This window comes from Gloeobacter violaceus PCC 7421 (assembly GCF_000011385.1).
GTDB classification, from domain to species: domain Bacteria; phylum Cyanobacteriota; class Cyanobacteriia; order Gloeobacterales; family Gloeobacteraceae; genus Gloeobacter; species Gloeobacter violaceus.
The window spans coordinates 3171983-3284439 of the sequence record NC_005125.1 but is presented as its reverse complement, the minus strand read 5'-3'; the positions used below and the strand labels follow the sequence as shown (position 1 = coordinate 3284439).

General features: G+C 63.1%; 113 protein-coding genes (2 of these 113 running past the window's edge). 64 read left to right on the top strand and 49 right to left on the bottom strand.

Annotated elements, in window-relative coordinates:
- The 6 genes from gyrA to GLL_RS15875 form a co-directional block, all read left to right on the top strand.
- A protein-coding gene (gene gyrA, locus GLL_RS15900) for a DNA gyrase subunit A (RefSeq protein ID WP_011143075.1) crosses the window boundary here: on the top strand, positions 1-2133 show its 3' portion. Its footprint begins 390 nt before the window's first position; only the last 2133 of its 2523 coding nucleotides appear in the window; the start codon falls outside the window, past its left edge; it ends in the stop codon at positions 2131-2133.
- Positions 2134-2949 carry an MOSC domain-containing protein gene (locus tag GLL_RS15895; protein WP_011143074.1) on the top strand — a complete coding sequence of 272 codons (816 nt, stop codon included), beginning with the start codon at positions 2134-2136 and terminating at the stop codon, positions 2947-2949.
- Entirely contained in the window at positions 2949-4010 is a 1062-nt protein-coding gene (locus tag GLL_RS15890) for a quinone-dependent dihydroorotate dehydrogenase (RefSeq protein WP_011143073.1), read from the top strand. The genes GLL_RS15895 and GLL_RS15890 overlap by 1 nt, the downstream gene beginning before the upstream one ends.
- 111 nt (positions 4011-4121) lie before the next feature.
- Complete coding sequence (locus GLL_RS15885) at positions 4122-5258, top strand: AAA family ATPase (RefSeq protein WP_011143072.1); 1137 nt, start codon at positions 4122-4124, stop codon at positions 5256-5258.
- Positions 5259-5260: 2 nt separating this feature from the next.
- Positions 5261-5896 (top strand): DUF3226 domain-containing protein, encoded by a 636-nt coding sequence (locus tag GLL_RS15880; protein WP_164929189.1) that lies wholly within the window; start codon positions 5261-5263, stop codon positions 5894-5896.
- A 39-nt stretch (positions 5897-5935) separates the two neighbouring features.
- On the top strand, positions 5936-6502 hold the full coding sequence (locus GLL_RS15875; RefSeq protein WP_011143070.1) for a Uma2 family endonuclease: 567 nt from the start codon (positions 5936-5938) through the stop codon (positions 6500-6502).
- Here GLL_RS15875 and cobN read toward each other — a convergent pair.
- From cobN to GLL_RS15845, 6 genes are all read right to left on the bottom strand, one after another.
- Positions 6499-10203, bottom strand: a complete 3705-nt coding sequence (gene cobN / locus GLL_RS15870; protein ID WP_011143069.1) for a cobaltochelatase subunit CobN — start codon at positions 10201-10203, stop codon at positions 6499-6501. The genes GLL_RS15875 and cobN overlap by 4 nt on opposite strands.
- Positions 10204-10235: 32 nt before the next feature.
- The gene (locus GLL_RS15865) at positions 10236-10829 is read right to left on the bottom strand and encodes a helix-turn-helix transcriptional regulator (RefSeq protein ID WP_164929188.1); all 594 of its coding nucleotides are present in this window, start codon (positions 10827-10829) and stop codon (positions 10236-10238) included.
- A 799-nt stretch (positions 10830-11628) separates the two neighbouring features.
- Positions 11629-12213, bottom strand: a complete 585-nt coding sequence (locus GLL_RS15860; protein ID WP_011143067.1) for a metal-dependent hydrolase — start codon at positions 12211-12213, stop codon at positions 11629-11631.
- A gap of 172 nt (positions 12214-12385) precedes the next feature.
- Positions 12386-14602, bottom strand: a complete 2217-nt coding sequence (locus GLL_RS15855; protein WP_011143066.1) for a transketolase — start codon at positions 14600-14602, stop codon at positions 12386-12388.
- A 92-nt stretch (positions 14603-14694) separates the two neighbouring features.
- Positions 14695-16041 (bottom strand): heterodisulfide reductase-related iron-sulfur binding cluster, encoded by a 1347-nt coding sequence (locus GLL_RS15850; protein ID WP_011143065.1) that lies wholly within the window; start codon positions 16039-16041, stop codon positions 14695-14697.
- Between the two features lie 63 nt (positions 16042-16104).
- Positions 16105-17406 (bottom strand): FAD-binding oxidoreductase, encoded by a 1302-nt coding sequence (locus GLL_RS15845; protein ID WP_164929187.1) that lies wholly within the window; start codon positions 17404-17406, stop codon positions 16105-16107.
- Between the two features lie 86 nt (positions 17407-17492).
- Between GLL_RS15845 and GLL_RS15840 the strand changes: the two genes are divergently transcribed.
- Positions 17493-17837 carry a hypothetical protein gene (locus GLL_RS15840; RefSeq protein WP_164929186.1) on the top strand — a complete coding sequence of 115 codons (345 nt, stop codon included), beginning with the start codon at positions 17493-17495 and terminating at the stop codon, positions 17835-17837.
- Positions 17834-18007 (top strand): hypothetical protein, encoded by a 174-nt coding sequence (locus GLL_RS15835; protein ID WP_164929185.1) that lies wholly within the window; start codon positions 17834-17836, stop codon positions 18005-18007. The genes GLL_RS15840 and GLL_RS15835 overlap by 4 nt, the downstream gene beginning before the upstream one ends.
- Before the next feature lie 39 nt (positions 18008-18046).
- Here the strand turns inward: GLL_RS15835 and GLL_RS15830 are convergent, their stop codons facing one another.
- Together GLL_RS15830 and GLL_RS15825 are read right to left on the bottom strand one after the other, a co-directional pair.
- On the bottom strand, positions 18047-19516 hold the full coding sequence (locus tag GLL_RS15830; RefSeq protein WP_011143062.1) for an FAD-linked oxidase C-terminal domain-containing protein: 1470 nt from the start codon (positions 19514-19516) through the stop codon (positions 18047-18049).
- Positions 19517-19558: 42 nt separating this feature from the next.
- Positions 19559-20239: a hypothetical protein gene (locus GLL_RS15825; RefSeq protein ID WP_164929184.1), complete on the bottom strand. Its 681-nt coding sequence runs from the start codon at positions 20237-20239 to the stop codon at positions 19559-19561.
- A gap of 186 nt (positions 20240-20425) precedes the next feature.
- Here GLL_RS15825 and GLL_RS15820 point away from each other — a divergent pair, with 186 nt between their 5' ends.
- Positions 20426-21268, top strand: coding sequence for a hypothetical protein (locus GLL_RS15820; RefSeq protein WP_011143060.1), 843 nt, complete (start codon positions 20426-20428; stop codon positions 21266-21268).
- A 421-nt stretch (positions 21269-21689) separates the two neighbouring features.
- Here the strand turns inward: GLL_RS15820 and hutH are convergent, their stop codons facing one another.
- A complete protein-coding gene (gene hutH, locus GLL_RS15815) occupies positions 21690-23234 on the bottom strand; it encodes a histidine ammonia-lyase (RefSeq protein WP_011143059.1) in 1545 nt (514 codons plus the stop codon).
- A 172-nt stretch (positions 23235-23406) separates the two neighbouring features.
- On the opposite strand from hutH, the gene GLL_RS15810 reads away from it, so the two are divergent.
- The 4 genes from GLL_RS15810 (at position 23407) to GLL_RS15795 (ending at position 29423) form a co-directional block, all read left to right on the top strand.
- Positions 23407-24891: a TldD/PmbA family protein gene (locus GLL_RS15810; RefSeq protein WP_011143058.1), complete on the top strand. Its 1485-nt coding sequence runs from the start codon at positions 23407-23409 to the stop codon at positions 24889-24891.
- A 372-nt stretch (positions 24892-25263) separates the two neighbouring features.
- Positions 25264-26640, top strand: coding sequence for a cytochrome P450 (locus GLL_RS15805; RefSeq protein WP_011143057.1), 1377 nt, complete (start codon positions 25264-25266; stop codon positions 26638-26640).
- Positions 26641-26715: 75 nt separating this feature from the next.
- Positions 26716-28092: a cytochrome P450 gene (locus GLL_RS15800; RefSeq protein ID WP_011143056.1), complete on the top strand. Its 1377-nt coding sequence runs from the start codon at positions 26716-26718 to the stop codon at positions 28090-28092.
- Positions 28089-29423, top strand: coding sequence for a TldD/PmbA family protein (locus tag GLL_RS15795; RefSeq protein WP_011143055.1), 1335 nt, complete (start codon positions 28089-28091; stop codon positions 29421-29423). Before GLL_RS15800 ends, GLL_RS15795 begins: the two co-directional genes overlap by 4 nt.
- A gap of 297 nt (positions 29424-29720) precedes the next feature.
- On the opposite strand, the gene GLL_RS15790 is transcribed toward GLL_RS15795, so the two are convergent.
- Positions 29721-31157 (bottom strand): ammonium transporter, encoded by a 1437-nt coding sequence (locus GLL_RS15790; protein WP_011143054.1) that lies wholly within the window; start codon positions 31155-31157, stop codon positions 29721-29723.
- A gap of 251 nt (positions 31158-31408) precedes the next feature.
- On the opposite strand from GLL_RS15790, the gene rpmG reads away from it, so the two are divergent.
- Positions 31409-31600, top strand: coding sequence for a 50S ribosomal protein L33 (gene rpmG / locus GLL_RS15785; RefSeq protein ID WP_011143053.1), 192 nt, complete (start codon positions 31409-31411; stop codon positions 31598-31600).
- A 2-nt stretch (positions 31601-31602) separates the two neighbouring features.
- Complete coding sequence (rpsR, locus tag GLL_RS15780) at positions 31603-31827, top strand: 30S ribosomal protein S18 (RefSeq protein ID WP_011143052.1); 225 nt, start codon at positions 31603-31605, stop codon at positions 31825-31827.
- Here rpsR and GLL_RS15775 read toward each other — a convergent pair.
- Entirely contained in the window at positions 31824-32717 is an 894-nt protein-coding gene (locus GLL_RS15775) for an alpha/beta fold hydrolase (protein WP_011143051.1), read from the bottom strand. The genes rpsR and GLL_RS15775 overlap by 4 nt on opposite strands.
- 7 nt (positions 32718-32724) lie before the next feature.
- Positions 32725-33138, bottom strand: a complete 414-nt coding sequence (locus tag GLL_RS15770) for an MAPEG family protein (protein WP_011143050.1) — start codon at positions 33136-33138, stop codon at positions 32725-32727.
- Positions 33139-33234: 96 nt separating this feature from the next.
- Here GLL_RS15770 and GLL_RS15765 point away from each other — a divergent pair, with 96 nt between their 5' ends.
- Complete coding sequence (locus GLL_RS15765) at positions 33235-33441, top strand: hypothetical protein (protein ID WP_011143049.1); 207 nt, start codon at positions 33235-33237, stop codon at positions 33439-33441.
- Between the two features lie 98 nt (positions 33442-33539).
- Entirely contained in the window at positions 33540-34205 is a 666-nt protein-coding gene (locus tag GLL_RS15760; RefSeq protein ID WP_164929182.1) for a pentapeptide repeat-containing protein, read from the top strand.
- Here the strand turns inward: GLL_RS15760 and GLL_RS15755 are convergent.
- On the bottom strand, positions 34202-35806 hold the full coding sequence (locus GLL_RS15755; RefSeq protein WP_011143047.1) for a permease: 1605 nt from the start codon (positions 35804-35806) through the stop codon (positions 34202-34204). The genes GLL_RS15760 and GLL_RS15755 overlap by 4 nt on opposite strands.
- Before the next feature lie 143 nt (positions 35807-35949).
- Here GLL_RS15755 and GLL_RS15750 point away from each other — a divergent pair, with 143 nt between their 5' ends.
- Positions 35950-36975, top strand: coding sequence for a PDDEXK nuclease domain-containing protein (locus GLL_RS15750; protein ID WP_011143046.1), 1026 nt, complete (start codon positions 35950-35952; stop codon positions 36973-36975).
- 7 nt (positions 36976-36982) lie between these two features.
- On the opposite strand, the gene GLL_RS15745 is transcribed toward GLL_RS15750, so the two are convergent.
- Positions 36983-37381, bottom strand: a complete 399-nt coding sequence (locus GLL_RS15745) for a nuclear transport factor 2 family protein (RefSeq protein WP_164929179.1) — start codon at positions 37379-37381, stop codon at positions 36983-36985.
- 315 nt (positions 37382-37696) lie between these two features.
- Here GLL_RS15745 and GLL_RS15740 point away from each other — a divergent pair, with 315 nt between their 5' ends.
- Complete coding sequence (locus GLL_RS15740) at positions 37697-38950, top strand: glycosyltransferase (RefSeq protein WP_011143044.1); 1254 nt, start codon at positions 37697-37699, stop codon at positions 38948-38950.
- Here the strand turns inward: GLL_RS15740 and GLL_RS15735 are convergent.
- The 5 genes from GLL_RS15735 to GLL_RS15715 all read right to left on the bottom strand — a co-directional run bounded on the left by GLL_RS15735 (position 38889) and on the right by GLL_RS15715 (position 43231).
- On the bottom strand, positions 38889-39470 hold the full coding sequence (locus tag GLL_RS15735; RefSeq protein ID WP_011143043.1) for a class I SAM-dependent DNA methyltransferase: 582 nt from the start codon (positions 39468-39470) through the stop codon (positions 38889-38891). The two genes, GLL_RS15740 and GLL_RS15735, sit on opposite strands and share 62 nt — an antisense overlap.
- Positions 39446-40210: a PIG-L deacetylase family protein gene (locus GLL_RS15730; protein WP_011143042.1), complete on the bottom strand. Its 765-nt coding sequence runs from the start codon at positions 40208-40210 to the stop codon at positions 39446-39448. The genes GLL_RS15735 and GLL_RS15730 overlap by 25 nt, the downstream gene beginning before the upstream one ends.
- Positions 40197-41411, bottom strand: coding sequence for an acyl-CoA dehydrogenase family protein (locus tag GLL_RS15725; RefSeq protein ID WP_197530021.1), 1215 nt, complete (start codon positions 41409-41411; stop codon positions 40197-40199). The genes GLL_RS15730 and GLL_RS15725 overlap by 14 nt, the downstream gene beginning before the upstream one ends.
- A 150-nt stretch (positions 41412-41561) precedes the next feature.
- A complete protein-coding gene (locus GLL_RS15720) occupies positions 41562-42293 on the bottom strand; it encodes a hypothetical protein (RefSeq protein ID WP_164929178.1) in 732 nt (243 codons plus the stop codon).
- Positions 42294-42667: 374 nt separating this feature from the next.
- The gene (locus tag GLL_RS15715) at positions 42668-43231 is read right to left on the bottom strand and encodes an MOSC domain-containing protein (protein ID WP_164929177.1); all 564 of its coding nucleotides are present in this window, start codon (positions 43229-43231) and stop codon (positions 42668-42670) included.
- 383 nt (positions 43232-43614) lie between these two features.
- Between GLL_RS15715 and GLL_RS15710 the strand changes: the two genes are divergently transcribed.
- The 4 genes from GLL_RS15710 (at position 43615) to GLL_RS15695 (ending at position 48084) form a co-directional block, all read left to right on the top strand.
- The gene (locus GLL_RS15710) at positions 43615-43968 is read left to right on the top strand and encodes a hypothetical protein (RefSeq protein WP_011143038.1); all 354 of its coding nucleotides are present in this window, start codon (positions 43615-43617) and stop codon (positions 43966-43968) included.
- Positions 43965-44507, top strand: a complete 543-nt coding sequence (locus GLL_RS15705) for a PIN domain-containing protein (RefSeq protein ID WP_164929176.1) — start codon at positions 43965-43967, stop codon at positions 44505-44507. Before GLL_RS15710 ends, GLL_RS15705 begins: the two co-directional genes overlap by 4 nt.
- Before the next feature lie 94 nt (positions 44508-44601).
- Complete coding sequence (locus GLL_RS15700) at positions 44602-45234, top strand: hypothetical protein (RefSeq protein WP_164929175.1); 633 nt, start codon at positions 44602-44604, stop codon at positions 45232-45234.
- Between the two features lie 174 nt (positions 45235-45408).
- The gene (locus GLL_RS15695; protein ID WP_164929174.1) at positions 45409-48084 is read left to right on the top strand and encodes a tetratricopeptide repeat protein; all 2676 of its coding nucleotides are present in this window, start codon (positions 45409-45411) and stop codon (positions 48082-48084) included.
- Positions 48085-48123: 39 nt separating this feature from the next.
- Here the strand turns inward: GLL_RS15695 and GLL_RS15690 are convergent, their stop codons facing one another.
- Positions 48124-49026, bottom strand: coding sequence for a PP2C family serine/threonine-protein phosphatase (locus GLL_RS15690; protein WP_231848458.1), 903 nt, complete (start codon positions 49024-49026; stop codon positions 48124-48126).
- 119 nt (positions 49027-49145) lie between these two features.
- Here GLL_RS15690 and hemJ point away from each other — a divergent pair, with 119 nt between their 5' ends.
- Entirely contained in the window at positions 49146-49718 is a 573-nt protein-coding gene (hemJ, locus tag GLL_RS15685; protein WP_011143033.1) for a protoporphyrinogen oxidase HemJ, read from the top strand.
- A 51-nt stretch (positions 49719-49769) separates the two neighbouring features.
- Here hemJ and GLL_RS15680 read toward each other — a convergent pair whose 3' ends face one another.
- Entirely contained in the window at positions 49770-50798 is a 1029-nt protein-coding gene (locus tag GLL_RS15680; protein ID WP_011143032.1) for an apocytochrome f, read from the bottom strand.
- 22 nt (positions 50799-50820) lie between these two features.
- Positions 50821-51381: a cytochrome b6-f complex iron-sulfur subunit gene (locus tag GLL_RS15675; RefSeq protein ID WP_011143031.1), complete on the bottom strand. Its 561-nt coding sequence runs from the start codon at positions 51379-51381 to the stop codon at positions 50821-50823.
- Between the two features lie 201 nt (positions 51382-51582).
- Between GLL_RS15675 and queC the strand changes: the two genes are divergently transcribed.
- The 4 genes from queC to GLL_RS15655 are packed head-to-tail and all read left to right on the top strand — an operon-like array spanning position 51583 to position 53890.
- Complete coding sequence (gene queC, locus GLL_RS15670) at positions 51583-52296, top strand: 7-cyano-7-deazaguanine synthase QueC (protein ID WP_231848241.1); 714 nt, start codon at positions 51583-51585, stop codon at positions 52294-52296.
- Entirely contained in the window at positions 52293-52937 is a 645-nt protein-coding gene (locus GLL_RS15665; protein WP_011143029.1) for a 7-carboxy-7-deazaguanine synthase QueE, read from the top strand. Before queC ends, GLL_RS15665 begins: the two co-directional genes overlap by 4 nt.
- The gene (locus GLL_RS15660; protein ID WP_197530020.1) at positions 52937-53344 is read left to right on the top strand and encodes a hypothetical protein; all 408 of its coding nucleotides are present in this window, start codon (positions 52937-52939) and stop codon (positions 53342-53344) included. Before GLL_RS15665 ends, GLL_RS15660 begins: the two co-directional genes overlap by 1 nt.
- Positions 53345-53347: 3 nt before the next feature.
- Positions 53348-53890, top strand: coding sequence for a GNAT family N-acetyltransferase (locus tag GLL_RS15655; protein WP_011143027.1), 543 nt, complete (start codon positions 53348-53350; stop codon positions 53888-53890).
- Here GLL_RS15655 and GLL_RS15650 read toward each other — a convergent pair.
- On the bottom strand, positions 53868-54497 hold the full coding sequence (locus tag GLL_RS15650) for a Uma2 family endonuclease (RefSeq protein WP_231848240.1): 630 nt from the start codon (positions 54495-54497) through the stop codon (positions 53868-53870). The two genes, GLL_RS15655 and GLL_RS15650, sit on opposite strands and share 23 nt — an antisense overlap.
- A gap of 47 nt (positions 54498-54544) precedes the next feature.
- On the bottom strand, positions 54545-55480 hold the full coding sequence (locus GLL_RS15645) for an aldo/keto reductase (RefSeq protein WP_164929171.1): 936 nt from the start codon (positions 55478-55480) through the stop codon (positions 54545-54547).
- Positions 55481-55542: 62 nt separating this feature from the next.
- Here GLL_RS15645 and GLL_RS15640 point away from each other — a divergent pair, with 62 nt between their 5' ends.
- Positions 55543-56322 (top strand): DUF362 domain-containing protein, encoded by a 780-nt coding sequence (locus tag GLL_RS15640; protein WP_011143024.1) that lies wholly within the window; start codon positions 55543-55545, stop codon positions 56320-56322.
- Here the strand turns inward: GLL_RS15640 and GLL_RS15635 are convergent.
- The 4 genes from GLL_RS15635 to GLL_RS15620 all read right to left on the bottom strand — a co-directional run bounded on the left by GLL_RS15635 (position 56288) and on the right by GLL_RS15620 (position 59113).
- Positions 56288-56512, bottom strand: coding sequence for an Hfq-related RNA-binding protein (locus GLL_RS15635; protein ID WP_011143023.1), 225 nt, complete (start codon positions 56510-56512; stop codon positions 56288-56290). The genes GLL_RS15640 and GLL_RS15635 overlap by 35 nt on opposite strands.
- Positions 56513-56526: 14 nt before the next feature.
- Positions 56527-57906, bottom strand: coding sequence for a dihydrolipoyl dehydrogenase (lpdA, locus tag GLL_RS15630; RefSeq protein ID WP_011143022.1), 1380 nt, complete (start codon positions 57904-57906; stop codon positions 56527-56529).
- Positions 57907-58021: 115 nt separating this feature from the next.
- Positions 58022-58294, bottom strand: coding sequence for a hypothetical protein (locus GLL_RS15625; protein ID WP_164929170.1), 273 nt, complete (start codon positions 58292-58294; stop codon positions 58022-58024).
- Between the two features lie 78 nt (positions 58295-58372).
- Positions 58373-59113: a class I SAM-dependent methyltransferase gene (locus GLL_RS15620; RefSeq protein ID WP_011143020.1), complete on the bottom strand. Its 741-nt coding sequence runs from the start codon at positions 59111-59113 to the stop codon at positions 58373-58375.
- Between the two features lie 65 nt (positions 59114-59178).
- Here GLL_RS15620 and GLL_RS15615 point away from each other — a divergent pair, with 65 nt between their 5' ends.
- The 7 genes from GLL_RS15615 (at position 59179) to GLL_RS15585 (ending at position 67426) form a co-directional block, all read left to right on the top strand.
- Positions 59179-60990, top strand: coding sequence for a YncE family protein (locus tag GLL_RS15615; protein ID WP_164929169.1), 1812 nt, complete (start codon positions 59179-59181; stop codon positions 60988-60990).
- A 9-nt stretch (positions 60991-60999) separates the two neighbouring features.
- Positions 61000-61302 (top strand): hypothetical protein, encoded by a 303-nt coding sequence (locus GLL_RS15610; protein ID WP_011143018.1) that lies wholly within the window; start codon positions 61000-61002, stop codon positions 61300-61302.
- Between the two features lie 32 nt (positions 61303-61334).
- Entirely contained in the window at positions 61335-62312 is a 978-nt protein-coding gene (gene moaA, locus GLL_RS15605; protein ID WP_011143017.1) for a GTP 3',8-cyclase MoaA, read from the top strand.
- A 206-nt stretch (positions 62313-62518) separates the two neighbouring features.
- The gene (metG, locus tag GLL_RS15600) at positions 62519-64069 is read left to right on the top strand and encodes a methionine--tRNA ligase (protein WP_011143016.1); all 1551 of its coding nucleotides are present in this window, start codon (positions 62519-62521) and stop codon (positions 64067-64069) included.
- 33 nt (positions 64070-64102) lie between these two features.
- Positions 64103-64753, top strand: coding sequence for an NYN domain-containing protein (locus GLL_RS15595; RefSeq protein WP_011143015.1), 651 nt, complete (start codon positions 64103-64105; stop codon positions 64751-64753).
- Complete coding sequence (gene rsmI / locus GLL_RS15590) at positions 64692-65606, top strand: 16S rRNA (cytidine(1402)-2'-O)-methyltransferase (protein WP_011143014.1); 915 nt, start codon at positions 64692-64694, stop codon at positions 65604-65606. The genes GLL_RS15595 and rsmI overlap by 62 nt, the downstream gene beginning before the upstream one ends.
- A gap of 614 nt (positions 65607-66220) precedes the next feature.
- Positions 66221-67426 carry a glutathione S-transferase family protein gene (locus tag GLL_RS15585; RefSeq protein ID WP_011143013.1) on the top strand — a complete coding sequence of 402 codons (1206 nt, stop codon included), beginning with the start codon at positions 66221-66223 and terminating at the stop codon, positions 67424-67426.
- 78 nt (positions 67427-67504) lie between these two features.
- Here GLL_RS15585 and GLL_RS15580 read toward each other — a convergent pair whose 3' ends face one another.
- Positions 67505-67948 carry a PIN domain-containing protein gene (locus GLL_RS15580; protein ID WP_164929167.1) on the bottom strand — a complete coding sequence of 148 codons (444 nt, stop codon included), beginning with the start codon at positions 67946-67948 and terminating at the stop codon, positions 67505-67507.
- Complete coding sequence (locus tag GLL_RS15575) at positions 67932-68204, bottom strand: hypothetical protein (protein ID WP_164929166.1); 273 nt, start codon at positions 68202-68204, stop codon at positions 67932-67934. The genes GLL_RS15580 and GLL_RS15575 overlap by 17 nt, the downstream gene beginning before the upstream one ends.
- A gap of 219 nt (positions 68205-68423) precedes the next feature.
- Between GLL_RS15575 and rseP the strand changes: the two genes are divergently transcribed.
- From rseP to comJ, 3 genes are all read left to right on the top strand, one after another.
- Positions 68424-69476: an RIP metalloprotease RseP gene (gene rseP / locus GLL_RS15570; protein WP_011143011.1), complete on the top strand. Its 1053-nt coding sequence runs from the start codon at positions 68424-68426 to the stop codon at positions 69474-69476.
- A gap of 138 nt (positions 69477-69614) precedes the next feature.
- Complete coding sequence (locus tag GLL_RS15565; protein ID WP_197530018.1) at positions 69615-70625, top strand: NAD(P)-dependent alcohol dehydrogenase; 1011 nt, start codon at positions 69615-69617, stop codon at positions 70623-70625.
- 93 nt (positions 70626-70718) lie between these two features.
- Positions 70719-71240, top strand: coding sequence for a competence protein ComJ (comJ, locus tag GLL_RS15560; protein ID WP_011143009.1), 522 nt, complete (start codon positions 70719-70721; stop codon positions 71238-71240).
- A gap of 32 nt (positions 71241-71272) precedes the next feature.
- On the opposite strand, the gene GLL_RS15555 is transcribed toward comJ, so the two are convergent.
- The 5 genes from GLL_RS15555 to trpS are packed head-to-tail and all read right to left on the bottom strand — an operon-like array spanning position 71273 to position 75904.
- Entirely contained in the window at positions 71273-72502 is a 1230-nt protein-coding gene (locus GLL_RS15555; protein ID WP_011143008.1) for an aminotransferase class I/II-fold pyridoxal phosphate-dependent enzyme, read from the bottom strand.
- Between the two features lie 44 nt (positions 72503-72546).
- Complete coding sequence (locus GLL_RS15550) at positions 72547-73005, bottom strand: YybH family protein (protein ID WP_164929165.1); 459 nt, start codon at positions 73003-73005, stop codon at positions 72547-72549.
- 24 nt (positions 73006-73029) lie between these two features.
- Entirely contained in the window at positions 73030-73653 is a 624-nt protein-coding gene (locus GLL_RS15545; protein ID WP_011143006.1) for a hypothetical protein, read from the bottom strand.
- 42 nt (positions 73654-73695) lie between these two features.
- Positions 73696-74838 (bottom strand): citrate synthase, encoded by a 1143-nt coding sequence (locus GLL_RS15540; protein ID WP_011143005.1) that lies wholly within the window; start codon positions 74836-74838, stop codon positions 73696-73698.
- 55 nt (positions 74839-74893) lie between these two features.
- Entirely contained in the window at positions 74894-75904 is a 1011-nt protein-coding gene (gene trpS, locus GLL_RS15535; protein ID WP_011143004.1) for a tryptophan--tRNA ligase, read from the bottom strand.
- Positions 75905-76016: 112 nt separating this feature from the next.
- Here trpS and GLL_RS15530 point away from each other — a divergent pair, with 112 nt between their 5' ends.
- From GLL_RS15530 to GLL_RS15510, 5 genes are all read left to right on the top strand, one after another.
- The gene (locus tag GLL_RS15530) at positions 76017-77528 is read left to right on the top strand and encodes a UbiD family decarboxylase (RefSeq protein ID WP_011143003.1); all 1512 of its coding nucleotides are present in this window, start codon (positions 76017-76019) and stop codon (positions 77526-77528) included.
- A gap of 4 nt (positions 77529-77532) precedes the next feature.
- Positions 77533-78183: a lysophospholipid acyltransferase family protein gene (locus tag GLL_RS15525; protein WP_197530016.1), complete on the top strand. Its 651-nt coding sequence runs from the start codon at positions 77533-77535 to the stop codon at positions 78181-78183.
- A gap of 207 nt (positions 78184-78390) precedes the next feature.
- Positions 78391-79296 carry a sigma-70 family RNA polymerase sigma factor gene (locus GLL_RS15520; protein WP_193345471.1) on the top strand — a complete coding sequence of 302 codons (906 nt, stop codon included), beginning with the start codon at positions 78391-78393 and terminating at the stop codon, positions 79294-79296.
- Between the two features lie 62 nt (positions 79297-79358).
- The gene (locus tag GLL_RS15515; protein WP_197530015.1) at positions 79359-80015 is read left to right on the top strand and encodes a HEAT repeat domain-containing protein; all 657 of its coding nucleotides are present in this window, start codon (positions 79359-79361) and stop codon (positions 80013-80015) included.
- Positions 80002-80175 carry a hypothetical protein gene (locus GLL_RS15510; RefSeq protein ID WP_164929163.1) on the top strand — a complete coding sequence of 58 codons (174 nt, stop codon included), beginning with the start codon at positions 80002-80004 and terminating at the stop codon, positions 80173-80175. The genes GLL_RS15515 and GLL_RS15510 overlap by 14 nt, the downstream gene beginning before the upstream one ends.
- Positions 80176-80194: 19 nt before the next feature.
- Here the strand turns inward: GLL_RS15510 and GLL_RS15505 are convergent, their stop codons facing one another.
- A complete protein-coding gene (locus tag GLL_RS15505; protein ID WP_011142998.1) occupies positions 80195-80950 on the bottom strand; it encodes a hypothetical protein in 756 nt (251 codons plus the stop codon).
- An 86-nt stretch (positions 80951-81036) separates the two neighbouring features.
- On the opposite strand from GLL_RS15505, the gene ggt reads away from it, so the two are divergent.
- Positions 81037-82770 (top strand): gamma-glutamyltransferase, encoded by a 1734-nt coding sequence (gene ggt, locus GLL_RS15500; protein WP_164929162.1) that lies wholly within the window; start codon positions 81037-81039, stop codon positions 82768-82770.
- Here the strand turns inward: ggt and GLL_RS15495 are convergent.
- Together GLL_RS15495 and psbH are read right to left on the bottom strand one after the other, a co-directional pair.
- Positions 82733-83017 carry a TatA/E family twin arginine-targeting protein translocase gene (locus GLL_RS15495; protein WP_011142996.1) on the bottom strand — a complete coding sequence of 95 codons (285 nt, stop codon included), beginning with the start codon at positions 83015-83017 and terminating at the stop codon, positions 82733-82735. The two genes, ggt and GLL_RS15495, sit on opposite strands and share 38 nt — an antisense overlap.
- An 81-nt stretch (positions 83018-83098) precedes the next feature.
- Positions 83099-83335 (bottom strand): photosystem II reaction center phosphoprotein PsbH, encoded by a 237-nt coding sequence (gene psbH, locus GLL_RS15490; RefSeq protein WP_011142995.1) that lies wholly within the window; start codon positions 83333-83335, stop codon positions 83099-83101.
- Between the two features lie 160 nt (positions 83336-83495).
- Here psbH and psbN point away from each other — a divergent pair, with 160 nt between their 5' ends.
- Positions 83496-83627 carry a photosystem II reaction center protein PsbN gene (gene psbN / locus GLL_RS15485; RefSeq protein ID WP_011142994.1) on the top strand — a complete coding sequence of 44 codons (132 nt, stop codon included), beginning with the start codon at positions 83496-83498 and terminating at the stop codon, positions 83625-83627.
- A gap of 94 nt (positions 83628-83721) precedes the next feature.
- On the opposite strand, the gene GLL_RS15480 is transcribed toward psbN, so the two are convergent.
- Together GLL_RS15480 and psbB are read right to left on the bottom strand one after the other, a co-directional pair.
- The gene (locus GLL_RS15480; protein WP_011142993.1) at positions 83722-83826 is read right to left on the bottom strand and encodes a photosystem II reaction center protein T; all 105 of its coding nucleotides are present in this window, start codon (positions 83824-83826) and stop codon (positions 83722-83724) included.
- A gap of 82 nt (positions 83827-83908) precedes the next feature.
- On the bottom strand, positions 83909-85519 hold the full coding sequence (gene psbB, locus GLL_RS15475; RefSeq protein ID WP_011142992.1) for a photosystem II chlorophyll-binding protein CP47: 1611 nt from the start codon (positions 85517-85519) through the stop codon (positions 83909-83911).
- A 250-nt stretch (positions 85520-85769) separates the two neighbouring features.
- Between psbB and GLL_RS15470 the strand changes: the two genes are divergently transcribed.
- From GLL_RS15470 to GLL_RS15455, 4 genes are all read left to right on the top strand, one after another.
- A complete protein-coding gene (locus GLL_RS15470) occupies positions 85770-86066 on the top strand; it encodes a 2Fe-2S iron-sulfur cluster-binding protein (RefSeq protein ID WP_011142991.1) in 297 nt (98 codons plus the stop codon).
- Between the two features lie 68 nt (positions 86067-86134).
- Complete coding sequence (locus GLL_RS23775; RefSeq protein ID WP_011142990.1) at positions 86135-86224, top strand: photosystem II reaction center M protein; 90 nt, start codon at positions 86135-86137, stop codon at positions 86222-86224.
- Between the two features lie 406 nt (positions 86225-86630).
- Positions 86631-89261 (top strand): FG-GAP repeat domain-containing protein, encoded by a 2631-nt coding sequence (locus GLL_RS15460; protein WP_164929161.1) that lies wholly within the window; start codon positions 86631-86633, stop codon positions 89259-89261.
- A 199-nt stretch (positions 89262-89460) separates the two neighbouring features.
- Positions 89461-89730 carry a hypothetical protein gene (locus GLL_RS15455; protein WP_011142988.1) on the top strand — a complete coding sequence of 90 codons (270 nt, stop codon included), beginning with the start codon at positions 89461-89463 and terminating at the stop codon, positions 89728-89730.
- A gap of 15 nt (positions 89731-89745) precedes the next feature.
- Here GLL_RS15455 and GLL_RS15450 read toward each other — a convergent pair whose 3' ends face one another.
- Both GLL_RS15450 and GLL_RS15445 read right to left on the bottom strand, forming a co-directional pair.
- Positions 89746-90435 carry a pantothenate kinase gene (locus GLL_RS15450; protein ID WP_011142987.1) on the bottom strand — a complete coding sequence of 230 codons (690 nt, stop codon included), beginning with the start codon at positions 90433-90435 and terminating at the stop codon, positions 89746-89748.
- A 10-nt stretch (positions 90436-90445) separates the two neighbouring features.
- Positions 90446-90970, bottom strand: coding sequence for an NYN domain-containing protein (locus GLL_RS15445; RefSeq protein WP_011142986.1), 525 nt, complete (start codon positions 90968-90970; stop codon positions 90446-90448).
- 47 nt (positions 90971-91017) lie between these two features.
- Between GLL_RS15445 and tsaE the strand changes: the two genes are divergently transcribed.
- The 4 genes from tsaE to GLL_RS15425 all read left to right on the top strand — a co-directional run bounded on the left by tsaE (position 91018) and on the right by GLL_RS15425 (position 94953).
- Positions 91018-91476 (top strand): tRNA (adenosine(37)-N6)-threonylcarbamoyltransferase complex ATPase subunit type 1 TsaE, encoded by a 459-nt coding sequence (tsaE, locus tag GLL_RS15440; protein ID WP_011142985.1) that lies wholly within the window; start codon positions 91018-91020, stop codon positions 91474-91476.
- Between the two features lie 82 nt (positions 91477-91558).
- Positions 91559-93202: an alkaline phosphatase D family protein gene (locus GLL_RS15435; protein WP_011142984.1), complete on the top strand. Its 1644-nt coding sequence runs from the start codon at positions 91559-91561 to the stop codon at positions 93200-93202.
- A 66-nt stretch (positions 93203-93268) separates the two neighbouring features.
- On the top strand, positions 93269-94036 hold the full coding sequence (locus GLL_RS15430; protein WP_011142983.1) for a Uma2 family endonuclease: 768 nt from the start codon (positions 93269-93271) through the stop codon (positions 94034-94036).
- A 338-nt stretch (positions 94037-94374) separates the two neighbouring features.
- On the top strand, positions 94375-94953 hold the full coding sequence (locus tag GLL_RS15425) for a Uma2 family endonuclease (protein ID WP_164929160.1): 579 nt from the start codon (positions 94375-94377) through the stop codon (positions 94951-94953).
- 254 nt (positions 94954-95207) lie between these two features.
- Here the strand turns inward: GLL_RS15425 and GLL_RS15420 are convergent, their stop codons facing one another.
- Complete coding sequence (locus GLL_RS15420; RefSeq protein WP_011142981.1) at positions 95208-96941, bottom strand: succinate dehydrogenase/fumarate reductase flavoprotein subunit; 1734 nt, start codon at positions 96939-96941, stop codon at positions 95208-95210.
- A 183-nt stretch (positions 96942-97124) separates the two neighbouring features.
- Here GLL_RS15420 and sugE point away from each other — a divergent pair, with 183 nt between their 5' ends.
- Positions 97125-97445 carry a quaternary ammonium compound efflux SMR transporter SugE gene (gene sugE / locus GLL_RS15415; RefSeq protein ID WP_011142980.1) on the top strand — a complete coding sequence of 107 codons (321 nt, stop codon included), beginning with the start codon at positions 97125-97127 and terminating at the stop codon, positions 97443-97445.
- Positions 97446-97451: 6 nt separating this feature from the next.
- Here sugE and GLL_RS15410 read toward each other — a convergent pair whose 3' ends face one another.
- Positions 97452-98336: a LysR family transcriptional regulator gene (locus GLL_RS15410; protein WP_011142979.1), complete on the bottom strand. Its 885-nt coding sequence runs from the start codon at positions 98334-98336 to the stop codon at positions 97452-97454.
- Positions 98337-98440: 104 nt separating this feature from the next.
- Between GLL_RS15410 and GLL_RS15405 the strand changes: the two genes are divergently transcribed.
- From GLL_RS15405 to GLL_RS15390, 4 genes are all read left to right on the top strand, one after another.
- Positions 98441-99811 (top strand): lactonase family protein, encoded by a 1371-nt coding sequence (locus tag GLL_RS15405; RefSeq protein WP_164929159.1) that lies wholly within the window; start codon positions 98441-98443, stop codon positions 99809-99811.
- Positions 99765-101333: an IS1182-like element ISGvi6 family transposase gene (locus GLL_RS15400; RefSeq protein WP_011140155.1), complete on the top strand. Its 1569-nt coding sequence runs from the start codon at positions 99765-99767 to the stop codon at positions 101331-101333. Before GLL_RS15405 ends, GLL_RS15400 begins: the two co-directional genes overlap by 47 nt.
- 260 nt (positions 101334-101593) lie before the next feature.
- The gene (locus tag GLL_RS15395; protein ID WP_164929158.1) at positions 101594-101842 is read left to right on the top strand and encodes a hypothetical protein; all 249 of its coding nucleotides are present in this window, start codon (positions 101594-101596) and stop codon (positions 101840-101842) included.
- A gap of 1 nt (position 101843) precedes the next feature.
- The gene (locus GLL_RS15390; RefSeq protein WP_011142976.1) at positions 101844-102278 is read left to right on the top strand and encodes a PIN domain-containing protein; all 435 of its coding nucleotides are present in this window, start codon (positions 101844-101846) and stop codon (positions 102276-102278) included.
- On the opposite strand, the gene GLL_RS15385 is transcribed toward GLL_RS15390, so the two are convergent.
- The 5 genes from GLL_RS15385 to GLL_RS15365 all read right to left on the bottom strand — a co-directional run bounded on the left by GLL_RS15385 (position 102273) and on the right by GLL_RS15365 (position 108635).
- Positions 102273-103415, bottom strand: a complete 1143-nt coding sequence (locus GLL_RS15385; protein ID WP_011142975.1) for a HupE/UreJ family protein — start codon at positions 103413-103415, stop codon at positions 102273-102275. The genes GLL_RS15390 and GLL_RS15385 overlap by 6 nt on opposite strands.
- Positions 103412-104593 carry a tetratricopeptide repeat protein gene (locus tag GLL_RS15380; protein WP_164929157.1) on the bottom strand — a complete coding sequence of 394 codons (1182 nt, stop codon included), beginning with the start codon at positions 104591-104593 and terminating at the stop codon, positions 103412-103414. Before GLL_RS15380 ends, GLL_RS15385 begins: the two co-directional genes overlap by 4 nt.
- A gap of 65 nt (positions 104594-104658) precedes the next feature.
- Positions 104659-106092 (bottom strand): DUF4331 domain-containing protein, encoded by a 1434-nt coding sequence (locus tag GLL_RS15375; protein WP_164929156.1) that lies wholly within the window; start codon positions 106090-106092, stop codon positions 104659-104661.
- 199 nt (positions 106093-106291) lie between these two features.
- Entirely contained in the window at positions 106292-108247 is a 1956-nt protein-coding gene (locus GLL_RS15370) for a M56 family metallopeptidase (protein ID WP_011142972.1), read from the bottom strand.
- Positions 108234-108635 (bottom strand): BlaI/MecI/CopY family transcriptional regulator, encoded by a 402-nt coding sequence (locus GLL_RS15365; RefSeq protein ID WP_164929155.1) that lies wholly within the window; start codon positions 108633-108635, stop codon positions 108234-108236. The genes GLL_RS15370 and GLL_RS15365 overlap by 14 nt, the downstream gene beginning before the upstream one ends.
- Positions 108636-108852: 217 nt before the next feature.
- On the opposite strand from GLL_RS15365, the gene GLL_RS15360 reads away from it, so the two are divergent.
- The 5 genes in view from GLL_RS15360 to GLL_RS15340 are tightly spaced (at most 43 nt apart) and all read left to right on the top strand, a layout consistent with a single transcriptional unit that may run on beyond the window.
- On the top strand, positions 108853-109836 hold the full coding sequence (locus GLL_RS15360; protein ID WP_164929154.1) for a hypothetical protein: 984 nt from the start codon (positions 108853-108855) through the stop codon (positions 109834-109836).
- Complete coding sequence (locus GLL_RS15355) at positions 109836-110747, top strand: M23 family metallopeptidase (RefSeq protein WP_011142969.1); 912 nt, start codon at positions 109836-109838, stop codon at positions 110745-110747. Before GLL_RS15360 ends, GLL_RS15355 begins: the two co-directional genes overlap by 1 nt.
- Positions 110748-110754: 7 nt before the next feature.
- The gene (locus tag GLL_RS15350; RefSeq protein ID WP_011142968.1) at positions 110755-111465 is read left to right on the top strand and encodes a 2-phosphosulfolactate phosphatase family protein; all 711 of its coding nucleotides are present in this window, start codon (positions 110755-110757) and stop codon (positions 111463-111465) included.
- Positions 111465-112259, top strand: a complete 795-nt coding sequence (locus GLL_RS15345) for an LmeA family phospholipid-binding protein (protein ID WP_011142967.1) — start codon at positions 111465-111467, stop codon at positions 112257-112259. The genes GLL_RS15350 and GLL_RS15345 overlap by 1 nt, the downstream gene beginning before the upstream one ends.
- A 43-nt stretch (positions 112260-112302) precedes the next feature.
- Positions 112303-112457, top strand: the 5' portion of a protein-coding gene (locus GLL_RS15340; protein ID WP_011142966.1) for a hypothetical protein. Its footprint extends 481 nt past the window's final position; only the first 155 of its 636 coding nucleotides appear in the window; its start codon is at positions 112303-112305; its stop codon lies beyond the right edge, outside the window.

The window sequence follows — 112457 nt, the reverse complement described above, 5'->3', positions numbered from 1 at the left end:
CTGCTGGCCGATCTCGAAGCGGAGACGGTCGATTTTAGCGACAACTTCGACGGTTCGCAGCAGGAGCCCACGGTGCTCCCCTCGCGCCTGCCGCAGCTGTTGCTCAACGGCAGCGCCGGAATCGCCGTCGGCATGGCCACGAATATTCCCCCCCACCAGCTGGGCGAACTGGTCGACGGGGTCACCGCGCTGCTCGCCAACCCCAATTTGGGCATTCCCGAGTTGATGCGCTATATCCCCGGCCCCGATTTTCCGACCGGCGGCACGATCTTGGGCCAGTCGGGCATTCGCGAAGCCTACACCACCGGCCGCGGCTCGATCACGATGCGCGGCGTGGCGGCCATCGAGACGATCCAGGTGCGCGGCCGGCCGGACCGCGAGGCGATCGTGATCACCGAATTGCCCTATCAAGTCTGCAAGGCGGCCCTCATCGAAAAGATCGCCGAACTGGTCAACGACAAGCGCATCGACGGCATCAGCGACATCCGCGACGAATCGGACCGCGACGGCTTGCGGGCGGTCATCGAACTGAAGCGCGACGCCTACCCGCGGGTGGTGCTCAACAACCTTTTCAAACTGACACCCCTGCAGACCAACTTCGGCTGCAACATGCTGGCCTTGGTCAACGGCGAGCCGCGGCTGCTGAATTTAAAAGAGTTCCTGCAGACTTTTATCGATTTTCGCGCCGAGGTGATCACCCGCCGCACCCACTACGAGCTGCGCAAGGCCCGCGAGCGCGACCACATTTTGATGGGGATGCTGGTGGCGCTTGCCAACCTCGAATCGGTGATCGCCTTGATTCGCGCCGCTGACGACACGGCCTCCGCGCGCGCCGAACTGGTGAACCGCTTCGAGCTGAGCGAGGCCCAGGCAGAAGCGATTTTGCAAATGCAGCTTCGGCGGCTCACCGGCATGGAGGCGGGGCGCATCGAGGCGGAACACCGCGAATTGATCGCCAAAATCGCCGATCTCAGCGATGTGCTGGAGCGGCGCGAGCGCATCGACCAGATCATCCGCGACGAGTTGCTGACAGCCAAGCAGCGCCTGAATGACCCACGCCGCACGATCATCGAAAAAGCCGAGGGCGAGATCGACGACGCCGACCTCATCGCCAATCAGGAGATGGTGGTGCTGGTGACGGAGCAAGGCTATATCAAGCGTTTGCCCGTCGACACTTTTGATCGCCAGCGGCGGGCCACCCGCGGCAAATCCGGCGCCCGCATGCGCGAGGACGACGCGGTCGAGCACTTTATCACCTGCTGCAACCACGACACGGTGCTGTTTTTCACCAACCGCGGCGTCGTCTACGCCCTGCGCGGCTACCAGATCCCGGCCGGTTCGCGCACCGCCAAGGGCACGCCCGTCGTGCAGCTTTTGCCCATTCCGATCGAGGAGAAGGTGACTTCAATTGTGCCGGTGCAGGAATTTGCGAGCGACGAATTTCTGGTGATGCTCACCCGCACGGGCTTTATCAAGAAAACGGCCCTGGCCGCTTTTGCCAACCTGCGGGCCAACGGCCTCATCGCCATCGGCCTCGAAGAGGGCGACGAGTTGCGCTGGGTGCGCCGGGCGCGCGCCGAGGACGACATCCTGGTCGGTTCGCGCGCCGGGATGGCGATTCGCTTTCGCGCCGACGAAGAGCAGCTGCGGCCCCTGGGTCGCACCGCCCGCGGGGTCAAGTCGATGGAACTGCGCAAGGGCGACGAGCTGGTCAGCATGGACATCTTGAGCTGCGAGCAGCGCGAGCGGGCCGAGGCGAACGGCGAGTGCGGCCCCTGGGTGTTGGTGGTCACCGCCGACGGCTTCGGCAAGCGCGTGCCCTTCAGCGAGTTTCGTGCCCAGAACCGGGGCGGCATGGGGGTGATCGCCACCAAGTTCCGCGACCAGGGGGACGAACTGGCGGCCTTGCGCGTGGTGAGCTGCGAGGATGAGCTGATGATCGTCACCGCCCGGGGGGTGATCATCCGTCAACAGAGCGAAGAAATCTCCCAGCAGTCGCGGGCGGCCACCGGGGTGCGGGTGCAGCGCCTCGACGAAGACGATACGATCGTGGGCGTCGCCGTGGTGCCGGAGTCGGCGGAAGACGGCGGCAGTGCCTTTGCCGCCGAAGAAGAAGAGGAAGCGGAAGCATAAATGGCCACCCACGTCTCGGGCCTGTTCGTCTATCCGGTCAAATCTTGCCGGGGGATCGCCCTGGAGGCGGCCGAACTGGGTACCCGGGGCATCCGGTTGGACCGCGAGTGGATGGTGGTCAACGAGCGCGGCACCTTCATCAGCCAGCGCAGCTACGTGCGGCTGGCCCTGGTCGAAACGGCGCTCACCGAGGCGCGGCTGCGGCTGAGCGCCCCGGAGATGGGCTATATCGAAGTGCCTCTCGCCCATGAGCCTGGCCCCGCCGCTGAGGTGACCGTCTGGGGCGACCGCTGCGCAGCAGTGGATCAGGGCGAAGAAGCGGCCCGCTGGTTCGGCGAGCTGCTCAAGACCCCCTGCCGTCTGGTGCGCATGGCTCCCGACTGGGTGCGGCCGGTCAATCCCCGCTACGCCCCGCCCGGCTCCCAGGTGGGTTTTGCCGACGGCTATCCGCTTCTGGTCCTCTCGGAAGCTTCGCTGGCGGACCTCAATACTCGCCTCGCCGAGCCGCTTCCCATGGACCGCTTCCGGCCCAACCTGGTGGTCACAGGCTGCGAAGCTTATGCCGAAGACACCTGGCCCGCCGTGCGCGTGGGAGAAGTGACCCTGCGGGCCGCCAAACCCTGTGTGCGCTGCAAGATCACGACCATCGATCAACAGACCGCCCGTCCCACGGGCGAGGAGCCCCTGCGCACCCTGGCCACCTACCGGCAAATCGACAAGGGCCAAATCTTCGGCCAGAACATGGTCCATGCCTCCCCCGGCCGGATCGCTCTGGGCGATGCGCTCGAAGTGGCCGCCCTTGCCGGGCCGGTCTAGTGGACCTGTATCGGCTGGCGCGTCCGCTGCTCTTTCGGGCCGATCCGGAGGATGCCCATCGCCGGGCGCTCGGGGCACTGGCCTGGGCGGCGGAGCAGCTATGGGCCGGGTGGTTGGACTCAGTATTTGGGTACCCAGATCCCCGATTGGAAGTAAAGCTCTGGGGACTATCTTTTGCCAATCCACTGGGGCTCGCGGCCGGATTCGATAAAAACGCCGAGGCTGTCGGTGCCTGGGAGCACCTGGGTTTCGGTTTTGCGGAGGTGGGCACCGTCACCCGCCACGCCCAACCTGGCAATCCGCGCCCGCGATTGTTCCGTTTACCCGCGGACCAGGCGGCGATCAACCGGATGGGTTTCAACAACGACGGGGCCGATGCCCTGGCGTTGCGGCTGGCGGGGCGCAGGTGGGGGATCCCGATCGGAATCAACCTGGGCAAGTCGAAAGTGACGCCGCTGGAGCAGGCGAGCGACGATTACCTGTACAGTTTCGAGCGGCTTTATCACTTGGGCGATTATTTTGTCGTCAACGTCAGTTCCCCCAACACGCCGGGACTGCGCGAACTGCAGCAGGCGGACCGCCTGGGGGAAATTCTGGCCCGTTTGCAATGTGCAAATCGCGAATCTAAACCGCTGCTGGTCAAGATTGCCCCGGATCTAGGTTGGGATGCTGTCGATGCGGTAGTCGATCTGTGTGGCGAGCATCGCCTGGCGGGTGTGATCGCCACCAATACGACGATTGCCCGTTCGGGCCTGAGAAGCGACCTTCAGGAGACAGGAGGCTTGAGTGGAGCGCCTCTGCGCAACCGTTCCACTGAAGTGATCGGCCATATCTGGGGGCGCACCCGGGGACAGCTACCGATTGTCGGCGTGGGAGGTATCTTCAGCGGCGAGGACGCCTGGGAGAAAATTGCCCATGGCGCCAGCCTGCTGCAGGTCTACACCGGCTGGATTTACGAAGGCCCCTGGATGGTACGCCGCATCCTCGCGAGCCTGGCTACCCGATTGGAGCGCTCGGGGTTCGAGCACCTGCAGCAAGCTACTGGCTGTGCTTTCAGTTGAAGGGTATCTGGAGATTCGTTTGATGGGTTGGAGCGGCCAGCGGCTGTTCGAACTTATCGGAGCCCATGCACTCATCTAGTACACTAGTGGCAAAGGGTTAGGGGCTGTCCCATGCTGAAATCCTTTATGATTAACAATTTCAGGCTCTTTCGACACCTTGAGGTGGGCAGACTAAGTCGTGTCAACTTAGTTGTCGGTAAAAATAATGCTGGAAAAAGCGCATTTCTTGAAGCAGTGGAGCTCTATGCGAGTAATGCTTCATCCAATGTACTTATTGAACTTGTAGAATCTAGGCAAGAAATTTGGTTGGGCGAAGTTCAGAATCATTTTCAAAATTTTCTTGGTCATTCCGCGAGGCATCTCTTCTACAATCGAAAGCTACCGAGAATGCAAGGGGAGGGCATTACGCTTGGGGAAATATCTTCCGGCTCAAAGCTTCACATTGGTACTGCAGCATATTTAGACGAAAACGATAACGCAGGAACAACAAGAAAAATTCGCATATCGAATGAGCAATTTGATGAAGATCCATCCAATGCTGAGATTTTTCTTGTAGTGGAACAGGGCGAGAGAACTAGAAGACTTTTCAGGCTTGATAGAGATGTAAGAGAAATTCAGCGGAGTTCGCGGATTTTTTATGAACGACAAGAGCCTAGTATAAATTATAAATGGCAATTTGTTCCAACTGAGAACATGCCTACGCGAAAATTAGCAGCTCTCTGGGATTTAACAAGTTTAACCGACTTGGAGTCTGAAGTCATTTCTGCACTTGGCCTGATTGATGAGCGAGTTTCAGGAATTGCTTTTGTAGAAGATATCAGCAGAGATCTAAACAGAGGACGCTCAGCCGAGAGACGTATTCCATTAGTAAAGATCAAAGGGATAGATGAACCGATTCCTCTCAAAAGTATGGGAGACGGTATGACTCGTTTGTTCCATATAATCGTTGCTCTTGTAAACGCGGGGAACGGACTTTTACTAATCGATGAATTCGAAAATGGATTACATTGGAGTATTCAACCAAAAGTTTGGGACATTGTTTTCCAACTATCGAAAAGACTTAATGTTCAAGTTTTTGCAACAACGCACAGCCGTGATTGTATCGAAGGATTTGATATTGCGTGGAATAAATACCCTGCCCTTGGTGCATTCTTCAGGCTAGACGTAAAAGATCAATTCATTAAAGCGACTGAGTATACATCTGAAACGCTCACCGATGCCATTGAAATGGATGTTGAAGTGCGGTAGGCATGAGCAAAATTTGCGAACAAGATTTAGGCAAAGTATTGCTCGTTGAAGGAGTTAATGATTGCCATGTTGTCATGTCTTTGTGCAAAGCACGTAATGTTCCGGAAACTTTTGGCATTTACCAATGTGGTTCAGATAAAAGGGTTTTGAGCCGAATGAATGCCCTCATTGTGCGTCCTGATCCGCCACAAGCGATAGGTGTCATGCTTGATGCAGACAACCCTTCCATTCAAAGCAGATGGCAGAGCGTAAATGCAAAATTGAATCAGTATGACTATATATTGCCACAGACTCCTGATCCTGATGGAACTATAGTCACAAGCAACACAGATATACCTAAGCTTGGATTCTGGCTCATGCCAAACAATCAAGATAGTGCAATGCTAGAGGACTTCTGCGCACAGCTTGCAGAGCCAGCATCGCTCGAATTCGCGCGAAAATGTGTTGACGATGCCAGTGCAATGCAAATAGCAACTTTCAAAGAGGTGCATCGGAGCAAAGCAGTTATCCATACCTATCTTGCTTGGTGCGATGAGCCGGGCTATCCTCTGGGAAAAGCAATCACAAGTCAATCGCTTCAGCCTCAAACAAGCATCGCGCGAAAATTTACCGATTGGCTGGTACGTTTATTCGAATAAATTCTGTAAAGTGGACCCTGTTGGTGTAGCCAATGGATCATGCTTGTGCAGGCAATCGAGCAACAGACCCCCAGGCTGAGACTGGTTTCAGCCGACGAGTTTGAAAAAATGGCCAGACTCGGCATCTTCGGTCACGAGGAGCGTCTCGAACTGGTCGATGGGGCAATCATCGAGATGAGTCCGCAGGGACCGCTGCACGCAGCACTGGTGCGCCTTGTCACCAAGATTCTTACCGCTGCCTTCGCTCAGTTCGAAGTGTTCACCGACCGGCCTGTGAGTCTGGAAGAACGCAGCCAACCCTCGCCTGACGTGTGCGTGGTGCGCGGTGAGCTGAAAGATTACCTGGAGCGGCACCCACGGCCGGAAGATCTGCTGCTGGTAGTTGAAGTGGCCGATTCGAGCCTCGGATTCGATCTCGGCGCGAAGGCCGCTGCCTACGCCCGGGCCGGGGTGCCGACCTACTGGGTGTTGGATGTGCAGGGACGAACCTTGCATGTGCACGAAGAGGCGAGATCGGACGGTACCTGGCAGAGTATTCGGGTGCTTTCCGGCCTGGACAACACCGGCTTGCCCCACATCACCGTGAACGATCTGACAATGCCTTAGCTGCTTCCCGCTTGGGGGGCACTGCGGGTTTCGATTGCTTCTTCAGAAGAGAGCACCAGTTCGCGCAGGCGGGCGAGCAACTCGGGCGGGGCGTCCTGCCACAGCTCGCGCTGGTGGGCTTCGAGCAGCCGCTCGGCCATGTCCCGAAGCACCCAGGGATTTTTGGCGCGCACGAAGTCCTGCACCACCGGGTCGAAGAGATAGCGCTCGGCTACCCCCTGGTACATAAAATCTTCGACGCAGCGGGCGGTGGCGTCGTAGGCAAACAGATAATCGACCGTCGCCGCCAGTTCAAAGGCTCCCTTATAGCCGTGGCGCAGCATGCCCGCGATCCACTTGGGATTGACCACCCGCGATCGATAGACCCGGGAGACCTCTTCGCTGAGGGCACGAACTTTGGGATTTTGGGGGCGGGAATGATCGCCGAAGTAGGTCTGCGGTTGGCGGCCCGCGAGCACCCGGGAAGCGACGGTCATGCCCCCTTGAAACTGATAGTAATCGTCCGAATCGAGCAGGTCGTGCTCGCGGTTGTCCTGGTTGTGGAGCACCACCTGGATCTGCCGCAACCGGCGCGCGAGGGCTGTGGGGGCGGCCACCCCGTCGCCTTTGCCGGTGTAGGCGTAGCCGCTCCAGTTCAAGTAGGCGCGCGCCAGATCCGCTTCATCCTGCCAGGCTTGCGAGTCGATGAGCCCCTGCAACCCCGCACCGTAGGCCCCGGGTTTGGGGCCGAAGACCCGAAACAACCCATCGCCCTCGGCAGCCTCTTCGCGCGCCGCGGCGGCAAGCGGGTTGTCCTCTTCGGGCTCCTCCAGGCGGGTCACAGCCAGTACCGCGCTATGGAACAAATCGATCAGGTTCGGGAAGGCATCGCGAAAAAAGCCCGACACGCGCAGGGTGACATCGACACGGGGCCTACCCAGGGTACCGACCGGCAGAATCTCAAAATCGATCACCCGCCGGGTGGTCCGGTCCCACACCGGCTGCACCCCAAGCAGAGCCAGTGCCTGGGCCAGATCGTCGCCGCCGGTGCGCATGGTGCTCGTACCCCAGATCGAAAGGCCGATCGCGCGGGGGTACTCGCCGCAATCTTGGGTGTAACGCTCGACGAGGGCCTCGGCCGCCCGCCGCCCGACATCCCAGGCGCTCGGGGTGGGCAGCGCCCGCAAATCGACCGAAAAGAAGTTGCGCCCGGTGGGCAGCACCTCCGGCCGTCCCCGCGTCGGTGCACCGCTCGGACCAGGTGGTACAAAACCACCGGCCAGGCCATGCAGCAGGGCGGTGATTTCGTCGGTGGTGGCAGCGAGGGCCGGCGCGAGAAAGTCGCGCACCCAACCTAGCACCGCGCGGGTAACAGGCAGATCCTCCGGGAGCCCCGGCAGTTGGTCCAGCAAGTTATGACCCAGCGCTTCGAGCTTTTCGATCGCATCGCCCACCGTGCGGCAGCCGGACAGGGCGGTGCCGCCGAAGGGCAAGGCGCCGTCGGCTGCGAGCGGGTCAAATTCAAGATCCAGATCGCGGGCGAGGGCCTGGGTCAGGCCGGGGCGTCCGCCGCTTCCCACCCGCGCCAGGGCCGCGAGCAACCCGAGGCGCTGCTCGCCCGTGGGGGCCTGGCCCAGAATGTGCAAACCGTCGCGGATTTGCGCTTCTTTCAGTTCGCACAGATAGCCGTCGGCAAGGGAGAGAAAGGCAGGCAAATCCGCTTCAGAAGGAGGCTCGGCCCGGCCGAAGTCGCGGTGCAGCTGAGTTTGGTGAATCAATTCCGCAAGCCGGGAGCGGATAATCGGCAGACGGTCGGGGTCGAGGCTGGCCGCTTCGTGGTATTCGTCTATTAAGTTTTCGAGATCGAGCAGGTCGCCGTAGGTCTCGGCCCGGGCCATCGGCGGCGTCAGGTGATCGACGATCACTGCCTGGGTGCGCCGTTTGGCCTGGGAACCTTCGCCCGGGTCGTTGACGATGAACGGGTACAGGTGGGGCATCGCACCAAAGACCGCCTCGGGGAAGCATTCCGGCCCGAGGGCGTTGGCCTTGCCGGGCAGCCATTCGAGGTTGCCGTGCTTACCCATGTGCACGATTGCCTGCGCCCCCCAGATGTCGCGCAGCCAGTGGTAAAAGGCGAAATAAGGGTGGGGAGGCTCCAGATCCGGGGCGTGATAGTTGAAGGCGGGGTCGGCGTCGTAGCCGCGGGCGGGTTGGACGCCCACAAATAGATTGCCGAAGCACACTCCGCTGACCGGCAGCCCCTCCGGGCGCACACCCCACGCACCCGGCGGCGCTCCCCAGCGACTGCGCACCCGCTCTTGCACCATTACCGGCAAAGTCGCAAAAAAGCGTTCGTAATCGTCAAAAGCTACCCACTGCCCGAGGGGGCGCCAGTCGAAGCCCTCGGGGTCGTTGGTAAGCCCTGCCGTGATCAGTGCCATCAGCGCGTCGCCATCGGCAGGCAGGGCCCGAGGGCCGGTGTCGTAGCCTGCGGCGGCGAGGGCGGCGAGGATGGCGACGCAACTGGCGGGAGTGTCGAGGCCGACGCCGTTGGCGAGCCTGCCGTCGCGGTTGGGGTAATTGGCCAGCACCAGGGCGATGCGGCGGCGATGGACGGGCGTGCGGCGCAATGCCACCCAGCGCGCCGCCAATTCCGCCACGAAGGCCACCCGGTCGGGCTGCGGCCGGTAGCTTACCAGCGGCGCTTCGAGGGACGCAGCCACCGATGCGGCGTGCTTGAAGGAGACGGCGCGGCCGACGATGCGGCCGTCGACCTCCGGTAGAGCGATGTTCATCGCCACGTCGCGCGCCCCGAGCCCGGCGGTACCGGCCTGCCAATCATCGCGGGTGCAGCCTGCGAAGATCGCCTGAATCACCGGCACGTCAAGGACCGCCCAAAGATCCGGCGGCTCTGCCCCGTCCGATTCACCGCGCAGGCGGGCCAGCGAAAAACTGGTCGTGTTGATCAAACACTGCACACCCGCGAGCAGCGATTTGAGCTGGGCTGCGGCGTCCGGATCGCGCAGCGAATTGACAAAAATCGGGCGCACCTGCAGAGCGCGTGCGTCGAGCGCCGCGCACAGCGCATCGACGGCCGCCGTGTTGCCGCTCAGCAGGTGAGCGCGATAAAAAAGTACCCCCACCGCCGCCCGTCCCGGTCGGGGTCCGCTTCCCCATTCGTACAGGCCGGTGCGGGGGGTTTCCACGGGCGGGCCAGGATCGAACGCGGTCCCCAATGCACAGTCGCAAAGTAGTTGCAGAGCGCGGCCGAGGTTGAGCGGGCCACCGGCGCGGCAGTAGCGCCAGAGCCGTTCGGCCACCAGCGGACCTACCGTCGAGCACGCGAGCAGATCCAAATCGGGCTGCTCGTCGCCCGGCAGCACCGCCAGAGCGATACCACGTTCGCGCGCCAGCGCGCAGACCACCTCCAACCCGTAGGACCAGTAGGCCCGGCCGCCCAAAAGCCGCAGCACGATGCCCCGGCTGTGGGCCAGGACCGTCTCGGCGTAGTGGTCGACAGCCACCTGCCGGTGCAGCTGCAGCAGGCTTGCCGCCCGCACGGGGCCAAGCCCAACGGGCAGGTGCTCAAGGGCGGCGGCGAGCGCCTGAATCTCGGTATCGGCCGCGCTCAAAAAGATGAGCGGCGCCGCTGTCTGCTCCATCAGGGTGGTCGCCTCGCCCTGCGGTTCCCAACCGCCCGCCGCTGCCGAAGTGCGATGCATAGAGGGTCAGCTTAGCACGCACAAACCCTTACCTATTCGCGGCCGGTGCCCATCGCCTTGAGCACCGCCTGGGTGCGGTTGGTGGCGCTGAGCTTGGTAAAGATGCGGCTCATATGGTTTTTGACGGTGTTGACGCTTAAATAGAGATGATCGGCAATCTGCTGATTAGAAAGGCCCTGCTGAATCAGTTGCAGAATCTCGCGCTCGCGACGGGAGAGCGCTACGGCCTGGGTGACCCCGGCGCGGTGGCCTGGAACCACCGGCGCGGCAGCGACCTGGGGCGATCGGTTCGATTCAAGCAGCGTGGAGGTAACCTCGCAGGCCGGATCCACCCACCGCTGTCCCAGGGTAGTCTTGCGCATCGCCCGCAGCAGAACCGAAACCGAAGATTGCTCAGTCCAGAGGCTATCGGCCCCCGATTCAATGAACCTGGCCGCCTCTTCAAGGTTCGCAGACAAAAGTACCACCAGCAGACGCAGCTGCGGAGACCAGGCTCGCAGATTCTGAACAATCTGATGCTCGAAAGGTCCGACAGAGCGCACCTCAAAGACGACAAAGTCGATAGGAGTCTGCGTAAATATTTCGCGGCTAACCGAGCCGGTGGTTACATGCAGAACCAGATCCAACGGTGTGCATTCCTCAATAAGCTTTTTGAGTGCATACGCAGTAAGCGGGTGATCGGATATGACCGCAACCCTGGCGCTGTCATGTTCCGTGGCTGAACGAGACATAGTGTGACTCCATTGGCTCGTGTCGATTGCGGATAGATAAATAGATTATTCCGTAGATGACAATGTTTAGACTCCTCCTTTCGAAGTGAACTGAACCGACAGAAGACGCATCATCCTCTCTGTGCATTCCGTAGAGCGCTCTTCGGGCATTTGAAGCGTAGGGGCCAGCCCCGCGGAATTTTAGAGGTGATTATCAGTTGGCCCGCAAAGTACCTTCGTGGATGTACAAAAAGATTGCTGGAGGTAGCAACTTCAGCCACCCCTCAAATACAGGAGTCAAAGAAGCTCGATGTAGCGAATCACTCGACAATACTGGTGAAAGCGCTCGGACCTGCGGAAACACTAGAGCACCGGCCCGCAATGGCAAATCCAGCGAAAGTACTGCGACGGCTGGGTGTACGACAGACAAACAGCCCGGTGCCTGGACAAAGACTGCCGACGCAGGCACCGATAAGAAAAAAATAATCGAGACATACAACCAGCAAGAGCAGGGGAAGGACTTAGAATGATTAATACAATACCGTGTCATAAAAAATCTGTAGCATTTGCTACAAAATGCTGTCTCTCATCTTCAGGTCTGCCCGGGGCAACGAAAATGGATGCATTTGGTTGTGCCGCAAGCGCTGTTTAAAGGCCAGGAAGGCGAAATAAGGGGCCGGTCTTCGAAAGGGATTGTGTAAATTGCATAGTAAATTCAGATGCGCCGGATCGTAGTGGACAGCAACCATCCCGGCAACAGTGCCACCAGCAGCAAGATCAGGCCCCAGGTCAGCGGATCTTCGATAGCGCGGGCGGCGGCGGAACCGACCCGGTGGACCAGGCAGATCCAGCTGCCGGTAATAGCGACCATGCCGATAACCACGTCCCAAAAGCCGCCGTTGCGAAACAGCACCATCCCGAAGGGCAGTGGAAACGGCGGCCAGGGGCGCAGACCCGGCCAGGTGAACCCATCGCACGCCAGGTGGGAAGTGTAGCCCACAAACACGGCCAGGGCGAGGCTCCAGCTGGCCCCCAGCCAGGGCACGCTCACCAGCAAGGCCGCCCAAAATGTGTGCATCCACCCGCGGCGGCCCAGATTCCGCTCCAGCAGGCGTCCCAAAAGCGGCACCTGCAAGCCCAACCAGGAGGTGGGGCAGTCGATATCGGCGAGTACCCCGGCCACTGAGACCACTGCCAGATGGGACCAGTCGACCGGCAAAGACCAGCCTTGGGTCTGGGTCACCAGACCCAAAGCCAGGTAGGCCAGATTGGCGATGGCCACATGGGTGCCGCCGTTCATTGCAGTTTCCGCTTCAAAAGTGCACTGACCGCGTGGGGAAGTCAGGATGCCCAAAGGTCCGGAGGGACTGTCCCATTAAATCCCACTTTGGGGAATAGCTCGACCGAAAACGGTCCGATGCGGTTTTCCCTGCGATAGCCCAGTGAGACGAGCGGCGCCCGGCAAAAGTTCTCTAAAGCAGCAGCTGCTGAACACGCTCGCACAGGGAAGCGGCGGTCAGGCCGTTAAAGGCCATCAGTTCGCCCGGGCTTGCGGTGGTCTCGCCGCGCTTCCAGCAGAAAGTTTCGCGTCGGCGGGCCTGTGAGCGCAGGAATACCGGTTCGAGCATGCCGCCGGCGCCGCCGGTGACTCCGACGAGCACTTCGGTGCCGAACAGCCGCTCGAAACCCTCGTCGCTGAGAAATTCGCCGTCCGCTTCGGAGCAACTTTGCCAGGCAACGTCGCTCGGTCGGTAGAGCCGCCGCGGGTTGACCACCGAGACGATCCGGCCGGCGATGCCCAGCGCTGCGAGCGATTGGGCGGCTTCGAAGACCGGTAGCAGGGCCATGTCCCCGACCACGGCAAAGGTGACCCGGGGCGTCTCACTGCTCTGGAGCAGAGTGATCGCCCCCTCGGCCAGGGCTTGACGGCCTTGATCGAGGGTGATGCGCACCGGCAGGGGCGTCTTGCTGGCAAAGATGGCGATACCCTTGTTGACCGTACCCAGAGCCCAGGTGTAGGTCGCCTGGATGCTGTTGGCATCGACGGGAAATACCGGATAGACGTTGCCGTTGCGCATCAGGGCGGCAAAGTAGTTTTCGATCTCTGGCCGCTGGTGGGTCCAGCCGTTGCGGCCCTGTTCGAGGGCGCCCGCGGTGAACAGGCAGACGGTCGAAGGGGTGGGGCGGCGCAGTTCGGCCATCGCCTGGGTGACCGTCTGCCAGATGGGCAATCCGTTGATGGCGAACGACTCGTAGGAGCACCAGAGGCTGCGGCAGCCCAACAGCGACAGGGCGGCGGCAAGTCCGGCGCAGGCGTCCTCGCTGAGGGGTTCGTAGACCTGTCCGCCCGGCTCCTGGTAGTACAGCGCATCGGCGGTGGGGTGCACGATGCGCAGCGCCTGGTTGATGTTGGCGATGCCCGAGGCTTCGTTGCCGTCGGCGTTGCTGACGATAAAGCTGCGGTCGGCGCGGCCGACGGCGGCCACCAGGTTGCCCATGGCCGTGGTCGCCACCTTCGCGGGGCCGCCCACTTCAAATGCTTCGCAGGGCAATTCTCCCAGTTGCGGCAGGGGTCTGACCGACTCGGTGACCGCCACCCGGGCCGCCGGGCCGCCCCCGGCGCGCTCAAAATTGGCGCGCACCAGAGCCCAGGCCTCCGGGGGGAGGGCACGGCTCTGCAGGGCCGAGACGATGTCTGGGTTGTCGAGGGTGTGCTGGGCGTAGAGGTTGTGGGATTTGGCGCCGTGGGCATGTACACCCGCACCTTTGAGCTGTTTGATGATCAGCACGCACAATTTTCCCCCGAGGGCCGCCTGGGCGGCCCGGTGGGCGGCGGCGAGCACCGCGGCGGTAAAGGCGAGCCGCTGGGTGAACCCGAAGCGGGTGCTGTCGACGTAAGGGCCGCCCTGCTGGTCTTGATCGTCGAAGGACTTGGCGTCGACGAGGAACACCTCTTCAAAGCCCTGGGCGCGCCAGAGGTTGATCATCGCTTCGTTGCCGACCGTCGAGACCATCGAGTGGTGCTCCTGGCTGAAGCCGTTCCAGACCAGCACCGGCAGAAAGTTGGTGATCTCGGGAAAGGCGGTGTGGAAGTGGCCGAAGGCGCTCAGCACGTAGGGTTCGCCCAGGCCGCCGTCGCCGATGGTGACCGGGAAGAGCGTACCGGGATAGAGCTTCGCCCCTGCCATCGCAAAGTGCTGGCCCTGACCGAGGGGACCGGCAGGGGAGAGGATGCCGGGGATGAAGCCCGACAGGTGCCCCAGCAGCCCGTGCCTTTCGCGGTAGCGCTCGCGCAGTTGGGCGACCGTCTCGATGCCCATCGCCTCCAGCGAGCGATCCAGGAACATCGCACTGTAGTACCCGGGCGCGTGGTGACCCACTTCGGTCGGCATATTTTTGTGCCCGAGCATAAACAGCGCCGCCACCGCCTCGGCGCTGCTGGCAAAACCGCCGGGGTGACCGCTAGCCTTGCTTGCGGTGATTTGCAACGTCAAGTAGCGCAGCGCGTCGGCTGCCAGCAGGGTTTGGAAGACCGCCTCGGGGTCGGCCGGATCGGCGACGGCATCCTGGCCCTGGGTGATCACCGGCTGCTTGCTGTGGATCGCGAACAAGTCGCCGGGTTCGGCAAAGTACTGGATACCCTCGCAAAAAGCGGGCAGGGTGGACAACTGCTGCGGCGTGACGACCATCGGAGATCCTCGAAACTTGACTGGAGAGCGGCTGGTGCGCGTCTCCTCATAGTACAGCGAGAATTTACCGGCTTTTGTCGCGGGGATCGGCCTCAGCCTGCGGGAAGATCCGCAACTTTCACCCCGCGAATGGCGGCGTCGATGAGTTCCATGGGATGCCTCACGGGTACTGCCTGAGCGGTCAATTCCAGGTGCTTGCGGATCTGCAGCGCGCAGCCGGGGTTGGCAGAAGCGATGAGCACGGCACCCGTCGCGAGCAGATTCTCGACTTTTTGACGGCCGAGTTCCTCGGCGATCTCCGGCTGCAGAATGTTGTAGACCCCGGCGCTGCCGCAGCAGAGGGCCGCATCCACCGGTTCGCGCACTTGCACTCCAGGAATCTGAGCAAGCAACTGGCGCGGCTGCAGGCTGATGCGCTGGCCGTGCAGCAGGTGGCAGGCGTCCTGATAGACGACCGCAAGCGGCCCGTCGGCAATCGGTTGGAGGGGGACGGGGATCTTGGCCCAGTACAAAAATTCCTGCACGTCGCGCACTTTCGCGGCAAAGGCGGCGGCCCGCTCGCGGTAGACAGGGTCCTCCGCCAGGATGTGGCCGTACTCCTTGAGAGTGTGGCCGCAGCCGGCGGCGTTGATGATCAGATAATCGACATTGCTGTCGGCAAAACTGTCGATGAGGTCGCGGGCCATTTGCCGGGCCTGCCCACTCTGGCCCTGGTGCTGGGGAAGGGCTGCGCAGCAGCCCTGGGAGCGGGGGATGACCACCTCGCAGCCGATGGCGGTGAGTACCCGCAGCGTGGCGCGGTTGACCCGGTCAAAAAATAGCCGCTGCACGCAGCCGGTGATCAGTCCCACCCGAAAGCGCTGCTTGCCCCGGGCGGCCGCCCGCTCGGGCATCGGGGCCGCAAAGGCGCTCGCGGGCACTTCAGGAAGGATCGACTCCATCGCGGCAAGGCGGGGGACGACTTTTTGCAGCAGGCCGCTTTTGCGCACCAGCTTCTGCACTCCGAGTTTCTGATAGATCGCCAGCGGTACGAGCAGCGGGCGCAACCGGCGCGGGTACGGCAGCAGGTTAAAGATCAAGGCGCGCAGCAGCCGGTCGGGCACGGAGCGCTCGACGTTGCGTTCCACCTGGGGGCGGGTGGCGGTGATGAGCTGGTCGTACTGCACGCCGGAGGGACAGGTGCTGACACAGGCGAGGCAGCCCAGGCAGCTGTCGAAATGGCCCGCGGTTGTCTGGGAGAGGGGAATCTGTCCCTCGTTGAGCGCGTCCATCAAGTAAATGCGGCCCCGGGGCGAGTCCATCTCCTTGCCGAGCACCCGGTAGCTCGGACAGGTAGCAAGGCAAAAGCCGCAGTGTACGCAGGTGTCGATGATCTGCGCATCGGGGGGGTGGTCCGCATCGAAGGCTCTGGGGACGGTGGGCCGGGGCTGGTTCTCCATGGGTCAACTCGCTGGGATCGCGCCTGCTTGCAAGGTACACCCGGACGGTGTGCCCGGCCGGGATCAGCCCGACCCGAAGGGGCGGCAGGCAAAAATCTGTTCAGGGTCGAACTGGCGGCGGAGGCGGCCCATCAAGGCGGCGGTGCCGGGGGCAATATCCCAGACATCGAGGGCGTCTTTGAGGGCGGCGGGGGCTTCCAGAATCGTCAAATAGCCGCCCTCGGCGCGGCAAAAATCGCGCACCGCGACCACCGCGGCGGCATTCGGAGCTTCCCAACGCACGATCCCGATGCCGTTGCCGCCGCGCACGCAAACGTGCGCACCGCGCTCGCAGGCCCGCCCCAGGGCCGCCACCGCCCGCGCGGGCGGCATCCCCAGCTTGCAGACCACCGCTTCGGGCGTCGCTGTGCGCCAGAAATAAGAGCGCAGCTGCTCCCAGAGCCTCCCTTCCTCCTGCCCTTCGAGGACTTGCGGCGAGAGAGCGGGAGCAAGAGCCAACAGCCGTGCACTTTGCTCACCCACACTCGCCTCGATCCCGCCGAAGCGCACGATTAGACCCGACTTGTCGCCCAGTCCCAATCCCGCAAGGGTGCCTTCGTCGACGATTTCGACCGCCAGCGGCGTGAGGGCTGAAGCGAGCAGCGAGGCAGCCGCACGGGATAGATCCTCAGCTGTCGGTGCGCTCAGCACCACCGTGCGCCAGGCTTCAGGCAGCGGATGGAGCCTGAAGGTCAGTTCTGAAACGATCCCGAGGGTGCCGAAGGCGCCGGTGAATAGCTTCATCAGGTCGTAGCCCGCCACGTTTTTGACCACGCGCCCGCCGGCTTTGACCATTTTGCCGTCGGCGCGCACCACGGATATCCCCAGGCACATGTCGCGCCCGCCGCCGTAGCGGTGGCGCAAAGGGCCGCTGTCGGCGGTAGAAAGTACCCCGCCCAGGGAAGCTTGCTCGGGGTAGGCCGGATCGAGCGCGAGAAACTGGTTGGCCTTGGCCAGCTTTTCCTGCAGCACGGCAAAGCCGATACCTGCCTCTGCGGTAACTGTCAGATCCCCGGCGGCGTGCTCGACGAGCCGGTTGAGTCTGGCGGTGCTCACCAACAGATCGACTGCCCGGGGTAGGGCTCCCCAACCGAGCTTGGATCCGCGGCCCGCGGGCAGAACCCGCCAGCGCTCGCGATGGGCACAGGTCATCACCTCGGCAAGCGACGCGGGGCTGTCCGGCAGTACCACGGGTGTTTCGGGATCGAGGCCCGTTTGCTTGGAGGTCTGGAAAGCAGTAGGGGAATATCGATTGAGTGTGCACCAGCCGGCATTGCCCACGATCGCTTCGAGGGTCTGGAAGATCGGTCTGGAAGTACTACTCACGGCCACCCGGACGTTCGGTGCTTTCCCACTATACGGGGATCAACACCGTTCCACCCAGCGGGACGCATCCCTGCAGTTATGTATATATGAAAATACATGAACCAATATTGCGGGATATCCTTGATCTCCAGGCAATTTTGCTAAATGAGATCATCGACGAAGCCGCCGCTGCTGAGCGCAACCTGGCTGATGCCTTTGGTGAAACCACCCGCACCGAAGGTGACCTAAATGCTTTGGTAAGCATCCGCGAAGAAGCACAAGATTCCTACCGGCGGATGTCGAGCCTGATGAGCAACATCGCCAGCTCGCCTGCACGAACCGCAGTTGATAGTATGAGACTGTTGAGGCAGGCGTACTTGCGGACCGGAGAGCGTATCGCACCAGCCATCCGCAGTATTCAGGAAGTAAAAATTGCATGGCAATTACCATGAACGACGAATCAGTACCTCGCCTTCCGGATCCCAAAACCCGTGAACGGCTGCGCCGCTCTTTGCTGGCAGCCGCTTCCAGCCTGCGCGAAATGAATCTGGAATTGCAGGCTATCGAAGACGATCTGCTGCGCCGCAACGCAGAGCTTTTAACAAGCCGCCCAGAGGGCTAACCCGCGCGGAGTCAATGTCGGATCGGTTCGCAGGAGTACTCAAAACCGTTCCACCGTGGGGAAGCGGGCGGTGGATTCGGCGCGGGCGGCTTCGCCGCAGGTGCGCGGGGTAGGAAAGAGCTTGGTGGGGTTGGCAAGGCCCTTCGGATCGAACACGGTGCGCACCCACTGCATGGTCTCTAGATCAGCCGGGGTAAACATGTCGCTCATGTAGCAGCGCTTTTCGGCACCGATGCCGTGCTCGCCCGAGATGCTGCCGCCCACCGCGACGCAGAGCTTGAGGATCTCGCCTCCGAGAAGCTCGACTTTTTCGAGTTCCCCGGCGATCCGCCCGTCGTAGAGAATCAGCGGATGCAGGTTGCCGTCGCCCGCGTGAAAGACGTTCGCCACCGGGTAGCCGTGCTTTTCGCTCAGCAATTCAATCTGCTGAAGAACAAACTGCAATTTTGTACGCGGGATCACCCCGTCCTGTACGTAGTAGTTGGGGGCGCGCTGGCCCATGGCGGCAAAGGCGGCCTTGCGACCCTTCCAGAGCTTGAGCCGCTCGGCGGGGTCGGTGGCGGTGCGCACCGCGCGCGCTCCGGCCTCTAGGCAGAGGGCTTCCACCCGGGCACTCGCTGCCTCGACTTCGACTGCAAGCCCGTCCACTTCGACGAGCAAAATCGCCCCGGCGTCGCGCGGATAGCAGTCGGTGGCCACCACATCTTCGACGGCATTGATGCTCAGGTTGTCCATGATCTCCATGCCTCCCGGCACGATCCCGGCGGCGATGATGGCCGTGACCGCCGCACCCGCTTCCTCGATGGCGGCAAAATCGGCGAGCAACACCCGGATCGATTCGGCGGACTTCAGCAGGCGCAGGGTGATTTCGGTGGCGATCCCCAGGGTGCCTTCGGAGCCCACGAACACCCCCGCCAGGTCGTACCCGGGCGTCTCGGGCACCCGACCGCCCACGTCGACCACCTCGCCGTCCGGCAGGACCAGTTTGAGGCCGAGCACGTGGTTGGTGGTGACGCCGTACTTGAGGCAGTGCACGCCACCGGAATTTTCGGCGACGTTGCCGCCAATGGAGCAGATGCTCTGGCTGGAGGGGTCCGGGGCGTAATAAAAACCGGCGCCGCTCACCGCCTGGGTGACCCAGTTGTTGATGACCCCCGGCTGCACGACCACCTGGCGATTGTCCAAGTCGACGGCCAGAATCCGGTTCATGCGCGCAGTGACCACCAGCACGCACCCTTCGACCGGCAATGCTCCACCCGAGAGGCCCGTACCGGAGCCCCTCGCCACAAAGGGCAATCCTTCCCGATAGCACAAAGCGAGAACCCGGGAGACTTCTTCGGTGGTGCGCGGCAGGACGGCGAGGGCAGGGCGCTGTTTGTAGCTGGTCAGCCCATCGCACTCGAAGACCAGCAATTCCTCCGGCGTCCAGACGACGCCGCTTTTGCCGACAATTTGTTCCATCTGCTGGGCGATGACCCGCCAGTTGCGCTTGGTGAGGGTGGGCATCATGGCTTGGGTTGCGAGGCTTCCGGCTTCAGTGTAGACCCGGCTTCAGGGGATGAAGCGGTCGGCGCGCGCGGCGCCGAAGGCACGGCCCGCCGTCCAGGAGACCAGATAGCCGACGACCATCAAGATTCCAACTCCCAGGGGCCAGCCGAGAAACTCCACACCCCAGCTCCGGGCAAAGGCGACCGCGTGGCGAAACCCTTCGCCGGTGGGTTCGGCAAAATCGCGGGCGATGCAACTGCACCACACGTAGGCAACCGCCAGATTGAGGTAGACGGCCCGGCGTCCGAGCACGACGTTGGCCGTCAACCAACCCGAAAGCAAGCCCGCGGCCTGCCAGAACGCCGCTCCGCGCTCGCCGCTCCAGATGAGCAGCACCGCACAAAACAGCGCCAGGGCGGCGGCGGCGAGGCGCTGACGATCGGTGTAGCGCGCACTGGCCGCAAGCCAGGCCGCCACCGCCGCCACCGCCACCGAGGCCGCCAGTTGCACCAGGTGGGTACCCCCGGCGCCCGGTGTGCCGCTCAGGGCCACCAGCAGGTAATAGAAAAAGCCCTCCAGCCGGTCGACCATCTGGCGTGCCAGACGCAAAACAGGACTGTCCCAGTAGAAAAATGTCCCCAGGGCTGCAGCAAAAATGATCAGCGTCCCCGCCTGGGGCGAAGGGCCAGGACGGGCAAGCGGCCCATTCACCTTCCAACGGGACCAGACCAATCCGGGCGGCATGGACAACTCCTGCGACAGAATCATCTTACCGCCCCCCGGCCCGCAGGCACGGCCGGGAACTGGCAGTGTTTTTTGTGAAGTTCCTCTCTATAATGCCAGTGGAACTTCGTTGAAGTTCTTGATGGATTGTTACACTTACCCCGGCTTCATCTCGGGACGACGCAGTAAACAAAGAGGGACATTTGTATGAGTGACAGTCTGGTGGAAGCACCGAGCAGCGAGAATCTCCCGAACGGGAATGCCGAGAGCGGTGGCCACCCGGCGGGGGCCGAGATTGTCCAAGGCAGCGGCGAGCCGCACCTGGAGCCGGTCCAGTACCATACAGCCCCGGCGCTGCGCGTCGAATCGTCCAAGGCGACCCAGCCGTCGGGCGAACTGACGGTCTACCGCACCACCCGCGAGCTTGGCCTGCGGCCGATCTTTCCTTCTGAAATCGAGATTTTGCCGGAAACCCCGCTGCCCGAGGGGCGTCCCATCGAAAGAAGCAAGCTCAATATTGTGCATGTGCTGGGCGAAAACCGCCCGGTCACCAAAGACGACGTCGAGATGATGCCCGAGAGCAATCTGCCCGGCGGCCGTCCGATCGCCAAGAGCAAACTGAAAGTGTTGCCCCAGACCTTTTTGCCCAACGGCCGCCCCATCGAGGCGAGCAAGTTCAAAGCCCCCGAGAAGCTGCGCGACTCTTTCCCACGGCCGGTATTTGCGGATCCGACCCAGGTAGTCACCAGTCTGCCGTCGGTCTTCAGCCGTCCGGTGTTCAAAAGCGACTTGAAGATCCTCGATACGACGCCGCTGCCCGGTGGGCGCCCTGTCGAAGCGACCGGACGCTTCCACCCCGAAGGCGACCTGCCCTACGGCTACCGCCCGGTCTTCCCGAGTACCGTCGAGGTGGCCGAGAACCTGCCCATGATCAACAACCGCCCGGTCTTCAAAGGCGGCTTGGCTGTACCCGAACACAGCCCGCTGCCCAACAACCGGCCCATTGCTTCGAACGCGATCGAAGGCGACGAACTCATCTCGTTCGATTAGAGGAAGTTTCCGGCGTCAACTGCCGAGCGAAGCCTGACACAGCCGCCGCAATTTCTCGGGGGTGTCCGATTCGGGTATGGGCGTGAGGCCTACAAAATCTGATACAAATCTGTACCACTACTGCCATTCTCTTCGGCGCAGTGACTCACACAAAACTGTGCCGCAGTCGACACGCGTCGTGCACGCACTGGAAGAGTAAACCGAGCCCATCCACCGACTCTCCCGCCCACCATGCCGCTAAGTCCGGGGGGTGTCGGGGGGCTGGCAGCCCCTCGACGCGGGGAGGTTGGAGAGCGCGAGAGGGGAACCCGAAGGGGGTTCCGCCTCTCGCTCCACAAACTCGCGTGCAAAACCAACCGCCAGATGCCAAGTGCCAGGGTGAAAACAGGCTTCCAGGCAGGAGCAGCTGGACCCTCCAGGATTAATCGAGCCGGCCGCATGCCGCTTCGACCGCTTCAAGCAAGTGGCCGTCGGCCATCAGTTCAACCACTTTTTCGATATCGCGGCTGACGATGCGGTCGGATTCCAGGTGCGGCACGGCCGCGCGAATCACCTCCAGACCCACCCGGCTGCCGCGGCCGGGGGTGAGTTTGCCGCGCAAATCGAGTGCTTGGGCAGCACACATCAGTTCGATAGCGATCACCCGCTCGCAGTTGTCGCAGACGGTGACCGCTTTGCGGGCGGCGGTGAGCCCCATGCTCACATGATCTTCCTGACCAGCGGAAGTCGGGATCGAGTCGACGCAGGCGGGGTGGGCAAGCACTTTGTTCTCGGAGACCAGCGAGGCGGCAGTGTATTGAGCGACCATATAGCCCGAGTGCAAACCGCCTGCCTCGGTGAGAAACATCGGCAGACCGTTGGAGTAATCGGCGTTGACCAGCCGCTCGGTGCGCCGCTCGGAGATGTCGGCCAGTTCCGCGAGGGCAATCGCGAGCACATCCGAGGCCATGGCGACGGGCTGGCCATGGAAGTGACCGCCGGTCACCACCTGGCCAGTGTCGGCAAAGATAAGGGGATTGTCGGTGACCGAGTTGATTTCGATTGCGATCACCCCGGCGGCGTAGCTGATGGCATCCAGACTCGCCCCGTGCACCTGGGGCGCGCAGCGCAGCGAATAGGCGTCCTGTACCCGGTCGCAGCCCGCGTGGGAAGCAATCAGAGCGCTGTCTTCGGTGAGCACCAGCAAATTGCGCGCACTCGACTGCTGGCCGGGATGGGGCCTCAGGCGGTGGAAATGGGGCAAAAAGGCCGAGCGCGACCCGAGGGTAGCCTCCAGGGTCATCGCACAGGCAAGATCCGCGAGTTTGGCAAGCCGCTGGGCGCGGTGGACGGTGAGCGCCCCGAGGGCGCTCATCGCCTGGGTGCCGTTGATAAGCGCCAGGCCTTCCTTGGCTCCCAACCGAATCGGTTCGAGACCGGCGCGGGCCAGGGCTGCTGCCCCGGGAAGCACCTCGCCCCCTACCTCCGCCTCCCCTTCACCGGTGAGCACCAACGCCAAGTGGGCCAAAGGAGCCAGATCGCCGCTCGCCCCCACCGATCCCCGGCAGGGCACCACCGGGTGCACCCCCCGGTTGAGCATCGCCACGAGCAGTTGCAAAGTCTCGGGGCGTACCCCCGAATACCCCTGCGCCAGGGTGTTGGCCCGCAGCAGCAGCATGGCCCGCACCACTTCGCGGCCGAAGGGTTCCCCCAACCCGGCGGCACTGCTCATCAGCAAATTTTGCTGCAACTGCTCGACCGCCGAGCGGGGGATGCGCCGGTTCTTGAAGTAGCCGAAGCCGGTGGTGATCCCGTAAACAATCTCATCGCCTTCAAGCAACGCTTCGACAAAGGCGCGCGAGCGGCGGACCAATTCCAGGCTGGCAGGCGAGAGCCTCACCGGTACACCGCCACGGGCAACGGCGACGAGATCATCGACAGCAAGAGAACAACCGTCGAGCACCAACCAATCGGTCAATAGTTTCATCGTTCGCCTTTGTGGCTCTACCCATTCGCCATGCTAATCAACTACCCCCCGCCGCTGACGGTCGGCGCAACGATCGTTCGCAAACCCGCCGATACTGTGCGCTTTACCGGTTCGCGCAAGGCTGGAGCACCGCTGGGTACAATGGGGCACACCGCCGCCGCAGGAATGCCCCATGGTTCTGGCCGCCCCGCTCACCCGCAAAGAACTTGCAGCCCTTGCGATTGACTGTCTGCGCCGCTCGGGTTGCGAGTACGGCGAGGTGCGCTTTGCAAATTATCAGACCCAGCGCCTCACCGCCCGGGATCGATCGCTGGACGAGTTGAGCGAGCGGCGCAGCACCGGTTTTGGGGTGCGGGTGCTCCTGGATGGTGCCTGGGGCTTCGCCGCAAGCCACCGGCTCGGTGCCGGGCAGATGCAGCGCATCGTGGCGCTCGCGGTGGAGACGGCGAAGGCAAGCCGGTTGGCCCAAAATGCGCGCGTCCGGCTGGTCCCGGTTGCCCCCGAGCGGGGCAGTTACGTCACTCCCATCGGGATCGATCCCTTCGCGGTGCCGGTCGAGAATAAGGCGCAATTGCTGCTGGAGATCAACGAGCGGCTGTTGCGTTTTGGCGATCAGGGCATCCGCAAGGTGCGATCGTTCTTGCGCTTCGGGCGTGAAGAGAAGCTCTTCGCCTCCACCGAAGGGGCGCTCATCGAGCAGACGATTTACCGAAGTTATCCGGGCTTCAGCTGCACGGCGGTGGCCGACGGCGACGCCCAGGAGCGCTCCTACGAGCGACCACCCCTCAATATCGGCTACGAGCACATCAATGCAGCGGACCTGCTGGCACAGGTCGAGCGGGTGGCAACCGAAGCGATCCAAAAAGTGCGCGCTCCCAAAGGGCCGGAGGGTGTGTGCTCTACCCTCGTCCTCAAGCCCAGCCATTTGTTTTTGACGATCCACGAATCGGTCGGCCATCCTACCGAACTTGACCGGGTCTACGGCTACGAGGCCAACTTTGCAGGCACCAGTTTCGCCACCACCGACAAATTGGGTTCACTGCGCTACGCCGCCCCCGGGGTCAACTTCCGCGCTGATCGCACCCAGCCGGGGGGACGGGCCACCTGCGGCTGGGACGACGAGGGGGTGCCGGCCCAGAGCTGGCGGGTGGTCGAAGACGGAATTTTAATCGATTACCTCACCGACCGCGAGACGGCCCACCGCCTGGGACGCGCGGGGAGCAACGGCTGTGCTTTTGCCGACAGTTGGGCGGGCGTGCCGATGGTGCGTATTCCAAATCTGGGTTTGGAGCCCGGCCCCGACGGGGGGGCGTACACCGCTACGCTCGAAGAGATGATCGCCGACACTAAAGAGGGCATTCTCATCGACGGCATTGGCAGCTATTCGATCGACCAGCAGCGGCGCAATTTTCAGTTTGGCGGCGATGCGTTCTGGAAGATCGAGAAGGGCAAAATCGTCCATATGCTCAAAGATGTCACCTACTGTGCGATGACCACCGATTTTTGGAACCGCGTCGATGCATTGGGGCCGGCTGGCGAACTTGAGCAGTGGGGTACTGACATTTGCGGTAAGGGTGAGCCGATGCAGATTGCCCAGATGAGCCACGCCTGCGTGCCGGTGCGCGTGCGCGATATCGCCCTGGGCAGCCCTAACTAGAGCGGTTTGTGATTGCCCGGCCAACGGTTTGCTACCTGAGGCCTGACAGTTGGTTTTGCACGATAGTCTGTGGAGCGAGAGGCGGAACCCCCTTCGGGTTCCCCTCTCGCGCTCTCCAACCTCCCCGCGTCGAGGGGCTGCCAGCCCCCCGACACCCCCCCGGACTTAGCGGCATGGTGGGCGGGAGAGTCGGTGGGTGGGATCGGTTTATTCTTCCAGTGCGTGCACGACGCGTGTCGACTGCGGCACGGTCCTGGGTGAGTCACTGCGCCGAGGAGGGTGGCTGGCAATGGCGAACCCGGGTGCTTCTACTTGCAATTGGGGATCTGCACTAGCCTGGAAGGCAAAAGTGTCTCTTTTCGGAGCGTCCCTATGTCTTTGCCTGCCGGTCCCGCTTCGCCGCCGCCGCTTCAACTGCTGCAGTGGATCGGCCGCCCGACCGATTACCTGGAGCGAACGGCCCGGCGCTACGGTGACCCGTTTACGATGCGGTTGGGGCTCCACTCGCCGGTGACGGGCGTTTTTTTCAGCAGCCCGGAGGCTTTTCAGCAGTTGTTCAACACTGAGCCGGGGTTGTTCGACTCCGGCGGGGCCAACGCTTCGTCCACCTTCAACTTGCTGTTCGGGACCAACTCGCTGATCTTGCTCGACGGTGAGCGTCATCAACAGCAGCGCCGCCTGCTCACTCCGCCTTTTCATGGTGAGCGGATGCGCTCTTACGGCGAACTTATCCGCACTCTTGCCGAACAAGTAACGGCCCGCTGGAACCTGGGCACACCCTTTCAGGCCCGCCGCTCGATGCAACGCATCTCGCTCGGGGTGATTCTCAAGGCAGTCTTTGGTCTGCACGACGGCACGCGCTATCTGCGGGTGTGCCGGTTGCTGGGCAACCTGATCGATGCGTCCGCCTCGCCATTGCTGTTCGGCTTGCGGCTAATCTTCCCGCAGGATGCGGGTCCGATGAGCCCGATGGGCCAACTCAAAGCCCAGATTGATGCCATCGATGAACTGCTTTACGCCGAGATTCGTGAGCGCCGGGAGCGCCCCGATCCTCGGGCCGACGACATTCTAAGCCTGCTGATGGCCGCCCGCGACGAAGCAGGCCAGGGCATGGGTGACGTCGAACTGCGCGACGAGTTGATGACGCTGCTCGTGGCCGGTCACGAGACGACGGCCACGGCGATGGCCTGGGCGCTCTACTGGATCCACCGTCTGCCGCAAGTGCGCGAGCGACTGCTGGCGGAACTCGACAGTCTGGGCAGCGATCCCGACCCGGAGGCGATTGCCCGGCTGCCGTACCTGGGGGCGGTCTGCTCGGAGACGCTGCGCATCTATCCCGTGGCCATGGTTGCCTTTGCCCGCGTGCCCAGACGGCCTGTCCGGATCCTCGATCGGGAGTACCCGGCTGGAACCTTTCTCATCCCCAATATTTACCTGGCCCACCGCCGCCCCGAAGCCTACCCCGATCCCGAGCGCTTCCGGCCTGAGCGTTTTTTGGAGCGGACCTTTTCGCCCTACGAATTTGTCCCCTTCGGAGGCGGCAGCAGGCGCTGCATCGGTGTGGCCTTCGCCCTCTACGAGATGAAGCTGGTCCTCGCCACAGTGCTCTCGCGCGTGGAACTGCGCCTGGCGGATCCGCGACCCCGGCTGCCGGTCCGCCGCGGGCTCACCCTGGCCCCACCCGAAGATCTGCACCTGATCCCCACAGCGCTGCGCTCCGGTCATCGCGATCTGCTGCCCGCTTGCTAGCAGCACCGCTCCCTGCCGCAGCCGCCAGCGGTTAGGGTGGTTGAAAGCAACACAACCCCATCCCGGCTTACCGCCATGTCCCTGCCCCCCGGCCCTTCCTCACCCTCACCGTTCCAGCTGATGCAGTGGATCGGCTGCCCGACCGACTACCTGCATACGACGGCCGCGCGTTACGGTGATCCGTTCACGATGCGCGTCGGAGTGTTCCCGCCCCTGGTGATGTTCAGCGACCCACGGGCCATTCAACAGCTTTTTACCGCCGAAGCGGGCACCTTCGACGCCGGTGCCTCTAACGTCGCCCTCAGGCCCACCCTTGGCGCCAACTCGCTGCTGTTGCTCGATGGCGAGCGCCACCAGCAGCAGCGCCGCTTGCTCACCCCGCCTTTTCACGGCGAGCGCATGCGCGCCTACGGTGAACTCATCCGCCAGGTCACCGAGGAGGTGATCGTCCGTTGGCAGCCGGGCAAACCATTTCTGGTACGCAATGCGATGCAGCGCATCTCGCTTGCGGTGATCTTGCAGGCGGTCTTCGGCTTGCACGACGGAACGCGCCTGGTTCGGCTGCGACAGGCACTGGGTAGCATGCTCGATGCGATGAGTTCGCCGTTGAGCATGGCGATGTTGTTGATGTTGCCGGAGGACTTTGGCCCCTGGAGCCCCCGGGCACGATTGCAGGCTCACCTGGGTGCGATTGACGAGCTGCTTTACGCCGAAATCCGCGAGCGGCGGGAGCACTTCGACGCAGGGGCGGGCGATATTCTCGGCCTGCTGTTGGCCGCCCGCGACGAGGCGGGGGCGGCCATGGGCGACGCCGAACTGCGCGACGAGTTGATGACGCTGCTCGTGGCCGGTCACGAGACGACGGCCACGGCGATGGCCTGGGCGCTCTACTGGATTCACTATCTACCGCAAGTGCGCGAGCGACTGCTGGCGGAACTGGACAGCCTGGGCAGCGATCCCGACCCGGAGGCGATCGCCCGGCTGCCGTACCTGGGGGCGGTCTGCTCGGAGACGCTGCGCATCTATCCGGTGGCCCTGATTGCTTCGCCGCGCGTCGCCCGGCACACCGTGCGGATTCTGGAGCGCGACTACGAGGCCGGTACCCGCCTGGCTGCGGGCATCTATCTGGCCCACCATCGTCCCGAAACCTACCCCGAGCCCGAGCGCTTCCGGCCTGAGCGTTTTTTGGAGCGGACCTTTTCGCCCTACGAATTTGTCCCCTTCGGAGGCGGCAGCAGGCGCTGCATCGGCATGGCCTTTGCCCTCTACGAAATGAAACTGGTGATCGCCACGGTGCTCTTGGAACGGGATTTGCGTCTGGTGCAACCGCGCCTTTTGCGGCCGGTGCGCCGCGGCGTCACCCTCGCCCCGCCGGAAGGACTTTACCTGGTCCCGACCGGCGAGCGCTCAGCAAGCCGTCTTCTATCACGCACTTCGACAGCCGGACAATGACTCTGTACGCTCTACCCATCGAGATTGCCTCTGAGACCCAGGCTCTAGAACTCATCGAGCAGGTGACGGCCAGATCCGAAGCCGAGGGTGTGTTCGTTTCCCTCGAAAGCAGCGACGAAGCGCTGAGCCGCTTTTGCGGCAACCAGATGACCCAAAACGTCAACCAGGAGCGCTGTTCGATCAGCATCACCAGTTATTTCGGTGCCCGCAGTGCCACGACTACTGCGACTGCGGGAGATCCGGAGGCAATCGAGGCGGCTTTGCGCAGTTGCGAGGCCCTGGCGCGCGTCGCCCCGGAAGATCCCGAGTGGGTGCCGCTGTTGGAGCTGCAGACTTACGACGATCGCCAGGCGGCCTTCGACGAGGAGACAGCCGCCTGCTCGCCCCTGCAGCGCGGCCGGATCGTCCAGCGGGTGTGCCGGGCAACGGCGGCGGCGGGCATAGAAGGGGCAGGCACGCTCGCCACCGCAAGCCGCCTGCGGGCCGTGGGCAACTCCCGGGGACTGCGGGCCGCCGGCCGCTCGACCGCCGCCAGTTTTGGTTTCACCGCCCGCACCGGCGGCGCTTCGAGCTGGGGGGAGCGCACCGCCTGGAATCTAGGCGCCCTCAATTGCGACGAACTGGCGGAAGAACTGATCGAGCGTGCCCACCGCGCCCGCTCGCCGCGGGCCATTGCTCCCGGTCTCTACCCAGTCATCCTGCACCCCGCCGCCTTTGCCGAATTGCTTGCCTGGGTGGGCTGGAATCTAGACGCGCGCGCGGCGGACGAGGGCCGCTCGTTTATGTCCCGCCCCGACGGCGGTACCCGCCTGGGTGAGGCCATGTTCAGCCCCCTGGTGCACCTGGAGCGCAATCCGGCCCATCCGCTGTTGCAAAGCGCTCCCTTCTTGCCCGACGGCCAGCCCAACCGGCCCCTCACCCTCATCCGGGAGGGCGTGCCCGAGCTGTTGCACCACAGCCGCTACTGGGCCGCCCGCAAAGGCTGCGCCCCCACGGGCGCCTTTTTCCCCCTGACGATGGCCGGCTCCGGGGCGAGTCCGATGGATCTGGTCTCCCGTACCGAGCGGGGGGTACTGGTGCACCGCGCCTGGTACGTGCGGGCCATCAGCCCCCGCGAGCTGACCGTCACCGGCATGACCCGCGACGGCACCTTCTGGATCGAAGACGGCCAGATAGCCTACCCGATCCGCAACCTGCGCTTCAACCAGAGCCTGCCCCACCTGCTGCGCGACATCGACGCGGTAGGTGCCGCCCAACGCTACGGCCCGATGGTAGTTCCCGCCGTGCGCTCAGGTGCTTTTCGGTTCACCAGCGTCACGGACAGTGTTTAGGTGAGGTGCCCCAACGACCAGCCAGCCGCTTCGCCGCAGTCGACACGCGTCGTGCAGGCCCTGGAAGAGTAAGCCCATCCCACCCACCGACTCTCACGCCCACCTCGCCATCGAGTCCGGGGGGGTGTCGGGGGGGTGGCACGCCCCTCGACGCGGGGAGGTTGGAGAGCGCGAGAGGGGAACCCGAAGGGGGTTCCGCCTCTCGCTCCACAGACTGTCGTGCCAAGTCCCAATTCGCTAATAAACCAAAAAAATGCCCCCTGGCAAAGGGGGCAGGCAAATCAGTTGCCAGAAAAACTATTCTTGCTGCTGGGTCGCCGGTCGGGTAAAACCCTGGCCCTGGGAAGTGGAGGACATCGCTTCTTCCATGGCGCCAAGGCCGCCGATGCTGCCGGTGTAGGCTTCCTCGCCGTGCTCGGCGGTGTCGAGGCCCTCCTGCTCGGCTTCCTCGCTCGGGCGCAGTCCCAGGGTGAACTTGAGCGCCAGCAAAATGACCGTCGTGCAGACCGCTGCGTAGACGGCAACGGCACCGACACCAATCAATTGCTCAATAAGCTGCGCCCCGTTGCCCAGGAGCAAGCCGTTATCACCCAGGGAATTGAGCGATTTGTCGGCAAACACCCCAGTGAGAATGGCGCCGGTCAGACCGCCCATGCCGTGGCAGGCAAACACGTCGAGCGAATCGTCGTAGTTGAGCTTTTTCTTCAGTTGAATGGCGGCGAAGGAGATGATCGCGGCGATACCGCCGATCGCAATCGACGAAAGCGGGCTGACAAAACCCGCCGCCGGGGTGATTGCCACCAGACCGACGACCGCACCGGTGGCTGCACCCACCGCCGTCGGTTTGCCGCCGATAAACGTGTCAAGCAAAAGCCAGGTGGATAGAGCCGCCGCCGTGGCGACATTCGTCGTCACAAAAGCCAGCGAAGCGAGGCCATTGGCGGCGAGCGCCGAACCGGCGTTGAAGCCGAACCAGCCGAACCACAACAGCCCCGCTCCCAACAGCACAAAAGGCACGTTGTGGGGAGTCATCGGCTGGTTGGGAAAGCCTTTGCGCGGACCAAGAATGATCGCCGCCACCAAAGCCGAGATACCGGCCGTCAGGTGCACCACCGTACCGCCGGCAAAGTCGAGCGCCCCGATAGCCCCGAGCCAGCCAGGCAGCATCTTGGCCGCATCGGTCGGGTCGGGGTTACCCAGCGACCAGACCCAGTGGGCCACCGGCGAGTAGACCACGACCGACCAGATCATGATGAACACGACGTAGGTCTTGAACTTCATGCGATCGACGATGGCACCGGAAATCAGCGCCGGGGTAATCACCGCAAACATCATCTGAAAAATCATGAACGCCAGGTGCGGCACGGTGGCAGCCTGGGCGGTGTTTGGATCCTGCCCGACCCCGTTGAGGCCGAGCCAGGCGAAGCTGCCAAAGTAACCGTTACCGGGTCCAAAAGCGATCGAGTAGCCCACCAGCGTCCAAACGAGCGCGATCACCCCGAGGGCAACAAAACTCATCATCAAAGTGTTCAGTGCGTTCTTGCCTCGCACCAGCCCGCCGTAGAAAAAGGCCAGGCCGGGGGTCATCAGCAGCACCAGCGCGGCCGAAACCAGCACCCAGGCGGTGTCGCCGGTGTCGATCTTCGGCGCGTCCTGGGCAAACGCCGGGGCGGCAGTGGCGAGAGCCGCTGCCAGCGTGCCCAATCCCCATTTCCATTTACATTTCATTAACATTCTCCCCAGAGCGAGATCACGCCCACTGAAAAGCTTCAGCCGGTTGGCGAATAAGGAGAGTTAAGCGAATCTGTCGCGACTCATTTGTATCAATGACTACATGGATAAATTTCGATAAAATGCCGTTTAAGAAGCGGCAACACAACTGGATAGCGCTCGGGCCCCCGGAGGAAGCGGGGGCGTGGTCTTTTCGATCGGGCGGACTTTGTGGAATAATTAGAGATCGCGCAAAGAAAAAAGAGGACCGTTCGATGGCGAAGCCTGGTGCCCGCATCATTATTACCCTGGAATGTACCGAGTGCCGGACGAACACGGCCAAGCGCCGGCCCGGCGTCTCGCGCTACACCACCACCAAAAATAAGCGCAACACCACGGGGCGCATGGAGCTGAAGAAATTCTGCCCCAACTGCAACAAGCACACCGTACACAAAGAGACCAAATAACCATGACGTCGTTCGGATATCGCGGCAAGCGGGTTTCACCGATCCCGCCCAAGGACAAGATTGACTACAAGGAAGTGGATTTGCTGCGCAAGTTCATCACCGAGCGCGGCAAGATTCTGCCCCGGCGAATTACCGGACTGACGGCCAAGCAGCAGCGCGACCTGACCGTGGCCATCAAGCGCGCCCGTTTGCTGGCCCTGCTGCCGTTTGTCAACCAGGAAGGCTAGTCGCCTCCTGCAAATTGTTCGATCGCCCCGGCGGTCACCTGCGGCTTTTCCAGATGCGGCACGTGGCCGCAATTTTGTATCCAGACCAGGCGGCTATCGGGGATCGCTTTGTAAAACTTGTGGGCGTCGCGCGGATCGAGGATGCGGTCGTCTTCGCCCCAGAGAATCAGGGTCGGTGGACTGAGGGCGGGCAGTTTCTCGCCCAGCGGTGCGTAGCCGCCGCTTCTAGTAAAGGCGATAATCGCCTGCTCCCAGCCGGGCATCGCCAGATGGAGCGCCGCGCAGATCTGGGCATCTTCGGTGACCAGCGTCGGGTCGGTGTAGGCGCCGAGGCTCACCCGCCTGCGCACGCGCGGGTTGCGCAAGAATGCCGCCGCGAAGCGGTCTATGGGCGGCACCATCCAGCGACCGACGGCGGGCGGCTTCGCAAAGCCGACGCTGTCGATGAGCACCAGTTTTGCCACCGCCTCCGGGCGGGCGAGGGCCAAATCGATGGCGGCGGCCCCACCCATCGAAGCGCCCACCAACAGCGCCGGGCGGCCGATGTATTGCTCCCAGAAGCTTGCCAGATGGTCACCAATCGCGCGCGGATCGTAGGCAATTCCCGCGGGCCGCTCGGTAAAGCCGAAACCCAGCAGATCCATCGCCCACACCTCACGGCGCGCAGCCAGCAGCGGCAGCAATCGCCGAAACTCGAACACCGAACTGTCAAAACCATGCAGCAGCAGCGCGGGCGGTTCTCCGGCACCGCTATGCACGCAGCCGGTGGCCACGGTCCGGTTTACTCGACCCTCCAGCCGTACCGACACCAGCTCGAGCCGCCGCGCCATCTCCAGCGAACCGGGTTCACTCAGGATACGGGCACCCGGGGGCAAAAACGCGGCGGTCATCGGCAGGTCACGGGAGAACCAGCCGCCGCAACAGTCCCACCAGCGCGCCGCCCAGCAAAATGAGCGTGGCGACGACGGAGACGGCAAAGCCGGGGGTGCGCCGCTCGGAAGCCTCGTAGTAGCCGAGTGCGTACAGCACCCGCCCGACAACCCAGACACTACCCAGGACGGCTGCCCACAGCGGATTGACAAACAGCGCGTACAGCCATAGCGACGGCAGGAACAGCACCAGTTGCTCGGTAGTGTTCTCCTGGACACGCAATACCCGCTCGAAGTCGGGATTGCCGTTGGTCTCGGGTGGTGCAACGCCGTAGCGCACACGGGCGCGGCCGACATTCAACGAAAGGCCATAGTAGACCACCAGCGCGGCAACGGTGACCAGACCCGGCCAGACCAGCGTATCTAGAGCGCTCAAACCCACCTCGCCAACGGTGCAGCTATCCCAGTCTCGCACAAGCCCCTGGCGTAGGATGGACAGACTCGCCCCCCACCGCGGGCGCTGTCGCCGGCGATTGCCATGCCCCACGATCAAGACACCGCCAATTTGATCCTGTTTATTCAGAGTGAGATCTATCTGTACCGCAGCACCGGCGAAGCGAAGCACCTGGATAACTGCCTGAAGGAGTTGCGCGACGCGGTTGACTACCTGGAAGTGCGTCCCTGGTACGAAGAGCTTCTCTACAGCCTGCGCGATCAAATCGGCCGTTTGGAAGAATGGAATTGATCCCCGAGGGGGAGATCCCCACGTTTTCCACCGTCGGATAGAGGCTCGCGGTACGGAGGATACAGGAAAAGTAAAAGGAACCTCTGCCGTCGGTGCCTATGCTTGTCAACCCCCACGTCCTCTGGCACGACTGGATGCGCTTTTCGATCGTCTGTGAGCGCTGTCACCGTCGTTTGCTCTTCAGCCAGTGGTCCGGCGGCGGCGGCGAGGAGTGGCCCCAGATCAAGAAGGTGGAGTGCAGGCTTGAGGCGCGCTTTGGGGTGCAGCGCGCCGAGCGGTGTGAATTGTGCGGGCGGCCCTTCGCTGCTGTGCGCCGTCCGGTGCGTTCGATGGGTGCGGGTGAGTTGCTTGCGCGCTACCGGCGGGGCCAACGCAGTTTCTTGAAGGTGGCGCTGGTGGGCGACGATTTGAGCACGGCGGCACTGGACGGCGCCCGGATGTTCGAAGCCAACTTGAGCGGTTCGCGGTTGGTGGGAACGGGTTTGCGCTCGGCGGTGCTCACGGGCGCGTCGCTCGTCGGTGCGGATTTTGCCGCCGCCCGCCTGCAACGGGCGGATCTGAGCGGCGCGGAGTTGGTCGGGGCGAATTTGAGCGGCACCGACTTGCAGGGTGCCAAGCTGATCGGCGGCGATCTGCGCGGGGCGAGCCTCTATTGGGCGAACCTCGAAGGGGCGCAGCTGCGCGGGGCTTTGCTCGACGACGCCAGTTTGCGCGGAGCGCGTCTGCGGGGCGCCACCCTGCCGGACGGCCGATTGCTCGATTAAGCCTTGTCGGTCCGGCTGCGCCCTTTGGCCCACTGGGCATAGAGCAGCGCCAGGGCTACCAGGACGTAACCTATCGCCCAGCCGGCCCCCGCGCCGGGGCGCAGGTCGATAATCGTGTCGGTCGCCGTCCAGCGAAAGCTGTGCATCAATCCGAACCAGCAGAGGACAGCCCCCGCCAGTGCCCAGAGCGCCCCTTTCCAAAATTGCCGCTCGACGATGAAGACGGTGACGGCGGCGAGGATCATCGCCGAGAAGATAAATCCCTGCTCCAGCGCAAAGGCGCCTTCGATGTACGTGTCGCTCAGGCGAAATTTGGCCGCCAATTCCGGTGTGAGCGGGTTGTCGGGGGTGGCGAGGCCCGCCGCCCTCAGGGCATTCTTGGCCATCAAGGCGCCCCAGCCTGCAATCCCCGGCAGTAGGCCGATCACCACCGCCGGGGCGTGGGCGGCGGGGGTGGCGGTAAAAGCCTGGGCGGCGATCACCACCGCGATCCAGAGCACAATCGCCATACCCGCCTCGATGGGCACAAAGTAAGCCACCAGCGCCACCGTACCGCTCAGGCACAACAGGCCCATCGCCACGCCGTTGAGCACCGAGTAGCCGACGCGCGCCCCGAGCGCCTTCCAGCCGGGATGGCCGATATAAATCGTCGTCGGAAAGCACGAGCCCGCCACGGCCGCCGCGATCGAACCGAGGCCGTTGACGGCGAGACAGGGGGCGGTCTCGAAGCGATCCCCCGCCGCCTCGGCGCTTTCGAGATTTTGCAGACTGCCCACCAGATTGAACAAACCCATGGGCAGAATAACGCTCAGGTAGGCGCCCAGGGCGGCGCGCCCTTCCCAGAGATCTCCAAGCCACAACCGCGGCAGATAGAATCCTGCCGGAGCCAGGGCCTCCGCAAAGCGGGCATCGTCCCAACCGACCAGCCCCGTTCCCCAGGCAAGCGCGATCCCCAGCAGCACCGAGACCAGCCCCCCCGGCAGCGGCCCGAAGCGCACACCGCCAAAGTAGGTGAGCAAGATGATCCCCAACGGCAACATCGCGACTATTGGGGCGGCAAAGGTGCGAAATAGAAAGCCGAGGGCGATAAACGTCAGGGCGATCCCGGCCAAAGTCGAGAGCAAGGCGGCCCGGGGGGCAAGTTTTCTGAGGGGGTCAGCGACCCACGCCCCTGCCAGTTCAATCAGCCCCGAACCGAGACAAGCCACCAGTCCTGCCTGCCAGGCCAATTCCGCCGCCTGCTCGGGCGACTGGCCCGCCCCCATCGCCGCCAGCTTCACCGGCAACATCACCAGAAAGACATGGGCGAATAAACTGACCGTGTTGATGCCGTAGGGCAGCGCCGTCACGTCGTCGCGTCCTTCGCGGCGGGCGAGGCGGTCGGCCGTCCAGGCGTAGTACAGGTTGCCCACCAGCAGCGAGAGGGCCACCCCAGGAAGCACCCGCCCGTAGAGCAACTCGGAGCTGAAGCCGAGCACCCCCCGGCACAGCCCGACGATCAGCAAAACCTGAATGAGATTGTCGAGGGCCAGGCCGAAAAAACCGTCGATGTCGCCTCGGACCAGCCGGCGCGGCGCGGATTTGGCAGGTTTCATACGCATACTTCAGCCCAATGGCACCCGAAAAGTAGTGGACTGGGCTACCGTTTTCGGCTTCCGTCCCCGCACAGTTGCACAATTGTCCATCTGGTGTTTTGATGAAATCATGGACAAGCGTTCATGTTTGGTCGGATGGGGGTAGGTCCGTGGCCGGTGAGTTGACCTTCGACGGTTACGAGGAGTACCTGGGCGGTCTCAAAGCGCGCATCCGCGCCGCCCAGATCCGCTCGGCCCTGGCGGTCAACCGCGAACTGGTGGCGCTCTACTGGCAGATTGGCCGCGACGTGCTGCGGCAGCAGCGCTGTCAGGGCTGGGGCAGCAAGGTGATCGATCACCTCTCGGGCGATCTGCGCCGTGAATTCCCTGAGATCAAAGGGTTCTCCGTGCGCAACCTCAAATACATGCGCGCCTTCGCCGAGGCTTATCCCGACGAAGGGTTTGTGCAGCAGCTTGCTGCACAAATTCCCTGGTTTCACAACTGTGCCATCCTCGATGCCGTCAAAGAGCCTGCCGCCCGCGCCTGGTACGTCCGCCAGACGATTGCCCAGGGCTGGAGCCGCAGCGTGCTTACCCACCAGATAGGCGTTGGGCTTTTCGAGCGCCAGGGCGGTGCCGCCACCAACTTCGCGGCCACGCTGCCGCCGGTGCAGTCGGATCTGGCGCAGCAGGCGCTCAAGGACTCTTATCTGTTCGATTTTTTATCGCTGGGGCCGGCGGCACGGGAGCGCGACCTGGAGCAGGGTTTGCTCGAACACATCCGCAAGTTTTTGCTGGAACTAGGCCGGGGCTTTGCCTTCGTGGGCAGCCAGTACCACCTGGAGGTGGGCGATCAAGATTTTTATATCGACCTGCTTTTTTATCACTTCAAGCTGCGATGCTTCGTGGTCATCGATCTCAAGACCGGCAGCTTCCAGCCCGAATTCGCGGGTAAGCTCGGCTTTTACCTGTCGGCGGTGGACGATCTGTTGCGCCATCCCGACGATCGGCCGACCCTCGGGCTGATTTTATGCAAATCGAGCAACCGGGTAATTGCCGAGTACACCCTGCGCGATGCCCGCCGTCCGATGGGTGTCTCCACCTACGAACTGCTCCCGGAGGAGATCAAGCGCAGCCTGCCCAGCATCGAAGAAATCGAATCCCGTTTGTGCCTGTCGCTGCCGGAAGATCTTTAGAGCCGAGCTAGGTAAAGAGCGGACCGGTGTCGGTGTAGAAGCGCACCCCACTCACCAACCCGGCCGCGTTGCGGTCGGTGAAAGCCACGGCCCTCAGCGTGATCGCCCGGCCGTCTGTGCGGGTGTAATGATTGAGCGCTTCGAGCACGAAGGCTGCGTCGGTTCCGTAAATGTTGAGCAGATCGTGCTCCAGGGTGCCGAAACTCGGCCAGTACTGGGAAAGCCCCTGCACAATGGTCGCCTTTCCCACCATCGGCGGGTCGTTGTTGGAATACATGGTGCACTCGTCGGCAAGGAATTGCTCGTACTGTTGCAGATCCTTCGCATCGAGCGCCGTCAGATAGGTCAGGTACCACTCGTACGCAGTGGCAGAAAGCTGATTGGTTCTCAGGTTGCTTGTGATCATGGGTCTCCTGCCGGATCGGTGCCATGTCTGCCCATATGGTATGTCTTTTTCGGATGGGGCGACTGCGCTGCAGGAGGTGCCTGGAGAGCTGTTGAGCCCGATGGCGAACCTCACTACTTGAGGCCGAAAGAGGATCTGTCCTGGGGCAGTACCTTCGGCGCTTGTAAGTGGGCTTACTTGCTATTGAGGCGCAGTCAGCTTCCGGTACAAACGCCTGTTTCAAGGCGGCCGGGCGGTTTTCTGTCAAGCCGCTCGATGTCGGTGTAAGCCGCGATTCCGTGCGTCGCGGCAGTCTTCCTCTGCACGAGGCCAACCATGCTGCACATTTGCCGCCCGCTGCGGCCGCTAGGGTCCGCGAGTCCCCTCCTCGCCCGCCTGTCCCATCTGCCCCTGGTCGATGCGCCGTTGCTGCCGCAGTGCCGCAGTTGTGTGATTGTGCCGGTGCGCGACGAGGCGGAACGGATCGAGAGCACCCTCGCTGCTCTCGCCTACCAGATCGAACGGCCCGGCTTACCCCTCGATCCGCGCAGCTACGAAGTGATCGTGCTCGCCAACAACTGCCGCGACCAGACGGCAGACATCGCCCGCCGCTTCGCCGACGACCGGCCGCAGTTGCGCTTGCACATCGTCGAGCTGACCCTGCCCGCCGCCGAAGCGCACGTCGGCCGCGCCCGGCAATTGTTGATGGACGAAGCCTACCGGCGCTTCGCCGGGGCCGGCAAAGCCCGGGGGATCATTGCCTCCACCGACGGCGACACCCGGGTGGCTCTCGACTGGCTTGCGGCCACCGCCTTCGAGATCGACCGCGGTGCCGACGCCGTGGGGGGCCGCATCCTCACCGACGACAACGAGCGACAGGCTCTGGAGGCCCAGGCGCGCCGTTGCTTTTTGTACGACGTGGGCTACCAGTATCTGACGGCCCAACTGGAAGCCTGCATCGACCCGGATCCGCTCGACGCCTGGCCCCGCCATTACCAGCACTTCGGCGCCAGCCTGGCGCTCAGCGCCGAGGCTTACGCCCGGGCGGGGGGCTTGCCCGCCGTGCGCTCCCCCGAAGATGTCGCCCTTTACTGCGCCCTGCGGCGCATCGACGCCGGGATCCGCCACAGCCCGCTGGTGAAAGTGATCACCAGTGCCCGCCGCTATGGACGTGCAGGGATGGGTCTGGCCGCCCAACTGGCCGATTGGAGCACCGTGGGCGCCGGGCGCAAGCCGTATCTGGTCGAAGCGGTCGGCAGGACCGAGGAGCGCCTGGTCAATCGCATTCGGTTGCGCCAACTCTGGCGTCAGCCCCGCAGCCTGGCATCGACCGACGCAGAGGTTGCGGCACTGGCAACCCGATTGCGGGTGCCGTCGGAACGCCTTGCGGAGGAGTTGTCCGCTTGCCAAGCTTTTGGCTTGCTCTGGGAGCGGTTGAACCCCGAAGATCCCGCGAACGCCCCCAAAAGCGAGGTTGAAGAAGCGATCCGGCAGTTGCGCAGGCGCATTGTCCTCTGGAAGCAGGCGCTCAAATCCGCTCGTACAGGTCCAGTCGGTATTGCTCCTCGCGCCGCCCGAGGCGGTGGCTGAGCCCCGCGAGCGAGTCGAAGGCATCGTGCACTTCGTCGCCCCTGAGCGGGTAGTCCCTGGCAAAGGGCGTCCAGTGCACCAAAAGCAGTTGACCTCCGGGTTCCAGGTGCTCCAAAAGCAACCTCTGGGCCCGGCGCAGTTCACTCCAGGACCAGTAGTAGCCCACCTCCGAGACCAGGGTCAGATCGAACGGTCCGCTCGGGTAGCACTCGGGCACCCGCAACCGCTCGAAGCTTACCTGGGCGAGCGTCCGGCAGCGCGCGCGCGCCCGGGTGAGCGCCTTATCGCATACATCCACCGCCAGGAGCGCCTCGCAACGTTCGGCGAGGCGGGCGGTGAGCACCCCGATCGAGCAACCGATTTCAAACGCCGAGCGGTAGCGGGGCTTAGACAGGGCGTCGAGGGTCGCCGTGTATTTGGCATCCTCGTAGGGGCTGGTCTCGAAGTCCCAGGGGTCGGCGTTTTCGCAGTAGAGCGCTTCAAAGTACTCGGGCATCAGCGAGGGGCGTTCGGGTTGCATGGTGCCTCCAGGTAACATTCCCAGGGGCGCTCGAAGTGGGTGAGCGTCTCGGGGGTGAGCCGAAAACCTTCCGGGTCGTCGTCGATGAGATCGCTGGTCTGGGAACGGTGGGCGGCCACGGCGGCGCGTTTGAGCGCCAACACCGGGCCGATGGCGAGCCGCCAGATACAGACCTCGCCTTCCATCGGCCGGTGGAAACGTTCACCTTGCTCCCACAGCCAGATGGGGTATTCGAGGCTGCGTGCGAAGGCCGTGAAGCCGTCGCTCGCGCGGTGCATCAGGTTCCAGACGGCCCGGTGATCCGGATGCGGGTCGCGCCGCCAGGGCAGCACGACGGTCCGCACGGGCTCCAGCTGGGCCAGATAGCGGCGGCAACGGCCGAGCGCATCGGCAAAATCGGCGTCCCCCTCAAAAGGCACTGCGCCGTCCTTGAGGCCCAAAAACGTGACGGCGGCCGGGGCGACCCCCAGCACCGCAAGGGCGGCGCGCGCCTCCGCCTCGCGCAGGGCGCGCAGGGCCGCGGGTGGGTAGCGCCGGGAGTTGGGGTGGGAGCGGGTGCCGTCGCTCACCACCAGCACCCGCACAGGCAGGCCCAGACGGCGCAATAGGGCGATGGTCCCGCCGCAGCCAAGCGACTCGTCGTCCGGGTGCGGGGCGACCACCAGCGTCGAACCGAGGGCGGCGGCCGCCTCGGGCGGGTGCAGGGGAGTCTCGCCCAGGGCGGCGCTAGTGACGCCCATCGTGCCACAGCGCCTGAATGGGAGCGTTTTGTTCGATGACGTAGGTACCCAGTTGGGCAAGGGCCGCATCTGGGGCGGGCTGGCGCAAATAGAGCGTCAGATCCCGCACGATGCGCTCGACCGGGTGTGGGCGCAACAGACAGCGCGCCCCCACGGACTTGGCGGCCAGTTGCACGACCTCCTGACAGGCGGCTTCGACGGCGGTGCGCACCATGTTGGCGTAGGCCACCAACCCCTCGCCGCCGGCTGGCCCGGCCGGATTGTCCAACCACCGGTCGATGCGCTCGGCCGCCCCCTGCAACCACAGGCGTCCCCCTTCGACAGCGATGGCAGCGCGGGCCATGCGCTCGCGCTGGTAGGGGTGTTCTTGCCAGCCGCGGTTTCTCAGGTGTTCGCGGGTGCAGTCGAGCAGGGCCGCCGCTCCGCCCAACTGCACCGCTGCGAAGCGCACCACCCCGGCGGTCAGCCAGGGCTGGCGCAAATAATCGCCGCGAACGCCCAGCAGGGCGTCTTCTCCCAGCTCGATGCCCGAAAAATCGACTTTGAAGCTGGCCGAGGCGCGCATCCCGAGCGGTTGCCACCAGTCAGGATCGACGCGCCCCGTGTACAGTTCCATCGGAACGATCACCATCTGCCAGCCGCCGTCGGGTCGGGCCGCACCGATGATCGGCCGCTCCACCAACCCGGTGCCCGAGGCGAAGGTCTTAGCCCCCTCCAGGCGATAGCGGTCCCCCGGCAGCGGGACAATCTTCGTGCCGTCCTCGTCCTCGGTGTTCCAGACGTTGTAAATTTTGCCGCCGTGCACGGCTGCGGCACAGGCCGACTGTTGCTCGCGCGAGCCGAAAATCTGAATCAGCTGCAGGGCGTTGACGTGCCCCTCGTAGATGCGGCCCACCGCCAGGTTGCCCCGCCCGACCTGCTCCAGCACGCTCAGCAGCGCCAGCGTGCGGCCGGGGCTCACCCCGAGTCCAGCCCCGCCCAAAGACGCATCGAGGGGAACGGCCAACAGTCCCGCCGCTGCCAGCCGCCGAAATTCTTCGATCGGCACGGCGCCGTCTTCGTCGATGCGCGCGGCGTTGGCGGCGCAAAAATCGGCGACTTGCCCGGCTCGGGTGAGCGCTTCGCCCACCGACAGCGGCTCGCGGCCGACGGCCGCAGTGTTGAACAACAGCGGAGGGGTAATGTCTTTGCTCCTCTTCAACGGATGATAATCTCCATGGCAGATCATCGGGGAGAGCGCTCCGCCTGTCCTCCGCCCCTGGGGAGAAAACCACCCATTTTGCCCGCGCCGAAAAAGCCGTCTGCCGCCCCCGCACTGCAGGACTGGCAGACGGCCCTGCCTAGCTGACGTTTACTTCAGGATCTGGGGCTCGCCGTAGATGAAATCGTCCATGGTGACGACATCGTAGCCACGTTTGCCATCGGTTGCCGTGGCACTCGGGGCAATGTTGCCGCTGGTGATCCGGACCCGATAGATGCGCTTATTGGCAAAACTGGCGCCGATGAAGGCGAGGCTTTGCTGGTTGTTGGCTCCCTGCTGGAAGGGGACCGGCAGGCTGAGCAGCAGATTGTCCTTGGCGTCGTAGTAATCGATCTTGCTGGTGTTGGTGTCCACGTCGGTGAAGACGGCGCCAAAGGCGCTGACGGTGGCCGGCGTCTCGGTACCGGGAAGGAAGAAAAAGACGTCCGTGAATTTGCTGTCGATGGCCGTGAACAGCTTCTGGGGGCTGAAGATGCGAAATTCGGCGGGATAGGTGGGGTTGAGGTTGCCGAACAAGATGGGCGTGCCGGTGCCGTCATTGGCGCTCACCTGGAAGCCCTCGCCGGGAGTGGAAAAGACGACCCCACGGGCGGAATTGACATTAAAAAAGTCGGGCGGGAAGGCATTCGGAGCCGAAGAATCGTCCGGTACACCATCCCAGTTCACCTCGCGCCGACCGTCAGCAAACGAACCGCTGGCACCATTGTTGGCGCCGCCGATGTCGGCCCGGAACAAGTCGACTGCCGATTGAATTGCGCTGGCATCGGGTCCGGTTGCCTGACGGACAAGCGGGGCAGCCGAAGCGATAACGGGTGCAGACATCAGGGCGGCCAAGGTGACCGTAGCCCATCCAAAAAACGGTAAGGATTTCATACCTTTGCTTGCCTTCTCTCAATGTCGAAAGCAGACAGATAATTGATCGCCTTCCGGTTAAAAGGCTAAGCCGATGCTTGGTCTAGATTATCCATAGTAAAATGCGGAACCTGGCTTGTAGCCTAGAAATTAGCCGCATCACCTTCACAGTCGAATTCTTTATGCTCAAGCGGATGCTCTGAAACATCCGGCTTCCTGGAAGAGCTCAAACCATCGGCCATGTCGCCCGCCAGAAGCGCGGTCAAGCTTCTACTTTCGGGTACGCAGGCAGCTAGGGACCAAAAAAGAAAAACGCAAGCACCGCGAGAAAAAAGTTGAATTTTTCACGAATAAATCCCTTCGATTTTGTGCACTTTATCTCCGAGGCGGACCACGCCTGCCTGCACAACCCGCGCATAGATTCCGCGCAGGTGCAATTCTTTGCGCTCAGGAGCGTTGATAAATTGCAGCGCCGCTTTGCCGTATCGGGCGTTGAATTTTGAGCAGCCGGTGTGGGGCTTATCGGTGACTTCCAGGATCGCTTCGCCAACCGCAAGGCGCTGGCCAATCGGGATATTCACTTCACTTAGGTCCAGATCCACAATCAGGTTGTCCCCGACCAGGGGCATACGGTCCTCCTCCCCGGCGATCAGGCGCAGTACCCGCGCATTCATCAGCGACACCTGCGCCCGCGGATCCGGCGCGCGGCCGTTTTTGCCGAGCAACCAGCGATCCCCCGCGAGCCCGCCGTCGGGAGACAGATACACCTCAGAGCAGGTGCGCCGCTTTTCTTTGGGAAGCCGCGCGACGATCATCTCCAGAAGACCCGCGTCACGGGGAGAGTCTAGAAGCTTCGCGAGGGCCGCCTCGAACGCTTCGGTGGTGATGTGTGTGCTCTGCGTTTCCATCTGTCGGTTTCTCCTTGCGCGGTGCCGGCCGCCAACCAAAAATAGCCCCGGGCACCTGTGCCTGTCACCTATACGTCCCTGCACGAGCGATCGTGCCATGAAGTGCCAACTCGTTCTAAGAATGGCTGCCCTGAGCGGATGACATCCCGAGGCCATCAATTTCCGGGGGACACCTGGGGTACTTGGGTTCCCAGGTGCTTCTGAGGCGATGTCGTGTAGGTAACTTTCTTTGTACCGTCCGGAGCGTTTTTCGAGGGGAACATCAGCCTTCCAAACAGAAATCGCCCCACTCCCCGAAAGTTGATGGCCTCCAGGAAATTACCAGCCTCTCATAATTGAGATAACTCTTATAATGTTTATAAGAGTTATATAAGGCATCGACGATGGTTGGCAAGGAAGTAGTCACGGCGTACTCTGATGCCGAGTCAGCCCAGGCGATCCGCGAGATTGCCCGTGCGGAGTCGCGTTCGGTGGCGCAGGTGGCGGGGGCGGCGCTCAAGCTGTACGCACTGCTGAGCGGGGATGTGCGAAGCGCCCTGCGCGAACTGGAAGGAGATGAGGAGGCGTTCAGGCATCTGGTAAACCGGATAGCAGGGGTGGTGCGGGCTGATCGTTTCGATGCCGCGGCCCGCAGAGTGGCGCAGTCTTTGCCTGCAAATGCATCGGTTCCCGAGGATGAGGACGCCATCCTTGCGATGGCGGTGGACGCCGTGGACGGGCAGGGGATTCGTCCTTGAGCCAGAGGATTCCCCCGCCTGTGTGGCGGGTGTTGCTTGACCTCAATGTCTTTGTGGCCTACGTCCTCGGCTTAAGTAAGGGTCGGACGGATACGGCGGCGCAGTTTCTGGTGCAGTGCGTGCGGGACGGCTCTTGCGCTTTGGGTCCGCTGCAACTGGTCGTTTCCTGGGGGATGCTCAATCGCCTTGAGGTGGTTCTGATGCGCCTGGGCTACGACCCGGTCGCCTCCAAGGGGTTCGCCGAGGCGGTGGCAGAACTAGCCCGGTTGGGTCCATTCCAGGAATTCCCCAGTGTGACTCTTGGAGGGATGGGGGTGGTCGCCCTCAAAGACGAGGAGGACGCCCATGTGCTCGGGACTGCCGTTGCCGGACGAGCCAGAATACTCATCACAGCAAATTTCAAAGACTTCGACGCCGAATTGCTTCGGCTTGTGCCGGGCCTAGTCGGCGAAATCAAGCGCCCTGACCATGATTTACTAGTGGCACACCCGAAGATCGCAGCTCGTTGGTTTCGAGAGGGGAACATTGATTTTCGGTGAAGTGCTTGGCTTGGCTCTCACCTGAAAATAGGGCGTTGCATAATGGGCGAAAATGTTGTCATTACTGAGCTTCCAGGTCTTGACGAGGACTTTTATGAGGTCAATCAAAGCGAAACCGTTTGCCCTACCGGTGCTTCTTGTCGAAATATTCTCCATCGTGGTATCCATCTTGCTTGCTCTGGGAATCGACGAGTTGCGCGAGAATGCCAAAAATCGTCAGTTAGTTGATAAAGCATTAAAAAATATCAGAAAAGAAGTTCTCAATAACAGAAAAAATCTGCAAAAAGACTTTGTGGCTCACGAAGCGTTGCTGTCCGGTTTGAACAAGCTCGTAGACCTCAATGCCACCAAGGTCGACAGCGACAAGTTACTCAGCCCGAAGGTTGTGACGCTTAAAGAACTTGTCGACACGCTAAATGACAAAAAAGTGCGAGGGTTACCTTACACCGAATTTGACTCGATTGCCTGGAGGACGGCCCAAGCCTCCCAGGCTGTAGCCCATATGGATTATGAGACCAGGCTTCTTGTCGCAAATGTTTATGAAACTCAGGAGAAAGCCCTGGATTTCAGGAACCGGTGCGGTTCTAATCTTGTGAACCAGTATGCTCTCGGTCAGAAGAACTTATACTATTCAATATTTGCTGCGATTCCGTACTGCAACAATTTTGTCTCCAACGAAAGGCAGTTACTGAAATATAGCAATAATCTTCTTGAGGAAATAAAGTAAATTCCAGGCCCGAGCGGTCTCGAAAAAGGCCGTGTCGCACAGACGTTACCCGCCGCCGTCGCTGATGATTGCCGATGGCTGCCAACCGGTAAGTGCATTCTCTATCCCCAGAAGACAGGCGACAGCAGGTAATATTTTTTTGTCCTTCCTCCAGGCAATTGGTGACCGGTGGCCATGAAGCCGAAATCCTCTTTCTGGTTGATCCATCTGCTGGTTTTTGGTCTGTGCCTTCCTACCGCACCGCTGACCGCTGTGGCACAACCGGCAGCCGATCATCAAGCCGCCCGGTTGCTCAGCCGGGGTGACGTCAAACTGCAGCGCCAGGACTTTGCCGGGGCGATCGAGGAGTACAGCCGGGCCATCCGCCTCGATCCCGGTCATGCCCTGGCCTACAGCAACCGGGCACGGGCGCGGTTGAAACTGGGCGATCTGCAAGGGGTAATCGCCGATTGCACCGAGGCCCTCCGCCTCGACCCGGATCTGGCGGTGGCCTACGGCAACCGGGGCAACGCCCGCGCCGCGCTGGGAGATCGCACGGGGGCGGCGGCGGACTACTCAGAAGTGATCCGCCGCGATCCGAACAATGCCCTGGCGCTGCACAACCGCGCCCTGGCCCGCGCCGCTTTGGGAGATACCGCCGGGGCTTTGGGCGACCTCAAAAAGGCGGCCCAATTGGCGAAGGCCCAGGGAGACAGCACTTTGTACCGGTCGGCGACCAGCCGCATCCGCCAGTACGGCACCCCGACCGTCGCCTCTGTCCGTACTCCCAAAGCAACCGCCGTCCCCCGAAGCAGACCGGTCGCCAAATCCGCACCGACTGCCGAACCCGAATGGCAGCTGCGGGTGCCGATGGAGCCTAGACCCGTGCCTTTGATGCTGGGTCTGGGGATCGGCGAAGGGGGCGGGCCGGGACTTGCCATCGTCAACTGGGTGGCAAGCCAGACGCGCCATAGCGGTCTGCGCACCGGGGATCGTTTGGTGGCCCTCGACGGACGGGCCGTGGACAGCACCGCGGATCTCTCGGCGATGCTCAGGCGCCGTCGGCCGGGCGAGCAGGTCGCCCTCACCTACCGGCGCGGCGGCAGCGAACGGACGATGAACCTGGCGCTGCTCGATTCGGTGGTGCCGCTGGAGCCCGAGGAGCCACCCCGGCCGCTCGGTGCGCTGCCGGTCCTCCCGCCTTCTTCCCGACTGGAGGCTGAGCAGATCTTCGGCTGGGGAAACGTGCGGTCTGTCGAAGGACCGGATAGCGAACCCCTGGTTGTCGTCGGGCCGCTCGCAAGCGAAGCCGTGCTGCGGGAGCGGACAGGAGCACTCTTCCGGCGGTTGCAGCCTTCCGGGGTTCGGGCGCTTGCGGTCGAGGTGGAGGCGCCGGCGCAGCCCTGGCGGGCCGTGGTAAGCGAAACCGGGGTGCAGGCGCAGGCGGCTCAACTGCCCTGGCGCAGCGCGCCCGTGACGATCGAGGCCGGCACTTACCTGCCGGTGCAATTGGACTGGCCGGCCGACGGACCGCCGCCCAACGAAGGGCAGGACATCACAGGCAGGGTGCTCTACGACGCGCGCGACCGGCGGGGCATACCGCTTGTTCGGGCGGGCACTGCGGTACAGGGGCAACTCGTTCCGACAGCCCCGGTGGGAGTGCGGCTGGTACTCGCCAGTCTTGGCGCGAATCCCGTGGCGGCTGAATCGGAGGTGCTCCCGCTCAAAGAAGAGTTCGAGTTGCGTAGCGGCCTCTACGGTGGGGGCGACCTGTTCAACCGCTACTTTGCCACGGTCTACGACGGTCAGGTGGTGGGGGCGCGTCTGCGGGAGCCGGTGGTGCTGGAGGGAAATGCTCCGGGTAAACCGTCCGAGGCAACTCCTGCCCGCACAGCGGTAGTCGGAGAGTTGCTAAGCGGCAACCTGCCGGGGCGCCGCGATCCAAAACAAGCTCTCGCTTTTTATAACCAGGGTGTGCGGGCTGCTGCCGCCTCGCAATGGCAATCGGCGGCGGCGCTATGGCAGGCTTCGCTGATATTGTTGCCGTCGCAACCGGCGCGTTCCGCCCTGGGATGGGTCTACGAGCGAATGGGCCAGGAGCTGTTGGTACGGGGCGATGCGGCCACGGCGGCAGCCTGGCTGGAACTGGCTGTGCACCTGCGCCCCAGGAGCGTCAACGCTTCGAGGTTGCTGAGCGCCGCCTACGGCCGTCTGCTTGCAGCCAAAGCATCGGCCAACCGCTCGCCGGTCCAGCTGGCCTACTACCGTCATCTGGCCGCGCGCTTCGATCTTTCCATGGGCGAAGAACTGGGGGGCTCCGGTCGGCTGTTTGCCCGTGAGCCTGCCCGACCGACCACGGCGGACTACATCGATTCGAGCCTGGTGCGCGGTCAGGTGGTCCGCTTCACGCGCCTGCCGATTCGGCTCTATACCGGTGGCGCCCCCGAACCGGAAATGGCCGCCGCCGTCTGGCGGGCCGCCCTCAAATGGCAGACCGGCAGCGGCGGCGCGGTGCAGTTCATGCAGGTGGAAGACCCCCTCCAGGCGGATATCGCCGTGGTTTTTGTCGCGGCGGACCGCGAAGGGCGGGCGGGCCATGCCACCTTCACCGGTCTGGGCAACCGCATGCCCATGCTCAAAGTCACCCTCGGCCTCGGGCACCTGCTGGGCGAGCGACCGGGTGATTTGCCCGAGTACGTCCAGATGCTCGCGGTGCATGAACTCGGCCACGCCATTGGACTGTGGGGCCACAGCGACGACCCCGAGGACATCATGTATCCCGAGATGCGCGGTGTGCACGAACCGTCCGGGCGGGATCTGCAGACGCTCTGGCGTCTGTACGCCATGCCCGCCGGGATCACGCGGCCTTAGAGCGGACTTGCCATGGAGCCGTGCTGTGCCGTGGTTCGTTCAGGCCGACGCGCGGTAAAGAACACCCAAGGTGATATCGTCGCCGCTGCCGCGGCGGGTGATATCCTCCAGCACCGTCGGCAGTTCGGCGCGCAATTGGTCGATCCCCTGGGCGCGCAGAAATTGCAGATACTCAGAACCAATCGATTCGAAAGCCGCTTCAGTGCGGTAAGAGTTGGCGTAACCGTCGGTGGCAATCAGAATCAAGGTGGGGGATGGCGTCGGCCAGATGCACACACGCGTCTCCTCGGCCGCCTCCTCCAAACACAGCGAAGTGGTCTGGTTGAGAGCAAAACGGCGGTCGCGCTCAAAAGGACGGCTTGTGGCACCCTGTGCATCAACGCAGAGCATGTCTCCGTCCCCCAGTTGCACAAACAGCAGATACGCCTCGGTAACGAGCACCCCCAGCGCGGTCGAACCGTAGGCGGTTTCGGGACTGTGCTGCTGAAAGAAACGGGCGGCGGGACCGGCGGCGGCCTCCAGTTGCTGCCACTCGGCCTCGGTGACCGGCTTTTTTGCCAGGTGCTCCGCTACCATTTGCCGCCAAGTTTCCACCAGATGCACTCTGAAGTGGGCGTGGGCCACATGTTCGACTGCGGCCGGATCCGCCGGATCGGTGAGGGTGGCCGGGAAACTTTCGAGCGTGCTCGCCATCGCCTCGACCGCCAGGCGCGATCCTTTCTGGCTTCGGAAGTGGCGAATGCTGCCGTGGCCGTCGGCGACTGCCAAAATGGGCCGCTCGCCGGTGCGCCAGGTAATGGCGTCCTGGTTGGGCAGGCCGCTGGTGTAGTGGGATGCGCCGCGCACGGAGCAACCGGTGATTTGCCAGGTTTCGCTCATCATCGCCCTTGGGCTGAGACTGCCCCAGCCGGCCCGACGCTCCCCCACGAACGCGCCAAACACAATCGGCAACGAGTCGATCGTACCAGTATCGGACAGGGCCGCACCCCCTGCTTGAGCGGTGTTGCGGTGCGCGGTGGGGAGTGCCACCATTGATGGCGTTGCCGCGTCGAAGCGAAAAGATGGCCTATCTCTGGTTCAAAGCGTTTCACATCGTCGGGTTTGTCACCTGGTTTGCGGGGCTTTTTTACCTGGTGCGCCTGTTTATCTACCACGTCGAGGCGAACGAGCAGCCCGAAGCGGCCCGGGCCATTCTCAAAAAGCAGTACGAGATCATGGAAAAACGGCTGCTCAACATCATCACGACTCCCGGCATGGTGCTGACGGTGGCGATGGCCGTGGGCATGCTCGTCGTGCAGCCTGACTGGCTCAAAGCGGGCTGGCTGCACATCAAGCTGACCCTGGTGGTGCTGCTCATGGGCTATCACTTCTACTGCATGCGACTGCGCACGCAACTGGCGGCGGGCACCTGCCGCTGGGGTCCAAAGCAACTGCGCGCCCTCAACGAAGCGCCGACCATCTTGCTGGTGACCATCGTGCTGCTGGCGGTCTTCAAAAACGATCTGCCCACCGACGCCACCGCCTGGATCGTCTTCGGGCTGGTGATCAGCTTCGCTGTCACCATTCAGCTCTACGCCCGCAAGCGACGCCTGGACAAAGAAAAACAACTCGCTTCCCAAGGGGGCCAGCAATAAAAAAGGGGCCGGGGAGCATTCCCCGGCCCCTGAAGTCGCAATGGATTGCGCTTAAAGACCCTGCTTCTGCGCCTCGAACTCCTGCACTTTTTCGACCTGCTTTTTCTTGAGCACCAGCAGCAACTGGCAGATGAAGGCTGCCGCCAGAAAAGCCACCAGCCAGGTCACCCGCTGCGGATCTTGCAGAACGATGTCGCGCTCCTCCTGGCCGTAACCGCCGACGTTCGGGTCGTTGGTCAGCGGCTGGCCCGCCTTGATCTGGGCGCCCTGCTTGACGGTGTCGAGCAGTTTGGGGCCGGGAGGGATATTGACGATGCTCGCCTTGCCCTTCTCGTCGGTGATCGTCACCCGGGTGCCGTTTGTGTACTCGAAGTCGGTAGCCTCGGTGCCCAGACCGTACTGCAGCTTGTCGGTAAAGGTGACCCCCGTCTGGACGGCGCTAATCGTGCCTGCCACCGGGGCGTTGTACTGGGCGGTGTTGCTCGCCACACCGTTGGAGTAAACCTGGCCACGACCGCGGTTGGCGCCCACATAGACGCCGTACTTGCCGAAGTTGACCTTGGCGTCTTTGGCGTTCGGGTCGGGGGGTTTGACCGGCACGATAAATTCCTGCCCCGGCACCGTCGAGCCGTCTATCTGATTGATGATCAAAATATTCGAGCGCTCGGGCTTGTCGGCATAGAGAGGAGTCACCCCGCCGTACTTCTCGATCGACTCTTTGGCCTCGGCGCTCCACTCTTTCTCGTCGGCGACAGTAAAACCTTCCGGCAACTGAATGTAGGCGCCGATCTGCATCGGCGCCGGGCTGCCGTCCGCCCCCACCTGCTGGATTTTGGTGTCGTAGGGGACGTGGATTTTCAAGTCGAAAACCTTGCCGGGCAGCACCGACTGCGGCACTTCAATTTCGGTCGGCTTGACCGCCAGGTGGCAGTTGGCGCAGACGATCTTGCCCGAGGACTCGCGCGCTTCCTCGTAGCCTGCGGCAAAACTCGGCCAGGCCAAGGCGCTCTGCGGCACGCTCACCAGTCCTGCCAGCGCCGCCGTCAAGCCGAAGGCACCGGCTATCCATTGCTTTTTCATGCTTCGATACCCTCTGCGTTGCTTACTTCACCCAGTACGGATCCTTGTTGCACCACAAGTCGGTGCAGCGGAAGTCCTGCTCGGTCCAGGGTGCAATCAGCACCTTGTCATCGGAGACGGTGGCTTTGACCAACGCCAACGGTTGAGGCGCCGGACCGCGCTCCAGACCACCGTCGGCATTGTAGACCGATCCGTGGCAGGGGCACTTGAATTGCTTGGCGCCGTTGTCCCAGGGCACCACGCAGCCCAGGTGGGTGCACACGGCGTTGATTCCGAAATTGGCGATCTCTTTTTGATCGTTGATCACGATGTAGGTGGCGTCGCCGCCGTTGACATCGAGGCCCAGGGTGAGCACCGGCTCGCCCGGTGTCGCTGCGGCCAGCAGTTTGGAGACAGAAATGTCCTTGCCTTCTTTGTCTTTGGCGGCGACCCCCTCACCGCCGCCGGCCGTGGAAGGCGGCAGGAAGTACAGGACCACAGGGTAAAGAGTGGCTGCCGTCGTCGCTGCAATCGCTCCGCCGGTGACGAAGGAGAGCAACTGGCGCCGACTCATCGGAATTTCTTGGGCTGCGGATTCACTCATGGTTCTCCCTTATCGGGCTAAGCGGCAACATTAGGTCTTGAAAAGATATTAACGACCGATCGCCCTCAATGCGTACGATTGCTTAACAGAGATTAACACTTCTTTGCATGGACGCTCAGCGGTGGGTGGCGCGGCCGATCCCCGGGTAGGGACAATCCCGCTGGAGCTACAATCGCAGGATAAAATTTGCCGATAAACGGGATGACGGCCATGAAAAAAGCGCTGGTGGTCTTCTCGGGCGGTCAGGATTCGACCACCTGCGCCGCCCTCGCTTGCCGCGAGTACGACGAGGTGCACGCGGTCACCTTCGAGTACAACCAGCGCCACGCCATCGAACTGGAGAGTGCGCGGGCGGTGGGGCAGGCTCTGGGTCTTACCGGTCACGAATTTATCCGCCTGGGTCCGTTACTCAAGGGCACCAGTCCCCTGGTCAGCGACGCGCCCCTCGGGCAGTACGCCTCGGCGGCGGAACTGCCTGCGGGTGTGGAGCCCACCTTCGTGCCGGGGCGCAATATTTTGTTTCTCACCCTGGCGGCCAACCGCGCCTTTTGTCTGGGGACGGGCGACATCGTCATCGGGGTGTGCGAGGCCGATTTTGCCGGTTACTGGGACTGCCGACAGGTGTTTGTCGAGGCGATGGCCAGAGCCCTGGGCGAGGGCATTTACGGCGATGCGAATGCTATACGCATCCACACGCCGCTGATGCGTCTCACCAAGGCCGAGACTGTAAAGTTGAGTGTCGAAGTGTTGGGGGAGCGCTTTGAAGAAGTGCTTGCGCTGAGCCACACTTGTTATGCGGGGGTGCGGGGCGGCTGCGGCCGATGCCACGCCTGCATCCTGCGCGACCGGGGCTTCCGCGAGGCGGGGGTGCCCGACCCGATCTGGAAATTTCGCAAAGAGCCCGTCTCGCTGTGAACGCTGCTTCGACTGTTGTCAAACCCGTGTCCGCCCAAAGCATCCCGGTGCAGGAAACCTTTGGCCCTACTATTCAGGGTGAAGGGTACTGGGCGGGCGCTGTGGTCGATTTCATCCGCCTCTACGGCTGTCCGGTCGGGTGTCCCTGGTGCGATACAGGTTACGCAGACGGCGGCCCCCAACTGCCGCGCGCAGTGCGGACCTTTTCAGACTTGATTTTGGAGCTGAAGTCGCCGCGGGTGGTCATCTCCGGGGGAGAGCCGTTCATTCATGCAGCCCTACCGGCTCTGGTCGAGGCAATCGGCAGGACCGGCCGGGCCGTGGCGATCGAGACGTCGGGAGCCTTCTGGCAGCCGGTGCCCGATTGGGCCTGGGTGACCCTCAGTCCCAAAGAACACGTCTCGCCCCGCCATCCGGTGAACCCGCAGATGTGGCGGCGGGCCAACGAGGTCAAAATCGTGATTGCCGGCGGCGCGGAACTCGATGTTTACCGGCGCTTTTTGCCGCCGGGGGTGCCCGTCTCGCTGCAGCCGGAGTGGGAAGCGCGCGAGCGCACGCTGCCCTTGACCCTCGAACTGCTCAAGGCCCATCCCCGCTACCGGCTCTCGGTGCAGTTGCACAAATACCTCCAGGTGCCGTGATGCAGAGCGCTTACCTACAGGCGGTGCCGCCCGAAGAGCAGGTGCACCAGGGGGCCATCCGCTACGCCTACCGCATCGGGGCGCACTTTCGCCGCCGCCATGCCAATCCGCCTTTGTGGCACGACCGGCACGAGCACGATTTTGCGGTGACGCTCGACCTCGCTGCTGTGCGCCCGAGTACGGGTCTGTACGGCCTGGATATGGTGGCTTTGGAGCAGCAGTTGCAGCGGTGGGTCGCCGCCCTGCCGGAGGTGCTCAACGACTGCCCGCTCTGCCCCCACGGCACCACCGAGGAGTTGTGCCACTACTTCGCCACGCTTGCGCTGGAGCCGCACGTGAGCCTGCTCGCGGTGAGTGTCGCCGAATCGCCGGAGCGGGTGACGATTTTGCGTCTGGAGGCTCAGTAGCGAATGTTGCCCGTGATCGACACGGCCAGGCTGCAGCTTCGGCCCCTGGTGCTCGCGGATGAAGACGAACTGTGCGCGCTCTGGAGTGATCCGGAGGTGGTCCGTTATACCTCCGAGACGCCCCTCGCGCGCGAAGTCGTCCAGGAGATGACCCGGCGCTGGGTACAGTACAACCAGCATTCCGGCCACGGCGCCTGGGCCATTGCCGTCCGGGAGTCTGGGGCGTTCGCAGGGTATTGCTTTTTGAGGTTTTTGCAGGAGACTCCCGATACCGAACTGGGCTACGGCCTGGGTAAACCCTTCTGGGGCAGGGGCTACATGAGCGAGACGGTACGCGCCGTGCTCGACTACGGTTTGGGCATGGGCTTGACGCGCATCGTCGCTGCCGCTATGCCCGAAAATGTCGCCTCCTGGCGGGTGATGGAGAGATGCGGCATGCGCTACGAGGGAATCAAAGAGTACAAGGCCTCCTCGGGCAAGTGCTACATGGATAAGTACTACGCCATCGAAAGCAGCTTCGCCGCTATTGGTCAAACTCAGCCATAAATTGTCGGACAACGGCACTCTCGCCGACAATCTTCGCCTGCTCAAGCCATAGCGCCACCCGCTCGACGGGAAATCCAGCCAGCTCCCGACTGGTGGACTGCATCAGGTAGCCACCCTGCGGTTCCAGGCAAAAGACCTGCAGAGTCTCTCCGTTGTAGCGCCAGACTTCGGGCACCCCCAGGGCCGCGTAGATGGCCATGCGCAGCGAAGAGGGACTGGTGATGTCGACTTCCACCACCAGGTCTGGGGGAGGATCGCGGCGAAGATCGGTTCGCGCAACCCTTCGGATAGTGCTTTCGTTTTGGATGTAGTAGCACTCGTCCGGCTCGACACCGCGGGCCAGGTCTTCGCGCCTGAGGGTGAGGGAGCCCCGGCTGGCGATATCTATGTTCTGAAAGAGACTCCAGGTCTCGATCAGCCTCGCAATCAACTTTTTCGCCGATTCGTGCCGATCGAGTGGGCTCATGATCTCCAGGGTTCCCTGATCGTAGGCAAGCCTGGCCGCCCGTTTATCCCCCAGCACTTCCAGCAGATGCTCGAAGGTTTGCCAGGGCACATTGTGCAGTAGGACTCTTTGCTCCGCCGCCGGTCGTGTTTCCAACACCATTGCCTGCTTGCTCCGCAAGCGCATCACAGCCACCGTAGCAGCGAACTCTATGTCCAGCCGCGATAGAAACTGGCCCGCTGCCAGTTGCCCGCTGTGCGTTCAGTGATGCGCGCCTGCTGCTCGGCGGTAAGCGGCGCAAAATCGCGGGCGGCGGCGACGTTGGCTTCGAGCATGGCGACGCTGTCGCAGGCGATGATGCAGCAGGCCACCCCCGGCTGCGACAGTGCGTAGTGCATGGCTGCTTTGATGTCCAGATCCGAGAGGATCTGGCCGTAGGCGGGCACCTTCATGGCGATCACCCCGACGTTCTTCGCCCGCGCCACCGGCAGCAGTTTGCGAATAAACGAGTCGGCGTGGTGGATATCGACGGCGTTGACCACGGTGAGCAGGGCGTCGAAGGGGTAGCGCTCCAGCCAGTCGGCGAGCACATCGGTGCGGTGGTGGCCGGTGACCCCGGCAAAGCGAATCAGTTTTTGGGCTTTGGCTTCTTCGATGGCGCGAATGACGCCGTCTTTGGCGAAGGCTGGGGCGGTGTCGCGCTCGGGGAGCGAGGCGCGGTGCATCTGCCAGAGATCGATGTAGTCGGTGCGCAGGCGCTTCAGCGAGCGCTCCAGTTCGCGCCAGGCTCCGTCGCGGGTGCGCTCGTCGCTTTTGGTGGCCAGAAACATGCCTTTGCGGCGGCGAGCCACTACCTCGCCCAGGTACTCCTCGCTGGTGTCGTAGGTGGCGGCGGTGTCGAAGTATTTGATCCCCAGAGCAACGGCACGCTCAATGATTGCTATTGCTTCCTCCCGTCGGCCGTTGGAGAGCGGCGTACGCGTCGAAGCGCCCCCAAGACCCAAGAGCGTTACCCGCTCCCCCGTACGCCCCAAAATCCGCGCAGGAAGCGTGCCCACGGCGGCGGCGGGCTCACTGGCCCCGGCCGCGGCAGCCGCCGCAAACCCTGCGACGAGAAATTCGCGACGGTTCAGTTCTTCGGCCATGGCAGCCTCCGTACTCTCGTTCGATCCGACCACACAATGGAGAGGGTTTCCTCCATCCACCGATGCGTGTTCACCTCGTCGACGCCGAAAAGTTTGTCTATGTGCCCCCGGCTGCCGCCCATAACGCCCGGCAAGTCCTGATCAAACCCAACCTGGGCTACCCGGCAGGGCCGCCGGTGACGGTGGGTATGTCTGTACTGGGTGAGGTAATTGCCGGGATTCGCCGGGTCAACGGCTCTACGGAGATCTGGATTGTCGAAGGCGTTTGCCACCGGTTGGAGGCCGCGGTGATCGCCCGCAAATTGGGTCTGGACGCTTTGCTTACCGAAGGTGTGCACTTCCTGGACGCCGACAATCTGCCCTGCAAGCCCTATCCCAACCGGGCAAAAGTTCCCCAGCGCTTCGCCGAGCTGTGGGCGCCGCAACTGTTGGAAGAAGTCGATTGCCGCATCAGCGTCGGCGCCCTGAAGCGCACCGTCCTCAAGGACGCCGTGCTGATGAGTTGTGCCCTTAAAAATCTCTATGGCCTGTTTCCGCGCGAGCGCTACCGGGCGCGCAGTCCCCATGCGCGCGGCCAACTGCACCGCCCCGATGTGCACCGGGTTATTTGCGACGTGTACACAACCATCGGCATTCTCTTCGACGGCGCGGTCGTGGACGGGACGCAAAAATTTATCAGCAAAGACTGGCAACCCGATATCGGCACCCCCGCCCCCTGCGGCAAGGTGATCTGGGGAGATGACTTGCTCGCTGTGGATCGCGAAGCCTGCCGGTTGGCAGGCGAAGGGATGCCAGCTTATCTGGAGCTTATCGATTGGGCCCAGGCGGCAGCGGGCGGATAAAAGTCAGTCCAGAACGCCAGAGGAGGATCTCGCCTTCGGCGGTCTTCAGGCACAGACACTCGCCGTCCTGCCAGCGCAGGACGCCATTGAAGGCGTCTCCGGCCCGAGTGGCGATCGAGACGGGCGACTGGTCGCGGATGAGCTTTTGTAAGTAACGGGTACTCGGAACGGCGAGATCGAGAGTGCTCATGGAACGGCAGATTCCTACAGGACGGCGGCTGCCCGTTTGTACCCTTCGTCGAGAATCTCGCTGAGGGTGGGGTGGGTGTGCACCAGGTGCGCGAGCCGCTCGATGCGGTCGCGACCGGCGATGGCCTGGGCCGCCTCCGCCACCAACAGCGACGCCTCGGGGCCGATGATGTGGCAACCGAGCAGTTCGCCGGTGGTCTGGTCGTAGACGATTTTGGCCATCCCCTCGGTGTCCCCCTGGGCGATGGCCTTAGAATTCCCGCCAAAGTACGTCCGTACCACCCCAACTTTATAACCCTGCTCTTTGGCCTGGGGTTCGGTGAGTCCCACAAAGCCGATTTCCGGGTGGGTGAAGCAGGCGGCCGGGATCGAGCGGTAGTCGATCGTGCGCTCGTGACCCAGCATGTTGTCGACCGCGACGATCCCCTGGGCGGAGGCGGCGTGGGCGAGCATCATCTTGCCGGTTGCGTCTCCGATTGCCCAGAGGTGCTCGGCGGAGGTGGCCATGCGTCCGTCCACCGGGATAAAGCCCCTGGCCGTCTCGAGACCCACGGACTCCAGACCCAGGTTCTTGGTATCGGGAGTCCGGCCGCAGGCCACCAGCACCGCGTCGAACTGGAGTTGCTCGCCGGTCGAGAGTTCCACCGTCGCCGGTTGGCCGGGGGTGACTTTTTTGGCGAAGACGCCGACTTTGGTGTCGATGTCGCGGGATTTGACGAGCAGGCGGGCGGCAAGGCGGGCGATATCCGGATCGAAACCCGGCATAAGCCGATCGAGCGCTTCGATCATCGTCACTTTGGTCCCCAGGGCTGTGTAGACGTCCGAAAATTCGAGGCCGATGTAGCCTGAGCCGATGATGCAGATGTGCTCGGGGAGGTGTTCGAGGCGCACGCCCTCGTCGCTGGTGTAAACGGTCTTGCCGTCGGTGACAATCCCCGGCGGCACAAAAGGCTGTGAGCCGCTCGCGATGAGTACGTCGCGGGCGGTGAGCACCTGGACTTCGCCTCCGCCTTCGCCCGGGTCGATTTCGACCGTCTGGGAACCTTTGAGGCGGGCATGGCCGTGCAGGATGGTTACCCCCAGTTTCTGAAGGCTCTTGGTCAGATCCGCGCGGATTTTATCGACGACGCTCGCGGCGTGGTGGGCAATCTTGGCACGGTCGAAGCTGATTTCGCCGACGCTGATTCCCAGGTGTTCGCTCTCGCGCAGCACCCGGAGCCGGCCGGCGGCGGCGAGCAACGCTTTTGAAGGGATGCAGCCGCGGTTGATGCAGGTGCCCCCGAGGTCGCGGGCCTCGACCACAGCCACTTTGAGCTTGTGGGCCACCGCGTGCAGGGCCGCCCCGTGCCCGCCGACGCCACAGCCGATGATCAGCAAGTCGTAGTCGAATGCCACGGTCCATCCCCCAATGCAAACGTGAATTTATCCTACGCCAGGATGTCCAACGGCCGCTGCCGGGGTGAATAGGGATCTTTTTTGCCGGTATTGATTCGATGGATGGGTGCGGGCACTACGCGAGCGGATCGGCCTCGGCGATGGCGCGCAGGCCGCGCGGCGTGATATTGCGCACAACCACATCCTCGACATAGCCCCGACCGCTTTTGGTCTCGCGGGTGGGCGCAAAGGACAGTTCAATAAATCCGACATCCGCCAGAAACAACAGCCGCTCCGCCCGAACCTGAAAACCCGCCAGATCCCCGTTCTGGGGGCTGTAGATCGTCGGGCGCTTTTGTTGCTGGATGGACTTGAGCAGGTCGATCGTCATCTTGTCGAGGGCAATCATCTGTACTTCCCAACCTCTGGTGATGCAGGAGTGATCATTTAGGCAGTATATGCCTAGACATCTTTTTCGTAGTCGTGCTCAGGCGAACGGAGCGGCCAGCAAGATCAGGCGAGGGGCGCGATCGGTCGGCGGGTTGGCCCGGTAGTCGCCGTGGCGATCCAGCAGATAAAATCCGCACCCCTCCAATTCCGCTTCGACCCGGGGAGCCCCAAGCCGTTGCAGAGTGAGCATCTGGACCAACGTCACCGCTTGAGATCGCCAGGTATAGCGGATGCGGATCTGCTCGGCCTCGGCGGCAACCGCCGTGGACTTGTGAAATACCGCTCCGGTCTGCGGGTCGACCACCGTCCGTTCGCCCGGCAACTCGCCCGTGGCGAGCGCAGCGGCAGGATTGATCAGATCGAGCACCAGCAGGCCGCCCGCACGCAGATGGCGGCGGCAGCAGACCAGACAGGCGCGGCGATCCGCCTCGCTTTGCAAGAACCCCAGACCGGAGAAGGCGACGACGATGTTGGCGAACGTCTCCTCCAGTGCGAAGTTGCGCATATCGCCGACTTTCCAACGGACATTGTGAGTACGCCGGGTGCGGGCGCGGCGGATCATCGCCTCTGAGCAATCGATCCCCACTACCCGCCGACCATCCGCCGCCAAGCGCACAGCGAGCCTGCCGCTGCCGCAGGCCAGTTCCAGCACCGGACCGGGGGCCAGGCGCTCGGTGTAATAGGCCACATCGCCGTCAAAAGCGTCGTACTCCGCGTCGTAGAGGCGGGCAAGCAGATCGTCTTCGTAGTCGGTGCGCTCGATGGTCTGCTTGGCCATGGGCAGGAACCTGTGGGGTCGGTTAGGTTATCACTACTATTTCAGTTCAGCATCGAGTGCAGGCGATGAAACGAGCGGCAATCGGCACAGTCCTGCTGCTGCTGGCGGCGGGAAGCCTCCCTGCCCGGGCGGCGGAGGTGACGGTGCCCCTGGGGGCGCGGGCCGACAAAATTGAGGTGCTCTACACCAAGCAGGGGCCGATGGCCCTGGTGGGGCTGCTCGACGAAGAAGCCCTGGCGGTTGTGGACCTGACCAGCAAGCAGATCAAAAGCCGCACGCCTCTGGGTATCCGACCGCTGGTGGTGCGCCGTATCGGTGCTACCAACGTGGCGGCGGTGGGCGGTCCGGCCAGCGGCAACCTGGTGCTGGTGGACTTTGAGAAGCAGGAAGTTACCCGCCAGATCGACCTGGGGTCGGGCATTTTTGATATCGCCGTGGACGCGGAGCGGGGTCGCATCGTGGTCACCCACCCGGCGGCGGACCGCATTTCGGTGGTCAACCCCTCCACGGGTCAGGTGCGCATCTTTCCGATGCCGGGGCCGCCCCTGGCCGCCGCCATCCAGTCGGCCAACGGCAATTTGCTGGTCACCCTGGGTGGGAGCGATCCGCTGGGGCTCGCCATCGTCAATCTGGCCAACGGCGAGTTGCTTGCCCGCCTCAGAAGCGGCGCCACCCCCGAGGATATGGTGCTCGACTTGGTCCACCAGCAGGCGGTGGTGCTCAACTCCGGCAGCAACGATCTGACCCTGGTGCCCCTGAGCGCCACGGCCCGCACCGTGCGCACCGTCGGCCTCGACTGGCGGCCGAGCCGGCTGGTGCTCTCCCGAGACGGCCGCTACGCCTATGTGACCAGCGGCGAGAGCGACCGGCTGCAGATTGTCGATCTTGAAGCGGGCCAGATTGTCAAAAGCCGTCCCCTCGGGCGCCTGCCCACCGGCATCGTCCTGTTGGAGGACGACTCGCTATTGGTGGCTGAGGCGGGCACCCAGGCTCTGCGTCGCATCACCCCCGAGTCCTTTGCGGTGAGCGAACTGCCCCCATTGCAGCCGGGCTCGGTAGCCGGGGTGATCACCGACGTAGCCGGTAAGCCGATTACCAAAGGCGTGCTCAAAGTCGAAGGGCGCACGGTGCCGATCTTGCCCGACGGCTCGTTTCTCATCTCGAAGCTGCCCGCTGGTAAGTACCTGGTCGATGTGCAGGTGCCGGGTTTTCCGGCGTTTTCCGCCCGCCTGCAGGCGCGCGAGGGCTACGTGGTCACCGATGAAATTCGCCTGCCGCCGCGCTCGCAGGCCGAAAAAGTGGACGGCGTCGGCTTTATCGCCGATGTGCCCCAGTACTCGGAACTGCTCGCCCGCACCCTGGTGGAGCGGCTGGCGGGCAAAGAAAAGACGCGCAAGGTGATCTTGCTCAACGGGCCGCTCGGTCCGCATCCGGAATTCGTGCAACTGGCTTCGACAGTCCGCGATCTCAACTTGCTCGACCGCGACAACCGCTATACCGACGATCTGGAGAAACTGCAGACGATTGGCCGCAGCCTCGGTCTGCGCTACATCGTCGTCACCCAGGTCCAGTTCACCCGCGGCTACAACACCCAGGGCGATCCGATCATCAATACGCTGCTGCGCTTTTTTGTGCCGGTGTCGCTGCCCAATTTCAGCCCCAACCAGTTGCGCTCCCAGGCGGTGGCTGTCGTTGTCGACCTGCAGAAGGTACGATCAGGAGACAAAGCGATGCTGTTTAAGGCCGAAGATCGCGACGACACGGGCGGCCCGCCCCTGTTCGAAGAAGCGGCCGATGGGCTTTTCCGCCTCGAGGTCAAGCGCATGGCCGAGCAGATCGACAACCAGTGGAAAGAAAAAAGCCCGTTTATCAGCTAGGAGCACCCTGTGAGCAAAAACCAGTTCAGCATTGCCGAATTTACCGCCCGGGTGGAGCGGGTGGCAGGCCGGGTCGACCCGGTGCTGCGCGTCTCCCAGGCGGGTGCGGACATGGTGCTGGTCACCTACCCGGGTCTTGGCAAACACGTCTGGGTCAAAGCCGCCGACGAAGGCGAAAAATTCGTTGTCCTCAAGACCCGCACCGACGCTCCCCGCCCCGCCCACATGGGTGAAATCGGTGCGGTAGGCGAAGGGTTCCTAGCCGAGATCCTGGGCAACTACGTTGCCGAAGTCGGCAACCCCAGTCTCTAGGCACCCTTGATTTCTCCGCATTTGGACTGGTCATGAACACCGTCAACTACCTGCGCATTTCCCTGGTGGATCGCTGCAACTTTCGCTGCAGCTACTGCATGCCCACGGGCGAAGCGATAGCCTACCTGCACCGCTCGCAGATCTTGAGCTACGAGGAGCTGCTGTTTCTGGTGGGCGAAGTCTTTTTGCCCCTGGGGATCGACCGCTTTCGTCTCACCGGCGGCGAGCCGTTGCTCAGGCGCGGGGTAGTGGGCTTTGTGCGCGCCCTGGTGGGATTGCCTGGGGTGGCGGACGTGTCGCTGAGCACCAACGCCTACCTGCTCGAAGAACTGGCGGAGGACCTGTACGCCGCCGGTCTGAGGCGGGTGAATATTTCACTGGATTCCCTCGACCCAGGGGTATTCGCGCGCATCACCGGCCGCGACCACTGGTCCAAAGTCTGGGCGGGCATCCAGGCGGCCCACCGGGTCGGTTTCGACCCCCTCAAGCTCAATGTCGTGGTCCTGCCGGGGATCAACGAACAGGAAGTCCCGGATCTGGCTGCCCTGACCATCGATCGGCAATGGCACGTGCGCTTTATCGAATTTATGCCGATCGGCAACACCGGTTACTTTGAGCAGGCAGGCTGGGTGAATTCCGAGACGCTGCGAAGCCGTATCCGCGAGCGCTTCGGCTTGGGAGAGGGTGCCTGCTACGGCAACGGCCCGGCCGATGTGTTTCAGATTCCAGGTGCCAAAGGCACCGTCGGCTTTATCTCCCAGATGTCCGAATGCTTTTGCAGCCGTTGCAACCGGGTGCGACTGGCGGCCGACGGTTTTTTGCGGCCCTGTCTGCTCAACGAAGCCGATCAAATCGACCTCAAGACGCCCTTGCGCGCCGGGGCGGGCGCGGCCCAGCTGCGCGAACTGGTAAGTGAACTGCTGCTTCGCAAACCCGAAATCAACTTTCGCGAGCGCGACCGGGGGACCACCGGCTCCTATGGCCGCACCATGTCCCAAATTGGTGGTTAATACCTATTGCCCACAGCCCTGGCGCCCGATATCGGGGCTTTGGGCTGTGGGCCACCACCGACGGGGGGAGACGGGCCGCTATGGGCCGGGGGCAATAAACAGAGGGTGTATGATTGCCGTACCTCCCGAACTTTTTCTGTTATAATTCGTTAACATTTTTCGGTTTTCGGAACGGTTCATTCCAGTTCGATTGAGTCACAAGTCAGATGACGCAGGGTTTTGCACTTACAACCCCACTATTTTACGTCAATGCTTTGCCCCACATCGGCAGTGCCTACCCGACGCTGGCGGCGGACGCGGTGGCGCGCTATCACCGCTTGCGGGGTCGCTCCGTGCGTTTTGTGACCGGCACCGACGAGTACGGGCTCAAAATCGAGCGGCAGGCGGCGGAGCGTCATTTGACTCCCCGTGAGCACTGCAACGAGATTGCCGCCGGGTTCGAGAAGCTGTGGCGGGCGCTGTCGATCGATTACGACCGCTTTATCCGCACCACCGATCCGCGCCACGCTGCGATCGTACGCGAATTTTTTGAGCGCTGCTGGCAGGCGGGCGACATTTACAAAGGCCGCTACACGGGCCTCTACTGCATCGATTGCGAAGAATTCAAAAAAAAGCCCGACGAGGACTACTTTATCGAGAACGGCGAGCCGCGCTGCAAGATTCACCTCAAGCCGCTGCGCGAGCAGGACGAAGAGAACTATATCTTTGCGCTCTCGCGCTACCAGCAAAAACTGGAACAATACTTCGACGAGCATCCCGAGTTTGTGCAGCCCGATTTTCGTGCCCACGAGGTGCGCAATTTCATTGCCGGGGGACTCGAAGATTTTTCGATCTCGCGGGCCAACGTCTCCTGGGGGCTGCCGATTCCCGTCGATTCCAGCCAGACGATTTATGTCTGGTTCAACGCGCTGTTGGGCTATGTGACGGCCCTGCTCGAACCCGAGGACGAACCCACCTTAGAAAATGCCCTCGCGCGCTGGTGGCCCATCGATCTGCACATTGTCGGGAAGGACATTTTGCGCTTTCACGCCGTCTACTGGCCGGCGATGCTGATGTCGGCGGGGTTGCCGCTGCCGGGGATGATCTTCGGCCACGGGTTTTTGACGCGCGACGGCCGCAAGATGGGCAAGGCCCTCGGCAACGTCATCGACCCGGGTGTATTGGTTGAACAGTATGGCTCCGATGCGGTCCGTTACTATTTTCTCAAAGCGATCGAATTCGGACGGGACAACGACTTTAACGAGACCCGTTTTCGCGAGATTCTCAACGCAGATCTGGCCAATGATCTGGGCAATTTGCTGAACCGAACTGGTAATATGGTCGTCAAATATTGCGGTGGTGTTATCCCTTCCGTTGCCATCGATCCCACCGACGCCCTGCGGGACAAGGCCACCGGCCTCGCGCAGGTGTGCGCCGAGCATTGGGAGGCGCTGCGGTTTTCCGAGGCAAGCGGGTTGGCGTTGGCCCTGGTGCGGGCGGGCAACCGCTACCTCGATGCGCGCGCCCCCTGGTCGCTGTACAAAAAGGGCGAGCAGGTGCAGGTTGAACAGGTACTCTACGCGGTTCTCGAATCGGTGCGCATCGCAGCGGTATTGCTGTCGCCGCTGATTCCGGGGTTGGCCGCCGAGATCTACCGGCAACTGGGATTCTCCGTCCAGGCTTGGGAGGATCGCAGTTGGGACGATGCCTTGTGGGGCGGTTTGCCGGGGGGGCAGCCGCTCTGTTTGGGGTCGCCTCTATTTCCCCGCCTGGAATAGGGTTCATTTATCTCCGACGAGGTTGACTACTTTATGACCGCTTCTTCAGATACCGAAGGATTACTAGCCCGAGAGCAGGCGATGATGCGCGGGCGGGTGGCCATCTTCATCGACGGCTCGAACCTTTTCTACGCTGCGCTGCAGTTGGGGATCGAGATCGATTACACCAAGCTGCTCAATCGTCTGACCAACGGTTCGCGCCTGTTGCGTTCATTTTTCTACACCGGCGTCGATCGGGCCAACGAGAAGCAGCAGGGCTTTTTGCTGTGGATGCGCCGCAACGGCTACCGGGTGATCACCAAGGACTTGGTGCAGTTGCCCGACGGTTCCAAAAAGGCCAACCTCGACGTCGAAATTGCTGTCGACATGCTCTCGCTGGCAGGTTCCTACGACACGGCAATCCTCGTCTCCGGCGACGGCGACCTGGCCTATGCCGTCAATGCCGCCTCCTACAAGGGAGTGCGCGTCGAGGTGGTGAGCCTGCGCTCGATGACCAGCGACTACCTCATCAACGTCGCCGATCGCTACATCGACCTGGAGCAGATCAAAGAGGACATCCAGAAGGCGCCCCGTCAGAACGGCTATGCCTACCGGCCGCTGCCGACGAGCCACCCCGCCAACGGTGCCAACGGCTCCAACGGTCACGGTCTCCTCGTCAATACCGCCGAGGACGAAGCGAGATAGTCCCTTGGCGGGCACGCTCTACCTGGTGGCGACACCGATCGGCAACCTCGAAGACATCACCCTGCGGGCGCTGCGCGTCCTCAAAGCGTGCGACCGGATCGCCTGCGAGGACACGCGCCACTCGCGCAAACTGCTCGCCCACTTCGAGATCTCCAGACCGCTGGTGAGTTTCCACGCCCACAACGCCCACGCACGCACGGGCGAGCTGGTGGCCGCCCTTCAAGCAGGCCGGGACATCGCTTTGATTACCGATGCGGGCATGCCCGGCGTGAGCGATCCCGGCGCCGAACTGGTGGCCGCCTGCCGGGCTGAGAATTTGCCGGTCAGTGTCATTCCTGGCCCGAGCGCCCTGACCGCTGCCCTTGCTCTGGCGGGCTGTACTGATCCTCGCTTCGTTTTTGAAGGCTTTTTGCCTACCACCAGTCGCCGCCGCGAACGCCTGGTGGCCCTGGCGCGCGAGGAGCGGCCGGTGGTGCTGTTCGAGGCCCCCCACCGCCTACTGCGCACCCTGGCAGATCTGAGCGTCCACCTGGGGGCGGAGCGGCCCGTCGCCATCTGCCGCGAACTGACGAAAATTCACGAACAAGTCTGGCGGGGCGGCCTTTCAGCGGCAATAGCTTACTTCGAAACCACCCTGCCCCGCGGCGAATTCACCCTGGTGCTCGAAGGTGCCCCCCCTCAGGTGCCCGAGCTGCCCACCCGGGAGCAGTTGCAGGCGAGCCTGGAGGCGATGATCGCCTCCGGTCTCTCGCGCTCGGAGGCAAGCCGTCAACTGGCGGCCCAGACCGGCCTGCCGCGCAAAGAGATCTACCGGCTGTCGCTCACCCTCGAAGCTGATGGCGGATCCAAATAGAAGTCTGTTAGGATGAGCAAGTTCGACGCGGGGTAGAGCAGTCTGGTAGCTCGTCGGGCTCGAACAGCAGGTTCAGGGGTTCAGCGTTACGTCAGGCGCTAGACCACATCAAACCTGGGTCTGCATATGGGCTGTACAGGGAGTAACCCTTGTACGAACTCCTGCCAAATTCGGGGAAGCCTCAGACGGGGTAATCCCGAGCCAAGCTCCAGAAATGGAGAAGGTGTAGAGACTGGATGGCAGGCACCCTAACGGGTACGCCGAGGGTGAAGGGACAGTCCAGACCCCAAACTGCGAAAGCAGGCAGCGGAAGCTGTAGTGGTACGCATAACCCGAAGGTCACTGGTTCAAATCCAGTCCCCGCAACCATCTTAAGTGAAGCGCCGGCAAGTTTTTCTTCCGGCGCTTTTGCTTTTTTGCAGAGAGCGATCGATCAAAGTCGCAAGATCCCTTGAGCTTGGCAATAAGCCCGAAAATTGATGCCCTCCACACAGTTCTCGATTGCAGGTCCAGCCGCCGATGATTGCAAGCCGCTACAACTAAAATAGTGCGCAAGCTGCCGCCCGCCTGGACAGCCTGGCCTTTAATTTCAAGCCCTTTATGAGATCCATCCCATGACTAGCGCCCCGCTCAGCTGGGCAGAACTAGAAGCGCTCACGGATTTTCAATTGGACACCGTGAATGGGCCGACCAATGCCCAGGCCCGTCTGCGCCTGTTTGGCCTCAGCGAATCCGCTGTGCGAGTCACCCTTTACCGCGACAATCACGCCTGGTGCCCCTACTGCCAGAAGATCTGGCTGTGGCTTGAAGAAAAACAGCTTCCCTACCGTATCGAAAAAGTGACGATGTTCTGCTACGGGCAGAAGGAGAGCTGGTACAAGCGCAAGGTGCCCTCCGGCATGCTGCCGGCTGTCGAATTGGACGGCCGGGTGATCACAGAAAGCGACGACATCTTGATTGCCCTCGAACGGACCTTCGGTCCGCTGGGATCGGGCATGGAAGACCCCACGGTGCTCCCCCTGCGGCGGCTGGAGCGGCTTTTATTTAGGGCCTGGTGCACCTGGCTTTGCTATCCGGCCGGTTCGTCCCGCGAGGAGCAGCGCAATCGCGACCAGTTCAAAGCCGTGGTCGCCACGGTCGAAGATGCCCTCGGTCGCACCTTGGGGCCTTACTTTCTAGAGCAGTTCGGCACCGCCGATGTGATCTTCACGCCCTACGTCGAACGGATGAACGCCAGCCTCTACTACTACAAGGGCTACTCCCTGCGCGAAGAAAATCCCCACTTGGCTGCCTGGTTTGCAGCGATGGAAAGCCGACCCACCTACCGCGGCACCCAGAGCGACTTCCACACCCATGTCCACGACTTGCCGCCCCAGATGGGTGGCTGCTGGGAAAACGGCGAGCCCCAGATGCAACGCAACAAAGCACGGGTAGATCATGGTCCTTGGGCCGGACTGCCCGATGTGGCTTACCCCGAGCCCAAAAACTCCCGCACGGAAGCGCTTCGGCGGGTGCTCAAGCACCGCACCAACATCATTCGAGTCAACCCCGCCGATCGCCGACTGTTCGACGAGGCGCTGCGCTGTGCTCTGACCCACCTGATCACCGGCCAAGTCTGCACACCGCCGCCGGGCTCTGACCCGGCGCTGCGATATCTGCGCGACCGGATAAACGTGCCCCGCGATATGTCTATCTACGCGGCCAGACGGTTGCGCGAATCCCTGGAGCACACCGCCGCTTTGGTGGGCGATGGCCAAGGTCCCCCTCTGCCTGTCCAGCATCGGCGCGACCAGGATCCGGCGAATTTTGCCGGCGTTTGAGGTGTAGGCGCTCCACACCTACACTGAGGCCATCGATCTGTGGACCGCAAGTCATAATTAGCCTCAGCGCAGCCGCTGTTACGTGGGCACCCAGCCCCCGGTAAGGTGCGTGTGCAGCGTCTGGGTAGTCCAGGTAGGAAGGCCGCATCCCAAAAAGTCGTTGTCTTCAGTCCAGATGCCACTTTCGAGAACCAGTGCCAGGGCAACGGTGGGCCAATCGTCTGGGTCACGAGGAATACGTTGGCGGGCTTGGCGCTCAACCGGTAAATACACCAACTCCGGCGCAATACGGATGTTCCGGCGAAGAGTGCTGAGCGCCAACTCAAGCATGGTGTCGCGCTGTACCGGTAGAATACGGCCCTGGCGAACCATAGCATTGCCCCGTTTGCGCAATTCGTGCAACGCTTCCTCCACAGCCCGTTCGCAGATAAATAGATCCAATCTCCGCTCAGCCACCAGAGTACGGCCCGCCTCCCGCAAAAGCGTTCCGACAATGATATTGGCGTCAACAACCAATAGCATTCGTACCCGGGTCGCCTGCAGCGCTCTCGAACATGGCGGCAAAGCTCTCTTCATCGAGCTGGTTCTGAGCAGCCATTTGACGAACTAGCTCGCCCAGACGCTTGATGTCTCCGGTTTGCTCTTCTTGCTCCGACAACTCCGGCAACGGAACATAAACACCGATCAGGCGGTTGTTTCTGCGAATGCCAAGGGCGTGCTTGCTTGCCAAATAATGACTGGCGCGATCTCGAAACTCGCGAACACCAATGAATTCCATAATAGTGGCTACGTATGTGGCCACTATTATGTATCATCGCTGCAGGGCTGCCGGCTCATCGAAGGGGAACTCGTTTGGCCGGGGACAGTAGCCGAGCCGTCGCAGTGTCGGTTCGACGAAGTGATCGGTGGTTGAGGCGCCTTTCCTGCTTTGTGCATAGTTTGCTCTGCGGGCGCACTGCGATGATGAAGATGTCGGCCGGAGCAAAGAAGGTACGCGATGTTTGTGCTGCTGTCGATCCTGGTGCTGGGTCTGCTCATCGTGGTGCACGAGCTGGGCCATTTTCTGGCGGCCCGCTGGCAAGGTATCCGGGTGAGCCGCTTCTCGATCGGCTTTGGACCGGTGATCGCCCGCTACCAGGGGCCGGAGGTGGAGTACGCCCTGCGCGCCTTGCCCCTGGGCGGCTATGTCGGCTTTCCCGACGACGACCCGGATAGCGGTATACCCAAAGACGATCCGCATCTGCTCAAGAACCGGCCGATTCTCGATAGAACGATCGTCCTGCTTGCCGGGGTGACGGCGAACTTTGTGTTCGGCTATCTGGTGCTGTTGGCGCTGGTGGTGCTGGGGGGTGTACCCGAGACCCAGGTGCGGCCCGGCGCCCTCATCCAGCAGGTGACGGCCGGTCAGGCGGCTGAGCGCACGGGCCTCGAAGCGGGCGATGTCGTCCTCGAAGCGGCAGGGCGTCCCGTCGGCAGTGGCGATGGGGCGCTGGCCCAACTGAGCCGGGTGTTTCAGGCCAATGCCGACAAGTCCGTCAATTTGGTAGTCCAGCGCGGTGAGGAGCGGCGGCCCGTGGCCCTCACCCCGAATGCCCAGGGCAAAGTCGGCGTTTCGCTCTCTGCCAACGGCACCGTGACGCGCCGGGCACCCCGGGATATCGCCGAAGTTTTCACCAGCAGCGCCACCGCCTACGGCCGCATCGCCGTCACGACTTTGAACGGCTTCGGGCAGTTGTTTACCGGCCGGGCGGGACTCGACCAACTTACCGGACCGGTGGGGATCGTGGCCGTCACCGCCCAGGCCGCCCAGAGCGACTGGCTCAACTTGTTCTACGTGGCGGCGTTGATTTCCTTTAACCTCGCGGTGCTGAACTTGCTGCCCCTGCCAGCCCTTGACGGTGGACAACTCGTGTTCGTGATTGCCGAGGCGCTGCGGGGCAAACCCGTCCCCGACAAGATACAAAACTACGTCAACCAGGCGGGCATGCTGGTGCTGCTGGGATTGGGCGTGCTGTTGATCTTCCGGGACACCTTCAATCTGCTGCAGTGAGCGCTCCGTGGGCCTCACCAAAGAGGAGCGGATTCCGTCTGTACAGAGCAAGCCTATCTGCTGCACCGGCCCCGGTTATACTGAGCGGCACCGGCCCCAGGCCGTCTTCACCCAGGCGGAATCAGCGAAAGGTTTGCATTGATCGAAATTCACGCGCTCGCCGCCCTGGAGGCGGGTGGACCTCTCGAAGCGTTTACCTATACCCTGGGCGGGCTGGCAAGCCAGGATTGCCTGATTCGGGTGTGCGCCTGCGGTGTCTGCCACTCGGACCTGCACATGATCGACAACGACTGGGGCCGCTCGCGCTATCCGCTGGTGCCCGGGCACGAGGTGGTGGGCGAGGTGGTGGAGATCGGATCCGAGGTGCGTCACCTGAAGCCCGGCGACCGAGTCGGCGTGGGCTGGCAGCGCTCGGCCTGTCTGCAGTGCCTCGACTGCCTGCGCGGCAACGAAAATCTGTGCGCCCACAGCCAGGCCACGATCGTCACCGGCTACGGCGGCTTCGGCGATTATCTGGCGATCGATGCGCGCTTTGCCTTCAAGATTCCGGCGGGGATTCCCACCCACGTCGCAGGACCGCTTCTGTGCGGCGGGATCACGGTCTATTCGGGGTTGCGGGCGGCAGGGATGAGCTCGGGCCAGGAGATTGGCGTCATCGGGGTGGGCGGACTCGGCCACCTGGCAGTCCAGTTCGCCGGCCGCCTCGGCAACCGGGTGACGGTCTTCACCACCTCCGAGGACAAAGCCCGGCAGGCGGCCGCCCTCGGAGCGCACCGGGCGGTGATCGTGCCGCCGGGCGATTCGCCCCCGCCGCCTGTCGAACGCCTCGACATCATCATCAGCACGATCCCCTATGCCCTCGATGCGGTGGGCTATCTGGCTCACCTCGCCACCGACGGCACCCTGGTATTCGTCGGCGTACCGCCCGAACCGCTGGCGTTGCCGGTGCGCGAACTCATCCGGGGCCGGCGGCGCCTGATGGGATCGGGCATTGGCAGCCGCTCGCGCATCGTCGAAATGCTCTCGGTGGCCGAGCGCTTCGGGGTGATGCCGCTGGTTGAAACCTTTGCGATGGCCGAGGCGAACGCGGCGCTCGAGCGGGTGCGCCGCAATCGGGTCCGCTACCGCGCGGTGCTGCTGGCTGAATAATCTCTGTAGTTATTGCATAAAGTGATTACATAAATCTTGCTTTGTGGGAAAATCTTGGCCATAAACGACCACACCTGGCCTGCGAGGGGGTAGATGCTGCTGGGAAGATTCACCGTGTTTCCTGGAGAAGAGCGAACGCTGGCCGTTCAAATCCAGAGTGAAGAGTTCCGCTTCAACGAATGGAACGACAAACACATCGAGCAGGGTTTTTCCTGGCGGCCGGGCAGTGTCTCGTTTGAAACCCTGAGCGACATCGGCCTGCTCGCCGTCGAGGTGTGTGTCGAGCCGACCTTTGAGATTGCTCCCTCGGCGATACGGGCTGTCCAGGTCCCTTTCGCGGTGCCCGAGGGTGAGAGCATTTTCGTGGGTGCGCTCATCGACGAAGAAGATCATCGCTTCGTCGTCCCACCCGGAGACTACGCACTCGTTTACCAGACGGGGCTGGTGGAAGCGGATCCGCCACCCGGCCCGTCGGAGTTGGACGACGCCGACACGTGGTGCCGCCTATCTTTTGTGCGGCAGGACAACACCCAAGCGGAGATCTTGCGCATCGAAGCGGGCTACATGCCCGTGCTGCCGTTGCTGATGCAGGCGCGAGCCGTTGGCGTCGAGTAGCCCAGCCCGGTATGCCGTGCGGCGAAAATCACTCAGCGATGCAGCATGGCCTCCAATGCCGCTTCCAGGGCAATTTCGACGTGGGCCAGATGGGTGCCGCCCTGCAAAAAAACAATGTAAGGTTCGCGCAGCGGACCGTCCGCCGACAGTTCCAGGGTGCTGCCCTCGATGAAGGTACCCCCGGCCATCACCACGGCATCGGCGTAGCCGGGCACGACGTCGGGCACCGGCTCCAGGTAGCTGTCGATGGGCGAACTGCGCTGGATCGCCCGGCAAAAGGCGATGAGCTTCTCGGGCGAACCCAGGCGCAACGCCTGGATGACGTCGGTGCGCGGCTCGGTCGGGCCGGGTTGGACGGCGTAGCCCAGCTTCGAAAAGATGTAGCTTGCCAGGTGTGCCCCTTTGAGCGCCTCGCCCACCATCTGCGGCGCCAGAAAGAGCCCCTGCATCAGCAGGCGGTTGGTGTCGAGGGAAGAGCCGCCTGCGCTGCCGATGCCGGGGGCGGTGAGCCTGGCGCAGGCGCGCTCGACCCACTCGGCTTTGCCCGCCAGATAGCCCCCCGCAGGGGCGATGGTCCCACCGGGGTTCTTGATGAGCGAACCGGCCACCAGGTCCGCCCCGGCGTGGGTGGGTTCGCGATCTTCGCAAAATTCGCCGTAGCAGTTGTCTACGAAGCAGACTGTATGTGGGTTTTGCGATTTGACCAGCCGGATTATCCGCTCGATTTGATCGATAGCGACGCTGGGGCGCCAGCTGTAGCCACAGGAGCGCTGGATGAGCACTAGGCGCGTCTTGGGCCGGATGGCGGTGGCTAGTGTCTCCCAGTCGATGCCGCCTGCCGGGGTGAGGGCCAGTTCGCGGTAGGTGACGCCAAAATCCCTGAGCGATCCCTGGCCTGCGCCGCGCAGGCCAATCACTTCTTCGAGGGTGTCGTAGGGGGCACCTGCCACCGAGAGCAGTTCGTCCCCCGGGCGCAGCGCGCCGAACAGAGCGCAGGCGATGGCGTGGGTCCCCGAGACGAACTGGACGCGCACGGCGGCCTGCTCGGCGCCGAAAATGCGCGCGAAGGCCCGGTCGAGGGTGTCGCGGCCCAGGTCTCCGTGGCCGTAGCCGCTCACCCCGGCAAAGTGATGAGCGCCGATTTTTTCGGCGCGATAGGCGGCAAGGACGCGCTGGAGATTTTTTTTCACCCGGGTATCGACGGCGGCGAAGACAGGGGCCAGATCCTGCCTGGCCTGGACAAACAGTTCGACGGTAGACACGGTTCCTCAGAAGTTTGCCAAAGCAACGATTCTAATCGCCTCGGCTAACTGGTGTGATCGAGGATGATCCGCCAGCCCGCGGCCGTTTTGCGCAGCAACAACGTGAAGTAGCCGCCGACGTTGCCCCCGTCCTTGGCCGCCCGTTCGAGTTTCCATTGGCCGAGAGCAGAAGCGTACTCCTCGCCCAGGGGCAGGATTTCGAGATTTGAAAAAGTCAATTTTCCCATCGCCTCGGGCGTCGGATAGCGCTTGAAGTAGCGCTCCAACACCTTCTGGTAGCCGCGATTGACGTCGGTGCCGACGAAAGTGGTAGTTTCGGCGTTCTCGTACCCGGCCATGAAGCCCGGGATGTCGCCGCGGTTCCAGGCGGCGGCCTGCTGTTCGAGCACCGAACGCACAGCCTGCTGCCGGGCGTCGCCCTGCGCCGAAGCGGTACCGAAGCTCAGCAAACCGGCTGCGACAATTGCCGCCACCGTCCAGTGCCACCAGGATTGCCTTCGCATCGATAATTCACTCCGAGCGAACATTCACGGGCGCATACGCCGCAGCACGGCTCCCAGGCGATCGTAGTCGTCTTTGAGCAGTTGGCTGATTTCGCGCCCTGCCTCCACCAGCCAGGGGCGGCTGTGGCTGTGGGCGGCGTGGCAGTGGCGGACGGTGGCGGCGAGCAGTTCGTCCACCGGGGCGCCCGAGACCGTGAGCACCGTGCGCAGAAAATCGAGCCGGGTGCTGAAAAAAGCCACCTCCACCGAGGAGCAACGCAGCACCGCCTGGTGGACGAAGGGCGGGCGGGCGGGCAGGTGCTGCACCAGGCGCCGGTCCTCTTTGAAGCCGACGATGGCCGCTTTGAATTCGGTCTTGAGCATGTCGAAAATTTGCGGCTGCTCCGAGCGCAACTGCTGCATCGAGAGTCCCATCGCCCGCGCCCGGTGCACCGAGTCGATCGGGCTGGTGGTGGCGTAGTAGACCACCGCGTAGACGTCGATATTCGCCTCCTCGTCCACCGCCTTGACCAGCGACCCAAAAGGCGGCGCCACCGGAAAATCGAGCGAATCTTTGTCCAGGCACTGGGCGAGAAATTCGGTGGTGGCCGTCTCGATCACCTCGGCCACATGATCCGGATGCAGGTTGATGAGCGGCAGGCGCACCATCAGGGCCTTCCCCTTGATGTGGTGTTCCTCCCCACTGTACCGCTAGGCGTAGGAGCGCAGCGACAGAGGCGTGAATTCGACGTTGTGGGAGCCGGTGTAGACCTGGGTGGGACGGAAGATGCGGTTGTCGGCCAACTGCTCGTGCCAGTGGGCGAGCCACCCCGCCACCCGCGAGATGGCGAATACCGGGGTGAACATGTCGGCGGGAATGCCCATCTTTTCGTAGACCAGACCCGAGTAGAAGTCGACGTTGGGGTAGATGCCCTTTTGGCCGAGCAACTCGTCGCAAACGCGCTCGACTTCGACGGCGATGTCGTAGAGGCGGCTGTGGCCGAAGCGGTCGAACAACTCCTGGGCCAGATTCTGCAAGATCGTGGCGCGCGGGTCTTTGACTTTGTAGACCCGGTGGCCGACGCCCATGATTTTTTCCTTGCGGGCGAGGCGATTCTCGAGGTAGGGGCGGACGCGCTCGATGGTGCCGATTTCCTTGAGCATGCGGATCACCTCTTCGTTGGCGCCGCCGTGGAGCGGGCCTGAGAGGGTGCCCGCCGCCGAGGTGATCACGGTATAGGGGTCGGCCAGGGTGGAGGCGGTGACCAGGGCCGAAAAAGTCGAGGCGTTGACGGTGTGCTCGGCGTGCAGCATCAGACAGACATCGAAGATGCGCGCCGCCCGTGGGTCGGGTTCCTTGCCCGTGAGCATGTAGAGAAAATTGGCGGCGTGGCCCAAGTCGTCGCGCGGCGGGATGGGATCGTTGCCCAGGCGCATCTGATGAAACGTCGCCACCATCGTCGGCATCTTCGCGAGTAGGCGGATAGTCGAATCGTAGGCGTATTTTTCTTTGCTCTCGTTTTGCAGCGGATAAAAAAGCCCCAGCGCCGCGATGCACGACTGGAGGGCCACCATCGGCCGGCCGCTCTCGGGGAAGCTTTTGATCATGTCGCGGATGCGGTATTTGACCCGCCGGTGGCCCAGGATCTCGACTTCGAAGGAGAGCAGTTCGTCCTTGGTGGGCAGGTGGTCAAAAATCAATAAAAAGGCGGTCTCTAAAAACGTGCTCGACTCGGCAAGCTGGTCGATTGGGATGCCGCGGTACTCCAGGACGCCGGCTTTGCCGTCCACGAAACTGATATTCGAACGGGTTGCAGGGACGCCTTCCAGACCAGGAACATACTCGCCGCTCATAATTGCCCGTCCTTTCCAAAGCGTGTGTGTAAAATTCGCGAACGGCGCTTCCGGTTTAAAAAGGCGGCAGCAGCCCCATACGATCGCGGATGCGCTCCAGGGTGAGCCCGGCCACCTTCGAGGCGCGCAGGGCGCCTTCGCGCAGGATGCCCTCAAGATAACCGCTCTCGCCCGCAATCGCGTCATAGCGCTCACGGATGGGACGTAAATATTCAATGACCAGGTCGGCGAGTATCGGCTTGAAACGTCCAAAACCGGCGTCGGCAAAGCGCGCTTCGACCGCCTCGGGACTTTCGCCCGAGAGCAGTTGGTAGATGGTGAGCAAGTTGGTGCACTCGGGCCTGGCCGGGTCGAATTTGAGACCCATCACCGCGTCGCTCTTGGCGCGCTTGATCTTGTCGCGCAGCTTCTCGGGCGCATCGAGCAGGTTGAGGCGCGAAAGGTCCGACGGGTCGGACTTGGACATTTTGGAGGTGCCGTCCTGCAGGCTCATCACCCGCGCACCTTCTTTGCGGATGAGCATCTCCGGCACCCTGAGGCTCTCGCCGTAGCGGTCGTTGAAGCGGCGGGCAATATCGCGGGTGAGTTCCAGGTGCTGGCGCTGATCCTCGCCCACCGGCACCAGGTGGGGTTCGTAGAGCAGAATGTCCGCCGCCTGCAGTACCGGGTAGTCGAATAGCCCGATACCCACCTCCTCGCCCAGCTTGATCGCTTTTTCTTTGAACTGGATCATCCGCTCCAGCCAGTTGATGGGCGTCAGGCAGTTGAACAGCCAGGTCAGTTCGGTATGGGCGCTCACGTGGGATTGCACGAATACCGTCGAGCGCTCCGGGTCGATGCCGCAGGCGAGATAAAGCGCGGCTGTGCGGCGGGTGGCCGCGCGCAATTCGGCCGCCTCCTGCGGGACGGTGAGGGCGTGCAGATCGACCACGCAGAAGTAACTGTCGTACTGCCGCTGTTCGCTCACCCAGTTGCGCACCGCCCCCAGGTAGTTGCCCAGGTGCAACTGGCCGGTGGGTTGGGCTCCTGAGAGGATGCGCTTGGGAGCAGTCGAATCGTCGGGCATGGCGGCGGTGGCGAAACGGGCTTTTCGATTTTACCGCCCCGGCGGCGAGCGGCCCTCCGGTTGCCAGGGCTCACGCCCGGCCCCTACCATCGAAGCAGCGGTACGGGGGCTTATGGGGCGGGATCTGCGCACGTTTTTGCAACTATTGGAATCGCGGGGCCAACTGCGGCGGATTAGCGCTCCGGTCGAGCGGGACCTGGAGGTGGCCGAGATCGCAAATCGCCTGCTCGCCGCGGGCGGTCCGGCGCTGCTGTTTGAAAATGTCAAAGGTTCGCCCTTTCCGGTGGCGGTCAACCTGCTGGGCACCGTGGAGCGGGTGGTCTGGTCGATGGGTCTCGAAGAGCAACAGCAACTGGAAGCCCTGGGCGAAAAGCTCGGCAAGCTCCAGAAACCCCGCCCGCCGCGCAGCCTCCAGGACGCCCTCGAATTTGCGCCGCTGCTGTTCGATGTGATCAAAGCCCGTCCCGGGCGGGTGCTCTTCGCCCCGGAATGCCAGCAGGTCGTCCTCGAAGGCAAGGCCGTCGATCTCGACCGCATTCCGATGATCCGCCCCTACGCCGGGGACGCGGGGCGCATCCTCACCTTCGGTCTGGTGATCACCCACGACCCGGAGGACGGTACCCCCAACGTCGGCATCTACCGCCTGCAGCAGCAAAGCCGCGACACGATGACCGTCCACTGGCTTTCGGTGCGCGGGGGGGCTCGCCACCTGCGCAAGGCCGCCGAGCGCGGCCAAAAATTGCCCGTGGCGATCGCCGTCGGGGTCGATCCGCTCCTGGTGATGGCCGCCGCCACGCCCATCCCGGTGGAACTGTCCGAGTGGGTCTTCGCGGGCCTCTACGCGGGCGAAGGGGTGCAACTGGCCCAGTGCCGCACCTCGGACTTGCTCGTGCCCGCCCACAGCGAATTTGTCCTCGAAGGGACGATTACCCCCGGCGAGGTGCTCCCGGACGGCCCCTTCGGCGATCACATGGGCTATTACGGCGGCGTCGAAGATTCGCCCCTGGTGCGCATCCACACCGTCACCCACCGCCACGACCCCATCTACCACACCACCTTCTCCGGCCGCCCTCCCAAGGAGGAGGCGATGATCGCCATCGCCCTCAACCGCATCTACACGCCTTTGTTGCGCGCCCAGGTACCGGAGGTGCGCGACTTTTTTCTGCCCATGGACGCGCTCAGTTACAAACTGGCGGTGCTCTCGATCAAAAAAGCTTACCCGGGCCAGGCGCGGCGGGCGGCGATGGCCTTCTGGACGGCCCTCGCCCAGTTCACTTACACCAAGTTCGTGATCGTCGTCGACGAGGACATCGACATTCGCGATCCCTCCCAGGTGGTCTGGGCCATCGCCTCCAAGGTCGACCCCGAGCGCGACCTGTTTGTGATCCCCCGCACGCCCTTCGATACGCTCGATTTTGCCTGCGAGCGCATTGGCCTGGGGGCGCGCCTCGGCATCGACGCCACCACCAAGATCCCCCCCGAGACCGACCACGCCTGGGGCGAACCCCTGCGCGCCGACCCGGCCACCGCCGAGCAGGTGAGCAAACGCTGGGCCGAGTACGGTCTGGGCGACATTCCCCTGGGCGGTGTCGACCCCCGCGCCTGGGGCTACAGCGGAAAGTAAACCCGTGCAACAGACCCTGCGCCCCGAGCAAACCCTGCTGCCCTATCACCTGCTGAAGTGGCTGGTGGTCAGTCCCCTGCTGCACACCGCCCTGCGCATGCGCATCACCGGCGCCGAACACGTCCCGCCCAGCGGGCCGGTCATCCTCGCCTCCAGCCACGCCAGCCACCTCGACCCCGTGATCCTCGCCAACTGCGCCCGGCGGCCGGTGGCCTTCATGGCCAAAGAAGAACTCTTTCGCGTGCCCGTGCTCAAATCGCTGATCCGTGTCTACGGCGCCTTCCCGGTCCGGCGCGGCACCGGCGATCGCGGCGCCATCCGCACCGCCCTCGAAGCGCTCGAAGCCGGTTGGGCAGTAGGCATCTTCGTGGGCGGCACCCGCACCGCCGATGGCCGCGTTGCCACCCCCCAGCTGGGCGCGGCGATGATCGCCGCCAAGGCCCAGGTACCGATCGTCCCCGTCGCCGTCGGCGGCACCGGCCGGATCCTCCCCAAAGGCAGCGTCCTGCCCCGCCTGCACAGCGTCGCAGTCGCCTTCGGACCGCCCCTCGACCCGCCCGCCGACACCCGCCGCGCCGCGCTCGAGGCGGTGACGGCGCTCTGCACAGAACAAATACACCATTTGCTGGAAGCCGGAGCCGCCACCGCCGACTGAAGGCCCCCCACCGTCCGAGAGGCACACGGGGATCAAGATGATCCCCGCGACAGATGGATCTCAGCCCCGCTCACCCTACACTAAGAAATAATTCAAAGCCGCAACACTTTTCTTTTTTGTTGACTGATTGGTTAAATTTTGTTAAATAAATTAGAGACCTTGAAGCGGATTTAAGCGGTCTTGCCTTCGGAGTATATGGAGAAAGACATGTCATCTTTGGTCAAAATTCAGCTTTCCGACCCCCAGCAGCGGCGCGGTCGGACCAGCCAGGCCTCTCTTGAAGATTCCGTCGGCCAGTTTTTGCGCGAAATGTCCCGCTATCCGCTGCTCACTTCCGAGCAAGAGGTCGAGCTGGCCCAGGTAATCGCCACCGGGGGGTCGGAGGCGGAAGCGGCCAAGCGCCGCCTAGTGCGGGCGAACCTGCGGCTGGTCGTCTCGATCGCCAAAAAATATCTCAACCGCGGCGTGCCGTTTCTGGATCTGATTCAAGAAGGGGCCATCGGCCTGATGCGGGCGGCGGAGAAGTTTGACTTCGAGCGCGGCTTCAAGTTCTCGACCTACGCCTACTGGTGGATCCGCCAGGGGATCACCCGCGCCATCGCCTCGCAGTCGCGCACGGTGCGCCTGCCGGTGCACATGGTGGAGAAGCTCAACCAGGTCAAGCGCGTTCGCCGACAACTCACCCAGGAACTGGCCCGCAAACCCACCAAGCCCGAGATGGCCGAGGCCCTTGAACTTGACATCGACAAGCTCGATGAGATTCTCGATGCCGGTCGGCGCACCCTGTCGCTGCACGTCAAAGTCGGCAAAGAAGAAGACACCGAGTTGCTGCAGCTCATCGAAGACAGCGACACGATCTCCCCGTCGGAGGTGCTCGATCACAATTTGCTTGTCGAGCAGATCGAGTCGCTGCTGCACCTGTTGACTCCCCGCGAGCGCGACATCATCGAGTTGCGCTTCGGGCTGGCCGACGGCAACAGCTACACCCTGGCCGACATCGGCGAGATGTATAACCTCTCGCGCGAGCGGGTGCGCCAGATCCAGGCCAAGGCGATGCGCAAGCTGCGCCACCCCCGTCGTCAGGTGCTCCTGCGCGATTGGGCCGAGGAGTGAATCTTAAAAGCGGCACCCTTCACCCTGCTGTACTGCAGGTGGAGGGTGCCAAAATGGGCGTTATGGATGAGCTGATCGAGGCGGAACCTTACACGCTCGAGGTTCTCGAGCCGCCTCCGGATGTCGAGCAACTGCTGCAGGATCTGCGCTGCGCGGACGTCAACCGGCGCATGCTTGCCGCGCGTGCTTTTTCGGAGATTCAAGATGCGCGCGCTGTACCTGCCCTCATCGAAATGCTGAACGACGATTGTCCGCTGGTGCGGGTGAGCGCCGCCTACGCCGTCGGCCGTAATCCTTGCTCTGAGGCGGTCGAGCCGCTGATCGCCGTACTGGACCGCGATTGGAACGGGTATGTACGCAAGGGCCTGGTCTGGGCCCTAGGAAATTGCTGCGACGCGCGCGCCTTCGACTCGCTTGTTGAGGCTTTGATGACCGATATTCCGGCGGTCCGGTTGTGGGCGGCCAGTGCCCTCGGTCAGTTGGGAGATCTGCGGGCCCTGGGTCCGCTCAGCATCGCCCTGGCCAAGGACCCGTTTGCGGTGGTGCGCAGCAACTGCGCCTGGGCCCTGGGCAGGCTCGGCGACGTTCGGGCGGTGCCGAGCCTGCAGAGGGCACTCGGCGACGAAGATTTGAGTGTACAGCTTGATGCCCGCGAAGCTCTGGAGACCCTCGGATACCACCATGAAGCAGACAGCGCCGACCTCTTTGAAATCTGCTGAAACCGATCCGCTGCTGGGTCTTGCCCTGGGCGCGATGGCCCTGGCGGCGGAGGCCGCCTTGCGCCTGGCGGGCGCCGCCCAAGGGCAACTTCTCGAAGCGAGTGCCGAAAGCAAGCAGTACCTGGGTTCGCGCTTGCTTCCAGAAGTGGAAGACACGTGAAACTGACTGACCAAACCGGCTAGCGGCGGGCGCGAGGCCGCAGAAACAGCACCACCGCCGCGAGAATCACCACCGCCGCCGCTCCGAAGCCAAACAGCGAAGCGAGGTTGGTGTCGGCCGCGAGCGCCGTTGTTGCAACGCGCGCCTCGTCGATAGCGAGCGCGTCGCCGGATCCCAGGTTGACACGCAGTACTGCGCTGAGGTTGGTCACTTCGCCGTCGAGTTCGGCGGCTTCGCTGGTCGAATCGAAATTCGACTCCTCGCCCTCCGATTGGACCGGCGCCAGGCGGATCTCCCCGGCGGCTTTGCCGCCTGCAGTGGCGCTCAGGCGATTTTCGGGCACTTCGAGGGCAAGGCGCGCGTCCTCGACATCGGTGATCTGTCCTTGGTAGCGCACCGCGGTGCGCGTGCGCGGGCCGATGGCCTCGAATCTGGAACTGGCAAAAGTCACGGCAATCTCACCCGGTTCACCCGCGTTGGTCAGGGCCGGCAGCGGCCCTTCCCCGCCGGGCACGCCGCTCAGGGTGAGGCTGTGCTGTTTGGCCGGGGTGGTTTGCTCGACAAGCAGCAACCGCACCTCCACCTCACCCACCCCACCCTCGTAGCGGATGGTGCCGGTTTGTTTCTCCCGGTCGAACTTGCCGCCGTCTTCGATCTCAAGCGTCTGTCCGGCGGCGGCCACCCGCAGGGTCAGGGCCGAGGCCGGGTCGTGCCGACCGAATAGTCCAACGAGCGGCAGTGCGAATATCAGCGAATACCGACAGGATCGAAGCATTTTGTCAGGATAGCGGATCTGTGTGGAACCGACGCGGCGTGCATCGGTATGTTACACCTGGTTCGGAACATTTTCGGGATCGTCTTTTGAACCACCGAACGTTGCCGTTGCTGGCTGCCTTTGTCATCGGATCGGCCGCGCCCGTGGCCGCCCTCGATGGCGTGGTGAGCACCGCTCATCCTTTGGCCACCGAGGCGGGTATCGAGATGCTGCGCAAAGGCGGCAACGCCGTCGACGCCGCCATCGCCGCGAGCCTCGCCCTGGGTGTGGTCGAGCCGCAGTCCTCGGGAATCGGCGGGGGCGGCTTCGCGCTGGTGTGGCTCGGGCGGACCGCCGAGGCGCGCGTTCTCGACTTTCGCGAAGCGGCCCCGGGTCAAGCCGCCGCCGCGATGTATCTCGACAAGGCAGGCAAGGTGATCCCCCGGCTGTCGCTCGACGGTTACCGGGCGGCGGGGGTGCCCGGCCAGGCGGCGGGGCTGGTGAAATTGCAGCAAGCCTACGCGGCCTTGCCGCTTGCAACGCTCGCTGAACCGGCCATCCGCCTGGCCAGGGAAGGCTTTTCACTCAGCGATCTGGTGCGCGGCCGGATCGAGGCTGCAGCCGAGCGGCTGGGGCGAGATCCGGAGGCAAGCCGCGTCTTTCTGGTGGAGGGCAAAGCTCCCCCGGCGGGTTATCGCCTACGGCAGCCGGATCTGGCCCGCACCCTCGAACTGTGGGTCAACAGCGGCGGCGACAGTTTTTATCGGGGCGAGACGGCGGCGGCGATGGCGGCGGCGATGACTGAGCGCGGCGGGCTGGTCTCGCGCGCCGATCTCGAAAGCTACAGCCCTGTCTGGCGCACGCCCCTGGTGGGCAGTTACCGGGGGGTGCCGGTGGTGACGATGCCGCCTCCAGGCAGCGGCGGGGTGCTCCTGGAGATGCTCAATACCCTCGAAAACTTTGATCTGGCCGCCCAGACGCCGCTATTGCGCACCCACCTCACCGCCCAGGCGATGAGCCGCGCCTACGCCGACCGCTCGCGCTTCTACGGCGACCCGGCCTTCGTGCCGGTGCCTCTCGCCGCGCTGGTGGCCAAAAGCTACGGGGCGGCCCAGAAAAAAACGATCTCCCTCGAACGGGCCACCCCTTCAACCCAGATCGTGCCGGGCAGCTTGCTCAGCCCCGCCCTCCTGGCCGGATTCCAGAGTTGGGAAGGCCCGCGGCCGGTCGAAAACACCAGCCACCTGAGCACCATGGACGCCGACGGCAACACCGTGGCCCTTACCCAGACGATCAACGGCGGCTTCGGCGCGGCGGTGGTCGCCCCCAAAACGGGCATCCTGCTCAACAACGAGATGGACGATTTTGCCGTCGCCCCCGGCGTGCCCAACCTGTTCGGCCTGGTGGGCAGCAAGGCCAACGCCATCGCCCCCGGCAAGCGGCCGCTCTCCTCGATGACCCCGACGATATTGCTGAAAAACGGGCGACCCTGGATCGCTCTGGGTAGCCCCGGCGGGGCGTTTATCACCAACGCCGTGCTGCAGACGATTCTGGGCGTGCTCGATTACCAATTGTCCCTGCCGGAAGCCGTGAACGCTCCGCGCATCCACCACCAGTGGCAGCCCGACCGATTGTTCGTCGAAAAAGCTTATCCAGTTGCCCAGGAAACCCTCTCTGCCCTGGGTTATGGTCTGCGCGCCATCGATGCGATGGGCAATGTCCAGGCAGTTCAGTACGCAGGCCGGTTCGTGGGGGCGAGCGACGGGCGCCGCGAGGGCACCAGCGCCATCTGGCAAACGCCCGCTAGGGCTGCTTCTCCGGCTGCTTCGCCGCGTCGCTGATCTCAAGAGGCGGCGGCTGCACCGACTCGACGACGTCGTAGGACCGGTTGGGAGTGGTCTGCGTCACCGGGGGCTCGGCAAATTCGCGCTTGACCTCGCGCTCGAAGTCGCGCGAAACGTCCTTGAGCCCGCGCATCACCTTGCCGACGTTCTGGGCCAATTCCGGCAGCTTCTTGGGTCCAAAGACCAGCAGGGCGACCGTCCCGATCACCAGCAGCTCCAGCGGACCGACACCGAACAGTTCCATCGAAGTGACCTTCTCGCTTCGTCAAGTATAGAGCAGGCCCCCGCCCACCCAGGGACAGGGGAAGGCTCCAGCTCCAAAAGATTAGCGCGATTGCGGGTAGTAACCGTAACCCTGACCGGCCGGGCTTTGCGGCACGCCCTCGTTGACGCCTTCAAGCAGCAAGGAGTTGTTGGCAATCTGCAGGATGATGATGAGAAAGACACCAAAAAGGGCAATCAAAGCTCCCATGATCGGGGTGGTCCCCCAACCGGGGCTGGCCTTGCCAATCTCGGAGTTGAGCGGCTTCAGTCGGTCTCCTAACCAGGTCCTACGGGCCATCAGTGCACCTGTCACAATGAATGTTTCTAAATTATACGTATTTTATCGAGACCCAACTTAAACCCGGACTTTTTGATCGAAGCGATCGTAGAAGCCTGCGGTTGCACGCGGTCGGCAAACCTGACACACTGGAGAGGCAAGTTCACATTTCGAAACAGCCATGACCGTAGCGCAGGTTTTCGTCGTCGGCATTCTGGTGGCACTGGTACTGATCACGGCCTTCGCCGTGTACACAGCCTTCGGTCCGCCCTCCAAGAAACTGGCTGATCCTTTTGAGATGCACGAGGATTAATCGCTTTAGCCGCGCGCATCAGAACTGCACCCAGCCAAAAGGCCACCCGATGGGTGGCCTTTTGTGCTTTTGTCCGAATCTTCCGCAAACCTGACTATTTGCTCTTCTTCTCAGGAAAGAAGACGGCAAAGAAGATAGCCAGGATGATGAGGGCCAGAATCAGGACGTAGGTGATGGTGGTGATACCGCTCGAACCCATATCGAGAGTGCTCCTCTGAAAGTAACCGTGGCAAGGGCAAAAACGACGGCCGGGGGGGCGTGTGCCCCCCGCTCATCCTAAACTAGGCCGCCTCGGTCTCATCTCTGCGGGTGGTCGGGTCGCCCAGTTTCTTGAACACGCCGTATTCGAATTCTTCTTCCTGGCGGGTCGGGTCGACGCCGGTGAACACATCCAAGAAGAGCGTGCGCGCCCCGTGCCAGATGTGCCCGAAGAAGAACAGCAGCGCGAAGATGCCGTGGGCCAGAACGAACCAGCCGCGGGTGCTGGTACGGAAGACACCGTCGGCGTCCTTGGTGTCGAACTCGATGAGTTCACCCAACTGGGCGCGCTTGGCATAGCTCTTGACCTGGGCCGGATCTTCGAAGCTCTGGCCGTTGAGCTTGCCGCCCACGAACGACACCGTCACACCGGTCTGCTCAAAGCTGAGCTGCGACTCGGAGCGCTGGAAAGGAATGTCGGCGCGGGGGATGTTGTTGCTGTCGACCAGGACGACCGGCTGGGTCTCGTAGAGTGTGTTGAGGTGAACAACCCGCAGCTCGCGGCCCTCTTTGTCCTTGAAGACGGGCTGACCGAGCCAGCCGGTCGCCACACCGTCGCCGTTGTTCATCGGGCCGCCGCGGAACAGACCGCCCTTGGCGGGGCTGTTGCCGACGTAGTCATAGAACCGCAGGCGGAGCGGTACGGCGTTCTCGGCCTCGGCGCGGCTCATGCCCTTGGCCACGTTGGCGGTCACCAGCTCGTTAACTTTCTTGTCGTAGACCTGGGCGTCCCAGAAGTAGCGCACCGGGCCGAACAGCTCCACCGGGTTGGTGGCGGTGCCGTACCAGAAGGTACCGGCCACCACGAAGGCGGCAAAGAAGACCGCCGCCAGGGCGCTCGCCAGAACCGTCTCGATGTTGCCCATGCGCAGGGCGCGGTAGAGCCGCTCCGGCGGTCGCACCGCGATGTGAAATATGCCGCCCAGGATGCCGACGATACCGGCGGCGACGTGGTGGGCGGCGATCCCCGCCGGGTTGTAAGGGTTGAATCCATCCGCACCCCAGGCAAATCCGGTCGGTACCACGACTCCCAGGGCTTCTGGATTCATGCCTTGCAGCAAATTGCCGTACTTGCCCAGCTCGACGTAGATCGGGTCGGCTGAGACCCACATGCCGATGGTTTGCATGTGCACAGCACCGAAGCCGAAGCAGGCGAGCCCCGAGAGCAGCAGGTGAATGCCGAAGATCTTGGGCAAATCCAGACCCAGTTCGCCGTTGCGGGGGTTGCGAAACAGTTCGAGATCCCAGTTGACCCAGTGCCAGCAGGCCGCGAGGAATAACAGCCCCGAGAGCACAATGTGGGCCGCGGCGACCCCTTCGAACGACCAGAAGCCGACGTTGGCGACGTTGGGGTCAATCCGGTTGCCCAGACCGTCGGCAGTAAAAGGACCAAAGACCGACCAGCCGGACCAGGAGTTGATCACGCCGAGGCGGGCCATAAACGGAATGACATACATTCCCTGCCGCCACATCGGGTCGAGAACGGGATCTTCAGGGTTGAAGACAGACGCTTCGAAAAACGCCATCGAGCCCGCCCAACCGGCCACCAGTGCTGTGTGCATCAGGTGTACCGCAATCAACCGTCCCGGATCTGAGGTGACAACGGTGTGCACCCGATACCAAGGTAGTCCCATCGATCTAGTCCTCCTTTAACTACTCCAGAAGCAACCAGGATCCTGATGTCCAAAGTGCCTATACTGCTTTTGCCAACGCGGTCCGCTTTTGTGGTTGCCCCAGCTGTTGGAAAACAGTATAAAGAAGTGTAACCAATGCTCAGCAAGAGTGCAACTCTTTTTTACGGCCCTTTACCGCTCCGTAACACAGTCGGGGATCAAGGGGAGTTGCCGTTTCCCGTACCGCTGAGATTCCGAAGCCAGAGGGAAGATGGCCACGATCCATTTCGAAGCCGAAGGCACAACCGCCTATGTGATGGACGGTACGATCCTGCGCGATGCGATGCTCGAAAAACGCATCGATCTTTATAAGGGTATGGCCAAGGTGCTCAACTGCGGTGGGGTGGGCCAGTGCGGCACCTGCATCGTCGATATTCTCTCGGGCATCGAACACTGTTCGGAGCGCACACCGGTAGAGGATCAGAAGCTGCGCAAGAAGCCCGCCACCTACCGCCTGGCTTGCCAGACCCTGGTCAATGGAGAGGTGCGGGTGCGTTCAAAGCCCTGATCGTCGCCGGTGGCGCTCCCTGGTGATATCCTGTGTGGAGGACGCGCGCCTGAGGCGATAGAGATTCGATGAACATTGCACTGCTTGCGATTGCTTTGCTGGTCCTGGTCTGCTGCGGCTTTCTGGTGATTGTCTGGGTCCAGTCCGAGAACAAGTAAGCCCGCGCCGGTTTTTGCAGGTTTGTTGATTTGCTGAAGCAGACTGTCCGCGCTATCGCTGACGGTTCAATTTAAGTTGGGTTTCCCGGTGCCGCGGTGCCCTCATCGCGACCGCGGTGCATCGGTTGAGAATTTCTTCGCGTAATTTCATCTCTCGCTGGGTATTCGAAAGTTCGGAGGGCTGTCCATGCCTGAAATTTACAACAGTTCACAGCCATAGTCGCCTTGCGAACGCATAAACATTCTGGGCTGGGCATACAACAGTGTGGCAGCCCACCATCTCCCCCATTTGCGGTAGTTCTGCTGCGGGGTTCGTCCGGTGGTGGCCCACACTACCCCCTACATCGGCAGGGTTTGGCCCATGCACACAAATTTATCGACATGGAACCATGCTTCGTGCGGCTTTGTGCCCCTGCGCCGAAGCCGCTTGCTCCAGCTGTTGATCCTGCTTACGGTCGCCCTGGTCGGCATCCTCGGCCGACCGGCTCTGGCCGGAACAACTGAACAAGTCTTTGCGCCGCATCAGCCTGCGAACTTGCCGTACTCGCTGGGCAAGCAGCGGGCGCCGATGGACGCCGTTTCGGCTCTGCTCGGCGCTCCGGATGGATTCAAGCGGCCCGCTGCAAGCGGTGTCAGGCTTGCCCAGGCCGTACCCGCCAACGACAACTTTGCCCAGCGCGAGGTGCTTGGCGGCGTTCCGGCATCGACGACGGGTACCAACGTCGGTGCCACAAAAGAACCCGGCGAGCCGGACCACAACAACAACTCCGGCGGCGCGTCGGTCTGGTACACCTGGACGGCACCCACTTCGGGCTCGTACATCATCAACACCAGCGGCAGCAATTTCGACACAATTCTGGCGGTATACACCGGGAGTGACGTTGCTGCCCTGACGTTTGTCGCCTCCGACGACGATTCTGGCGGTCTTGGCACCAGCCAGGTCATCTTTGCGGCCGTGGCAGGTACTGTCTACCAGATAGCCGTCGACGGTTTTTCGGGCAGTACCGGCAGCATCGTCCTTTCGCTCGCCGAACAGTTGCCGCCGGCCAACGACGATTTTGCCGACCGCGAGACGATCAGCGGCGCTTCGGCATCGGTAACCGGCACCAATGTCGGAGCCACCAAAGAACCGGGTGAACCCGATCACGGCGGCAACGGCGGCGGCGCTTCGGTCTGGTACACCTGGACGGCACCGACGTCGGGATCGGTGTTTTTGGATACCTGTCCCAGTTTCTTCAGCACTGTGCTGGCGGTGTATACGGGCGATTCGGTCTCCGCCCTGACACCGGTGTCCCAATTGAGTTCCTGCCAACAAACGCTTTCGGTCCTAGCCGGCACGACTTACCAGATAGCCGTGGACGGCTTCAACTTCGGCTCCGGGCCGTCCACGGGCACGATCAACTTGAACCTGTCGTTCTCCGAACCGCCCACCAACGACGACTTCGCCGATCGCGAGACGATTAGCGGTACTGCGGCGACGGTGATGGGCACGAACGTCGCGGCCACCAAGGAGCCGGGCGAACCCGACCACGGCGGCAATGTCGGTGGTGCCTCGATCTGGTATACCTGGACGGCGCCTTCTACGGGCACGGCCAGCCTGAATACCTGCAGCAGCTTTTTCTCCGTGCTGCTGGGAGTCTACACGGGCAATGCCGTTTCCGCCCTCACCCCAATCGCTTCGATCGGTTCTTGCCAGTTGAGTTTCAGTGCTGCAGCCGGCACGACTTACCAGATAGCCGTGGACGGCTTCAACTTCGGCTCCGGGCCGTCCACGGGCACGATCAACTTGAACCTGTCGTTCTCCGAACCACCCACCAACGACGACTTCGCCGATCGCGAGACGATTAGCGGCAAGTCGCCCTCGGTGAGCGGCAGCAACTTCGGGGCTACCAAAGAACCGGGCGAACCGGACATCGCCTTTATCCCGGGCGGCGCCTCGGTCTGGTATACCTGGACCGCCCCCCAATCCGGCGAAGTCATCGTCAATGTCTGCAACAGCTCCTTCGACACGGTTCACGCTGTCTACACAGGGGCCTCGGTTTCCGCCCTGACGTTTGTGGCAGGCTCGGACTTCTGCGAGTTCTCCTTCAGTGCCGTGGCGGGTACCGCCTACCAGATTGCGGTCGACGGCTTTTTCGGCAGCACCGGCACCTTTACCCTGGCGCTGACGTTGGCACCGCCTAACGACGATTTTGCCGCCGCCACGGTGATTCCCAGTAAGCGGCAACCTTTACTGTACGTGCAGCGGGCCGGCAACGAAGGAGCGACCAAGGAATTCGATGAACCCGAACATGCCGCCAATCCCGGCGGCAAATCGCTCTGGTGGACCTGGACAGCCGCTACCACCGGTCCGGTCAGCGTTTCCACCAAAGGCAGCAACTTCAACACGCTGCTGGCGGTTTACAAAGGTGACTTGCTTTCCTCGCTCATCCTGGTGGCCGCCAATGACGACCTGCCCACCCGTCCCCAAAGCGGCGTGACCTTTACTGCCGTAGCCGGCAACACCTACAAGATCGCGGTGGATGGCTCCAGCGTCGATTTTGGGACTGCAGCTTCGGGCAGAGTGCTCTTCTCGCTGATCAGCCAGACCCAGTCGCTTGCTACAAGCGACATGAACGGCGACGGCAAGGCCGACAGGTTGGTAAGAAACCACCAGAGCGGCACCAACAGTCTGCAGTTGATGGACGGCGACCGCGTGGTGCGCACGGTGGCCCTGCCTACCCTCGGTGAGGGGCTCTGGCTGGCTGGTGCTACCGGAGACTTTAACGGCGACGGACACCGCGACATCTTCTGGCGCAACCACGCCACGGGCGAAAACGGTGTCTGGCTGATGAAAGGTACACGGCGCCTATCCACAGTGGTCTTGCCCCCGCTTGGGGATCTGCAATGGCAGATGGCCGGCACCGGCGATTTCAACGGCGACCGCAAGCTGGACATCGTCTGGCGTCATCCCGACGCAGCTAAGGGCTTTGTCTGGCTGATGGACGGCACCAAGGTGCTAAAAGCCCTCCCCACCCATCTGTTCACGCGCAAGTAGCGAAGAGCTCTCTTCGCCGATTGGCCCAACCCCCGCAGCCCCGCCTGCGGGGGTTTCTATTTTCAAAGCCCAGGGGACGGAACGACAGCTACTTTGGGGCTCGGATGTTTCTGCCTCCAGGCGGAATCGGCTTTGACGACAAAGGCTGCACTATTAGACCGAGTACCGTTTGCCGCAGTGACATTTAAGGAGTCCCCAGATGCGCAAGTTTGTCGCTCTTCTTGCCGGTGTCGCTCTCATCGGCGGCTTCGCCCCGCAGGCGATGGCCCAGACCGGTTCGATGGAAAAGACCGAGAGCAAAACCGGAGCCCAGACCAAAACGACAACCAAAGAAGACAGCAACAGCATGGGCGAGATGCGCGAGCGCCAGGTCGAATCCGACAAGCGTGCCAAGACCCAGCGCTCCGAAATGGGCAAAGAAACCAGGGAAAAGACCAGCGAAGTGAAGAAGGAAGTGGAGAAGCCTTAGCGGCTTTGCCGCCATCTAATCGGCACCCCGGGCGGCCACGCAGATCCCCCACAAGGTGAGATGGGTGTCCTGCACATCGAATAGGTCCGGTAGCCACCGGTGGACGCGCTCGCTGTCGCCGCCGGTGGCTACGCTTATGCCGCCCGGATACTGCCGCTTCCAGGATTCGAGAAATTGCGCAAGACCTGCGAGGGTCACCCGCACCACACCGCTTTGAATTGCTGCTTGGGTGGTGCGGGCCAATAGCGGCGGCCAAGGTTCGGGCAAGTCCACCGCCGGTAAGGCGGCGGTGAAATGTTCCAGGGCGCGCAACTGCGTGCCCAGCCCCGGCAGGATGGCCCCGCCGCAAAAGCGGCCGAACTCATCGACCGCACTCAGGGTGATGGCGGTTCCGAAGTCAGTCACCAGGGCCGGGCAACCGTAAGCGTCGGCGGCGGCGATCAAATTCAGTGCCCGGTCGATTCCGAGGGTGGGATACGTACCGGATAGGGGCACATCCGCAAGGTTCAAGATACGGGCATGGGGCAAGGTGCGCCAGCGCTCCAGATGGGTGGTCGTTACCGAGGCGACTACGATTTGCTCGGCCGCATCTGGAGCCTGCGCGTCCCAGTGAGTGAGCGGAAAATCCAGCGTCCGCACCAGCTTTGTTCCGGTGAACCAGCCCCAGTGCTGGCGGCTGTTGCCGATATTGACTGCAAGCCACACGGCGGCCGTCCTATTCGCCGAAGCGCCAACGGGCAAGTTTGTCGCGCACCGTCGGATCGAGTCGGTCGGCGAGTTTATTGCTTGGCCGGGCTTTGCGGTTGCGCAGGTCCTCGCGCAGCTGGCGGCGGGCGGCTTCAACTTCTTTGAGCAGCTGCTCGGAGGATAGCCAGTCGGCCCCCTGGGCAAGTACGAGCACCTGCTGCGCCCGGTCGGAGGTGGCCACCATCACCCGGCGACGCCGGTTCTCGCGCAGCAACTGGTAGCTGTACTGCTCGATAAAACTGTCGGCGGTCTGTTCGTAATCGGTAAAGCACACTTCAAGGTGGGGCGTCTCGCTCGCGCGTACCAGCGGCGAGGTGACCAATTGGGCGTCGAAGACCAGCACCGCGCGGTAGCCGCGAAAACTGGCGTAGCCTGCCAGTTGCTCGACAAGCTCGTTTCTGGCCGCTTCCAGACTGTGGCGGTCGCGCAGCCGTGCCAGCCTGGGCCAGGCCCCGACCACGTTGTAGCCATCCACCAGTAAAATCGTTTGCACTGCCGCTTCGGAAACGGGCCTTTGTATCAATCTTGTCACATTCGGCGATGAAAATCCTGTTGCCCGACGCCGAGGCGACGCGAACGCTGGGGGCGCGGTTGGCCGAGTGCTGGCAGCCGGGCGTGGTGCTGCTGTTTGACGGCGATCTCGGTGCGGGCAAGACGACCTGCATTCAAGGATTGGCTGCGGCGCTCGGCATCGAGGAACCGGTCACCTCCCCCACCTTCGCTCTCATCGAAGAGTACCCGCAGGCAACACGGCCGCTCGTCCATGTCGATCTGTACCGGCTCTCTCCCGAGGAGGTGCCTGCCCTCGGCCTGGAGGAAATGTGGGACGCCCGGACAATAGTCGCGATAGAGTGGGCCGAGCGACTGCCGTTTATGCCTGGGGAATATCTGCGTATATTTCTCGATTGGCACGAGCCGCGCAGTGCTTGCCTGAACGCCCACGGTCCATCTGCTGCAAGCTTTTTGGGGTGTTTGAGCAAGTACTGTCGGTGGCCCTAAGCCGGTATGGGCACATGCCTTAACGGGGCCTTAATACTGCAGCAGTAGCGTTGCTCTGTCCTGCCTGCCTGGAGCGCGTCCGATGTTCAATCGTCGCACGGTAATCAAAGGCGCCTTGGTCGCCCCGGCGCTGTTGCTGTCCGTCAATCCGAGGCGCCGGGCCGCCGCCCAGGGTGCCGACGATTACGGCGTCGCCTCGGGCGATCCGCGCTCCGATGGGGTGGTGCTCTGGACGCGGGTGCCGGAAGCGTTTCAGAACGGCGGACCGCTGACGGTCCATTTCGAAGTCTCGCTGACGGAGGATTTTGCCTCCGTGGTTCTCCAGGGCAGCGTCACCACGGACGCCGGTCACGACTTCACCGTCAAGATGCGCACCGGCGGCCTGGAGCCTTTTACGCGCTACTATTACCGGTTCACCACCGATACTGGCTACACCAGCGTCACAGGCCGCACCAAGACTGCCCCCGACCCCGACAGCAGCATCGAACAACTGACCTTTGCCTACGTCTCCTGCCAGGATTACACCCAGGGCTTCTACACGGTCTATGCCGCCATTTGCCAGGATGACGACGCCGACTACTGCATTCACCTGGGCGACAACATTTACGAGACGGGTGATGCGGGCTTCCAGAACGGCCAGGTGCGCGAGGACACGATTGGCGGCGGTGAGGCGAGGACCCTCGAAGAGTACCGCGCCAAGTACAAGCTCTACTTGAGCGATCCCGACTTTCGCGAGGTGCGCCGTCTGTTCTGCTGGATCCACCTGTGGGACGACCACGAGGTGTTCAACAATTACGCCGGGCGCGACCTGGTGAGCGAGGAGCAAAAGGCGCGCCAACTGGCGGGCTACACGGCCTTTCTAGAGTACCTACCGGTCGAGCCGGTCACTCCCCTTACGGTCGTGGACGACAAGGCGGTGGTGCGGCTCTACCGCAAGCTCTCGTTTGGCGCTCTTGCGGATTTGTTCGTGCTCGACTTGCGCCAGTTTCGCGACGGTGTGGTCTGCGCCAGCGACTTTTTGAGCCCCGGCTGCCCCGAACTCGAAGATCCGGCGCGCACGATGCTGGGCTATCAGCAGCGCAGTTGGCTCAAGAAAAATTTGCTCGGTTCACAGGCGCGCTGGAAGGTGCTTCTTAACGAAATGATGCTGGTGCGCTTCGTGGCGTTCGACATCGGTACGGACGGTCGGCCCACGGGTAAGCCGCCGCGCTTTTTCGGCCGCCCGCGCCGCGTGGAGGGCGATATCGTCTCCGAGGCGAATGGGCTGACGCTCTACATCAACCTGGATGCCTGGGACGGCTATCCTGCCGAGCGCACCGAGCTGCTTTCGTTTATTGCCGACAAGCAAATCCGCAACGTCGTGGTCTGGACCGGCGATATCCACAACTGCTACGCGGGCGTCCTCAAGCCCGATTTCACCGATCCGGCGAGCCCGTCGGTGGCGGTGGAGGTGGTGGGCGGCTCGGTCAGTTCGGCGGGCGTCTTCGAGCTGTTGGGCGGCCTCATCGATCCGACGCCATTGGCAGCTCCGCTGTTGCAGCAGTCCAATCCGTATATCGAGTACGTCGATCTCAAGTACCACGTCTACACCAAGGCGGTGTTGACGCGCGAATCGATGCAGGTGAGCTACCGGGCGGTCGAGACGATCACCGAGACGGTCTCGGCGAGTTTTACCCTGCAGTCGTTCACCATCCCCGACGGCGAATCACAACTGTTGCCCAGTTGAAACAGTGAATATCAGCGGCCCGAGGTGGACAATTGATCACAGCGCCCCGCAGCGTGGGAGCCGCCGATGATTCAGACCGCCGCGTCCGAGCCTTCAGGCAAAACGATGACTTTCGAAGAGTACGTGCGTTACCAGGGAGAACCGGGTATTCGCTACGAACTCTTTCATGGACATCTGGAGCCGATAACGACACCGACCGGACTGCACACCAGCATCTGCGAATTTGTTGCAAGCCGACTCCAGCGACAATTTGCCGCCCAACAACTGCCGCTGGTGGCCAAAAGTGCCGTTGGGGTGCGCACCGAAGAAGATACTTCGCGGATCCCCGATGTGGTGGTCTGTAGCCGCGAGCTGTGGGAGCGGCTTTGCGCCCGCCCGGGAGACGGTATTCTTGACACCGGCGAAACACCACTATTGGTCGTCGAGGTGGTGAGCGAAGACTGGCGGCGCGACTACGTCCGCAAGCGGGCGGAGTACGCCATGGTAGACATTCCCGAGTACTGGATTGTCGATCCGGTCCGGCAGCGGGTGTGGGTGCTGAGCGATCCGCAAAGTGAAAACAGCTACGAGCGGGTGGAGTTCCAAAGCGGCGACCAATTGGTGTCTGTGCAGTTTCCCCAACTGGAACTGACGGTAGATATCCTCCTGTCTCCGCCTCTTGTCGAGGATGTGATCCGCGAGGAGCAGACGCAACTGCAGCGAGCCAGGCAGGAGACCGAGCAAGCTATGCAAGAAGCTGCTCAAGCGAAGCAGCAGGCCGAGCGCGAGCGGCAGCGCTCAGAACGGCTGGCCGCGTATTTGCGAGAGCAAGGCGTCGACCCAGAAGCGCTTTGAGGCTTTGTCATCATCTGTGCGCGACCGGCCCAATCCCATCAACCAGGGACAGGCATTCCCGTGCGATGAGGCCATCAATTTTCGGGGGATGGGGGATTTCTGAGAGGGAAGACACCTCTTCCCCTTGAGAAACGCTCTGGACGGCCCGGGGAAAGTTACCCACTCGACACCGCCCAGAAGAACCTGGGAACCCTTAAGTCTCGTAGGCACCCCCCGGAAATGGATGACCTCACCGCTGATGGTGTCGCCTTGCAAGGAACCCTTGCCCCCCAGTAGGTGCAACGAGCCTGTACCGGGCCATGGGTACAATGGGTCTGTCCCTCCAGAGGCAGTGCGCGATGGTCACCGTCGAGCGGGTCGCTACCAGGCTTTTCAGCACGGCCGAGTACCACCGCATGGCTGGTGCCGGTGTGTTCGGACCGGAGGAAAAAGTCGAACTGTTGGAAGGACGCATCCTCACTGTGCCTCCCCAGGGTCCCCTCCACGCTGCCACGGTGCGGCGGTTGATGCAGTTGTTGTTGCGCCTCGGGGTCGACCCCGCGATGCTGTTTGTCGACCAACCGGTGAGCCTGGGTGAGTACGGAGAGCCGGTGCCCGATATTGCCCTGGTGGAGCCCGATCCGCAGGGCAGAGACTATGCTGATGCCCATCCGGGCCCTGGGCAGCTGCGCCTGCTCATCGAGGTGTCGGACTCGTCGCTGGAGTACGACCTGCTCACCAAGAGCCGGGCCTACGCCTCGGCCGGCATTGGCGAATACTGGGTAGTGGACGTGAGGAACCGGAGGGTGCATCGCTTTACCGCCCCGACTGCCGAGCGCTACTCCCGGGTAGAGGTGCTGGAGGAGGGGGTGGAATTGGTGATCTTGGGCAGCGAAGTCCCGGTCTGCCAACTGTTCCCACCCCGGACTGCCGGGTGAGACTGGGGGTTCTCACCTGAAAATAGGAACGCAGCCCGCTCAGGTCTGCTCAACCCGTAATTTCACAAGCAGAGGCTGGAAAGCTTTCTGTGCAAGGATTTGCGAGGAAAGGCGCGCCAATGGAAGGGTGATGTGTTGTTCCCAAACTGCACCTGCCGTGCCACGACCCCTAGTTCTGCGTGTGCGCTGCACCGAGAAGTAGGACTGGAAACCTGGACAGGCAGCGGTTTTTACCCTGACACCTGACACCTGCTCTAGTATTTGCGCGCCTGGGGGGTGAAGCGCTCAGGATCGACCGCCTGCAAGCTCAGATCCACCGGCCGGTAGTCGATGCGCAGGGCGTCCCCTTCGCGGTAGGCGAGGGTGTGCTTGAGATACTCGCCGTCGTTGCGCTCGGGGTAGTCGCTGCGGGAGTGGGCGCCGCGCGATTCGCGCCGCTCCAGGGCGCTTGCCACGATGATCTCGCCCACGGTGATCAGGCTGCGCAACTCAAAAGCCTCGGTGATCTCGGTGTTGTAAAGTTTGCCTTTGTCGTCCAGGCGAATGTCGCCGTAGCGGGCTTTGAGCTGTTGAATTTTCTCCAGACCGGTCTTGAGAATCTGCTCGTCGCGAAAGATCGAGCAGTGGTCGGTGAGGGTGTCCTGGAACTCGCGGCGCAGCGCGTCGATACGCAAACTGCCCGGCTGGTCGAGCAGATTCTGGATGCCTTGCTCCGCCACCCGGCGGTGGCGCGCTTCGTCCACATGGGGCAAGCGGCGATCCTGCACGTAGCGGGCCAGGGACGCCCCCGCCCGCGCCCCGTAAACCACGCACTCCAGCAGCGAGTTGCTCCCCAGGCGGTTGGCGCCGTGCACCGAGACGCACGAGCACTCCCCGGCGGCAAAGAAGCCTTCCATCACCTGGCCGTGGGCGGCCAGCGCCTGGCAATCGACGGTGGTGGGAATCCCCCCCATCGAGTAGTGCACGGTCGGGCGCACGGGCATCGGTTCGTAGACCACGTCGATGCCCAGGTGGCGCAGGGCTTCGTCGTGGGCGAAGGGCACCCGCTCCAGGATCTTTTCTTTGCCCATGTGCCTGAGATCGAGGTGGACGTAACGTCCGCCGCCGACGCCGCGGCCTTCGCGAATTTCGGTGGCGATGGCGCGGCTGGTGATGTCGCGGGGGGCCAGTTCCATGCGGCTCGGGGCGTAACCCGCCATAAAGCGCTCACCCGCGTCGTTGATCAGGTGAGCACCCTCGCCGCGCACCGCCTCGGAGATGAGCACCCCCACCGGGTACAGTCCAGTCGGATGAAACTGTACAAATTCCATGTCCTGGAGCGGCAGACCGGCCATGGCCGCAAGGCACAGCCCGTCGCCGGTGGAGGCGTAGTCGTTGGAAGTGGTGTTGAAGACGCGGCCATAGCCGCCGGTGGCAAACAAAATTGCCTTGGCGCGCACCACCTCGATGCGGCCGGTGGGAATGTGGAACATCACCAACCCCCGTGCCTCGCCTTCCTCCACGATCAGCTCCAGGACGTACCACTCTTCGAAAATGGGCACTTTGTACTGGAACAACCGGCTCACCAGTTCGTGCAGGATGGCGTGTCCGGTCTTGTCGGCGGCGTAGCAGGTGCGCTGGTGGGTGTGCCCGCCGAAGGGCCGCTGGGCGATGCGCCCGTCCGGTAGCCGCGAGAAGAGCACCCCCATGTGCTCGAGATCGATAATCACCTGGGGCGCCTGCTGGGTGAGCACGGCCACGGCGTCCTGGTCCGCCAGGTAATCGGCCCCCTTAACGGTATCGAAGGCGTGGGTAAGCCAGTTGTCCTGCGGATCGACGTTTTGCAGGGCAGCGGCGATCCCCCCCTGAGCGGCCACCGAATGGCTTCTAATCGGGTGCACCTTCGAGACGAGGGCCACTTTCAGGCGGTTGTCGGTGCGGGCAATCTCGACGGCGGCGCGGGAACCGGCCAGTCCCCCGCCGACGATCACAATGTCGTACTCCAGCATGGCGCGCTCGGGTGTGTCTGATCACCATCGTTACACACCGGCCCCGGCCCGCGGCCCCGGATGCAGCTCCTGCCGCGGATAGAGCCGATGGCCCGCCCGATTTGCCACAATCAAAACGGTGGGGACGACCCCACCCTTCGCAAAGTTTCGCGGGGACGACCCCGCACCCACAGGAGGTGCGCCATGTCTTGGGTCGCCCTGATCTCTGCCGGATTGCTCGAAATCGGTTGGGCCGTCGGTCTGAAATACTCGGAAGGTTTTACTCGTTTTTTGCCCTCGGTGCTGACGGGCCTTTCGATGGTCCTGAGCCTCGGACTGCTGGGCTACGCGCTTAAAAGCCTGCCCATCGGGACCGCTTACGCCGTCTGGACCGGTGTCGGCACCGTCGGTACAGCCCTCTTGGGGATATGGTTGTTCGGCGAATCGGCAAGCGCCCTGCGCCTTGCCTGCATCGGCCTCATCGTCGCGGGCATCGTCGGATTGAAATGGGTGGCCCCACACTAAGGAAGGCTACAGGTCTGCAACTGCTTTGGCGACCGTCAGAAAATGACCCAGGATGGGCGAAGTGTTGTCCTGGTGCCAGGCGGCGGCCAGGACCAGCCTCGCAGCCGCATCCGCCAGCGGCCGGCAAGCCACCCCGGCCCCGGCCTGCCCTTGCAGGCTCTCCGGCAGGAAAGTGATGCCCATGCCCGCCGCCACCAGGCCGATCCTGTTCTGGTGCGTCGTCACCTCCCGGACCACTTTGGGGCGAAAACCCATCCGCGCGCACAGCTCGAAGAACTGGTCGTAGAGCACCGGTCCTTCCTGGCGGGGATGAATGATGAACGCTTCATCCGCCAGAGCCCGCAGGGAAATCCGGCCACAGGCAAGCAGCGGATGATCCTCGGCAAAGACGGCGACGAAATTTTCCTCGCCCAAGGGTTGCAGCTGCACGGCGGGCGAGCGCATGGGAGGGTGGAGGAAGGCCACATCGACTCGATGCCCGAGCAACGCCTCAACCTGATCTTCGGTACATAGCTCCGTCATGCTGAGCTCTACCGCCGGATAACGCTCGCGAAAGACGCGCACGATCCGGGGCAGAACGCTCTGCAGCGCCGAGGCGGTAAATCCGAGCGACAGCTGGCCCGTTTCCCCGCGCGCGGTGCGCCTGGCAAGCTGCAGTGCCGCGTCGGCCTGATGGAGCAACTGTCGGGCTTGCTCAAGAAAGACCAGTCCAGCCCGGGTGAGCTGGACCCGGCGCTGGGTTCTCGAAAAAAGCTGAAGGCCCAATTCTGCTTCGAGGCTGCGGATCTGCTTGCTCAGGGCCGGCTGGGTGATGTGCAACCGCTGTGCTGCCCGGCCGAAGTGCAACTCCTCAGCCACGGCCACAAAGTAGCGCAGGTGGTGAAATTCCATTTCGATTCATAACCGCAGGTTATGAAGATAGCACCAAATCCGCCTTGGACAGCCGCAAGGCCGTCGGCTTAGCTTGAGGCTAAAGCGTCGCGGTGGGGGTGGCGGTGAAAGATTTCACCAGGGGGCGTTGGCTCTGGGTGGTAGGGATCGTGGCGGCAATCGCGATCGTCGGTTTGGTGTCGGTGGCCGATCCGCTGCCGGTAGCCGAGCGCGCGAGCGATCGTCGGCCGCTCCCCTTTGCCGGGCGCGCACTGCTGATCGCCTCGGACGGCGACATGGTGGGCACGGCTTACTCCGACGGCAAGCTCAACCGTCTATCCGGCATCGAAGACGCGCTGACGGTGATCGATTTGCCGTTGCCGGCCGCCGCTTCGAAGGTTGCCTCGGTGGCGGTCTCCAACTCGGTGATGTCCTGGCCGCAGATTCTTGCCACTGCGCCGGACGGGAGTCGGGCCTACGTGGTGGAGGTGCGGGGCAGACCGCCGCAGGGGGTGCAGGAATATGCCGACCTCGACACGGGTATGCCCACTGGCTCACTGCTGACGGTTGTAGATCTCACCCATCCGGGCGGACCGACGGTGCTCGAAACGGTACCGGTCGGGCGCAACCCGAGGCAGATCGCAATCAGCCCCGATGGCCGATTGCTCGCCATCGGGGTGGAGGAGCCAGGCCGGGAATTGCTGCTGGTGGAGCTTGTGGCCGGCCGACCGGGTCGGCGATTTTCTTATGCGATCGCCGATGCGTCCGGCCAATCTGCCCGGATTACCTCGGTTGGCTGGCATCCTTCCGGTCGATTCCTGGCCCTCAATCTGAACGACCGGGAAATGGCCTTCTTCGAAGTGCTGACGGACCAAAAGGCGGCAACGGCAACGCTCAGGCCCCAGGGCGAGCGGTTGGTGACGGGCGTTCGCCTTGGGGTGGGGCGCTTTTCACCCGACGGTCGCCACTATCTGCTCACGGACCTGAAATGGGGAGAGCGGCCTCTGGGTTATCTGTTGAACCCACGGGGCGAGTTGATCGCCGTACGCTTCGACGCGGGACCGGCCCTGGGGGCGAAACATCGGGTGGTCTGCCGGATCGAAGTCGGACTGAGCCCCGAGGGATTCGCCGTGAGCCCCGATGGGTTGCTGGTGGCGACGGTGAATATGCGCCGGACCTACCTGCCGGACTGGCTGCCGGTTTGGCCGGGCAAGGCCCGCAGTTCCCTTTCTCTGGTGAAGCGCAATCCGCAAAGCGGGCAGTTGACTGTGGTGGGCGAATACGGCTTCGAAGGCGTGCTGCCGGAGGATGCTGTCTTCGACGCGGCCGGCCGGGCGCTTGCAGTGGCGGTGTATCACTACCGCGAGCCTAGAGCATCGGTCCAGAACCAGCAGTTGACGGTAGAAGCCGCATCCTCTTTTCTGGAGACGACCTCTACCTCCTTCGCCTATGCAGCCTTCTGTCTGGCAGCCGCCAGTGGAACCCTCACCCGCTGAGCAGGCTATCCTCAAGCGTATCCGTCGCGCCAAGCTGTTCGTTTTCCTGCGCCGCATCCGCCATCAACTCTTCGACGCCGCCTTCCAGAGCGAACTGGCCGGCATCTACAAAGACAGCCCTTGCGGTCAGCCGCCCATCCCACCGGCTCAACTGGCCCTGGCCACTGTCTTGCAGGCCTACACCGGTATCTCCGACGACGAGACCATTGAAGTGCTCACCATGGACCGCCGGTGGCAGATGGTGCTCGACTGCCTCGATTGCGAGGAAGCCCCCTTCGGCAAAGCCACCCTGATACGCTTCCGCCAAGCGCTCATCGCCCACGGCCTCGACCGTCGCCTGATTGAGCGGACCATCGAGTTGGCCACCAGCGACGGCGGGTTCGGCTCACGGGCGTTGCGGGCGGCCCTCGATTCGAGCCCTTTGTGGGGAGCCGGGAGAGTCGAGGATTCTTTTAATTTGTTGGGCCATGCAATGCGCAAGGCATTGAGGATCATGGTGTGCCAGACGGGGGTGGGACTGGCGCAATGGGCTGAGCAGACAGGCACCACACTCGTCGCGGGCAGCAGTTTGAAGGCTGCCCTGGACATCGATTGGAGTCAACCGGACGAATGTGCCGAAGCTCTGGGAAGGCTGCTCGGGGCGCTCGAATCGCTGGAAAGTTACTTGGACGGGCAAACTCAACCCCCTCAGGCTGGGGTCGCACGGTGTCTGCAAGCGGCCGAGCAAGTCCACCAGCAGGACGTACAACTCAACTCGCGCGGACAGTTTGTCCTTCGGCGTGGAGTCAGCCGCGAGCGGCGCATCAGCATCGAAGACCCCGCGATGCGCCACGGCCGCAAAAGCCGGGCGGTGCGCATCGATGGCTACAAGCGCCACGTGCTCAAAGACATCGACAGCGGCCTGGTGCGCGCAGTGGGCATTACTGCGGCCAACCGACCGGAAGCGGCGGTGACAAGGGACATCGAGGCGGACCTGGAGCCTCAGCGGGTGAAGTTGATTGAACTGCACATCGACCGGGCGTATCTGAGCAGCGAGTGGGTCAGACTTCGTCCAGAAGACTTGCGTATTTACTGCAAAGCCTGGCCGGTTAGAAATGGGCCGTACTTCCAGAAGACGGCCTTCGTGCTCGACTGGGAGGCGATGCGGATTCGTTGTCCACAGGGCGTCACCCAGCCTTTTGAGGTGGGTGGGAAAGTGCGGTTTCCGGCCGCGCGCTGTCGGCGCTGTCCCCTACAGGAACGCTGCACGACCAGCCCCAAAGGTCGCAGTGTCTCGATCCATCCGGACGAACTTCTGCTGGTCGAGTTGCGCGAACGCCAGCAGACAAAGGAGGGTCGAGCGAAGTTGCGTGAGCGCGTGAGTGTCGAGCACAGTTTGGCGCACATCGGTCAGTGGCAGGGACGCCGAGCCCGTTACCTGGGCGTGCGCAAGAATCTATTCGATTTGCGTCGGGTGGCGGTGGTGCACAATCTGCATGTGCTAGCCCGACAGGAAGCCGCTGGGCGTTCACAGGCGGCTTAGGTTCTGGACCGATGCTCTAGCCCCCGTCAGGGGATTGTCGAATTTTGGAGGGTTATCCAGCAGCCGCAGGTAAAACTCGAGCGCACCGGATTCACCATCGCGGTCCCGCGAGGTCCCCATACCCTCGCCCTGGTGCGCTGAAGTCCCATCAGCTCAGAATCTACAGATCGAACAGGCGCTCGGCGGACCAGACGGCGGCGACGGCGAGTGAGGGCACCGGGCTAGGATGTGGCTACATAGGGTCACATACGGTGCGAACCATGAAACTGATAGGTGTCCGGGAGTTTAGGGACAGGGTAAGCCATTACCTCGCCTGCGGGGAAGTACTGGGTGTTCAAAACCATGGCAGGCTCGTAGGGGTTTTTATTCCTTTGCGTGCGCCGGACAACGACAAGGTGGAGCAAGCTGCGGAGCGCCTGGCTGCGGTGATGCGCCAGGCAGTCAAGGAGACGGGGATGAGCGAGGACGAAATCGCTGGTCTATTTGATCTGTCGAAAGGCTCCGTTTAGGGTGAGAGTTGTTGTCGATGCCAACGTGCTGGTGGGTAGGGCTCTTGGAACAAAAAGCCGCAACATCTTTATTGCACCGAGCCTGGAGTTGTTCGTGGCTGCCAGGGCTTGGGACGAAGCGTTGCACGAACTTCCAGGCCGCGTGGAGGCCATTGTTCGCCAGGGAAAGCTCAGTAGCGAGCGGGCGCAAAGTCTGGCCAATGGCGCTGTCGAACTAATTACTTCCAAAGCGGTGGTTATCGAAGAAGCGCAATATGTGCTACTTGAAAATGAAGCGCGCAGGCGCGTGCCGGATGATCCCGACGATTGGCCCACAGTGGCGACAGCGTTGCTGCTGGAAGCAGATATCTGGACAGAAGATAGGGACTTTTTTGGCTGCGGGGTGGCTGTTTGGACGACGCGAACCCTGTTGATTCAGTTGGGCTCCGTGCTATGAAGCGAGCAATTGCCAGTCGAACAAACGCTCGGCGAGCCAGATGGCAGCGATCCCGGCGACGGCCACCGAGCCGCCGGTAAAGACGACGCGCCGGTAGAACCAGGAGTTGCGCAGCCAGAAGGCGATGGGCAAAAACACAGCCACGATGGCGAGCTGACCCATTTCCACGCCCAGATTGAAACCCAATAGCGACAGGACCAGGTTTTCTTTGGCCAGGCCCAGATCGGCCATGACGCTTGCAAAGCCGAAGCCGTGGATGAGGCCGAAGCCAAAAGCAATCGCCCAACGGCGGTTCTCGACTACCGGAAAAAGATTGTTGAGAGCCGCCAGAATCACCGAGGCGGCAATCGCCGATTCGACCCAGCGCGAGGGCAGCTCGACCACCCCCAGCGCGGCGAGACCCAGGGTGATCGAGTGGGCAACGGTGAAGGCGGTGACCACCTTGACGACGTTGAGAAATACTTCGCGAAACTCCCCCAGCGTCTTCCAGTGGCCGTCCTTACGCACAAACAGCGCCGGCAGCAACAGCGTCAACAAAAACAAAATGTGATCGAAGCCGATCCAGATGTGCCAGACGCCCTCGCGCACGAAGTCAAAAAACTGCACCCACGGGGCGGAATGCACCTCCAACCGCTGCGAACGGCTATTGGGGCCGAGAATGGCGGTGCGCACGGGACCGCCATCCGCGGCTTGCAACTGCAGCAAGCCGCGGTGCTGGGGATCAAGGTCAAAAAAGAGGTTGTAATCGACTGCGAGGGCCACCGGCGGACGACCGCAGTCGGCTGCGAAGCGCAGCACGGCGTAGGCGCCGTCGCTGTGGCGGTCGATGAGCAGGGCACCCAAGTTGGGGGGGCAGGAGTTGCCGTCGGCCGCCAGCTTCAGCCGGGTGAGGGCGTAATCGGCGATTTGGGCCTGGCGGGAGCGCACCTCGCCCCAGGTGATGGCACCGTCGTCGTTGCCGTCGAGGCCGATGGCGTAATCGAGATCGCGCAGGGCAATGTCCCACTGGCCCTCGACGCGCTGCTCGCCCAGTTTCAAATTCAGGTAACTGTCGCTGGGCTTGTGGGCAAAGGCGGGCTGCGCCAGGAAAAAGCACACCCACAAACACAGCTGCCACCAGCGTGGGAATTTGATCATGCTTTTGCTCCCAGTTCCTGCATCAGGGCGTTCACCCGGCGATCTTCCAGGCGGCTTTGTTTGAGCCAGTCGATGGCCGGGCGGGCGGCAGCGGCGTCGCCGCTCGCTTGGGCCGCTGCGAGCAAAATGCGGGCGTCTGCCGGTTCGCGCTGGGTCTGCCAGTTGGCCAGAGCCAGTTTGAGGGCCGTGCGCGGCTGCTGCAGCAGTTCCAAAGTAAAGCGCGCTTCCTCGCGGCGGTGAACTGCCTCGTCGCCGCGCCTGCGGCTCGCTGCAAAGCGCGCCGCCAGTTCTGTGCGGTGGACGGCCGATTGCGCCAGGCCCAAACGCTGCTCGGCAATGGCAAGCCGAAGCAACAGTCCGTCGGCCCGGGCACGGCCCTTGAGCAGTTCTACGGCTTCGCGCGGACGCTTTTCATCGAGCAAAAAGTCGGCGTAGGCCCCCAGCAGGTAGCTGTCGGGACCAACGGCCATCGCTGTTCGAAAGTGCTTTTCGGCTTTTTGGGGATCGCCCCGGCGGTGGGCTATCTCCGCGAGCAATGTCTGAGCCCAGAGCTTTTCGCCCGCCGAGGCGTCGGTGCGTGCGGTAATCACCCGCTCCAACAGCGCGTAGCTGGTGGCTGCCTGGCCGTTCAGGCTTGCCACACCGCTCAAACAGGTGATCCCCGCCAGTTGTGAAGAAAACTGCATCACCGGCACGCAGCTTTTGCGTGCCTCAGCGTACTCGCCTCTGACTTGCTGCACCAAGGCCCGGGTCACCCACGCCTGGGGATCGCGCGGGTTGGCGGCGAGAGCAAGTTTCAAGTCGGCCAGAGCGCCTTCAAAGTCGTGATCGGCCTGGCGGAGGGTGGCGCGCATTACCAGCACCGGCGCGGGGGGCTTGGGTTGCTCCCACCAGGGGGCGAGGGCCGCCTGGGCGTAGCCGTTGTAGCGCGGGTCGGCCTCGATGCGCCCGCGCTCGATGTAGCGGCGGGCCAGCTGCAAGGCTAAAGCCAGATCCTGGGGCTGGCGGGCAAGGCGGGTGCGCAGTTCGCGCAAGGCGCGCGCTTGCGGGTCGGCCGGACGCACGCGCACGCGCTCAAGCACCTCGCCGTCGCTTTTGGGGGTAAATGGAGTCGCCTCGGCGGCGGCCGACCAACCTAACAGCAGGCCCACTGCGCTGAGCCAGGGTAAAAGTTTCATGACGATGGCCAGTAAAAGAAAAAGCGGCGGCGCAGTTGTAGATCCGTAATGCGCCGCCGCCAGTCTCACGGGGTGTTGTTCGGGGAGCCGGCGATGGGGGTGCGCAGGTACGGGAACTTCGTGTCGTAGAAGCTCGCGTCGTGGAAAGCGCCGTCAGTAAAGGGAAGCGTTCCGGAAGGGGCCTGATCCGGCGGCAGCAGCACACCCATCACCGCCCGCAGCGAGATGTCCACGGCGTCGTCGCCGGGACGGCGGCCGTTGGGATAACCCGCCAGGTCACCGCCGACCACCCCCAGGGTGTTTTGCTTGTCCGCCGGGGTGGGCGGGATGCTGGTGTTGAGGCGCATCAATTCGGCGGGCGTGACGCTCTTGGGCTTATTGAGACCGTCCACGCCGGTGAGGAACACCGATACGAGGTCGTTGCGGGGGAACACGGTGGGGGCGGCGGTGCCGAAGAGCAATTCCAGAACGGCGGGAAGGGTCGGGTTGGTCACGTAGTCTGCGAACTGGACGTCGCTCTGGGGAAGACTGCTGTTGAAGCTGTTCTTGTCCTTGAGGCCAATCACCAACTCGTTGACCAGGGGGTTGGCCAGGCGCGATTGTTGGACGAAGGGACCGGTTTCAGTGGCCGGATTGAGATAGCTGCCGTTGGGTAGAAGGGTGCGGTTGGCCGGGGCGCTCGAACTGGTCCAGCCGCCAATCACCGGATCACCGCCCGCCGTGAGGCAACTGGTGGGGACTTCCAGAATCAGCGAGGTGATGTTCTTGTCGGCCAGGTCGTCCGCCTCGGCGTTCACCGGGCCGAGGGGGTTGGTGACGTTGACCAAATCGAAAACTTCACCCAGGTTGACTACAAACGGATCTTTGCGCTGGCCGACGAACATGCGGCCGTTGGTGGAGCAGCCGGGAATTTTGATGTCGTAGATGTAGCTGTTGGCGTAGGCGGCGTAGTCGGGGAAAGACTTGTTGCCGATGTTGTCGGCGGGCTTGGTGAAGCGCGCACCCCTGGTTTTGGCGTCGGTGACCTGCTGCACTTTGCCGTTGCGCCAATGTTCGACGGTGTAGGTCTCGACGACGTTGAGGTTGGCGGTGTTGCCGACGGTGGTCGGGCCGATGTTTACAAACGGAATGGAGATTTGCTTGCCGGCGATGTCGAGGGCGATGTCGTTGAGGGTGTTTTGGAAATTGAACCGAAAGCGAATGTCGATTTTGGCGTCGCCGTCGTTGTCGATATTGATGTCGTAGCGGGCCTTCGGATCGAGGGTGAAGTAGTTCGGCCCGCCGTAGGCATCCTGCAGGGGCAGATAGTTGGCAATCAGCGTGACGTAGCCCTCACGGCCTGTCTCATAACTGTTGAACATGTACCAATCGGTGCCGTCCAGCTTTGGGTGCTGGGTGATAAAAGGCGCTTCGCGGTGGCTCGATGCGAACGCCGCAGGGGCGCCCAGACCGGCCAACAGTCCGAGCGCGAGCGCGCAGTGGGTCGGATGAAACTTCATTGTGCTCCTCCATGAGCAAGCAGACAGTAGGAAACCAAGCTGTGGATCGTCCAGAAGGACTCTAGGTCGTACGCCTTCTGGGAGCATCCTCCCCCGGGGGCATCCCTCACTGCCAGCCCAGAAACTGTTCACTTTCTGCTCAAAAAGTGGGCCGCCCCACCAAATGGGACGGCCCGCCGCGCATGGCTGGTCACGGATTCTACGGAACGGCGGGTTCGGGCGGTTCCGCAGGGGTGGGGGCTGTGACCGACACGTCCGGTACGCGCACATCGATGTCGATATCGCCGAAGCGGCTGTCGTTCGTGCCCAGGGCGCGGATCGCCTCCTGGCGCATCTTGGCGTCGGGGTCGCTTTTGGCGATGCTCACCATTTTTTGGGCCGCCTGGGGGCTGTCGCTTCGCGAAAGAGAACGCAGGATGGCCCGCCGGGTCGCCTCGTCGCGGCTGCCGTCGTAAAGGCCCACCAGCGTCTGCACGCTCGCCTCGCCGCGGATGCGGCCGATGGCGCGGATCGCCTCCTGGCGCACCTCGGGGTTGGCGTCGCTTCTGGCGATATCGCCCAGCACCGAGAGCCGCTCGCTGTCGGAGAGGGCCGGTTTGCGCGCGGGCCGCAAGCTGCCGCCGCTGCGGGTACTCCCGCTGTCCGCCGTCGGCAGGGCGGCTTTGATCGCCCGCAGCGCTTCGTCTTTGGCCTGAAGGGCGAGATCTTTTTGCTGCATCGCGGCATCGACGCTCCGGTCGATGAGCGGTTGGAGGTTTTTGAGATCGTCGCGCAGCTGCCGGCCGTCGAAGATCACCTGCTTGCCGGTACCGTCATCGACGGTGAGCACCGGCAAATCCGGCGGCACGTCGGGAAGTTTCGGCGCCTGGGCCAGCACACTGCGGCGCACAGGAGCCGGGGCTTTGGGCGGCGGGGCGGCGGCGGGTGCGGCCTGGGGCCGGGTCGCCGGTACCGGTGCCACGGCCGGAATCGGTGGCTTCGGTGCTGCTGCCCGCCGCACCGGGGCGGGGGCCGCCTGGGGCTGAAGCTTGGGCGCACTCGGGGTTTCAGCCTGGGCGTCGGGCTCCCCGGCCAGGGCGATCACCGGCTGGGAGCCGAGGGCGGTGGCGGCCACAAGGATCGTGACGGTCGCCGCAAGGGACGCACCCGATAGACGCGGATTGGAAGGGCGGCGCTCGTCGAGGAGCAACGCCACCCGCTCGCGAATCTGACCGGCGATGGCGAGGGTGCCGGTGGCCGGACGCGGCGGGGCCGCCACCAGTTCAAGCAGCCGGGTGAGGCAGCGCGCGTAGGGGCGCGGCCGGCCGGTCACCGAAACCACCCAGTCGTCGCAGGCAATTTCGCGCTCGGTATCCAGCGCGCGGCCAATCCACCACACGGCCGGGTGAAAAAAGAAAATCGCTTCGAGGGTCTTCTGGACCAGGTTGGTCCAGTCGTCCCAGCGGCGCAGGTGCGCCAGTTCGTGCAGACCCACCTGGTCGAATTCGGCCTCGGTAAGCTGATGGCCCAGGGCCGTCGGGATCAAAATCACTGGGTCGAGCAGTCCCACGGCCACCGGCAAGCGCAAATCCGGGTGGCTCGCCAGGCGGACCCGGCGATCGGTCAGGCAGGCGCGCCGCCATTCGGCAAGCCGGGCCTGGTAGGCCGCATCGAAGGGACGGCTGGTGGCCTTCAGTTTCTGCAGATACCCGTAACTTGCGGCCACCCGCGCCACGCGCACCGCCGCCACCAAAAGCCATACCGCACAGAGCACCAACGGCCAAAGGCCGCCGGGCAGCGACCACTCCGGCCAGCTGATCCCAACGGGCGCCGCCGCCGGGAGGACTGCCGCCGTCTGCCGGTAAGCCGCAGGGCGCGGGGCCCGCACGATCACCTCAGGCAGGTCGTAAACCGGCGCGTTCGAAAACACTTCGACCTCCACGGGCACTTCCGGCACCGACGGGGAAGTACCGGTCGGCTGCGACCACGGCAGCCACAGCACCGCCACCAGCGTCACCCACCAGATCACATAGCGCGTGGTGGCGTTGGTGCTGCGCCTCAGGGCGCGCAACAGACACCAAACCATCGCCGCAAGCAATGCCCCCTGCCACAGGCCGTTGAGCCACCCTTCCACCACCTCGCGCGCCAGCGGCAATAGCGCATCAACGCTGTTCATGGTCCTCTCCCGGATCGTTTTGCTGGATCATCGTGCGCAAGCGCTCCAGTTCGGCGGCGTCGATGTCCTCGTGTTCGAGAATGTTGAGCATCAACAACTCCGGCGAATTGTTAAAAAACCGGCTCAGCACAAATTCCACCGCGCTGCGGCGCGCCTGGTTGCGGTCGACGAGCGGACAGTACACAAAGGCCCGGCCCTCCTCGGTGTGGCGGACGTAACCTTTTTGCTCGAGGATGCGCAGGGTGGTCAACACCGTGCTGTAGGCGAGCGACAACCGCTTGGGCAACGCCTCGACCACCTCCGCCACGGTGGCTGAGCCCCGCTGCCAGAGAATCTCCATCAGGCGCAACTCTGATTCGGTCAAAGTCGGCGATCGCTTCCTGGCCACAAGGGTGCCTCCCACTACTAATGAATTCATTGATTCCTGCCGTCAGCCTACCGGAGCCCACCGGACCCTGTCAACTAAATAATTAATAGTTGAAACAAATCGGCGGCGGCGCCCATCCCTAATAGACTGCACCGCCGCCCGCGGCGCCGGGGTAGGCGGCTTTATCGCCGATGGCCAATGCGCTATGCTACGTGCGAACAGAAGAGACGCCGCCCCCATGGATGTTCAATCGCCCGGTACCTATTCCCGCCGCCAGCGCCACGTGCCGATGGAGGCGTGTCTGACGCGGCAGGCCGCTCCCGCCGCCTGTCCGGACCACAGACAGCCCTATCGTCCGAATCTGCCCGGCAGACGGCCCGCGACCATTTGGGGATTGCGCCTGAGCGTGCTTTTGGCCACCGCGGCCGGGGGCATGGGCACCGGCGCCGGGGTGATGGCGCTGCTGTTGCCCGCCACCGAGAGCCAACCGGTAGAGCAAGCCGAGGCGTTGCCTGCGATCGAACCGATTGCGCCGCGACCGGAGGTGCTCATCCCGACTACCGACCCCGCCACGATCGTGGCTGCGGTGCTGAGCCGAGGGGGTCGCAGCGACCCGTTCGCCCCGCCCCCGGCCGTGCTGCCGGTGGCCGACGCTCCCGCCTCGGATCCGTTCGCGATACCCGCCGCGGTGCCCATGGCGCCGGCGACCGCCCGCGCGGACGCTACTACCCGCGTCCTGCCGCCGCCCGCTCTGATGCGCCGCTTGCTGCCCCCCGCGGCCCTGGCCACCCGCATCGCCGCCTTTGATCCCCGGCCGGCACTCACCGAGCTGCCGCCCGCTCCGGTGGCCCCGCCGGTCGAACCGGCGCCGCCCACAGCCCCGTCTGTTTTCGTCGAAACGCCCGCCGCCATAGGCGGACCCGCAATCGCCGCCGCTCCCGCGGCGGGTGAGCCGAATCTTGCTGCGCTGCGCGTCGAGCCGGCTGTGCCGTCCGGGTCGCTCGTAGCTGCCGCAGCCGATCCGATGACACCTCTGCAACTGATGGGCACGGCCCTTTCCGGTGAGCGGCGCATCGCCCTGATTCGTTCGGGCGATCCGGCTTCGACCCTGGCGGTTTCGGAGGGCGATACCGTAGCCGGCTGGTTTATCCAGACCATCGCTGAAGATCAGGTCGTCGTGGTGCAAAACGACCGGCAGCAGATTTTGAAAGTAGGCAACTGATGCGCCGCGGGCTTGCTGGGACGGCCGTGGCCGTCGGGCTATGGGCGCTGACGGCTGGACCCGCCACAGCCGAGACCAGCGAGTGGTCGGCTGTGGCGGACGGACGCCTGTTGCCTGAGCGGCCCGTCCCCGGCAGTACGGTGCAGGTGCTCACGAAGGTGCCCGTGAGTGTGCGCTTTGGCGAGCGCGACTACCCGAGCTTCGAAATCGACAAAGGGCGCTGGCGGGTCCTGGTGCCGCTCTCGGCCCTGCTCAAACCCGGCGAGTATCCACTGGAGGTGACCGCCGACCAAGAGACCCGCACGACGGTGCCGCTGACCATCTACCCCCGCAGCTTCGCCGTGCAGCGCTTGCGCCTGCCCAGGGACCGCGCCGCCCTGGAGGCCACCCCGACCGAAGAAGCGGCCATCGGCGCCGCTTTGCGCACGGTGAGTCCTGTGCAGCTGTGGCAGCCTTCCTTTCGCCGCCCGAGCGGCGGCCGGATCTCGAGCGGCTTTGGTCTGCGGCGCACCTACAACGGCGTCTGGGCCGCGGGCTACTACCACCGCGGTCTTGATTTTGCCGCTCCCGCCGGTGCCGGGGTGATCGCCCCGGCCGCGGGCCGCGTGGCCCTGGTGGGCACCACCCAGCGCGGTTTTCGCCTGCACGGCAACACCGTCGTGCTCGACCACGGCCAGGGGGTAACGAGCATCTACATTCACCTGTCGCGCATTCTGGTGCGGCAAGGAGAAACAGTCAAGGCGGGCCAACCGATCGCCAAAGTGGGCAGCACCGGCCGGGCGAGCGGCCCGCACCTGCACTGGGGAATCTACGCCCACGCCGTCGCGGTCGATCCGGGCGAGTGGCTGGCCGGACGCATCTGCTGCCGGGTGGCCGCCAACTTCGGCGGCAGTGCCGGGGATACCCGATAATTTGCTTATGCAAGTTTCCGTTTTCCACACACCTGAACTGGTCCCCGAGGGAACGCCCGACTGCGCCGTCGCCGTCGACGTGCTGCGCGCCACCTCCACCATCGCCACCGCCCTCGCCAACGGGGCGACGGCCGTACAGGTCTACGCCGACCTCGAAGCGCTGGGTGCCGCGGCGGCGGGCTATCCCCGCGAAGACATTCTGCGCGGCGGCGAGCGCGGCGGCAAGCAAGTCGAAGGTTTCGACTTCGGCAACTCGCCGCTCTACTGCACCAGCGAGCGGGTGGCCGGCAAGCGCATCTTCATGAGCACCACCAACGGTACCCGCACCCTGGAGCGCATCCGCCACGCACCGGTGGTGCTCACCGCCGCCCTGGTCAACGTCGGCTTTGTCGCCCGCTATATCCGCAGCCAGGCTTTTGAAACCGTCTGGGTCGTGGGCTCCGGTTGGCAGGGAAACTTTTCTCTGGAGGACACCGTGTGCGCCGGGGCACTCGTCGAGCAGTTGGGCGGGGCCGCCAACGACGAGGCGGTGGCGGCGGCGGCACTGTTTGACACCTGGGAAGGCGATTTGATCGAATTGCTCGAAAGGGCGAGCCACGGCCAGCGCCTGCTCAAGCTCGGCCTGCTCGACGATATCGTCTACTGTGCCGCCCTCGATACGGTGAGCGCCCTGCCCCGTCAGACCGCAGCGGGCGTGCTTGTCCAGGGCATGGCGTAGTGGAAATCGTCCTCAGCGTGCTCGCCTTTTTGACCACGCTGACGGGGGTAGCCGGTTTCTACGTCGATGGGGTCGTGCGCGATCTCATCCGCTCGCAACTCACGACGGCGGACCGGCTGGAGGTGCGCCTGGAGGCGATCCCCAACTTCAAGCTCGCCTGGGGGGATGTTGATCGCCTGCGGGTGGCCGGGCGGGGCCTCACGGCCAAATCGGCGGACTTGCGCATCGCCCGCCTCGATCTTGAGACCGACGGCATCTCGGTCGACCTCGATTCGCTGGGCAAAGTTCCGAAGTTGCGCCGGCCGCTGCAGGCGGCGGTCAACGTCGAATTGAGCGAGGCCGACTTTAACCGGGCGCTCAATTCGCCGGACATTCTCAAGACGCTCGCGTCGATCCGCGTCGAGTTACCCGGTTCGATCGGCGGTTCCGGCCAGCCCGAGGTGGCCACCTTCACCCAGCCGCGCATCACCCTGGTGGGCAATAACCAGGTAATCTTACAGTCGGTAGTCAAAATCGAGAATCGCACCGAAACGCTGCTGGTCTCCTTTCGCGCGGGCCTGGCCGTCGATGAAGGCGTGCGCCTGCGGTTGGTCAATCCCGTCTTCACCCTCAACGAGGTGCCCGTTCCGCCCGAACTGGCCGATGTCTTCTTAGGCGGCCTCAATCAAATCGTCGATCTCGATCAACTGGCTACCCAGGGCATCATTGCGCGCATCCTCAAATTCGAAGTCGTCCCCGGCGAGATGCACCTGGTCGGTTTTGCCCGCGTCGAGAAGATTCCTGGCGCTCCTTGAAAACGCTCCCACGCTACTATCTAAGAAGCGCTTCGACCGGCAGATGGCTTCGACCATTCAGGCAAAAGACCTCAGTCTTGATGATCTTTTTGAACAGTTCCGCTTGGAGCAGACGGAAGAGGAAGCATTTTTCCGCGAGTGGCAGGATGAACTTCCGTCCCTGAGCGAGCCGGAAAGCATATGGCTGGAGCGCGTGCG

Bases quoted from the DNA above. Each gene is read 5' to 3' on its own strand.
- queC (WP_231848241.1), top strand. From the start codon at position 51,583: ATGACGGCCATGAAAAAAGCGCTGGTGGTCTTCTCGGGCGGTCAGGAT.
- GLL_RS15495 (WP_011142996.1), bottom strand. From the start codon at position 83,017: ATGGAACTGTTCGGTGTCGGTCCGCTGGAGCTGCTGGTGATCGGGACG.
- GLL_RS15580 (WP_164929167.1), bottom strand. From the start codon at position 67,948: ATGCTATTGGTTGTTGACGCCAATATCATTGTCGGAACGCTTTTGCGG.
- GLL_RS15765 (WP_011143049.1), top strand. From the start codon at position 33,235: ATGCCCCACGATCAAGACACCGCCAATTTGATCCTGTTTATTCAGAGT.
- GLL_RS23775 (WP_011142990.1), top strand. From the start codon at position 86,135: ATGAACATTGCACTGCTTGCGATTGCTTTGCTGGTCCTGGTCTGCTGC.
- GLL_RS15760 (WP_164929182.1), top strand. From the start codon at position 33,540: ATGCTTGTCAACCCCCACGTCCTCTGGCACGACTGGATGCGCTTTTCG.
- GLL_RS15375 (WP_164929156.1), bottom strand. From the start codon at position 106,092: ATGAAGTTTCATCCGACCCACTGCGCGCTCGCGCTCGGACTGTTGGCC.
- GLL_RS15620 (WP_011143020.1), bottom strand. From the start codon at position 59,113: ATGGCCAAGCAGACCATCGAGCGCACCGACTACGAAGACGATCTGCTT.
- GLL_RS15515 (WP_197530015.1), top strand. From the start codon at position 79,359: ATGGATGAGCTGATCGAGGCGGAACCTTACACGCTCGAGGTTCTCGAG.
- GLL_RS15420 (WP_011142981.1), bottom strand. From the start codon at position 96,941: ATGCTGGAGTACGACATTGTGATCGTCGGCGGGGGACTGGCCGGTTCC.
- GLL_RS15700 (WP_164929175.1), top strand. From the start codon at position 44,602: ATGAGGTCAATCAAAGCGAAACCGTTTGCCCTACCGGTGCTTCTTGTC.
- GLL_RS15885 (WP_011143072.1), top strand. From the start codon at position 4,122: ATGCTGAAATCCTTTATGATTAACAATTTCAGGCTCTTTCGACACCTT.
- GLL_RS15710 (WP_011143038.1), top strand. From the start codon at position 43,615: ATGGTTGGCAAGGAAGTAGTCACGGCGTACTCTGATGCCGAGTCAGCC.
- GLL_RS15715 (WP_164929177.1), bottom strand. From the start codon at position 43,231: ATGGAAACGCAGAGCACACACATCACCACCGAAGCGTTCGAGGCGGCC.
- psbN (WP_011142994.1), top strand. From the start codon at position 83,496: ATGACCGTAGCGCAGGTTTTCGTCGTCGGCATTCTGGTGGCACTGGTA.
- GLL_RS15395 (WP_164929158.1), top strand. From the start codon at position 101,594: ATGAAACTGATAGGTGTCCGGGAGTTTAGGGACAGGGTAAGCCATTAC.
- GLL_RS15730 (WP_011143042.1), bottom strand. From the start codon at position 40,210: ATGGGCGTCACTAGCGCCGCCCTGGGCGAGACTCCCCTGCACCCGCCC.
- sugE (WP_011142980.1), top strand. From the start codon at position 97,125: ATGTCTTGGGTCGCCCTGATCTCTGCCGGATTGCTCGAAATCGGTTGG.
- GLL_RS15595 (WP_011143015.1), top strand. From the start codon at position 64,103: ATGACCGCTTCTTCAGATACCGAAGGATTACTAGCCCGAGAGCAGGCG.
- GLL_RS15545 (WP_011143006.1), bottom strand. From the start codon at position 73,653: ATGGTGCGCCTGCCGCTCATCAACCTGCATCCGGATCATGTGGCCGAG.
- GLL_RS15755 (WP_011143047.1), bottom strand. From the start codon at position 35,806: ATGCGTATGAAACCTGCCAAATCCGCGCCGCGCCGGCTGGTCCGAGGC.
- psbB (WP_011142992.1), bottom strand. From the start codon at position 85,519: ATGGGACTACCTTGGTATCGGGTGCACACCGTTGTCACCTCAGATCCG.
- GLL_RS15830 (WP_011143062.1), bottom strand. From the start codon at position 19,516: ATGATGCCCACCCTCACCAAGCGCAACTGGCGGGTCATCGCCCAGCAG.
- GLL_RS15810 (WP_011143058.1), top strand. From the start codon at position 23,407: ATGGTTCTGGCCGCCCCGCTCACCCGCAAAGAACTTGCAGCCCTTGCG.
- GLL_RS15825 (WP_164929184.1), bottom strand. From the start codon at position 20,239: ATGCCGCCCGGATTGGTCTGGTCCCGTTGGAAGGTGAATGGGCCGCTT.
- GLL_RS15425 (WP_164929160.1), top strand. From the start codon at position 94,375: ATGGTCACCGTCGAGCGGGTCGCTACCAGGCTTTTCAGCACGGCCGAG.
- GLL_RS15435 (WP_011142984.1), top strand. From the start codon at position 91,559: ATGTTCAATCGTCGCACGGTAATCAAAGGCGCCTTGGTCGCCCCGGCG.
- GLL_RS15655 (WP_011143027.1), top strand. From the start codon at position 53,348: ATGTTGCCCGTGATCGACACGGCCAGGCTGCAGCTTCGGCCCCTGGTG.
- GLL_RS15585 (WP_011143013.1), top strand. From the start codon at position 66,221: ATGACTAGCGCCCCGCTCAGCTGGGCAGAACTAGAAGCGCTCACGGAT.
- GLL_RS15790 (WP_011143054.1), bottom strand. From the start codon at position 31,157: ATGTTAATGAAATGTAAATGGAAATGGGGATTGGGCACGCTGGCAGCG.
- GLL_RS15880 (WP_164929189.1), top strand. From the start codon at position 5,261: ATGAGCAAAATTTGCGAACAAGATTTAGGCAAAGTATTGCTCGTTGAA.
- trpS (WP_011143004.1), bottom strand. From the start codon at position 75,904: ATGCCCGACGATTCGACTGCTCCCAAGCGCATCCTCTCAGGAGCCCAA.
- GLL_RS15505 (WP_011142998.1), bottom strand. From the start codon at position 80,950: ATGCTTCGATCCTGTCGGTATTCGCTGATATTCGCACTGCCGCTCGTT.
- GLL_RS15635 (WP_011143023.1), bottom strand. From the start codon at position 56,512: ATGAGCACTCTCGATCTCGCCGTTCCGAGTACCCGTTACTTACAAAAG.
- GLL_RS15400 (WP_011140155.1), top strand. From the start codon at position 99,765: ATGCAGCCTTCTGTCTGGCAGCCGCCAGTGGAACCCTCACCCGCTGAG.
- GLL_RS15850 (WP_011143065.1), bottom strand. From the start codon at position 16,041: ATGGAGAACCAGCCCCGGCCCACCGTCCCCAGAGCCTTCGATGCGGAC.
- GLL_RS15680 (WP_011143032.1), bottom strand. From the start codon at position 50,798: ATGAAAAAGCAATGGATAGCCGGTGCCTTCGGCTTGACGGCGGCGCTG.
- GLL_RS15550 (WP_164929165.1), bottom strand. From the start codon at position 73,005: ATGCGAAGGCAATCCTGGTGGCACTGGACGGTGGCGGCAATTGTCGCA.
- GLL_RS15645 (WP_164929171.1), bottom strand. From the start codon at position 55,480: ATGGCCGAAGAACTGAACCGTCGCGAATTTCTCGTCGCAGGGTTTGCG.
- GLL_RS15350 (WP_011142968.1), top strand. From the start codon at position 110,755: ATGCAAGTTTCCGTTTTCCACACACCTGAACTGGTCCCCGAGGGAACG.
- GLL_RS15530 (WP_011143003.1), top strand. From the start codon at position 76,017: ATGGGGCGGGATCTGCGCACGTTTTTGCAACTATTGGAATCGCGGGGC.
- GLL_RS15360 (WP_164929154.1), top strand. From the start codon at position 108,853: ATGGATGTTCAATCGCCCGGTACCTATTCCCGCCGCCAGCGCCACGTG.
- GLL_RS15795 (WP_011143055.1), top strand. From the start codon at position 28,089: ATGACTCTGTACGCTCTACCCATCGAGATTGCCTCTGAGACCCAGGCT.
- cobN (WP_011143069.1), bottom strand. From the start codon at position 10,203: ATGCATCGCACTTCGGCAGCGGCGGGCGGTTGGGAACCGCAGGGCGAG.
- hemJ (WP_011143033.1), top strand. From the start codon at position 49,146: ATGGCCTATCTCTGGTTCAAAGCGTTTCACATCGTCGGGTTTGTCACC.
- moaA (WP_011143017.1), top strand. From the start codon at position 61,335: ATGAACACCGTCAACTACCTGCGCATTTCCCTGGTGGATCGCTGCAAC.
- GLL_RS15775 (WP_011143051.1), bottom strand. From the start codon at position 32,717: ATGACCGCCGCGTTTTTGCCCCCGGGTGCCCGTATCCTGAGTGAACCC.
- rpmG (WP_011143053.1), top strand. From the start codon at position 31,409: ATGGCGAAGCCTGGTGCCCGCATCATTATTACCCTGGAATGTACCGAG.
- GLL_RS15800 (WP_011143056.1), top strand. From the start codon at position 26,716: ATGTCCCTGCCCCCCGGCCCTTCCTCACCCTCACCGTTCCAGCTGATG.
- metG (WP_011143016.1), top strand. From the start codon at position 62,519: ATGACGCAGGGTTTTGCACTTACAACCCCACTATTTTACGTCAATGCT.
- GLL_RS15380 (WP_164929157.1), bottom strand. From the start codon at position 104,593: ATGAAACTTTTACCCTGGCTCAGCGCAGTGGGCCTGCTGTTAGGTTGG.
- GLL_RS15470 (WP_011142991.1), top strand. From the start codon at position 85,770: ATGGCCACGATCCATTTCGAAGCCGAAGGCACAACCGCCTATGTGATG.
- GLL_RS15455 (WP_011142988.1), top strand. From the start codon at position 89,461: ATGCGCAAGTTTGTCGCTCTTCTTGCCGGTGTCGCTCTCATCGGCGGC.
- GLL_RS15740 (WP_011143044.1), top strand. From the start codon at position 37,697: ATGCTGCACATTTGCCGCCCGCTGCGGCCGCTAGGGTCCGCGAGTCCC.
- GLL_RS15875 (WP_011143070.1), top strand. From the start codon at position 5,936: ATGCTTGTGCAGGCAATCGAGCAACAGACCCCCAGGCTGAGACTGGTT.
- rseP (WP_011143011.1), top strand. From the start codon at position 68,424: ATGTTTGTGCTGCTGTCGATCCTGGTGCTGGGTCTGCTCATCGTGGTG.
- GLL_RS15520 (WP_193345471.1), top strand. From the start codon at position 78,391: ATGTCATCTTTGGTCAAAATTCAGCTTTCCGACCCCCAGCAGCGGCGC.
- GLL_RS15805 (WP_011143057.1), top strand. From the start codon at position 25,264: ATGTCTTTGCCTGCCGGTCCCGCTTCGCCGCCGCCGCTTCAACTGCTG.
- rpsR (WP_011143052.1), top strand. From the start codon at position 31,603: ATGACGTCGTTCGGATATCGCGGCAAGCGGGTTTCACCGATCCCGCCC.
- comJ (WP_011143009.1), top strand. From the start codon at position 70,719: ATGCTGCTGGGAAGATTCACCGTGTTTCCTGGAGAAGAGCGAACGCTG.
- GLL_RS15835 (WP_164929185.1), top strand. From the start codon at position 17,834: ATGAACGACGAATCAGTACCTCGCCTTCCGGATCCCAAAACCCGTGAA.
- GLL_RS15820 (WP_011143060.1), top strand. From the start codon at position 20,426: ATGAGTGACAGTCTGGTGGAAGCACCGAGCAGCGAGAATCTCCCGAAC.
- GLL_RS15625 (WP_164929170.1), bottom strand. From the start codon at position 58,294: ATGATTGCCCTCGACAAGATGACGATCGACCTGCTCAAGTCCATCCAG.
- GLL_RS15660 (WP_197530020.1), top strand. From the start codon at position 52,937: ATGCAGAGCGCTTACCTACAGGCGGTGCCGCCCGAAGAGCAGGTGCAC.
- GLL_RS15675 (WP_011143031.1), bottom strand. From the start codon at position 51,381: ATGAGTGAATCCGCAGCCCAAGAAATTCCGATGAGTCGGCGCCAGTTG.
- GLL_RS15745 (WP_164929179.1), bottom strand. From the start codon at position 37,381: ATGATCACAAGCAACCTGAGAACCAATCAGCTTTCTGCCACTGCGTAC.
- GLL_RS15615 (WP_164929169.1), top strand. From the start codon at position 59,179: ATGAAACGAGCGGCAATCGGCACAGTCCTGCTGCTGCTGGCGGCGGGA.
- GLL_RS15855 (WP_011143066.1), bottom strand. From the start codon at position 14,602: ATGGTCGTCACGCCGCAGCAGTTGTCCACCCTGCCCGCTTTTTGCGAG.
- GLL_RS15575 (WP_164929166.1), bottom strand. From the start codon at position 68,204: ATGGAATTCATTGGTGTTCGCGAGTTTCGAGATCGCGCCAGTCATTAT.
- GLL_RS15695 (WP_164929174.1), top strand. From the start codon at position 45,409: ATGAAGCCGAAATCCTCTTTCTGGTTGATCCATCTGCTGGTTTTTGGT.
- GLL_RS15650 (WP_231848240.1), bottom strand. From the start codon at position 54,497: ATGGTGTTGGAAACACGACCGGCGGCGGAGCAAAGAGTCCTACTGCAC.
- tsaE (WP_011142985.1), top strand. From the start codon at position 91,018: ATGAAAATCCTGTTGCCCGACGCCGAGGCGACGCGAACGCTGGGGGCG.
- GLL_RS15385 (WP_011142975.1), bottom strand. From the start codon at position 103,415: ATGATCAAATTCCCACGCTGGTGGCAGCTGTGTTTGTGGGTGTGCTTT.
- GLL_RS15480 (WP_011142993.1), bottom strand. From the start codon at position 83,826: ATGGGTTCGAGCGGTATCACCACCATCACCTACGTCCTGATTCTGGCC.
- GLL_RS15410 (WP_011142979.1), bottom strand. From the start codon at position 98,336: ATGGAATTTCACCACCTGCGCTACTTTGTGGCCGTGGCTGAGGAGTTG.
- GLL_RS15735 (WP_011143043.1), bottom strand. From the start codon at position 39,470: ATGCAACCCGAACGCCCCTCGCTGATGCCCGAGTACTTTGAAGCGCTC.
- GLL_RS15840 (WP_164929186.1), top strand. From the start codon at position 17,493: ATGAAAATACATGAACCAATATTGCGGGATATCCTTGATCTCCAGGCA.
- GLL_RS15540 (WP_011143005.1), bottom strand. From the start codon at position 74,838: ATGAGCGGCGAGTATGTTCCTGGTCTGGAAGGCGTCCCTGCAACCCGT.
- psbH (WP_011142995.1), bottom strand. From the start codon at position 83,335: ATGGCCCGTAGGACCTGGTTAGGAGACCGACTGAAGCCGCTCAACTCC.
- GLL_RS15370 (WP_011142972.1), bottom strand. From the start codon at position 108,247: ATGAACAGCGTTGATGCGCTATTGCCGCTGGCGCGCGAGGTGGTGGAA.
- GLL_RS15895 (WP_011143074.1), top strand. From the start codon at position 2,134: ATGGCCACCCACGTCTCGGGCCTGTTCGTCTATCCGGTCAAATCTTGC.
- GLL_RS15430 (WP_011142983.1), top strand. From the start codon at position 93,269: ATGATTCAGACCGCCGCGTCCGAGCCTTCAGGCAAAACGATGACTTTC.
- GLL_RS15720 (WP_164929178.1), bottom strand. From the start codon at position 42,293: ATGTCTGCACCCGTTATCGCTTCGGCTGCCCCGCTTGTCCGTCAGGCA.
- GLL_RS15640 (WP_011143024.1), top strand. From the start codon at position 55,543: ATGCGTGTTCACCTCGTCGACGCCGAAAAGTTTGTCTATGTGCCCCCG.
- hutH (WP_011143059.1), bottom strand. From the start codon at position 23,234: ATGAAACTATTGACCGATTGGTTGGTGCTCGACGGTTGTTCTCTTGCT.
- GLL_RS15860 (WP_011143067.1), bottom strand. From the start codon at position 12,213: ATGAACGGCGGCACCCATGTGGCCATCGCCAATCTGGCCTACCTGGCT.
- GLL_RS15355 (WP_011142969.1), top strand. From the start codon at position 109,836: ATGCGCCGCGGGCTTGCTGGGACGGCCGTGGCCGTCGGGCTATGGGCG.